Origin of the sequence: Buchnera aphidicola (Mindarus japonicus), assembly GCF_039393905.1 — a bacterium.
Classification (GTDB): Bacteria; Pseudomonadota; Gammaproteobacteria; order Enterobacterales; family Enterobacteriaceae; genus Buchnera_A; species Buchnera_A aphidicola_B.
Map to the genome: position 1 here is coordinate 288358 of NZ_CP135030.1, position 115343 is coordinate 403700.

Annotated in this window: 95 protein-coding genes, 10 tRNA genes and 2 pseudogenes (2 of these 107 only partly in view); 56 read left to right on the forward strand and 51 right to left on the reverse strand. The window is 22.6% G+C overall.

Annotated features, from left to right (window positions below; all coding sequences use genetic code 11):
* From rpsA to serS, 5 genes are all read right to left on the reverse strand, one after another.
* Positions 1-868: the 5' portion of a 30S ribosomal protein S1 gene (gene rpsA / locus RJT65_RS01315; RefSeq protein WP_343152403.1), read on the reverse strand. It extends 812 nt beyond the left edge of the window; the window shows 868 of its 1680 coding nt (coding positions 1-868); its start codon is at positions 866-868; the stop codon falls past the left edge of the window.
* 103 nt (positions 869-971) lie between these two features.
* A complete protein-coding gene (cmk, locus tag RJT65_RS01320; RefSeq protein WP_343152405.1) occupies positions 972-1667 on the reverse strand; it encodes a (d)CMP kinase in 696 nt (231 codons plus the stop codon).
* Positions 1668-1838: 171 nt separating this feature from the next.
* Positions 1839-3125 carry a 3-phosphoshikimate 1-carboxyvinyltransferase gene (gene aroA / locus RJT65_RS01325; RefSeq protein WP_343152406.1) on the reverse strand — a complete coding sequence of 429 codons (1287 nt, stop codon included), beginning with the start codon at positions 3123-3125 and terminating at the stop codon, positions 1839-1841.
* A gap of 70 nt (positions 3126-3195) precedes the next feature.
* Complete coding sequence (gene serC, locus RJT65_RS01330) at positions 3196-4281, reverse strand: 3-phosphoserine/phosphohydroxythreonine transaminase (RefSeq protein WP_343153177.1); 1086 nt, start codon at positions 4279-4281, stop codon at positions 3196-3198.
* Between the two features lie 44 nt (positions 4282-4325).
* Entirely contained in the window at positions 4326-5624 is a 1299-nt protein-coding gene (gene serS, locus RJT65_RS01335; RefSeq protein WP_343152407.1) for a serine--tRNA ligase, read from the reverse strand.
* A gap of 434 nt (positions 5625-6058) precedes the next feature.
* On the opposite strand from serS, the gene trxB reads away from it, so the two are divergent.
* The 3 genes from trxB (at position 6059) to aspS (ending at position 9542) form a co-directional block, all read left to right on the forward strand.
* Entirely contained in the window at positions 6059-7018 is a 960-nt protein-coding gene (trxB, locus tag RJT65_RS01340) for a thioredoxin-disulfide reductase (protein WP_343152408.1), read from the forward strand.
* Positions 7019-7094: 76 nt separating this feature from the next.
* On the forward strand, positions 7095-7313 hold the full coding sequence (gene infA / locus RJT65_RS01345; protein WP_343152409.1) for a translation initiation factor IF-1: 219 nt from the start codon (positions 7095-7097) through the stop codon (positions 7311-7313).
* 474 nt (positions 7314-7787) lie between these two features.
* Complete coding sequence (gene aspS, locus RJT65_RS01350) at positions 7788-9542, forward strand: aspartate--tRNA ligase (RefSeq protein ID WP_343152410.1); 1755 nt, start codon at positions 7788-7790, stop codon at positions 9540-9542.
* 437 nt (positions 9543-9979) lie between these two features.
* Here the strand turns inward: aspS and pyk are convergent, their stop codons facing one another.
* On the reverse strand, positions 9980-11422 hold the full coding sequence (gene pyk, locus RJT65_RS01355) for a pyruvate kinase (RefSeq protein ID WP_343152411.1): 1443 nt from the start codon (positions 11420-11422) through the stop codon (positions 9980-9982).
* Positions 11423-11771: 349 nt separating this feature from the next.
* Here pyk and zwf point away from each other — a divergent pair, with 349 nt between their 5' ends.
* From zwf to tsaB, 4 genes are all read left to right on the forward strand, one after another.
* The gene (zwf, locus tag RJT65_RS01360) at positions 11772-13247 is read left to right on the forward strand and encodes a glucose-6-phosphate dehydrogenase (protein ID WP_343152412.1); all 1476 of its coding nucleotides are present in this window, start codon (positions 11772-11774) and stop codon (positions 13245-13247) included.
* A 192-nt stretch (positions 13248-13439) separates the two neighbouring features.
* Positions 13440-14315, forward strand: coding sequence for a protease HtpX (gene htpX / locus RJT65_RS01365; protein ID WP_343152413.1), 876 nt, complete (start codon positions 13440-13442; stop codon positions 14313-14315).
* A 249-nt stretch (positions 14316-14564) separates the two neighbouring features.
* Positions 14565-16145, forward strand: coding sequence for a TerC family protein (locus RJT65_RS01370; RefSeq protein WP_343152414.1), 1581 nt, complete (start codon positions 14565-14567; stop codon positions 16143-16145).
* A 107-nt stretch (positions 16146-16252) separates the two neighbouring features.
* Complete coding sequence (gene tsaB / locus RJT65_RS01375; RefSeq protein WP_343152415.1) at positions 16253-16921, forward strand: tRNA (adenosine(37)-N6)-threonylcarbamoyltransferase complex dimerization subunit type 1 TsaB; 669 nt, start codon at positions 16253-16255, stop codon at positions 16919-16921.
* Positions 16922-16934: 13 nt separating this feature from the next.
* Here tsaB and minE read toward each other — a convergent pair whose 3' ends face one another.
* Genes minE through RJT65_RS01395 form a run of 4 tightly spaced genes read right to left on the reverse strand, consistent with a single transcriptional unit; the run spans position 16935 to position 18727 of the window.
* Positions 16935-17186, reverse strand: a complete 252-nt coding sequence (minE, locus tag RJT65_RS01380) for a cell division topological specificity factor MinE (RefSeq protein WP_343152416.1) — start codon at positions 17184-17186, stop codon at positions 16935-16937.
* Positions 17187-17189: 3 nt separating this feature from the next.
* The gene (gene minD / locus RJT65_RS01385; RefSeq protein ID WP_343152417.1) at positions 17190-18002 is read right to left on the reverse strand and encodes a septum site-determining protein MinD; all 813 of its coding nucleotides are present in this window, start codon (positions 18000-18002) and stop codon (positions 17190-17192) included.
* Between the two features lie 27 nt (positions 18003-18029).
* The gene (gene minC / locus RJT65_RS01390) at positions 18030-18371 is read right to left on the reverse strand and encodes a septum site-determining protein MinC (RefSeq protein WP_343152418.1); all 342 of its coding nucleotides are present in this window, start codon (positions 18369-18371) and stop codon (positions 18030-18032) included.
* On the reverse strand, positions 18368-18727 hold the full coding sequence (locus tag RJT65_RS01395) for a hypothetical protein (RefSeq protein ID WP_343152419.1): 360 nt from the start codon (positions 18725-18727) through the stop codon (positions 18368-18370). Before RJT65_RS01395 ends, minC begins: the two co-directional genes overlap by 4 nt.
* Before the next feature lie 190 nt (positions 18728-18917).
* Between RJT65_RS01395 and rsmC the strand changes: the two genes are divergently transcribed.
* Positions 18918-19967, forward strand: a complete 1050-nt coding sequence (rsmC, locus tag RJT65_RS01400; RefSeq protein WP_343152420.1) for a 16S rRNA (guanine(1207)-N(2))-methyltransferase RsmC — start codon at positions 18918-18920, stop codon at positions 19965-19967.
* On the opposite strand, the gene RJT65_RS01405 is transcribed toward rsmC, so the two are convergent.
* Positions 19949-20033, reverse strand: a tRNA-Leu gene (locus tag RJT65_RS01405). The two genes, rsmC and RJT65_RS01405, sit on opposite strands and share 19 nt — an antisense overlap.
* Before the next feature lie 17 nt (positions 20034-20050).
* Positions 20051-20121 (reverse strand) — tRNA-Cys (locus tag RJT65_RS01410).
* Between the two features lie 224 nt (positions 20122-20345).
* On the opposite strand from RJT65_RS01410, the gene RJT65_RS01415 reads away from it, so the two are divergent.
* The 3 genes from RJT65_RS01415 (at position 20346) to RJT65_RS01425 (ending at position 23292) form a co-directional block, all read left to right on the forward strand.
* Positions 20346-20430, forward strand: a tRNA-Ser gene (locus RJT65_RS01415).
* Positions 20431-21522: 1092 nt separating this feature from the next.
* A complete protein-coding gene (locus RJT65_RS01420) occupies positions 21523-22197 on the forward strand; it encodes a flagellar basal body L-ring protein FlgH (RefSeq protein ID WP_343152421.1) in 675 nt (224 codons plus the stop codon).
* Between the two features lie 48 nt (positions 22198-22245).
* Positions 22246-23292: a flagellar basal body P-ring protein FlgI gene (locus RJT65_RS01425; RefSeq protein WP_343152422.1), complete on the forward strand. Its 1047-nt coding sequence runs from the start codon at positions 22246-22248 to the stop codon at positions 23290-23292.
* A 97-nt stretch (positions 23293-23389) separates the two neighbouring features.
* Here RJT65_RS01425 and rne read toward each other — a convergent pair whose 3' ends face one another.
* Positions 23390-26275 carry a ribonuclease E gene (gene rne / locus RJT65_RS01430; protein WP_343152423.1) on the reverse strand — a complete coding sequence of 962 codons (2886 nt, stop codon included), beginning with the start codon at positions 26273-26275 and terminating at the stop codon, positions 23390-23392.
* A gap of 529 nt (positions 26276-26804) precedes the next feature.
* Here rne and RJT65_RS01435 point away from each other — a divergent pair.
* The 11 genes and pseudogenes from RJT65_RS01435 (at position 26805) to RJT65_RS01485 (ending at position 34729) form a co-directional block, all read left to right on the forward strand.
* Positions 26805-27755 (forward strand): RluA family pseudouridine synthase, encoded by a 951-nt coding sequence (locus RJT65_RS01435; protein ID WP_343152424.1) that lies wholly within the window; start codon positions 26805-26807, stop codon positions 27753-27755.
* 198 nt (positions 27756-27953) lie between these two features.
* A complete protein-coding gene (gene rpmF / locus RJT65_RS01440) occupies positions 27954-28130 on the forward strand; it encodes a 50S ribosomal protein L32 (protein WP_343152426.1) in 177 nt (58 codons plus the stop codon).
* A 158-nt stretch (positions 28131-28288) separates the two neighbouring features.
* Positions 28289-28558: a hypothetical protein gene (locus RJT65_RS01445; protein ID WP_343152427.1), complete on the forward strand. Its 270-nt coding sequence runs from the start codon at positions 28289-28291 to the stop codon at positions 28556-28558.
* 37 nt (positions 28559-28595) lie between these two features.
* Positions 28596-29219, forward strand: a complete 624-nt coding sequence (locus RJT65_RS01450; RefSeq protein WP_343153179.1) for an ACP S-malonyltransferase — start codon at positions 28596-28598, stop codon at positions 29217-29219.
* A pseudogene (fabG, locus tag RJT65_RS01455) lies at positions 29212-29937 on the forward strand (3-oxoacyl-ACP reductase FabG). Before RJT65_RS01450 ends, fabG begins: the two are co-directional and overlap by 8 nt.
* 34 nt (positions 29938-29971) lie before the next feature.
* On the forward strand, positions 29972-30223 hold the full coding sequence (acpP, locus tag RJT65_RS01460; protein WP_343152428.1) for an acyl carrier protein: 252 nt from the start codon (positions 29972-29974) through the stop codon (positions 30221-30223).
* A 73-nt stretch (positions 30224-30296) separates the two neighbouring features.
* Positions 30297-30929, forward strand: a complete 633-nt coding sequence (gene tmk, locus RJT65_RS01465; protein ID WP_343152429.1) for a dTMP kinase — start codon at positions 30297-30299, stop codon at positions 30927-30929.
* 1 nt (position 30930) lies between these two features.
* Positions 30931-31926 (forward strand): DNA polymerase III subunit delta' C-terminal domain-containing protein, encoded by a 996-nt coding sequence (locus tag RJT65_RS01470; protein WP_343152430.1) that lies wholly within the window; start codon positions 30931-30933, stop codon positions 31924-31926.
* An 11-nt stretch (positions 31927-31937) separates the two neighbouring features.
* Positions 31938-32723, forward strand: coding sequence for a TatD family hydrolase (locus tag RJT65_RS01475; RefSeq protein ID WP_343152432.1), 786 nt, complete (start codon positions 31938-31940; stop codon positions 32721-32723).
* A gap of 151 nt (positions 32724-32874) precedes the next feature.
* Positions 32875-34308 carry a PTS glucose transporter subunit IIBC gene (ptsG, locus tag RJT65_RS01480; RefSeq protein ID WP_343152433.1) on the forward strand — a complete coding sequence of 478 codons (1434 nt, stop codon included), beginning with the start codon at positions 32875-32877 and terminating at the stop codon, positions 34306-34308.
* 79 nt (positions 34309-34387) lie between these two features.
* Entirely contained in the window at positions 34388-34729 is a 342-nt protein-coding gene (locus tag RJT65_RS01485; protein ID WP_343152435.1) for an HIT domain-containing protein, read from the forward strand.
* Between the two features lie 194 nt (positions 34730-34923).
* On the opposite strand, the gene asnS is transcribed toward RJT65_RS01485, so the two are convergent.
* The 4 genes from asnS to RJT65_RS01505 all read right to left on the reverse strand — a co-directional run bounded on the left by asnS (position 34924) and on the right by RJT65_RS01505 (position 42003).
* Positions 34924-36321, reverse strand: a complete 1398-nt coding sequence (gene asnS, locus RJT65_RS01490) for an asparagine--tRNA ligase (protein ID WP_343152437.1) — start codon at positions 36319-36321, stop codon at positions 34924-34926.
* 130 nt (positions 36322-36451) lie between these two features.
* The gene (locus tag RJT65_RS01495) at positions 36452-37393 is read right to left on the reverse strand and encodes a rhodanese-related sulfurtransferase (RefSeq protein ID WP_343152440.1); all 942 of its coding nucleotides are present in this window, start codon (positions 37391-37393) and stop codon (positions 36452-36454) included.
* Between the two features lie 144 nt (positions 37394-37537).
* A complete protein-coding gene (locus RJT65_RS01500) occupies positions 37538-40393 on the reverse strand; it encodes a valine--tRNA ligase (RefSeq protein ID WP_343152442.1) in 2856 nt (951 codons plus the stop codon).
* Positions 40394-40500: 107 nt separating this feature from the next.
* Positions 40501-42003: a leucyl aminopeptidase gene (locus RJT65_RS01505; RefSeq protein WP_343152443.1), complete on the reverse strand. Its 1503-nt coding sequence runs from the start codon at positions 42001-42003 to the stop codon at positions 40501-40503.
* Positions 42004-42257: 254 nt separating this feature from the next.
* On the opposite strand from RJT65_RS01505, the gene argF reads away from it, so the two are divergent.
* Both argF and RJT65_RS01515 read left to right on the forward strand, forming a co-directional pair.
* Positions 42258-43280 (forward strand): ornithine carbamoyltransferase, encoded by a 1023-nt coding sequence (argF, locus tag RJT65_RS01510; RefSeq protein WP_343152445.1) that lies wholly within the window; start codon positions 42258-42260, stop codon positions 43278-43280.
* A gap of 62 nt (positions 43281-43342) precedes the next feature.
* Positions 43343-43741, forward strand: a complete 399-nt coding sequence (locus RJT65_RS01515; RefSeq protein WP_343152447.1) for a Rid family detoxifying hydrolase — start codon at positions 43343-43345, stop codon at positions 43739-43741.
* 125 nt (positions 43742-43866) lie between these two features.
* On the opposite strand, the gene RJT65_RS01520 is transcribed toward RJT65_RS01515, so the two are convergent.
* The 12 genes and pseudogenes from RJT65_RS01520 to greA all read right to left on the reverse strand — a co-directional run bounded on the left by RJT65_RS01520 (position 43867) and on the right by greA (position 58254).
* Positions 43867-45669: a DEAD/DEAH box helicase gene (locus tag RJT65_RS01520; RefSeq protein ID WP_343152450.1), complete on the reverse strand. Its 1803-nt coding sequence runs from the start codon at positions 45667-45669 to the stop codon at positions 43867-43869.
* A gap of 428 nt (positions 45670-46097) precedes the next feature.
* On the reverse strand, positions 46098-48218 hold the full coding sequence (gene pnp / locus RJT65_RS01525; RefSeq protein WP_343152452.1) for a polyribonucleotide nucleotidyltransferase: 2121 nt from the start codon (positions 48216-48218) through the stop codon (positions 46098-46100).
* A 249-nt stretch (positions 48219-48467) separates the two neighbouring features.
* The gene (gene rpsO, locus RJT65_RS01530; RefSeq protein ID WP_343152455.1) at positions 48468-48737 is read right to left on the reverse strand and encodes a 30S ribosomal protein S15; all 270 of its coding nucleotides are present in this window, start codon (positions 48735-48737) and stop codon (positions 48468-48470) included.
* Positions 48738-48829: 92 nt separating this feature from the next.
* Positions 48830-49756, reverse strand: a complete 927-nt coding sequence (gene truB / locus RJT65_RS01535) for a tRNA pseudouridine(55) synthase TruB (protein ID WP_343152456.1) — start codon at positions 49754-49756, stop codon at positions 48830-48832.
* A 20-nt stretch (positions 49757-49776) separates the two neighbouring features.
* Positions 49777-50148 (reverse strand): 30S ribosome-binding factor RbfA, encoded by a 372-nt coding sequence (gene rbfA, locus RJT65_RS01540; RefSeq protein ID WP_343152457.1) that lies wholly within the window; start codon positions 50146-50148, stop codon positions 49777-49779.
* Between the two features lie 47 nt (positions 50149-50195).
* On the reverse strand, positions 50196-52769 hold the full coding sequence (gene infB / locus RJT65_RS01545; RefSeq protein ID WP_343152458.1) for a translation initiation factor IF-2: 2574 nt from the start codon (positions 52767-52769) through the stop codon (positions 50196-50198).
* A gap of 12 nt (positions 52770-52781) precedes the next feature.
* Positions 52782-54269, reverse strand: a complete 1488-nt coding sequence (gene nusA / locus RJT65_RS01550; RefSeq protein ID WP_343152461.1) for a transcription termination factor NusA — start codon at positions 54267-54269, stop codon at positions 52782-52784.
* A gap of 242 nt (positions 54270-54511) precedes the next feature.
* A tRNA-Leu gene (locus RJT65_RS01555) sits at positions 54512-54597 on the reverse strand.
* Positions 54598-54666: 69 nt separating this feature from the next.
* The gene (secG, locus tag RJT65_RS01560; RefSeq protein WP_343152462.1) at positions 54667-54897 is read right to left on the reverse strand and encodes a preprotein translocase subunit SecG; all 231 of its coding nucleotides are present in this window, start codon (positions 54895-54897) and stop codon (positions 54667-54669) included.
* A gap of 275 nt (positions 54898-55172) precedes the next feature.
* Complete coding sequence (ftsH, locus tag RJT65_RS01565) at positions 55173-56984, reverse strand: ATP-dependent zinc metalloprotease FtsH (RefSeq protein WP_343152463.1); 1812 nt, start codon at positions 56982-56984, stop codon at positions 55173-55175.
* Between the two features lie 54 nt (positions 56985-57038).
* Positions 57039-57560, reverse strand: a pseudogene (locus RJT65_RS01570) (RlmE family RNA methyltransferase); the annotation flags it as partial.
* Between the two features lie 214 nt (positions 57561-57774).
* A complete protein-coding gene (gene greA, locus RJT65_RS01575) occupies positions 57775-58254 on the reverse strand; it encodes a transcription elongation factor GreA (RefSeq protein WP_343152465.1) in 480 nt (159 codons plus the stop codon).
* Positions 58255-58608: 354 nt separating this feature from the next.
* Between greA and RJT65_RS01580 the strand changes: the two genes are divergently transcribed.
* From RJT65_RS01580 to cgtA, 4 genes are all read left to right on the forward strand, one after another.
* Entirely contained in the window at positions 58609-58860 is a 252-nt protein-coding gene (locus RJT65_RS01580) for a BolA/IbaG family iron-sulfur metabolism protein (protein WP_343152468.1), read from the forward strand.
* 1077 nt (positions 58861-59937) lie between these two features.
* On the forward strand, positions 59938-60276 hold the full coding sequence (gene rplU / locus RJT65_RS01585; protein WP_343152471.1) for a 50S ribosomal protein L21: 339 nt from the start codon (positions 59938-59940) through the stop codon (positions 60274-60276).
* The gene (rpmA, locus tag RJT65_RS01590; protein ID WP_343152474.1) at positions 60266-60520 is read left to right on the forward strand and encodes a 50S ribosomal protein L27; all 255 of its coding nucleotides are present in this window, start codon (positions 60266-60268) and stop codon (positions 60518-60520) included. The genes rplU and rpmA overlap by 11 nt, the downstream gene beginning before the upstream one ends.
* Positions 60521-60690: 170 nt before the next feature.
* On the forward strand, positions 60691-61698 hold the full coding sequence (gene cgtA, locus RJT65_RS01595; RefSeq protein ID WP_343152476.1) for an Obg family GTPase CgtA: 1008 nt from the start codon (positions 60691-60693) through the stop codon (positions 61696-61698).
* A 100-nt stretch (positions 61699-61798) separates the two neighbouring features.
* Here cgtA and rpsI read toward each other — a convergent pair whose 3' ends face one another.
* Positions 61799-62191, reverse strand: coding sequence for a 30S ribosomal protein S9 (gene rpsI / locus RJT65_RS01600; RefSeq protein WP_343152478.1), 393 nt, complete (start codon positions 62189-62191; stop codon positions 61799-61801).
* 13 nt (positions 62192-62204) lie between these two features.
* Positions 62205-62633: a 50S ribosomal protein L13 gene (gene rplM, locus RJT65_RS01605; RefSeq protein ID WP_343152480.1), complete on the reverse strand. Its 429-nt coding sequence runs from the start codon at positions 62631-62633 to the stop codon at positions 62205-62207.
* A 329-nt stretch (positions 62634-62962) separates the two neighbouring features.
* Between rplM and RJT65_RS01610 the strand changes: the two genes are divergently transcribed.
* The 6 genes from RJT65_RS01610 (at position 62963) to rplS (ending at position 67614) form a co-directional block, all read left to right on the forward strand.
* Positions 62963-64096, forward strand: coding sequence for a chorismate mutase (locus RJT65_RS01610; RefSeq protein WP_343152481.1), 1134 nt, complete (start codon positions 62963-62965; stop codon positions 64094-64096).
* Positions 64097-64209: 113 nt separating this feature from the next.
* Positions 64210-65559, forward strand: coding sequence for a signal recognition particle protein (gene ffh, locus RJT65_RS01615; RefSeq protein ID WP_343152483.1), 1350 nt, complete (start codon positions 64210-64212; stop codon positions 65557-65559).
* 101 nt (positions 65560-65660) lie between these two features.
* The gene (rpsP, locus tag RJT65_RS01620) at positions 65661-65906 is read left to right on the forward strand and encodes a 30S ribosomal protein S16 (protein ID WP_343152485.1); all 246 of its coding nucleotides are present in this window, start codon (positions 65661-65663) and stop codon (positions 65904-65906) included.
* 12 nt (positions 65907-65918) lie between these two features.
* A complete protein-coding gene (gene rimM / locus RJT65_RS01625) occupies positions 65919-66446 on the forward strand; it encodes a ribosome maturation factor RimM (protein ID WP_343152487.1) in 528 nt (175 codons plus the stop codon).
* A gap of 21 nt (positions 66447-66467) precedes the next feature.
* Entirely contained in the window at positions 66468-67220 is a 753-nt protein-coding gene (gene trmD / locus RJT65_RS01630) for a tRNA (guanosine(37)-N1)-methyltransferase TrmD (protein WP_343153180.1), read from the forward strand.
* Positions 67221-67266: 46 nt separating this feature from the next.
* Complete coding sequence (gene rplS / locus RJT65_RS01635) at positions 67267-67614, forward strand: 50S ribosomal protein L19 (protein ID WP_343152488.1); 348 nt, start codon at positions 67267-67269, stop codon at positions 67612-67614.
* 108 nt (positions 67615-67722) lie between these two features.
* Here the strand turns inward: rplS and tldD are convergent, their stop codons facing one another.
* Positions 67723-69168, reverse strand: a complete 1446-nt coding sequence (gene tldD / locus RJT65_RS01640; protein WP_343153182.1) for a metalloprotease TldD — start codon at positions 69166-69168, stop codon at positions 67723-67725.
* Between the two features lie 245 nt (positions 69169-69413).
* On the opposite strand from tldD, the gene aroQ reads away from it, so the two are divergent.
* The gene (gene aroQ, locus RJT65_RS01645) at positions 69414-69875 is read left to right on the forward strand and encodes a type II 3-dehydroquinate dehydratase (protein ID WP_343152490.1); all 462 of its coding nucleotides are present in this window, start codon (positions 69414-69416) and stop codon (positions 69873-69875) included.
* 59 nt (positions 69876-69934) lie between these two features.
* Here the strand turns inward: aroQ and rluD are convergent, their stop codons facing one another.
* On the reverse strand, positions 69935-70900 hold the full coding sequence (gene rluD, locus RJT65_RS01650; RefSeq protein ID WP_343152493.1) for a 23S rRNA pseudouridine(1911/1915/1917) synthase RluD: 966 nt from the start codon (positions 70898-70900) through the stop codon (positions 69935-69937).
* A gap of 223 nt (positions 70901-71123) precedes the next feature.
* Between rluD and alaS the strand changes: the two genes are divergently transcribed.
* The 6 genes from alaS (at position 71124) to RJT65_RS01680 (ending at position 77043) form a co-directional block, all read left to right on the forward strand.
* On the forward strand, positions 71124-73772 hold the full coding sequence (alaS, locus tag RJT65_RS01655) for an alanine--tRNA ligase (RefSeq protein ID WP_343152495.1): 2649 nt from the start codon (positions 71124-71126) through the stop codon (positions 73770-73772).
* A 193-nt stretch (positions 73773-73965) separates the two neighbouring features.
* Complete coding sequence (gene csrA / locus RJT65_RS01660; RefSeq protein WP_343152497.1) at positions 73966-74151, forward strand: carbon storage regulator CsrA; 186 nt, start codon at positions 73966-73968, stop codon at positions 74149-74151.
* A 182-nt stretch (positions 74152-74333) separates the two neighbouring features.
* Positions 74334-74423, forward strand: a tRNA-Ser gene (locus RJT65_RS01665).
* Positions 74424-74445: 22 nt separating this feature from the next.
* Positions 74446-74519: transfer RNA gene (locus RJT65_RS01670), tRNA-Arg, on the forward strand.
* Positions 74520-74601: 82 nt separating this feature from the next.
* The gene (gene gshA, locus RJT65_RS01675) at positions 74602-76179 is read left to right on the forward strand and encodes a glutamate--cysteine ligase (protein ID WP_343152499.1); all 1578 of its coding nucleotides are present in this window, start codon (positions 74602-74604) and stop codon (positions 76177-76179) included.
* A gap of 129 nt (positions 76180-76308) precedes the next feature.
* Positions 76309-77043, forward strand: a complete 735-nt coding sequence (locus tag RJT65_RS01680; protein ID WP_343153184.1) for a 16S rRNA (uracil(1498)-N(3))-methyltransferase — start codon at positions 76309-76311, stop codon at positions 77041-77043.
* On the opposite strand, the gene RJT65_RS01685 is transcribed toward RJT65_RS01680, so the two are convergent.
* From RJT65_RS01685 to RJT65_RS01710, 6 genes are all read right to left on the reverse strand, one after another.
* On the reverse strand, positions 77040-77627 hold the full coding sequence (locus RJT65_RS01685) for a 5-formyltetrahydrofolate cyclo-ligase (RefSeq protein ID WP_343152501.1): 588 nt from the start codon (positions 77625-77627) through the stop codon (positions 77040-77042). The genes RJT65_RS01680 and RJT65_RS01685 overlap by 4 nt on opposite strands.
* A 126-nt stretch (positions 77628-77753) precedes the next feature.
* Positions 77754-78443, reverse strand: a complete 690-nt coding sequence (gene rpiA, locus RJT65_RS01690; protein ID WP_343153186.1) for a ribose-5-phosphate isomerase RpiA — start codon at positions 78441-78443, stop codon at positions 77754-77756.
* 57 nt (positions 78444-78500) lie between these two features.
* Positions 78501-78572 (reverse strand) — tRNA-Gln (locus RJT65_RS01695).
* A 43-nt stretch (positions 78573-78615) separates the two neighbouring features.
* A tRNA-Gln gene (locus tag RJT65_RS01700) sits at positions 78616-78687 on the reverse strand.
* 35 nt (positions 78688-78722) lie between these two features.
* Positions 78723-78804, reverse strand: a tRNA-Leu gene (locus RJT65_RS01705).
* A gap of 24 nt (positions 78805-78828) precedes the next feature.
* A tRNA-Met gene (locus RJT65_RS01710) sits at positions 78829-78906 on the reverse strand.
* Positions 78907-79130: 224 nt separating this feature from the next.
* Here RJT65_RS01710 and RJT65_RS01715 point away from each other — a divergent pair.
* The 4 genes from RJT65_RS01715 to queE all read left to right on the forward strand — a co-directional run bounded on the left by RJT65_RS01715 (position 79131) and on the right by queE (position 84659).
* A complete protein-coding gene (locus RJT65_RS01715) occupies positions 79131-80786 on the forward strand; it encodes a glutamine--tRNA ligase/YqeY domain fusion protein (protein WP_343152503.1) in 1656 nt (551 codons plus the stop codon).
* Positions 80787-80914: 128 nt separating this feature from the next.
* Complete coding sequence (locus RJT65_RS01720; protein WP_343152506.1) at positions 80915-82543, forward strand: CTP synthase; 1629 nt, start codon at positions 80915-80917, stop codon at positions 82541-82543.
* 42 nt (positions 82544-82585) lie between these two features.
* Positions 82586-83854, forward strand: a complete 1269-nt coding sequence (gene eno, locus RJT65_RS01725; protein ID WP_343152507.1) for a phosphopyruvate hydratase — start codon at positions 82586-82588, stop codon at positions 83852-83854.
* A 136-nt stretch (positions 83855-83990) separates the two neighbouring features.
* Positions 83991-84659, forward strand: coding sequence for a 7-carboxy-7-deazaguanine synthase QueE (gene queE / locus RJT65_RS01730; protein WP_343152508.1), 669 nt, complete (start codon positions 83991-83993; stop codon positions 84657-84659).
* 6 nt (positions 84660-84665) lie between these two features.
* Here queE and queD read toward each other — a convergent pair whose 3' ends face one another.
* The 9 genes from queD to mutS form a co-directional block, all read right to left on the reverse strand.
* Positions 84666-85025: a 6-carboxytetrahydropterin synthase QueD gene (queD, locus tag RJT65_RS01735; protein ID WP_343152509.1), complete on the reverse strand. Its 360-nt coding sequence runs from the start codon at positions 85023-85025 to the stop codon at positions 84666-84668.
* A gap of 341 nt (positions 85026-85366) precedes the next feature.
* Positions 85367-85957 (reverse strand): adenylyl-sulfate kinase, encoded by a 591-nt coding sequence (cysC, locus tag RJT65_RS01740; protein WP_343152511.1) that lies wholly within the window; start codon positions 85955-85957, stop codon positions 85367-85369.
* A 26-nt stretch (positions 85958-85983) separates the two neighbouring features.
* Entirely contained in the window at positions 85984-87399 is a 1416-nt protein-coding gene (gene cysN, locus RJT65_RS01745) for a sulfate adenylyltransferase subunit CysN (RefSeq protein WP_343153188.1), read from the reverse strand.
* 24 nt (positions 87400-87423) lie between these two features.
* Positions 87424-88332 (reverse strand): sulfate adenylyltransferase subunit CysD, encoded by a 909-nt coding sequence (gene cysD, locus RJT65_RS01750; RefSeq protein ID WP_343152512.1) that lies wholly within the window; start codon positions 88330-88332, stop codon positions 87424-87426.
* Between the two features lie 38 nt (positions 88333-88370).
* Positions 88371-89750 carry a siroheme synthase CysG gene (gene cysG / locus RJT65_RS01755; RefSeq protein WP_343152513.1) on the reverse strand — a complete coding sequence of 460 codons (1380 nt, stop codon included), beginning with the start codon at positions 89748-89750 and terminating at the stop codon, positions 88371-88373.
* Between the two features lie 69 nt (positions 89751-89819).
* The gene (locus tag RJT65_RS01760) at positions 89820-90557 is read right to left on the reverse strand and encodes a phosphoadenylyl-sulfate reductase (RefSeq protein WP_343152514.1); all 738 of its coding nucleotides are present in this window, start codon (positions 90555-90557) and stop codon (positions 89820-89822) included.
* A gap of 17 nt (positions 90558-90574) precedes the next feature.
* Complete coding sequence (gene cysI, locus RJT65_RS01765) at positions 90575-92287, reverse strand: assimilatory sulfite reductase (NADPH) hemoprotein subunit (RefSeq protein WP_343152515.1); 1713 nt, start codon at positions 92285-92287, stop codon at positions 90575-90577.
* The gene (locus RJT65_RS01770) at positions 92287-94098 is read right to left on the reverse strand and encodes an assimilatory sulfite reductase (NADPH) flavoprotein subunit (RefSeq protein WP_343152516.1); all 1812 of its coding nucleotides are present in this window, start codon (positions 94096-94098) and stop codon (positions 92287-92289) included. The genes cysI and RJT65_RS01770 overlap by 1 nt, the downstream gene beginning before the upstream one ends.
* A 45-nt stretch (positions 94099-94143) precedes the next feature.
* A complete protein-coding gene (mutS, locus tag RJT65_RS01775; protein ID WP_428994322.1) occupies positions 94144-96699 on the reverse strand; it encodes a DNA mismatch repair protein MutS in 2556 nt (851 codons plus the stop codon).
* 387 nt (positions 96700-97086) lie between these two features.
* Between mutS and polA the strand changes: the two genes are divergently transcribed.
* The gene (gene polA, locus RJT65_RS01780) at positions 97087-99792 is read left to right on the forward strand and encodes a DNA polymerase I (protein WP_343152517.1); all 2706 of its coding nucleotides are present in this window, start codon (positions 97087-97089) and stop codon (positions 99790-99792) included.
* A 36-nt stretch (positions 99793-99828) separates the two neighbouring features.
* Here the strand turns inward: polA and yihA are convergent, their stop codons facing one another.
* Complete coding sequence (gene yihA / locus RJT65_RS01785) at positions 99829-100428, reverse strand: ribosome biogenesis GTP-binding protein YihA/YsxC (RefSeq protein ID WP_343152518.1); 600 nt, start codon at positions 100426-100428, stop codon at positions 99829-99831.
* Between the two features lie 406 nt (positions 100429-100834).
* On the opposite strand from yihA, the gene typA reads away from it, so the two are divergent.
* Positions 100835-102652 (forward strand): translational GTPase TypA, encoded by a 1818-nt coding sequence (gene typA, locus RJT65_RS01790; protein WP_343152519.1) that lies wholly within the window; start codon positions 100835-100837, stop codon positions 102650-102652.
* A 5-nt stretch (positions 102653-102657) separates the two neighbouring features.
* On the opposite strand, the gene gmk is transcribed toward typA, so the two are convergent.
* Together gmk and ygfZ are read right to left on the reverse strand one after the other, a co-directional pair.
* Positions 102658-103281, reverse strand: coding sequence for a guanylate kinase (gmk, locus tag RJT65_RS01795; protein ID WP_343152520.1), 624 nt, complete (start codon positions 103279-103281; stop codon positions 102658-102660).
* Between the two features lie 93 nt (positions 103282-103374).
* Positions 103375-104298, reverse strand: a complete 924-nt coding sequence (gene ygfZ, locus RJT65_RS01800) for a tRNA-modifying protein YgfZ (RefSeq protein WP_343152521.1) — start codon at positions 104296-104298, stop codon at positions 103375-103377.
* 214 nt (positions 104299-104512) lie between these two features.
* On the opposite strand from ygfZ, the gene prfB reads away from it, so the two are divergent.
* The 9 genes from prfB to RJT65_RS01845 all read left to right on the forward strand — a co-directional run.
* Positions 104513-105608, forward strand: a protein-coding gene (gene prfB / locus RJT65_RS01805) for a peptide chain release factor 2 (protein ID WP_343152522.1) whose coding sequence is annotated in 2 segments (ribosomal slippage) — positions 104513-104578 and positions 104580-105608 — 1095 coding nt in all. Because the reading frame shifts where the segments join, the coding sequence is not laid out codon by codon here.
* 12 nt (positions 105609-105620) lie between these two features.
* Positions 105621-107141: a lysine--tRNA ligase gene (gene lysS / locus RJT65_RS01810; protein ID WP_343152523.1), complete on the forward strand. Its 1521-nt coding sequence runs from the start codon at positions 105621-105623 to the stop codon at positions 107139-107141.
* Positions 107142-107176: 35 nt separating this feature from the next.
* A complete protein-coding gene (gene lysA, locus RJT65_RS01815) occupies positions 107177-108424 on the forward strand; it encodes a diaminopimelate decarboxylase (protein WP_343152525.1) in 1248 nt (415 codons plus the stop codon).
* A gap of 201 nt (positions 108425-108625) precedes the next feature.
* Positions 108626-109420: a thymidylate synthase gene (gene thyA / locus RJT65_RS01820; RefSeq protein ID WP_343152528.1), complete on the forward strand. Its 795-nt coding sequence runs from the start codon at positions 108626-108628 to the stop codon at positions 109418-109420.
* Positions 109421-109560: 140 nt separating this feature from the next.
* Positions 109561-110895: a tRNA (N6-isopentenyl adenosine(37)-C2)-methylthiotransferase MiaB gene (miaB, locus tag RJT65_RS01825; protein ID WP_343152529.1), complete on the forward strand. Its 1335-nt coding sequence runs from the start codon at positions 109561-109563 to the stop codon at positions 110893-110895.
* 150 nt (positions 110896-111045) lie between these two features.
* Positions 111046-111426, forward strand: a complete 381-nt coding sequence (ybeY, locus tag RJT65_RS01830) for an rRNA maturation RNase YbeY (protein WP_343152530.1) — start codon at positions 111046-111048, stop codon at positions 111424-111426.
* A 46-nt stretch (positions 111427-111472) separates the two neighbouring features.
* Positions 111473-112348 (forward strand): CNNM family magnesium/cobalt transport protein CorC, encoded by an 876-nt coding sequence (gene corC / locus RJT65_RS01835; protein ID WP_343152531.1) that lies wholly within the window; start codon positions 111473-111475, stop codon positions 112346-112348.
* 130 nt (positions 112349-112478) lie between these two features.
* Positions 112479-115022 carry a leucine--tRNA ligase gene (gene leuS, locus RJT65_RS01840; protein ID WP_343152532.1) on the forward strand — a complete coding sequence of 848 codons (2544 nt, stop codon included), beginning with the start codon at positions 112479-112481 and terminating at the stop codon, positions 115020-115022.
* A 143-nt stretch (positions 115023-115165) separates the two neighbouring features.
* Positions 115166-115343, forward strand: the 5' portion of a protein-coding gene (locus RJT65_RS01845) for a hypothetical protein (RefSeq protein WP_343152533.1). It continues 818 nt past the right edge of the window; 178 of the gene's 996 nt are visible here — the first part of the coding sequence; its start codon is at positions 115166-115168; its stop codon lies beyond the right edge, outside the window.

Below are 115343 nucleotides of genomic sequence, written 5' to 3' on the forward strand. Positions count from 1 at the left end.
AATCAGTTAAGTTTGTTACCCTTCCTTTTAATTTAGTTCCTTCGGGATATTTTTTAGCAATCTCAACCCAAGGATCTTCACCTAACTGTTTTAATCCTAAAGAAACTCTAATTTTTTCTCGATCAAATTTTAAAATAGTTACTAAAATATCATCCCCTACACTAACAATTTCACTAGGATGTTTTACTCTTTTCCATGCCATATCAGTAATATGCAATAAACCATCTACCCCACCTAAATCTACAAAAGCTCCATAATCAGTTAAATTTTTAACTATTCCTTTGACTGTAGCTCCTTCCTTAAGACTTTCTAATAATTGATTTCTTTCAGCACTATTTTCTGATTCAATAACAGCTCTACGAGAGACTACTACATTGTTTCTTTTTTGGTCTAATTTAATTACTTTAAACTCTAGTTCTTTACCTTCAAAATGAATAGTATCTCTAATTGGGCGAATATCTACTAATGAACCAGGTAAAAATGCTCGAATATCATTTAATTCAACTGTAAAACCACCTTTTACTTTTCCATTGATGATTCCAACTATAGTTTCTGAATTTTCGTAAGCTTTTTCTAATAAAATCCATGCTTCATGTCGTTTTGCTTTTTCTCTAGAAAGTATTGTTTCTCCAAATCCATCTTCTATAGCATCTAAAGCTACGTCAATTACTTCACCAACAGAAATTTCTATTTTTCCTTTAGAATTTTTAAATTGTTCGATTGGAATAATAGACTCAGATTTTAGTCCTGCATCTACTAGTACTACATCTTTATTAATTGAAATAATAGTACCTTGAATAATTGATCCGGGTCGGGTTTTAATCTCTTTAAGAGACTCTTCAAATAATTCTGAAAAAGATTCTGTCATATTAATAGTTCTTTAGAAAATTCATCTTAAATTTCTAATTAGAATCCTTCTAATTAAATATTGTTTATATTTATTTATAATATCCATTTTATAAAACCGTAAATTAAATACTTTTTTTTATTTCTTTTTTATATTTTTCATTTATATAATGCATGCATAATGTAAATACTTCTTTAACATTCATATTTGTTGAATCAATGATTATAGCATTTTTTGCTGGCATTAAAGGAGAAATAGTTCGAGTATAATCTCGGTTATCTCTTTTTTTCATTTCAAAAAATAATCGATTCGCATTAATAAATAAACCTTTTTTCTTTAATTCCAGCATTCTTCTATTAACACGACTAATTAAATCAGCTTTTAAAAAAAATTTTATTTCAGCTTCTGGAAATACTACTGTACCCATATCTCTACCATTAGCTACTAATCCTGGGAATTTTTGAAACATTCGTTGTTTTTTTAATAAAGCATTTCGAACATGAGGAAGCATAGCTAATTGTGAAGCTATATCACTAACTTTTTGAAAAATAATTTTTTTAGATATATTTTTTCCATTAGAAAAAAATAAAAAATTATTTTCTTTTTTTAAAATCTCAAATTTTAAATTTTTTGAAATTGAGATTAAATCTAAATCTAAAATAGAAATATTATTTTCTATAACTATTAATGCTAAAGCTCTATAAATAATTCCTGATTCAAGAAAAAACCAATTTAATTTATTTGCTATAGCTTTACATATAACACTTTTTCCGGCCCCGCTGGGTCCATCTATAGTAATTACAGGAGCAAGTATATTCATTTTTTTCTCCTGTTAAAACCAAATTAGTGTACTTTAATTATAAATATATTAAATTTCTATAATTTTTAATTTATTAACTAATTTAGTTGTTCAAAAATTATTGATTTTTTTAACATCTTAAATTTAAGATATAAAAGAATTTTATAAATAAATCAATTCTATTTTAAAAAACTAATTATAAGTACTAATTTTTTGAAGTTCATTAAAATATGTTGGAAATGTTTTATTTACACATTGGGGATTTAAAATAGTTACTGAAATATTAGATAATGCTATTAAAGAAAAACACATTGCTATACGATGATCATTATAAGTGCTAATTTCTGCATGTAAAAATTTTTCAGGAGGTTTAATTAAAATGTAATCTTTTCCTTCTTTAACAAAAGCTCCTATTTTTTTTAACTCTGTAGCCATAGCTAATAAACGATCACTTTCTTTTAATCTCCAATTATATACATTTTTAATTTTAGTTATTCCTTTAGAAAATAATGCAACTATTGCTATAGTCATAGCTGCATCTGGAATATGATTCATATCTAATTGAACTGCATTTAGTTGATTTTTAGTACAAGAAATAAAATTAGAGCCCCAAGTAATTTTAGCACCCATTTTTTCTAAAACATCGGCAAATCGCACATCTCCTTGTAAACTTTTTTTTCCAATTCCATGCACTTTAACCGTTCCTCCTTTAATAGCAGCTGCGGCTAAAAAATAAGAAGCTGATGAAGCATCTCCTTCTATATTAAATTCTCCAGGAGTCTTATAGTTTTGATTTCCTTGAATAAAAAAAGAACGATATCTATTATTTTTAACTAAAACTCCAAATTTCTTCATTAATTCAATTGTTAATTTTATATATGGTTTAGATACCAATTCACCTAATATAAAAATGTTTGTGTTATTTTTTGATAAAGGAGAAACTATTAATAAAGCTGTTAAAAATTGACTGGAAATGTTTCCTTTAAGATAAATATCTCCTCCAACATATCCTCCTTTAATAAAAATAGGAAGAAATCCTTTTTCTTTAAGATATACAATATCAGCACCACCTTGTTTAAGAGCATCAACTAAATGTTTAATTGGTCTTTCAAGCATTCTGGGATCGCCTGTTAATTCTACATTATTTTTTTTAAGAGAAAAAAGAGCCGTTAGAGGTCTAACTACTGTTCCTGCATTTCCTAAAAAAAAAGTTGTTTTTTTAAGAACTTTAAAAGCTTTAATGTTCCCATAAATTATACAAGATTTTTTTTTATTAAATAATTTATATTGAATTCCTAAAGTTTGTAATGCTTCTAACATATATCTAGTATCATCGCTATCTAACAAATTTTTTATTTCAGTTTTTCCATTTGATATAGCAGATAAAAGTAATACTCTATTAGAAATACTTTTTGAACCTGGTAAATAAATATTTCCATTTATTTTTTTTATAGCTTCTAATTTTATTTTTTTATTCATAATATAAAAACTCAAGTATTTATTTTAAATAAATTTTAAAAAATCCGAAAAATGTTATGCAAAAAAAGATTTATTTATATTTTTTTTCAAAATAATTCATAAAATTTATCAATTTTTTTACTCCCTCTATAGGCATTGCATTATAAATTGAAGCTCTTATTCCACCTACTATTTTATGTCCTTTTAAAGCATACAAACCAAAAGATAGTGCTTCTTTTATAAAAGCTTTATTTAATTTTTCATTTTTCAGATAAAATGGAACATTCATATACGATCTATACTTTTTACTGATATTATTAATATAAAAATCTGTAGTATCTATTTTTTCATAAAGTAAATTGGCTTTTATTTCATTTTTCTTTTCTATTTCTTCTAAACCACCTTGCTTTATTAACCATTTCACAACTAAACCTGCTAAATACCAAGAAAATGTAACCGGTGTATTAAACATAGATTGATGTTTTATTGCTATATTATAATCTAGAATAGAAGGAACTAACTTTTTTTTACTTGTAATTAAGTCTTTTCTGATAATAACTAGTGTTACTCCAGAAGAAGATATATTTTTTTGAGCGCTAGCATAAATTAACCCATATTTACTAACATCAATACGTCTAGATAAAATAGTTGAAGAAAAATCTCCTATTATTATTTTGTTTAAAAAATTAGGTTCTTCTTTTATTTCTATTCCTTCTAGAGTTTCATTAGGACAATAATGAACATAAGAAGATTGTTTATTAAGCTTCCATTCTGAAAATGGAAGAATGTTTATTCGATTATTGTTATGTTTAATAACATTAATTCTTTGAGGTAAACAATATTTTTTAGCTTCTTCAAAAGCGGCATTAGACCAATAACCACTACAAACATAATCAGTAAGTTGATTTTTTTTTGTTAAATTCATCGGAATAGCTGAAAATTGCCCCCTTGCCCCACCTGAAAAAAATAAAACGTGATAATCACTTGGAATGTTCATTAAAAATCGTAAATTTTTTTCACATTCTTCTACTACTTTCATAAATTCAACACTTCTGTGACTAATCTCTATAACTGAAGCTCCTAAATTTCTCCAATTATAAAATTCTTTTTTATACTGAGTTAAAATATCTTTAGGTATCATAGAAGGACCAGCACTAAAATTATAAGTCGTATTCATATTATTCACCAACATTTTTTACGAAAACTACAAAAAGATATTTTTTAAGAAATTATTTTCAGTCCATTCATATATTTGTTTTGTAGTACCAATGGTACTTCAATAGCACCATTTTCTAATTGATAATTTTCTATTATTGCTCCTAGTGTTCTACTTAGAGCTAAGGCAGAACCGTTTATAGTATGAAGAAACTTTTTTTTTGTTTTTTTAGAACTACTTTTATATTTAGATTTCATTCTTCTTGCTTGAAAATCAATCATATTTGAACAAGAAGATATTTCTCTATATTTTTTTTGAAATGGAAACCAAACTTCCAAATCATAAGTTTTTGAAGAAGAAAATCCTAATTCCTTTGGACATAACTGTACTTTTCTATAAGGTAAATTCAATAATTGTAATATTTTTTCGGCATGTAAGGTTAATTCTTCTAATGCTTCCATAGAATATTTAGGATTTACAATTTGTACTATTTCTACTTTCTCAAATTGATGCATTCTAATTAAACCTTTAGATTCTTTTCCATAAGAAGAAGGTTCTAATCTAAAACAAGGTGTGAGAGCAGTTAGTTTAATTGGTAGATCTTCTTTGTTAAAAATTTTATCCCGAATTAAATTAGTTAAAGGAACTTCTGCTGTTGGAATTAATGTATATTGAATTTTTTCATTTATTTTTTCAGAAGATTGAATATGAAACAAATCCGAACTAAATTTAGGTAGTTGTCCTGTTCCATACAAACTTTCTGAATTAACTAAATAAGGCACATAAGTTTCTAGATATCCATGTTCAATAGTATGAGTATCTATCATAAATTGGCTTAAAGCACGATGTAATAAGGCTATTTTCCCTTTCATAACAACAAATTTTGATCCAGATATCTTTGCTGAAGATTTCCAATCTAATCCTTTTAAATTTTTTCCTAATTCAATATGATCTTTAATTTTAAAATTAAATTTTTTAATATTTCCCCACTTCATTATTTCTTGATTTTTATTTTCTATACAAGTAAAAATTGTATCTTCTGATGGTATATTGGGGATTTCACTATAAATTTTAAATAAATCTAATTCAAAAATTTTTAATTTATTTCGATATTTATATATTTTTTTATTGATAATTGAAACTTCGTTCTCAATTTCTAAAGTATTTTTTTTGATTCTTTTTAAAATTCCTATTTTTTTAGATAAATTATTTCGAATAGCTTGTAAATTTTCCGTTTTTACTTGGAAAATTTTTCGACTTCTCTCCATTTCTTGAATTTTTTCAATATTTAAGGTAAATCCTCGCATTAATAATTTTTTATTAACAATATCTAATTGATTTCGTAATAAATTCTTGTCTATCATAATTAATTTATTTTCTTAGTTAACTAAAGCTATAATTATAATATATTACTTTTAAATACAAAAAAATATTTTTATTAATAAAGAATTAAAAATAAAAAATTCAATTTTTTTATGTAATAGAAACATTACATAAATATACTTTCATAAAATATATAAATATTTATGAATTAATGATTTAAGCAATACTTTTAATTAAAAAAATGTTTAAAAAATATTTTTTTAGTTTAATAAGTTAAAAACCGTTTAACATTTTTTTAAAGAAATTGTTTTTTATACTAAAAAAACATCTTTAAATTATCTATTAAAAAAAAAAAAATCATGATATAATTTTTCTGAATAGAAAAAATAAATTTCTTATTAATAATTCAAAATTATTAATTTCCTAATACTGATAAAAAATTAAAAAAATGTTTTTTTTTAAGGAAACATATAATATGAAATCATTAAAAAGTAGGAAACTTATTATTATAGGAACTGGACCAGCTGGGTATACAGCTGCGATATATGCAGCTAGAGCGAACCTTAAACCTACTTTAATTACCGGTATAATTCCGGGAGGACAATTAACAAAAACTGAAAATATTGAAAATTGGCCTGGTGATATTAGCTCTTTAACTGGATCAGAATTGATGGATCGAATGAAAAAACATGCTATAAAGTTTAACTCTGAAATTATATCTGATGAAATATTGAGTGTAAATTTCAAAATTTTTCCATTTAAATTAACTGGAGAAGAATACGAGTATGTTGCTAAATCAGTAATTATTGCAACTGGGGCATCTCCAAAATATCTAGGTATAAATTCTGAAAAAAAATTTCTCGGAAAAGGGATTTCAACATGTGCTATATGCGACGGTTTTTTTTATAAAGAAAAAAATATTGCAATTATAGGTGGAGGAAATACAGCAATAGAAGAAGCTTTATATTTATCAAATATAGTTTCTAAAATTTATTTAATCCATAGAAAACCATTTTTTACAGCAGAAAAAATTTTAATTGCCCGTTTAAATAAAAAAATTCAAGAAAAAAAAATTGTTCCTTATATGAATTATTCAGTTAAAAAATTCATAGGAAATAATAAAGAGTTAACAGGTATAAAAATAATTTCTGAAAAAAATAATGATATTTCTAAATCAATAAATCTTTCAGGAGTTTTTATTTGTATAGGAAATACTCCAAATACAAATATTTTTAGAAAACAACTAAAAATGAAAAATGGTTATATAAAAACTAATCTTTCGAATTTTCATGGATATAAAACTCAAACTAGCATAGAAGGAATTTTTGCTGCTGGAGATGTTACTGATCATATTTACAGACAAGCTATTACTTCATCGGCTAGCGGCTGTATGGCAGCTATCGATGCCGAAAAATATCTTCAAATATCCTCCTGATTTTATTAAAAAAAATATAAATATTATTATTAATGATAAATTATATAAAACAAATGTTTTTTAAACCGAGAAAATCATGCCTAAAGAAGAAAATATAGAAATGCAGGGAACCGTTATAGACACACTTCCAAATACAATGTTTCGTGTAAAATTAGAAAACGATCATTTAATTACCGCACATATATCAGGAAAAATGAGAAAAAATTATATTCGCATCCTTACAGGAGATAAAGTAACAGTAGAGTTAACACCTTACGATCTTACTAAAGGAAGAATAATTTTTAGAAGCAGATAAAAAAAATAAATATTTTTTCCTATTTCTGTTTTAATTAAATTATTTTTTTAAAAAAAATTTTGTTAATACATTAACATATTTATTTTATAAAAATAAAACTTGTTTATGTTTAAACAAAATATTTATAAATTTTTACTTTTTTATAAAAATTATTAATTTAATAACATTTAAATAATTTTTGATTTAAAAAAAATAATATTTTTTGGTAATGGTTAACTTTTAATATTTGATATTTTCTATCAATAAAATAATTTTTTTTATATATATTTTTCTTAATTTTATTTTTTCTAACAAAAAAATATTCTTTATACAAAAATTTAATAATAGAATTAATATTCAAGTTTTTTAGAAAAAAATAAAATAATATTTTCTACTCAATAAATATATATATACTTTTTTAAAAAATATTTTTTTAAACTATAAAAATAAAAAATAAATATTTATCTATCTAATAAAAAAATAATTAGGAATTTTATGAGAACAAAATATTGTGGGCAGATCAAATTATCTGATGTTAATAAATATGTACGATTATGCGGTTGGATAAATAAAATAAGAAATTTAGGAAATATTATCTTTATAGATATGAGAGATAAAGAAGGAATTATACAAATAGTTTTTAATTCAGAAGATAAAAAAACATTTCAAAAATCAATTTTATTAAAACAAGAATCTTGTATTCAAATTTTTGGAGTTGTTAAAGAAAGAGAAAAAAAAAATAAAAATTTAACTTTACCTACTGGGGAAATAGAAATATTAGTTAAAAAATTAAAAATTTTTAATCATTCTAAACCATTACCTCTAGATTCTAATTATGAAAACAACGAAGAGATAAGATTTAAATATCGTTATTTAGATTTAAGAAACCCAAAATTATTCAATAATCTAAAAATTAGAAATAATATTTCAATGTTAATTAGAAACTTTATGAAGAAAAACAATTTTTTAGATATTGAAACACCAATATTAAGCAAATCAACGCCAGAAGGGGCTAAAGATTATTTAATACCCAGTAGAATTCATAAAGGAAAGTTTTATGCTTTACCTCAATCTCCTCAACTATTTAAACAGTTATTAATGATATCTGGTTTTGATAAATATTATCAAATTGTTAAATGTTTTAGAGACGAAGATTTAAGGTCTGATAGACAACCTGAATTTACTCAAATTGATATTGAAATGTCATTTATTAAAGAAAAAAAAATTCGTAAATTTATAGAGAAAATGATTTGTTACTTATGGAAAAATATTATTAATGTAAATATAAAAAAGTTTCCTGTTCTTACTTATTTTCAAGCTGTTAATGAATACGGATCAGACAAACCTGACTTAAGAAATCCTCTTAAAATAATTGATTTTTCTTATATTTTTAAAAAAAATTTTTCTTTTTTTAATTTAACAAAAAATAATAACAAAGATTATCGTATAGCTGGTTTACATATTTCCAATAGTTTTAAAATAAGCAGAAAAAAAATAGAAGACTATGAAAGATATCTTAGAAAATATAATGTTAAAAAATTACATTTAATCAAAGTAAAAAATATACTTGATAAAAAAAATGGATTTAAAGGTTCAATAAATCCTATTTTTTCAACTAATATAATTAATAAATTATTAAATTTAATAGATATTAAAAATAATGATTTACTATTAATTGTCGCCGACAATAGGAGCATTGTTAATTTTTCATTAGGAAAACTGAGAACAAAAATAGCAGAAAATTTTGATATGATTAATAAGAATGAATGGAAACCTGTATGGATTATAGATTTTCCAATGTTTAAAAAAGATGATTTAGGAAATTATCATTCCGTTCATCATCCTTTTACTGCACCTAAGAAATATAAAATAAAAGATTTAAAAAAAGATCCAGAAAACGCTTTATCTAACTCCTATGATCTTGTTATTAATGGATGTGAAATTGGAGGAGGCTCTATTAGGATCAATACAAAAGAAATGCAAAAAACTATATTTAATATATTAAAAATTCCTAAAAAATTACAAAAAAAAAGTTTTAGTTTTTTTCTAAAAGCATTAACTTATGGAACCCCACCACATGGAGGAATAGCAATAGGACTAGATCGGATAACAATGCTTCTTACAAAAAGCAAGAGCATTAAAGATGTTATAGCATTTCCAAAAAGCACAAGTGCTTCCTGTTTAATGACAAATTCTCCTAATACCATTAAAAATATGGAATTAAAAGAACTAGGAATAAAAAAAATATAAAATAAAAATAATCATTTTTTATTATTTATCTTTAAAAATAAAGAAACAAATTAATAAATTTTAATTTATTACAACTTGTTTAGTTATAAAATTAATAATTATATTGTTTATATAAAAATCATTAATTTTATTAATTATTTTTATTTTTTTAAATTTTCTATATAAATTAAAAAATTTAAGTCTTTTTTTATTTATTTTAGCAAATTTATCTTTATTTTTTTTAAAAAAATTTTATTTATATAATCTGATATTATTTAATAAAATTATTATTAATTTAATATTAAAAAAAATTACATTCTTAATTAATTTGTTAAAAATAACTATGATTAATATTATTATTAGATTAATAAATTAAAGAATAAAAATTTACATATACATTAAAAAAATTTTTATTAAAAATTAAATTATATTTAATAAAATATTATTAATTGAAAAAACTATTTTACTTTAAGAATCCTACTCATATTTGTTTTTCCTGATTTATTAAGTACATCTCCTTGTGTTATAATCACAAGATTATTTTTTTCTAAAAAACCTTTTTTGCATAATAAGGAAATAGCTTCATTGGATACATCTAAACCTGTTTTCTCAGTATTAAAGTATATAGGAATTACCCCTCTATACAAAGAAACTATTTTTAATGTTTTTATATTTCTAGAAAGAGCAAATATAGGTAATCCCGAGGTAATTCTAGATGTCATTAAAGCTGTTTTTCCAGATTCTGTTATTGTAACTATAGCAGAGACTCCTATTAAATGATTCGCAGTATACATAGCTGACATAGCTACAGCTTCTTCTATATTATCAAATAATACATTAAGACGATGTCTTGAAACATTAATACTGGGTATCTTTTCCGCTCCCTGACAAACTTTTGACATTTTAATAACAGTTTCTACAGGATATTTTCCTGCTGCTGTTTCTGCCGATAACATTACTGCATCACTTCCATCTAATACTGCATTAGCAACATCCATAACTTCTGCACGGGTAGGAGTGGGATTATAAACCATTGATTCCATCATTTGAGTCGCGGTAATAACAATTTTATTTAATTGCCGAGCACGCCTAATTAATGTTTTTTGAACGCCAACTAATTCTGGATCTCCTATTTCTACACCTAAATCTCCTCTTGCAACCATAATAACATCTGAAAACGTTATGATATCTTCCATAATTTTTACATCAGAAACTACTTCTGCTCTTTCAATTTTTGCTATTATTTTTGCATTACTTCCTGCATCAAACGCTAATTTCTTAGCTAAGATTAAATCTTTTGCTGATCTTGGAAAAGAAATCGCTAAATAATCTACTCCTATTTTTGAAGCTATTTTTATATCATATTTATCTTTTTCAGTTAATGCTTTTGCTGACAGTCCCCCTCCTAACTTATTAATTCCTTTATTATTAGAAAGATATCCTCCTATTTTTACTTTAGTAAAAATTTTTCTTTGAACTATTTTTAAAACTTTTAGTTGAATTTTTCCATCATCTAATAATAAAATATCTCCTGGAGATAAATCTAAAGGTAAATCATAATAATCTATTCCTACTTTTTCAGAATCTCCTTGATTTTTTTCTAAATTAGCATCTAAAATAAAAGAATCATCAAAAGATAAAAATATCTTATCTTTTTTAAACTTTGAAATTCTAATTTTAGGACCTTGTAAATCTCCTAATAATGGAATATATAAGCCAAGTTTTTTAATTATAAAATTTGCTTTTTCAGCTCTTAATATATGATCTTTAGTGCTTCCATGAGAAAAGTTTAACCTTAACATGTTAGCTCCAGCTAATATAACTTTTTCTAATACTTGGTTATTATCTGTGGAAGGTCCTAAAGTAATCACTATTTTTGTTCTTCTCGTTCTTTTTAACATTGTTTTCTCAATTCTGTTTTTTAATTTAAAATTAATAAAAAATAATTTATAGTAAAAAATAAAAAATTATAAAAATAGATATATTTTTAAAAAATAAATTACAGTGTATAGTATACATTAAACAATTCAATATCTATATATTTTATACTTGTACATATATTTCACAAATAAATTTTTAACATATATTTTTTATATATAACTGTATAAAATACGATTTTTTAAAATAAAAAATATCATAAAAAATTTATTATTAGATATTTTTTTAAAATAATTTTTTTTAAATATTAAAAATATTATCTAAATATTTTTTTGATAAAAAAATATTTTTTTCTAAACATAAGGTTTAAATATGTATACAAACAAAACAACTCAATTTTATGATTTAGTAATTTTTGGAGCAAAAGGAGATCTTACTAAAAGAAAATTATTACCTGCTTTATATAAATTAGAAAAAAAGAAAAAAATTTTTAAAAATACTAGAATTATTGGAATAGGAAGAGCTAATTGGAATAATTCAGAATATTCGAAAATTGTTAAAGAAAATTTATTAAATTTTTTAGATTGTTCTTTAGATGAAAATATTTGGAAATTATTTAAATCTAAGTTATTTTTTTATAATTTAGATATAAATAATACTTCTTGTTTTAAACAACTAAAAAAAATTTTAGATACTGATTCTAATATCACTATTTACTATTTTGCAATGCCACCTAATACATTTGAAATAATTTGCAAAGGATTAGGAGATTCCCATTTAAATAATAAAAATACTAGAATAGTTATAGAAAAACCTATAGGAGACTCTTTAAAAAGTGCAAAAATTATTAATAAAAAAATTAGTAAATATTTTAAAGAATCACAAATATTTAGAATAGATCATTATTTAGGTAAAGAAACAACATTAAATTTATTATCTTTAAGATTTGCTAATAGTATATTTTTTAATAATTGGGATAATAAAGTAATTGATCATGTTCAAATTACTGTTTCAGAAAAAGTGGGAATCGAAGGAAGATGGAAATATTTTGAAAAAACTGGACAAATGAAAGATATGGTTCAAAATCATTTATTACAGTTATTAACAATAATTACTATGTCTCCACCAAATAATTTAGAAGCAAATAGTATAAGAGATGAAAAAGTAAAAGTTTTAAATTCTTTACGTTTAATAAATAATAATAATGTAAATATCAATACAGTACGCGGTCAATATTCTTCTGGAATTGTTCAGGGAGTAAAAGTTAATTCTTATTTAAATGAAGATGGGGTTAAAAAAAATAGTAGAACAGAAACTTTTGTCTCTATTCGAACACATATTGATAATAGTAGATGGGAAGGGGTTCCTTTTTATTTAAGAACTGGAAAAAGATTACCAATAAAATGCTCTAAAATAGTAATTTTTTTTAAAAAAACTCCAATAAACCTCTTTAATAATTCTTTTATAAATATTCCAGAAAATAAATTAACAATTCGTTTAGAACCTAATGAAGGTATAGACTTGCAAATAATAAATAAAATTCCAGATTTACAATCTGAATATTTATTAGATAAAGTTAAACTAAATTTTGATTATATTCATACTTTTCCAAAAAATTCTTTATCAGATGCTTACGAAAGATTATTATTAGAAAGCATGATAGGAAATCAGTCATTATTTGTTCGTCATGATGAAGTTGAAGCATCTTGGAAATGGATTGATTCAATAACAAATTCATGGAGTTCTACTAACCAAACCCCTATTTTATATAAAGCTGGTACATGGGGACCTGGGGAAATTTCAGACATGATAATTAATCAAGACAAAAGATATTGGGATAACTTTTAAATAAAAAATTAAATCAATTTATTTAAAAAAAATAAATATTTATGTAGTTAAATAATTTTTATTTTTTTAAAAACTCGTTTTTTTTAAATTAAAAATAATTAATTAATAAAAATTGAAAGAATTTTAATTCTATGTAAGTATAAAAAAAATAATGTAATTATCTTTAAAAAAAGGAGAAATATATAAAAAATTATGATGCGAGTTATTCTTTTTTTATTTACTAATTTAGCTGTTATAATAGTATTTGGAATTATTTTAATATTAACTGGAATTAAACCTAATAGTTTGTACTCTTTAATGATTATATCAACTTTATTTGGTTTTAGTGGATCTATATTATCATTATTAATGTCAAAATGGATTGCTATAAAAGCTGTTAATGGAAAGTTAGTAACCGTTCCCTTAAATAATCGAGAAAAATGGTTAGTTACAACTATTAAACATCAATCTTCTTTATTACAGTTAAAAACACCAAAAATAGTAATATATCCTTCTTTAGATATAAATGCATTTGCTACTGGACCACATAAAAATGCATCACTAATTGCTCTTTCTTCTGGTTTATTAAAAAATATGAATAAAGAAGAAGTAGAAGCTGTTATAGCACATGAAATGACTCATATCAAAAATGGAGATATGGTAACTATGACATTAATACAGGGAGTAATTAATACTTTTGTAATTTTTGTTTCCCGAATAATTGCAAGTATTATTACTAATATTTTTAATAACAAAGAAGAAAATAATAAATATTATAACAATTCCATAATTTACATATTAATTACTGGAATATTAGAATTAATATTTGGTGTCATAGCTTCCTTAATCACTATGTGGTTTTCAAGATATAGAGAATTTTATGCTGATGCAGGATCTGCTAAATTAGTAGGTCGAAAGAAAATGATTGCTGCCTTAAAAAAAATAAAAACAAGTTACGAACCTACAGAAGATAATAGTATTATTGCTTTTTGTATTAACGGAAAATCCAAGTCTATTTTTAATTTATTTATGTCTCACCCCCCCATAGATCAACGTATTATTGCATTATATAATAAAAAATATATGTAACTTTAAAAATAAAAGAGAATAAAAAGAATGGATGAAAATAATTCTCTTTTATTTTAAAAAAAATTATTAATTTATAATTAAAATAATAGTTTCTATTAAAAATATAAAAATTTTCTTTAAGAACATTTAAATAGATAATATCATCTATATATAAAAAATATATATTTATATAAAACTTAATAATTAAGTTTTATATAAAAAATAATATAAATATATTTTTTAACATTTTACTTTTTTATGGAGTTTATAATGGAGTTTTTTTTAGACCCATCTACATGGATTGGTCTACTTACTTTAATTACATTAGAAGTAGTGCTTGGAATTGATAACTTAATTTTTATTGCTATTTTAACTAAAAAATTACCTCCATCAAGTCGTGATAAAGCAAGAGTAATAGGATTAAGTTTAGCTTTATTAATGCGATTAAATTTATTATTACTAATATCTTGGATAGTCACTTTAACTGCTCCTATTATCCAAAATAAATATTTTATCTTATCAGGTAGAGATCTAATTTTACTTTCTGGAGGATTATTTTTAATTTTTAAAGCTACGATTGAATTACATGAAAGATTGGAAAATTATCCAGAAAATAATACTCATAGTAAAAATTATGCCAGCCTATGGGCTGTTGTTATACAAATTATAGTGTTAGATGCTGTTTTTTCATTAGATGCTATTATTACTGCCGTTGGCATAGTAAATAATCTACCTATTATGATGACAGCAGTAATTATTTCAATGGCTATTATGTCTTTTGCATCTAAGTTTTTAACTAATTATATTAATAATCATCAAACAGTAATAGTTCTTTGTCTTAGTTTTTTGTTAATGATAGGATTTAATTTAGTAGCTGGAGCTTTCCAAGTACATATTCCAAAAGGGTATTTATACACTACAATAGGATTTTCTATAATGATCGAATTATTCAATCAAATTTCTTATAATAATTTTATTAAAAATCAATCTAGAAGATCTATGCGTCAAAGAACAGCAGAAGCTATTCTTCGATTAATGGTTAAAAAAAATCCAGAAAAAAAAGATATAAAACAAAAAAAAATAGATAAAAATAGTTCAAAACCAAATTTTTTACACACTGGTATATCTGAGACATTTAAAGAAGAAGAAAGATATATGATGAACGGAGTATTAACATTAGCTATGAGATCTATTAAAAGTATGATGACTCCTAGAGGGGAAATTTCATGGGTAAATATAGAAAATAATATAGATGAAATTAGATCTCAATTATTAGCTACGCCGCATAGTTTATTTCCTATATGTAAAGGGGAATTAGATGAAATAATAGGTGTGGTTCGAGCAAAAGAGCTATTATTTGAAATAGAAACAAACACAAACTTAACTGAGTTTTCTTCTAAAAATCCTCCTATTATTATACCTGACACTCTTGATCCAATTAATTTATTAAAAATATTAAGAAAATCTAAGGGAAAATTAGCAATTATTACAAATGAATTTGGAGTTGTACAAGGATTAATTACTCCTTTAGATATTTTAGAAGCTATTGCCGGAGAATTTCCCGATGAAGATGAAACACCCGATATAATTTCTGAAAATGATAGCTGGCTTGTTAAAGGGGGAACTGATCTTCATTCTTTGCAACAATTACTAAATACTAAAAAATTAATAAAAAAAGAAGAAAATCATGCTTCATTAGCAGGATTATTAATATCTCAAAAAGGACAACTACCTCTTCCAGGAGAAATTATTTATATACCCCCATTTTATTTTCATATTATTGAAGCAACAGAATATAGAATTAATTTAGTTCGAATTAAAAAAAATATAACTTTTAAAAAAATTAACTAAATAAAAAAATTAAGTTAAATCATTTTTAATTAATTTTTTATCTTGTTTGAAAAACATATGTTTAGTATATTTTATATACATAAAATAAAAAATATTTTTAAATAAAAATGAATACATCTATATTATCTATTGATGCTTCTTGTGATAATTGTTCAATAGCATTATTTTATAATAAAAAAATTGATTACATTACTGAAATATCTAAGATAAATCAAACAAAAAAAATTTTATTTATGATCAATAAAATTTTAAAAAATAAAAAAATATCTTTAAAGTCATTAGATGTAATTTCATTTACAATAGGTCCAGGAAAATTTACAGGTATTCGTACTGTAATAAATATAGCACAAAGTCTTTCGTTTGGAACAAACATTAAGCTATTTCCAATTTCAACATTGCTAATTATAGCAGAACAAGCTTGGAGAAAAGAAAATATAAAAAAAGTAATAGTTACACTTGATGCTAATAATAATCAAGCATATTGGGCGAAATATATTCGAAATAATAAAGGAATCTGGAAAACAGTAAAAAAAGACTGTTTAAATACAATTTTAGAATTAAATAAAAAAATTAATTTACCGACTAACAATTGGACAGTTGTTGGAAATTCTTGTAAGAAACTAAAACTTAATTCTAAAATTTTAATAAATAAAAAAATTTTTTCTTCTCATGCTAAGGATATAATCCCTTTTGCTTTATCACACTTAAATAAAAATAAAACAAATAAAATTAAAAAGATTTTACCTAATTATTTAAATTCATTAGGATTTAATTAAATGAAAACATTTCTTATTTAAAAAAAAATATACTTAATTTTAATACTGAAGTGTTTCTATCTTTAGAATTTATTTTTATTTGCAACATTTTTGGTTTTATTTTTATATATTTACACATAACTTTCAGTATTTCTTTTTTTATCTCGGGTAGACAATCAGAAAAATAAGCATTACTTTTCTGTTCAGCTATCATGATTTTTAATCTTTCTTTAGCAATATGGGCAGTATTATTTTTTCTAGGTATAAAAAAATCTAATATTGTCATATTTTACCTCCTAAATAGACGTCTAAAAAAACTTTTTTTTTCTTCTTTAACAAATCGAAATAATACTTTTTCTCCTAATAACCTATTAACAGTATCAGAATAAGCATTTCCTGCTATTGAACTTGAATCAAGAATTACAGGTTTTCCTTGATTAGATGCTTTTAATACAGATAAATCTTCTGGGATAACACCTATTAATTTTATTTTAAGAATATCTAAAACATCATCCTTACTTAACATTTCCCCTTTATTTACTCTAAAAAGATTATATCTATTTAATAATAAATATTCTTTTATTGGTTTCTGATTCATTTTAGCTCTATATGATTTAGATGAAATTATTCCTAATATTCTATCCGCATCCCGTACAGAAGAAACTTCTGGATTTGTTACAACTATTGCTTCATCAGCAAAATAAATAGCTAACAAAGCTCCTGTTTCTATTCCTGCTGGAGAATCACATATTATAAATTCAAAATTCATTTTAATTAAATTTTTTAAAACTTTAAAAACTCCATCATACGTAAGAGAATCTTTATCTCTTGTTTGGGAAGCTGGAAGAATATATAAATTTTTTGTATTTTTGTCTCTTATTAAAGCTTGATTTAATATTACTTTATCATTTATTACATTGATAAAATCATACACTACTCTCCTTTCACATCCCATAACTAAATCAAGATTTCTTAAACCAATATCAAAATCAATAACGACAGTTTTTTTTCCTCTTTTTGCTAATCCTGTAGCTATTGCGGCACTTGAAGTAGTTTTTCCTACACCTCCTTTCCCTGATGTAATTACAATAATACGAGACATATACAGTACCTTTAAAAAATAAGTTTATTAAATTTTATTCATTGTTAAAATTCCGTCTTTTAAAAAAATATTCATAGTTTTTCCCATAAATTCTTTTGGTATTTTTTCTTTCACTAAATATATTCCGGAAATAGAAATTAATTCAGAACATAAATTTAAACAAAAAATGTGGCTGGAAACATCTCCTTTAGCACCCGCTAAAGCTCTTCCACTCATTCTTCCATATATATGAATATTCCCGCTTGCTATAATTTCCGCTCCTGCATTAACATTATTAATAATAATTAAATCTCCATTAGGAACATATATTTTTTGACCTGATCTAACTGGAATTTTAATAATTGTAGAATTTCTAATATTTTTTGTCAAAAAAACATTTTTTTTTTAGTCTTACTTTTTAAAAATGAATCAAATATTTTTTTTTCTTCTAAAAAAATAGGAATTTTTGTTTTTTTTGTTTCTAATTTAATCCATTCACTAGTACAATCAATTACTCCAATTATTAATAATCCTATTATAGACAACTTTCTTTTCAATTTTTCTAAATTAATTTTTTTTTTTAAAAATGATAAATTTAGCATTAAAGGAGTTTTATAAAAAGAAATTGAATATTTTTTTATTTTTTTTTCCAATGCTTCTTGAATATTCTTTATATTATTACTGAATAAAAAAAGAACTAATATAGTAAAAGAATTTCCTGTTAATTTAATAAAATCTTTTTTCATATCTTAGAATTTTTATATAATATAAAATTAAAATAAGATGATATCTGTTATACATAAATTTACATAGAAAATACAGATTTTTTTTTACTTAGTTAATCAAATATTTTTTTAAATTTAGTAAATATTAAAAAAATAAAATTTCTTATTCTATAAAAAATAATAAAAAATATGTTCATGGAATTCTTCAAATATGAATAAAATAAAACAACATAATAGCAACGATTTGTTGATTAAGAATAAAGATATCTTTTTAAATAAAAAAGTGTTTTTTTCAGGTTTAAGCGATAGTAGGATTATTAAAAAATTAAATTTAAAGTCAGTTAAAATTCATACTTATAGATATGATGTGTGGAAAAAATTAAAAAAAAAATTTCACGTTTCATATAGTTTAATAACTAATAAAAATTTCGTAAAAAATAGTGAAATATTAATTTTTTACTGGAAAAAAAATGTGTTAGAAAACATTTTTCAACTAATTAGTTTAGTTTCTGTATTCACTATAAAATCTGATGTATATATAATAGGAAAAAATAAAAGTGGTATTAAAAGTAGTATTTCTAAGTTAAAAAAATGGATCATTTTCAAAAAAATAGATTTTTTAAGAAAATGTTCACTTGTTCATGGGAAAATTTTAAAAAAAATAATATTTCTAAAAGAACAATTCATTAAAGTTTTTTTTTGGAAAAACTTATATATATATTTTTTTCCTGGAATTTTTAGTTATAATAAAGTTGATGAAGGAAGTAAATTACTATTATCTACTTTTACAAAAAAAATTAAAGGAGATATCTTGGATGTTGGCTGTGGAAATGGAATCTTATCTGCTTTTTTATTGCAAAACAAAGAAAACAAGATTAAGGTAACTCTTACCGACATTCATTTATCCGCAATTGAATCGAGTAAATTAACTTTTAAAAAAAATGGATTACAAGGAAAGATATTATCTAGTGACATATATTCAAACATTAAAAAAAAATTTGATTTAATTATCTCTAATATTCCTATACATGAAGATCTAAATATTGAGTTAAAAACTGGAATTTCTATTATTAAAGAATCAATTAATTATTTAAAAAGTACAGGAGAATTAAGAATTGTTATTAATTCTTTTATAAATATTTCAGAAACTTTTAAAAAAAATTTTAAAAATTATAAAATATTAAAAAAAACAAAAAGATTTATTGTTTTTCAAGGTTTCAGAAAGGATATGTATGAAATACATACCCGGAGCGGGATTTGAACCCGCAAAGCCATTAAGGCCGAGGGATTTTAAGTCCCTTGTGTCTACCAATTTCACCATCCGGGCTAAAATAAAATTTCTTTAGGCGCATCCCGGAATTGAACCGAGTTCTACGGATTTGCAATCCGCTGCATGACCAATCTGCCAATGCGCCAAATAATATTATTTTTCAGTCTTTAATTATATCAATAATTTTAAAATGAAACAACTAAATTTTTTTAAAAAAATTATTAAAATAATAAAACTTTTCTAAATAAATTTAGAAACATAAATTTTATTTCAATTAATTAATTATTTATAAATTATTAATGGAGATACTTTACAGAACGATTAATTCAGTTTATTATTTAAATGAAGCAATAATATTTTTATTAATTAGGAGGGGTGGCCGAGTGGCTGAAGGCAGCGGTCTTGAAAACCGCCGATGAGAAATTATCCGAGAGTTCGAATCTCTCCTCCTCCGAAAAAATATATATCTAAAATATATTTTTATATTTTCTTTTATAAAAGAATTATAACTACAACTTTTTAATAAAAAAAATAATCTTTACTTTTAAATTTTAATTTATTAAATAATCAAAAATTATTAAACAAATTAAAATTTATTTTTACAATAAAAAATTAATTTATATAAATTAAAAATTATAAAATTTTTCATAAAAACTTGATTAATACTTTAATTTTATGAAAAAATAAAATATTAAAAAAAACTAATAAATAAATTACTTTTTACTAAAAAAATAATTTATTAACATTAAAATAATAGAATACATGTTCTACTAAAAACAGAAATAATTCTTGAATTAAGTATATTAAAATTTAATTTTAGTAAATTTATTTTCTTAAAAAATTTTTTTAATTAAAAATTGAATTGTTTAAAACATATTATTTTTTAAGATCAAAAAAAATTAATAAATTTAACATAAAAAAAATATATAAGACATAGTCATCAGATCTAGCATAAGTATATTGGAATATACAAAAAAAATAATTCTAAGCATTTTAAATATATATAAATATATTATATATTTATAACTATAAAAAATATCTACTAAAATATCTTATTTAATAAATTTATTATAAATTTAATTTCTTTATGACTATAAAAAGATTTTATTAGAAGAAAAAATTCTAACTTTCTTAAAAAAAAATGTTAATACTAAAATTTTATAAATAACTTTTTTATTTTTATTTTAAAAAAATAGGGAATATACAATATAAAATACACACATTTTTTAAATGCTTTAAATAAAAAATACTAGATATAAATCTGTAGAAATTAAATTTTTAAGTGAAAACTTTTTACATAATTTTTAAATAATCTTTATATTTTTATTAAAACACTATAATTATAGTATCATTAATTTTGTAAAAAAAATTAATAATTTCATTAAAAAAATAAAAGTAATTTTTTTTATTACAAATTATATATATAAATATTATTAATTTTTAAATTTTAATTATAAAAAAAATATTCATAAAATATTACATATAAATTTTCTTATATTTTTTTAAAAAAATGAACAAAAAAATAATATTCAGAATTATTTTCATAATGTTTTTTTTATTTTTTATAGATAATTATTTTTCATTAAAAAAAATTGATAAAAAAACAAAATATATTCCTAATACTAATTTATTCTATATCATTCACTTCAATAAAAAAAAGTGTTTTTATTTTAAAAAAGATATTTATTTAACTAATAATAATCATTATTCAATTTTTGAAAAAAATCAACCCAATTACTCTATTGGAGATACATTAATTATGATTATGGAAGAAAATATTATAGTTGGAAAAAACTCAATTTTAAATGTTGTAGAAAATAACAATTATAATACTGAATTAAAAGCTACAGGTTTAAGCTATTTTTTTGAAAAATTATTTAAAAAAAATAAAATTAATTTTAATCAATTTAAAAAAAATGAATTATTAACAAAAAAAAAATTTTTAAAAAATAATTCTTTTACGAGTGCAATAACTGTTACGATAAAAAAAATTGAACCTAATGGAAATTTAAATTTTATAGGTAAAAAAGAAATTGTTATCAATAAACATAAAGAAATTTTATATGTTTCAGGAACTATAGATCCTAAGAATATAAGCTCAAAAAAAAAAATTAATTCAGTTCATGTAGCTAATTTACATATTAAATATTTTGAACATAAAGAAAATAATCAAAAAAAATATAATTGGTTTAAAAAAATTTTTTTCTTTTTAAAAAAATGAAAATATATTTTAAACTTAATAAAAGTTTAAAACTTTAAAGGAATATTTATGAATATAATTAAGTTAATTTATATTTGTATTATTATTACTCTAAGTAAAATATCTATTTGTCAAGCAGAAAAAATTCAGAACTTAGTAAATATCAAGGGAATTCAAAATAATCAGCTTATAGGATATGGATTAGTAGCTGGACTAAAAGGAACTGGGGATTCCAATTCTCCTATAGCTTTTAGTAACCATGTTATTCATAACATGTTATCTCAATTAGGAATTAAAATTCCCGTCAATAATAAAACTCCTTTAAATAATGTAGCTTCTGTTATTATTACAGCTAATTTACCATATTTTAGTTCTTTGGGGGAAACTATTAATATTAATGTAGCTTCAATAGGAAATGCAAAAAATCTTGAAGGAGGAACTCTTCTGCTAACACCATTAAAAAATATAGATAATAAAATCTGTGCTTTTGCTCAAGGTTTAATATCAAAAAAAAAAACAAATTTCCAAAATATTTCAAAAAAATCTAATTTTTATACTATTAAAAATGGAGCAATAATAAAAAAAGAAATAAAACATAATTTACTTAATAAAAAAAATTTTAAATTACAATTAAAAAAAGAAAGTTTTACTTTATCAAAAAAGATTAGTGATTGTATTAATATACATTATCCTAATATAGCTACACCAATAGATTCAAAAACTATAAAAATAAAAAATTTTTTTAAAAAAAAAAAAATAGTGGAAATGGTTTCTAATATTCAAAATATAAATATAAATATTCCTAAAAAATATTCAAATATAATTTTTAATTTTCATACTAACTCTGTTATTTTCAACTCAAAAATTAAATTACATGCATGTACTTTAATAAACAAAAAATTTCTATTAATTATTAAACATAAGAAAAAATATCCTATCAATTTTACCTTATTAAAAGGTATTAAAAAAAATAAAAAAATAAAAAAAAGAAAATTAAATTTATATAATATAATTCAAATTTTAAATTATTTAAAAATAAAATATTCTGATATATTTTTAATACTAAAAAATATGCACGATGCAGGTTGTTTTCCAAATAAAGTTAAAGGTAAATAAAGAATTTAAAATTAATATTTTTCGTAAAAAATATTTATTATTTTTTATGAGAAAATTAATATAAAACTTATTAAATAGTTTTATATTAATTTTTTTTTTATTTTATAATAATTTTATTAGGTTTATACACAGGAAAACTAGACTTATTTATCGCTATATGTACTCCTGCTGCCTTCTTTTTTTTATGTACTTTACGCATATTTTTATTTTTGTTATTCAATAAAAACTTAGTATCTATAGATAATAGTGATGCTTTTGTAACTGGAGAATTTGCATAATTTTTTCGAAATAAATTACCATTATTTTTCTTAGCAAAATTTAAACCATTTTTTAAAAAACAAATTTTTTCTTTTTTTTCAGTTGGTTTAAAATTAAAAGTTATATTTTTTTTATAAAAAATATTTTTCTTATATAAATGTTTAATTATTTTTTTGAAATATTGAATATTTTTGTTTATAACTAGTTTTGAAAAATAAAAACTCGTAATATTTAAAAAATTTAAATTTATTTTTATTTTTTTTTCATATTTCAATTGATTAGAAATATTATATAATTTAAGGTACACATTATTTTTTGAAAAAAAAGAAATAAACGATTTTCGTTTTATTAATTCAAAAAAACTATTTTCTTTAAAAAATATTTTTTTTATATAAATATATTGAGTTGAAGAATTTATAAAACTTTTATTTTTATCTAAAAAATTAAAGTATTTATAAAAAAAATAAATAGGAATTTTATAATAAAAAAAATATGAATCATAAAAAATATTATATAATCGTAAATAAAAAAATATTTTCGTCATTTTATTATATTCTTGAATATTATTAAATCTATTTTTTTTAAATGTATACATATTTTCTTCTTGAAAGAAAAAAAACTCAAAATATTTTCGTAAAAAAAATGAGCTTTTACAAAATAAGTTTTTTTTATTTATATTTTTTTTAAATAAAAAATTTTTTTCTTCCTTTTTTAATATTTTTACAGTATTTTTTTTAGAAAAAAAATCTTTTTCATATTTTTTATAAATTTTATTTCTTAAATTAATTAATTCTTTTATTATAAAAAGAAAAGAATTATTTTTTTTAAAATCCTTATTAACCCTAATTAATTTCTCTGTATTGAAAAAAATATTTTTCTTTAAATTGAACTTATTATTTTTATTTTCATTATTAAATCTTGGAGTTACTTCTTTTATCATTTCTTTTTTAATATTTTTTTTTGTTAAGATAGAATTAGATGTTTCATTTAAAATGTTATTAGAACTAATAATAGAAAAACTAATATAAGAAACTAAATCTTTTTCTATTTTATTTTTTAAATCCATGTTTTTTTGATCTTTCTTAAAAAAATTAAAACAATTATTTTCTAATTTATTTTTTAATAGTAAAGATTTTTTAAAATTTAAATATTCATTTTGTTTTTTTTCAATACCTCCTACTCTGAAAGTATTTAAAAAATTACTACGATAAAATTTTGGTAAATGATAACTTATAGATTGTATTTTTTCTCCCTTCCTTATTCTTAAAACTGAATAATTAGGAGTTTTCATTTGATTATTTGGAATAATAATTATTTTTCCTGAAAATTGACGTTTTTCTATAGAATTAACAGCTTCTCTTTTTTCGTTTAGCAAATAACAAGCTATTTCTATTGGAACAATAGCATGAATTTCACATGTATTTTCCTTTAAAGATTCTTCTTCAATAATTCTTAAAATAGACAACGATAAAGATTCATTATCTCTAATAATACCTGTACCCGTACATCTTGGACAAATATGATAACTAGATTCACGAAGTGAAGAACTAATTCGTTGACGAGACATTTCTAAAAGTCCAAATTTTGAAATAGACCCTATTTGCACACGAGCTTTATCATGATAAACTGCTTCTTTCAATTTATTTTCAATTTTTTTTTGGTTTTCTAAAATTAACATATCGATAAAATCAATAACTATTAATCCACCTAAATCTCGTAATTTTAATTGTCTAGCTATTTCTTCTACTGCTTCAATATTAGTATTAAATGCGGTTTCCTCGATATCTATACCTTTTGTTGAGCGAGAAGAATTAATATCAATTGCTGTTAATGCTTCAGTAGTATCTATCACTATTGATCCTCCTGAAGGCAAGCGAACCTCTCTTTGAAAAGCAGAACTAATCTGTGACTCTATTTGATAATAACTAAATAAAGGAACATCTCCTGTATATAATTTAATTTTATTTCTAAAATCGGGTCTTCCTAAAAAACTAATATGCTGTTTAGCTGTTTTAACTATATCAGGATTATCAATAAGAATTTCTCCGATATCTTGGCATAAATAATCTCTAAATGCTCTTACAATTATATTACTTTCTTGATGAATTAAAAAAGGAGCAGATTTATTTTTTGAAGATTTAATAATAGCATCCCAATGTTTCATCCTAATATCAAGATCCCATTGTAATAATTTTAAAGATTTTCCAAGTCCAGCAGTTCTAATTATCAATCCCATATTTTTAGGTAAATTCAATAAAGGTATTAATTCTTTTATCTCAGCTCTATTTGAACCTTCTATTCTTCTAGAAATTCCAGTAATTTTTGGATTATTTGGCATTAATACTAAATAACTACCCGCTAAGCTAACAAAGGTAGTTAAAGCAGCTCCTTTGTTACCTCTTTCTTCTTTAGAAACTTGAACAATTATTTCCTGTCCTTCTCTTAATACATTTTTAATATGTGAATTAGAAGAAAAAGAAGTATTAGAAAGAAAATAATCTTTAGAAACTTCTTTAAAAGGCAAAAATCCATGTTTTTCTGAACCGTAATCTATAAAAATAGCCTCTAAACTAGGTTCTATTCTAGTAATTTTACCTTTATAAATACTAGATTTTTTCTGTTCATATCCAAAATGTTCTATATCCAAATCATATAATCGTTGTCCGTCAACCAGAGCAACTCTTAGTTCTTCTCGTTGAGTAGCATTAATTAACATTCTTTTCATTAAAAAATCTCTTATTTTTATATGCAATTAAAATTTATTTAAATTATATTAAAATCAAATAAAAAATGTAAAAAAATATTTATAAAAAATATTTTTATATTTTGACAAAAAATTAAAAAATAAAATTTCAAAACTTTAAATTTTACTATTTTTTTAGAAAATAGATAAATAAAAAATTTTTTTATTAATATCAAATGTTACAAAATTAGTTTTATGTTATATATACATGAACAATAAATACATAAACAGAAAGTTAAACATATTAGTAAGAATTTTTAGCAATCAAATAAAAAATTTTATAATATTTATTTATAAAATATAAATAATTTATAATTTGAAACAAAAAAATTTAAAGATCATTTTTTTATGAAAATGTTAAAAATATTTTTTAAATTTATTTTTTTATAAAAATAAAAAAATCTTACTAAAAAATACACTTATATTCTGTTAGATACATAAATCATACTAAAAATCTTATAAAAAATTTTAATTTTTTATTATATATAAAAATATTTTGAGAAAATAATAAATGAAAACAAACATTCTACCTTTACAAATGATATATGTTTCAAAAGAAATGAATAATCAAAGAATTGATAATTTTTTAATTAAAAAAATTAAAAAATTTCCTAAAAGTATAATTTATAAAATGATACGAAAAGGAAAAATAAAAATTAATAAAAAAAAAATTCTTCCTAAATATAAATTACAAATTGGAGATACAATAAAAATTCCTCCAATTAAAATAGAAAAAAGAAATAATAATTTATTATCATATTCTGATGCAAAAAAAAATTTTACTTTAGATGGAAAAATTTTATATGAAGACAAATTTTTATTAATTATTAATAAACCATCAGGAATAGCTGTTCATGGTGGAACTGGATTACGTTTTGGTATTATAGAAAATCTTCGTATTTTATATCCTATATATTCTTACCTAGAACTTGTTCATCGAATTGATAGAAATACTTCTGGGGTTTTAATGATAGCTAAAAGAAGATCAACTCTTCGTGATTTGCATAAACAAATAAGAGAAAAAAAAATAAAAAAACAATACATAGCATTAGTTCATGGATATTGGCCAAAATCTAAATTGATTATATCTGCTTCTTTAAAGAAGAAAAAAAATAAAAATGTAAAAAATCCAGTTTTTGTAAATGAAAAAGGAAAGTTTTCAGAAACAAAATTTCAGGTAAAAAAATATTATCAAGATTGTTCATTAATGTTAATAACACCTAATACAGGAAGAACTCACCAAATTAGAGTACATTCTGCACATGCTGGTCATCCTATTATTTTTGATAAATATTATGGAAATTCTGAATTAGACAAAAATTTTACATTTTTAAATACAAAAAAAAACTTGTTTCTTCATGCTAAAAAAATTGGTTTTTTTCATCCTAATATAAATAAAAATATATATATTACAGCTCCTATTGAAAAAAATTTTCAATTAAGTTTATCTAAACTTAATTAAGTATTTTATTTTCTAAAATGTTTTAATTAAAATATAAAAATCTTAATTAAATATACTTTATTTCACTAAAAAAAAATATATGAAAAATGTTCATATAAAGATAAAAATGTATCTTATCATATAAGCATAAAAAAATAGCTATTTAGAAAAAAATATTTTATTATAAATAATAATTTTTTTTAAAAAAAAGGAATAAAAATGGCAGTTCAAAAAAATAAACCTTCTCGATCAAAAAGAGGAATGAGAAGGTCTCATGATTCATTAAAAGAAAACACTGTTTCTATAGATAAGATATCCGGAGAACATCATTTAAGACATAACATAACTAAAAAAGGTTTTTATAAAGGTAAAAAAGTAATATTTCAAAAAAAATAAATGATTTGTATAAAAAAATTTTGTTAAAGTTATATAAAACGAAATTACATCATTTTTTAATGTATACATATCTAAAAATAATCTAATATATATAATTTTTTATTAATTATTTTCCTTAATAAATGTATTAAAAAATTAATGAATTTAAGGAACTTATAATGAAAAAATATGCAATGATTTTTTCCGGACAAGGTTTATATTCCTCTTATATACCAGAAATTTTTAAAAAAAATATAGGAGTAATTAAGAATACATTTGATTTAGCTTCTTCCTGTATTAAATATAATTTATGGAATGCTTTGAACAATAATGAAATTTCGAATAAAAAAAACAAAGAATATCTACAACCTTTATTACTAACTATTTCAGTTGCCTTGTTTAAACTATGGATAAAAAAAAAATTTTCCTATTATTGCTGCTGGGCATAGTTTAGGGGAATATTCTGCTTTAGTTTGTTCTAAAGTAATAAAATTTACCCACGCGATTAAATTAATTAAATTTAGATCTATTCTAATGCATACTATAAGCAAAAAATATCCAGGATCAACACAAGTAATAATAGGGTTAGATCAGAAAATCATAAGAAACCTTTGTTCTAAACTTTCTAAAACAGGAATAGTGTCTCCAGCAGCTTTTAATTCGAAAAACCAAACTCTCATTTCTGGAGATGTAAAAACAGTAGAAAAAATGATTTTTTTATCTAAAAAATTAGGTGCTAAAAAAATAGTTAATTTAAATATTGATACCCCTTTACATTGTAAATATATGAAAGAAATTTCTAAAAAAATGTTTTTAGCTCTAAACAAAATAACTTTTTATTCTCCTATTTTTCCAATTATTAATAATGTAGATGTAAAATGTGAATTTTATTCGGAAAAAATTAAAAAAGCTTTAGTTCGTCAACTATATAATCCTGTGAGATGGGAAGAAACTATTAATTTAATTATTTCTTATAAAATACATTCAATAGTAGAAGTTGGACCTGGTAAAATACTAAGTAATTTAAATAAAAAAATAAAAAATATTACGTCAATTTCTTTATATAAAAATAAAAATTTTTTATTAAATATAGGAACGAAAAATGAATAAAAAAATTGCTTTAATTACTGGAGCAACTCGAGGAATAGGAAGATCAATTGCTGAAAACTTTATAAAAAAAAAATTTTAGTAATAGGATTATGTTCTTCAAAAAAAAATAAAAAAATTATAGATAATTACTTAAAAAATAATGGAATAGGAATGATATGTGATATTAAAGATTCATTTTCAATAAAAAAATGTGTAGATTATATCAATAAAAATTTTGGTTCTATTGATATATTAATCAATAATGCAGGGATAACTAAAAATAAACTATTATTTAATACAAGCTTAACAGACTGGAATGAGACCCTGCTTACTAATTTAACGTCTGTATTTCTTTTATCTAAATTAGTATTACGAAATATGATAAAAAAAAAATGGTAGAATTATCACTATTGGCTCTATAATTGGAAAAATAGGTAATATAGGCCAAACTAGTTATGCTGCTTCTAAATCAGCATTAATTGGATTTAACAAATCTCTAGCATTAGAAGTTGCTAGATTTGGAATTACTGTAAATCTGGTATTTCCTGGATTCATAAAAACAAAAATGACTAAAAATTTAGAAAAGTCTTTGTTAAAAAAATATCTATCTAAAATACCTATTAAAAAATTTGGAACTCCTTCAGATGTTTCTAATGCTGTTTTATTTTTAGCTTCTGAAAAAACGTCGTACATAACTGGACAAACACTACATGTAAATGGAGGAATGTATATGATATAATCAATTATAATTTATTTAAAATAAAAACAATCTTATGATTAATATTGAAGAAAAAATTAAAAAAATTATATCTTTGCAGCTAGATAAAAAAATAGAAACACTAAATAAGTCAACTAAATTTGTAGATGATCTTAAAGCTGATTCTCTAGATATAATTGAACTGTTCATGTCTTTAGAAGAAGAATTTAATATTAGTATTCCTGATGAAGAAATGGAAAAAATTATTGATATTCAATCAGCTACGTTATATATATATGAAAAAAATAAAAAAAAATTTAATCTATAAAAATTTTATAAAAAATATTATCTAATTCTATAATTTTTTTTAAGTAAATATATTTTAAATTATTAGGAAAATTATGATAAAAGGAAAATTTATTGTTTTAGAGGGAATAGAAGGATCTGGAAAAACTTTAGCATGTAAAATAATATTAAAAACGTTACATCAACATAACATTAAAAATGTTAAATTAGTTAAAGAACCAGGAAGCACTTATTTAGGAGAAAAAATTAGAAAAATAATTAAAAATTATAATAATGATCAAGATTTACATCATAATGCTGAACTTTTACTATTTCATGCTGCAAGAATACAACTTGTAGAAAGTATTATAAAACCTTGTTTAAATAAAGGAATTTGGATAATAAGCGACAGATATCAATTATCTTCTTTTGCTTATCAAGGAGGTGGGGATAATATCCCATCGAAGAAAATAAAAAACTTAAAAAATATGTTTTTAAAAAAAATTAATCCAGATATTACTTTTTATCTTGATGTTCTTCCTGAAACTGGATTAAAAAGAGCATTTCAAAGAAAAAAACTAGATAGAATTGAAAAAAAATCAATGAAATTTTTTGAAAAAGTTCGCAATACTTACCTAAGTATAATTTCTAAAGAAAAAAATATAATAAAAATTGATGCTAATCAAAAAAAAATCTTGGTTCGAAACTCTATAAAAAATGAACTTTTTACTTGGTTAAAAAATAATTAATATGATCCTGTATCCTTGGTTAATTTCTGCTTATAAAAAACTTATTTTTCAACATAATAATAATAAACTACACCATACTATTTTAATAAATACCATTAAAGGAATAGGAATATTTAATTTAGTATGGAAATTTAGTACATGGTTATTATGTCTAAACAAAAAAAAAGATGAAAATTGTAAATTATGTCGTGCATGTAATTTAACAAAATCTTTAAATCACCCTGACTGGTATTTTTTAAAACCAGAAAAAGAAAAAAAAATTATAGATGTTGAAACGTTAAGAACATTAAATGAAAAAATTTTTACATCCGCACAACAAGGTAAAATTAAAATTATTTGTTTTTCAAATACAGATTTCTTAAATGAATACGGAATTAATATTCTATTAAAAATGTTAGAAGAACCTCCTAAAAACACTTTTTTTTTGCTAATTAATTTTAATTCTTTCAAAATTCCACTTACTTTAAAAAGTAGATGCTTTTTATTAAATATTTATGCTCCTTCAAAAAAAAATTGTTTAATCTGGTTTAAAGAAAATAACTTTATAATTAAAGAAAAATATTTTTTAACTTCTCTAAAAATATCAGAAAATGCTCCTTTAATGGCTATAAAATTAATTAAAAGTAAATTATGGATAGAAAGAAAAAATTTTTATGAAAAATTAATTGATTTTATTCAAAAAAAAAGTTTAATTTTACTACTTCCTTATTTCATTGGAAAAAATATTTTATTTAAAATAAATTGGATTTGTTTAATTTTATTAGATGCTATTAAATGGAAATATAATATAACAGAAAGTTTATCAAATTTAGATAATATTAGTACTATAAAAACAATATCTTCAAAATATTCCTACTATACTTTAGATATTAGTCTTCGTTTATGGTTAAAATGTAGATATTATCTACTTAATGTTTCAAACATTAATCAAGAATTATTGATTTCTAAAAAATTATTAAATTGGGAATATTTTTTAAATACTAATAAATTTAAATAAGAGAGAAACATATGTTTTTAATAGATTCTCATTGTCATCTTCATAATCTAAAATGTAGAGACAAAAAAAATGGAATAAATAATACTATTAAAAAAGCAGAAAAAAAAAATGTTAAAATGATTTTAGTAGTTTCAACTTCTATTAAAGATTATTATCTTTCTAAAAAATATATAGGGGAAAAACCAAATATTTTATATTCATGTGGAATTCATCCAAATAATATAAAAAATGAAAAAAATGATATTAAAAAATTAAAAAACATTGCTATTAATGAAAATATAATTGCTATAGGAGAAACAGGATTAGATTATTTTTATTCTAAAAACGGACATTCTGAACAAAAATTATTATTTCGTGAACATATCAAAATAGCAAAAAAATTTAAAAAACCGCTTATAATTCATTGTAGAAAAGCAATACATGATATATTCCAAATATTGGAAGAAGAAAATAATAAACCATATAGAGGAATACTACACTCTTTTACAGAAAATTATATTTCAGCTAAAAAATTAATAAATTTAGGTTTCTATATATCATTTTCCGGAATTATTACATTTAAAAATTCTTTTTTATTAAGAGAAACCGCTAAAGTTATTCCGATAGAAAAAATATTAATTGAAACTGATTCTCCTTATTTATCTCCTGAACCCTATCGAGGAAAAGAAAACCAACCTGCTTATTTGTATGAAATAGCAAAATTATTAGCTAAATTAAAAAATATTAATATAGAAACATTTACTAAACAAATAAAAAAAAATTTTTTTACTTTATTTAATTTATCAGATAAAAAATAAAAAAATATAAAGATTTTTTTAATTAACCTTGAGTTATTTCATATTTAAATAAATAATTTTATTTATTAATTATAAAAATATTTTTTATTAAAAATATTATTAATAATAACTTATCTTAAAAAATCCTGATAATATTTAGGAGTTTTAGAATATGTTAAAAAATGTATTTGCAAACATGCAAAAAATAGGAAAATCATTAATGTTACCTGTTTCTGTACTTCCGATTGCGGGTATATTATTAGGAATAGGATCAGCTCACTTTAGCATGATTCCTAAAGCAATATCTAATGTTATGGCGGAAGCAGGAGGGTCTGTTTTTTCCAATATGCCTTTAATTTTTGCAATTGGAGTTGCACTAGGATTTACAAAAAATGATGGAGTATCTGCTTTAGCTGCTGTAATAGCTTATGGGATAATGATAAAAACATTATCTGTAGCAGTACCTATTTTTTCAGTTATGAAAATAATAAATATCTCCCAAGAACATCTTATAGATACAGGAATTTTAGGAGGTATTATTGCTGGTTCTATTGCCGCTTCTATGTTTAATTTGTTTTATCAAATTCAGCTCCCAGAATATTTAGGGTTCTTTGCAGGTAAAAGATTTGTTCCTATTATTTCTGGACTAATATCGATTTTTATTGGATTATTGTTAGCTTTAATCTGGCCACCTATTGGAAATGCGATACAGAAATTTTCTGAATGGGCAGCTTATCAAAATCCTATATTTGCATTTGGAATGTATGGATTTGTAGAAAGAATCCTAGTACCAATTGGATTACACCATATTTGGAATGTACCATTCCAAATGCAAATAGGAGAATATACGAATTCAATAGGACAAACTTTTCATGGAGACGTTGCAAGATATATGGCAGGAGATGATTCTGCTGGAAAACTTTCTGGTGGATTTTTATTTAAAATGTATGGTTTACCTGGAGCTGCTTTAGCTATTTGGAATACTGCCAAACCAGAAAATAAAGTTAAAATAGGAAGTATAATGTTGTCTGGTATGCTAACAGCATTTTTAACTGGCATTACTGAACCTATAGAATTTTCATTTTTATTAACTGCTCCTATATTGTATATTATACACTCTATTTTAGCAGGACTATCATTCCCAATATGTATTTTACTTGATATGAGAGCAGGAAATAGTTTTTCTCATGGACTAATAGATTTTATTATCTTAAGTGGACACGGAAATAATATTTGGATGTTTCCATTAATTGGTATACTATACGGCCTAGTATATTATTTTATTTTCTATGTTTTAATTAAACAGTTAAATTTAAATACACCCGGAAGAGAAAAGTCTCAAAATGTATTAAACAATCTTAGTAATTCTGAACTCGCACCTTATTTAGTAAATGCATTAGGCGGGAAAAATAACATAACTAACTTAGATGCTTGTATTACTCGTCTTCGTATTTCTGTTTTAGATACATCAAATGTAAACGTTTCTAAATTAAAAAATTTAGGTGCTGTTGGAGTTTTTATCTCAGGATTAGGTGTACAAGCAGTTTTTGGAACAAAATCAGATAATTTAAAGACTGAAATAGAAAATTATATTAAAAAAAACTAATTTTTTACTAAATTAAGGAGAGTAAAATTTAACTCTTCTTAATTTAACATTAAAAAATAAATATTTAGAGAAAAAATATATGAAAAAAAACAATATTTTTAAAAAAATTATTAAAAAAGAAATACCAGCTGATATTTTATATCAAGATAGTAAAGTTACTGTCTTTTCAGACATTAAACCAAAAGCACCTATACACTTCCTTGTAGTTCCAAATAAAGTTATTTCCTCTTTAAACGAAATACAAAAAAAAGATAAAAATTTAATTTTTCATATGTTGAATATAGCAATTACTCTTGCAAAAAAAAAAAATATTAGTAGTACGGGTTATAGATTACTAATCAACTGTAATCAACATGCAGGTCAAGAAATCAATCATTTACATATTCATGTATTAGGTGGAAAAAAATTAAAATCAATATAAAAAATTATTAGTTTAATAAATTTATTATATTTTTATTTTTAATAAAATATTAGAAATGTTTATGTAAAAATATAACATATTTTTTATTTACAAAAAATATTAAAAATTAATACTTTTATTAAATATGTATATTTATATTCTATATATATTTTTTTCTTTAAAAAAAATTTATTTAACTTAATCTTTGTTTTAAGTTAAAAATCGCTATTTCGAACAGTTCTAGGAAAGGGTATAACATCTCTAATATTATTTATTCCTGTAATATATTGTAATAAACGTTCAAATCCTAATCCAAAACCAGAATGTGGAACTGTTCCATATTTTCTTAAATCTCTATACCAATAATAATTTTCTTTTTTTAAGTTTAATTCTAACATACGATTTTCTAATATAGATAATCTTTCTTCTCTTTGAGATCCTCCAATAATTTCTCCAATTCCAGGAACTAACATATCCATACTTGAAACGGTTTTATTATCATTGTTTAATCGCATATAAAAAGCTTTTATTTCTTTAGGAAAATTTTTAATTATTACAGGAGAATTAAAATAACTATCAACTATATATTTTTCATGTTCTATATTTAAATCCAATCCAAAGAAAACAGGTTGAGAAAAATTATTTTTACTTTTTTTAAGTATATCAATAATTTCTGAATATTCTACTTGAATTATTTTTTCATTTAAATTTCTTTCAAGTTTTTTAACTATTTTTAACTTATATTTTTTTTCAAAAAAAAGAATTTCTGGCAAGCAATATTTTAAAACTTCATTTATAGAATATTTAAAAATTTCTTCCACTAATTTTGTTAAATCAAAAAGATTTGAAAAAGCTGTTTCAACTTCTAACATCCAAAATTCTGATAAATGACGTTTAGTATTAGAATTTTCAGCTCGAAAAGTAGGTCCGAATGTATATACTTTTGACATAGCACAAGCATAAGCTTCTGCTGTTAACTGTCCTGAAACAGTTAAAAATGTTTTTTTTCCAAAAAAATCTTTAGAAAAATCAACTTTTCCTGAAATTTGTTTAGGAATTTTTTGAAAATCAAAGGAAGATACTTTAAACATAGAACCTGCTCCTTCTGCATTTATAGCAGTAATGATCGGAGTAGGTACCCAATAATATTTTTTGTTATTTAAAAAGGTATGTAAAGAATGAAATAAAAAACTCCTAATTCTATTAATAGCTCCAAAAGAATTACTTCTTGTTCTTAAATGAGGTATAGATCTAAGAAATTCATTAGTATGTTTTTTTAAAGATAAAGGATAAGTATCAGGATTTTCAACCCAACCTATAACTTTAATATTAGAAGCATATATTTCACTTTCTTGTTGCTTACCATAAGACTTTACTAATTTTCCATTTACAATTATAGAACATCCAGTTGTTAACTTTAATATTTCATCTTGATAGTTGGATAATTTTTTTTCTGCAATTATCTGAATAGGAGATAAATGAGAACCATCATATAAATGAATAAAAGAAATACCTATTTTTGAACTCCGTTTACTTCGAACCCAACCTTTAATAACAATGCTACTATTAATTTTAACTTTCTTTTTATAAATATCTAATACAGAAACTAACATTTTTAACTTTTTCCTGTTAAAGTAAATCAGATTTATTAATTGAATTAATGTCTTAAAAAAAATATATTTTAAAAAAATAATCTACATATTTAATAATATAATTTTAAAAACCAAAAATTAAATAACAGAATTAACTTTTTATTTTCTTTTTACATATTAAAGAACAACAATTATTTAATTTTTTTGAACAATCTGAACATTGAATCATTAAAACATGACAGCGATCATTTCGACAATTTGTATAAGAATCACATGAAATTTTACAGTTTTTGCAAGTTGATAAAATATCTTTAGTAATTCTTTCTCCCATTCTTGAATCAAAAACAAAATTTTTTCCTTTAAAATATATGGGTAAATTATTTAATTTAGCATCTTTAATATATCCAATAATTCCATTTTTTATTTGATATACATTATTAAAACCGTTAAAGGTTAACCAAGAAGCAGCTTTTTCACAACGAATTCCTCCTGTACAATATAAAATTATATTTTTTTCTTTTAAATGATGTAAATAATTTACTATTAATTTTATTTGTTCTCTAAAAGTTTTTCCAGGTAATTTAATTGAATTTTCAAAATAACCAATTTTATACTCATAATTATTTCTAACATCAACTAATAAAGTAGTTTTTTCTTTAAACATTTTATTTACTTCTATAGCATTTAAATATTTTCCAAAAGGATTCATAGAAAATTTTTTATTTAGAATTCCATCTGATACGATTCTTTTTCTTACTTTAACTATTAAAATCCAAAAAGATTTTTTTTTGTTATTAATACTTTTATTAATAAATATATTTTTAAAATTTTTATTTATTTTTTTTAAAAATCTTTTTACTGAGTGAAAAAAAAAACTAGGAACACTAATTTGTGCATTAATCCCTTCGTGAGCAATATAAACTCTTCCAAAAATTTTTAATTTATTAAAATTAACATAAATTAAATTTCTGAAATTAATAGGATTTTTAATAAAAAAATATTTATAAAAAGAAAGAGTAACTCGTTCAACATTATCTAGTTCCATTCTTTTTTTTAATTTTTTTCTAGAAATAATATTATGTAATTCGAGCATAATAAAAATTATCCTTATAATTAATCATATTAATAAAAATAACTTTTTATAAAAAACTATTTTATAAAGTTTTCTTATCAAAAATAAAAAAATAATATTTTTTAAATAGACAGTAATTAATAAATTTTTTAAAAAATTTATTTTTTAAATTTTTACAATCAATTTTTTATAATTTAATAAATCATTTTTTTCTATTTTCAATAAAGAAAGTACTTTTTTATTTTTTTCTATCACCATTGTAGGAGCATATAAAAGAAAATTTTTATTTTTTAACTGGAATTTTATTTTTTTAATTTTTGATTCTATTTTTTTTAATTTCAATTCAGTTTCCAATAATTCTTTTTTTTTATTGATTAATCCTGTAATTGGAACTATAACTTCTGTTTCATCAATATTTTTTTTAATAGAAATTGGAATATTTTTATTTGAAAGTATAATTTTTATACTTTTTATTCCTAACATATTCAATATATAATTTTTATATTTTTTAATAATTAATTCAATATAATTATTAGGATTATAAAACATTACGGAAATTAAAATATTTTTAGATAATTTCATAGAAAAACGAATTTTTCTAATTATAGAAACAATTTTTTTTATATACGAAACATATAACGTTGATTTTTTATCTATTAATTGAAAATTAAATTTGGGAAAATTAGATAACATAATCGAATCAGAGTTCAAGTTAAGTATATGTTTTACTTTCATCCAAATACTTTCAGTAATAAAAGGAATAATAGGATGAGCAAGCCTTAATACAGCTTCTAAAACTTTAACTAAAGTACATAAGTTACTAATTTTTTCTTCTTTAGACCCATATTTTATAGTTATCTTAGAAAATTCTAAATACCAATCACAAAATTTATTCCAAATAAAATCATATATTATATGAGCAGCTATATCAAAGCGATATGTTTTTAATGCTTGAACAAATGATTTAACAGCTATATGAAAATCTGAAATTATCCATTTATCCATTACAGATAAAAAATTTTTTTTACTATAATTAATTTTTGAATTTTCAACATGAAAAAAAATAAATCTACTTGCATTCCATAATTTATTGCAAAAACTTTTATAACCATAAAGCCGATTCATATCCCAGTTAATTTCTCGATTCATTGATGCTAACGCTGCACAAGTAAATCGTAATGCGTCAGTTCCTGCTCCTTTTATACCTAAAGGAAATTCTTTTTTAGTAAGTTGAATTATTTTTTCTGAAAAATCGGATTTAAGTAAATTTTTTGTTCTTTTAATAACTAAATTATTTAATGAGATTCCATCAATCATATCTATTGGATCAATAACATTTCCTTTAGATTTTGACATTTTTTTTCCTGATTCATCTCTTATTAATCCTGTTATATATACTTTTTTAAAAGGAATTTGAGAAATATTATCTTTATCTTTTATAAAATACATTGTTAACATTATCATCCTAGCAATCCAAAAAAAAATAATATCAAAACCACTGACTAAAATATTGGTTGGATGAAAGTCATTTAATTCTCTAGTTGATTTAGGCCATCCTAACGAAGCAAAACTCCATAAAGCTGAAGAAAACCAAGTATCTAATACATCTTTTTCCTGAAACAGATATAATTTTTCTGAAAGATTATATTTTTTTCTTACATCTTTTTCATTATATCCTGTATAAATATTGTTTTTCTTATCATACCAAATAGGTATTCTATGACCCCACCATAACTGACGAGAAATACACCAATCCTTAATATTTTTCATCCAAGAAAAATATAATTTTTTATATTGAGAAGGTATAAATTTAATTTTTTCTTTTTTAACAATATCTATTGCTATTTTCGATAACTCTTTTGTTTTTAAATACCATTGATTAGTTAAAATAGGTTCTATTACAATATTACTTCTATCTCCTGTTGGAAGATTATATTCATAATCTTTTATGTCTTTTAAAAAATCATTTTTTTTTATTTCTTTTATTACTTTTTCTCTAGCTATATATTTATCTAAATTTCTAAATTTTTCAGGAATATAAGAGTCATATATTTTTAATTTATTTCCCTTTACATCATATATATCTACAACTTTACAAATTTTTCCTTCAAGTGTAAAAATATTAATTAAAGGTAAATTATGAGAAACTGCTATATCGTAATCTAAAAAGTCATGAGCTGGAGTAATTTTTACACATCCTGTTCCTTTTTTAATATCAATTCTTTTATCTAAAATTATAGGTATTACTCTTTTAATTAATGGAATAAAAACTTTTTTTCCTATATATTTTTCATACCGTTTATCATCTGGATTAATAGCTATCGCTACATCTCCAAACAATGTTTCGGGTCTTGTAGTCGCTACAACCAAATATTTTTTTTTTAATATTTCATTTTTTTTCGGAACAAAAAAATACTTTAAATACCACATTTTTCCTTTAATCAATTGATTATTAATTTCTAAATCAGAAATAACAGTTCTTAGTTTTGAATCCCAATTAGATAAACATTTTTTTTTATAAATTAATTTTTTTTCATAAAGGGAAATAAATGCTTTTTTTACAGCAATTTTCATTTCTTTATCTAAACTAAATCTTTCCGTTGACCAATCTACAGAACTTCCTAAACGGCGTATTTGATAAGAAATTTGATTATGTGATTTTTTTTTCCATTTCCAAACTTCATTAATAAAATTTTTTCTTCCTAAATGTTGACGTGTTATTTTTGAATCTTTTGAAGATATTTTTCGTTCTACTAATGTTTGAGTAGCAATCCCAGCGTGATCAGTCCCTACTTTCCATAAAGTATTTTTTCCTTTCATTCGATTATATCGAACTAAAATATCCATGATTGTTTGTTGAAAAGCATGTCCTAAATGTAAACTTCCTGTTATGTTAGGAGGAGGCATAATTACACTAAAATTTTTTTTATTTTTATTATTAGTTGGTTTAAAAAAATTATTTTTTTCCCAAAAAAGATATATTTTTTTTTCAATATCTTTAGGATTATATTGTTTACTCATGTTAATAAACCTTAACTTTTATTATTAAAATTTTTTTTATATAAATTAAAAAAATTTTATGAAAAAAGTAATTATATTAAATGTAAATAATTAATTAAGTTTAAAATTTAGTAAGAATAACCAGATTTGTTTAATAAAAACTGACATAATAAAGGAACAGGTCGACCGGTTGATTCTTTTTTTTTCTTAGTGTTCCAAGCAGTTCCTGCTACATCCAAATGAGCCCATTTATATTTTTTAGTAAAAAAAGATAAAAACATAGCTGCACTTATAGCTCCAGCTTTTGGTCCACCTATATTAGAAAAATCGGCTATATCAGAGGATAATAATTTTTTGTATTCTGAATGTAATGGTAATTCCCAGATTTTATCTTCAGTTAATTTTCCAGCTTTAATTAAATCATTGACTAAATTCTTGTCATTAGACATTACTCCACTTACTATATTTCCTAATGCTATAACACAAGCTCCTGTTAAAGTTGCGATGTCAATAACAATATCAGGGTCAAACTGTTCTACATAAGTTAATACATCACATAAAATCAACCTTCCCTCTGCATCCGTATCTAATATTTCCACTGTTTTTCCAGATAATGTTTTTAAAACGTCTCCTGGTCGAAAAGAATTGCCATCTGGCATATTTTCAGATCCTGCTATGATACCCATAATATTTAAAGGTAAATTTAATTCAGCAGCAAACAACATTACACCGTATACTGCTGCTGCTCCTGACATATCATATTTCATTTCGTCCATGTTTTTCGAAGGTTTAATAGAAATTCCTCCTGAATCAAAAGTTACCCCTTTTCCTATTAAAACTATTAATTTTTTATTTAATTTAAAATTTTTTTTGTAATTTATAATTGACATGTAAGATGAATTGTTAGAACCCTTTCCTACTGAAAAATAAGCGTTCATTCCAAATTCTTTAATTTTATTAGCATCAAATATCTCTGTAGTAACTGTTTCTTTATATTTCTCAGATAATAATTTAGATTTTTCCGATAAATAAAAAGGAGTACAAATATTAGGTGGAGTATTTGATAAATCTCTAGAAATATTTTTTCCCTTTAAAATTGATAAAGAATGTTTTAAAGCAATTTCCGATTCTTTTAAATTACATTCGTTAACTATGCAGAAATTAATTTTTTTAATTTTAAAAATATTGCTTTTTTTAGTCTTAAAAATATCAAAAGAATATAATTTATCTCCTATAATTTCTGTTATAATTCTAATTTTCCAATATATATTTAATTTTTTTACTGGTAGTTCTATTAAAAACCAACAAGAACTCTGCAATTGATTTTCATATAGAAAATTTATAACCTTAGAGGTTATTTTAATAAATTCTTTTTTACTTAATTCTTGATTTTTTCCGCATCCAACTAACAAAATTAAATTTGGAGTAATATTTAAAGTATTATATAATAAAGTTAGTTTCCCAAAACTTATTATTGTATCTTTTTTTAAAATAAAATCACTAATATATTTTTTTGTACTTTTATTAAAAATATTTAATAATTTAGAAAACTTATTTATTTCTGAAATTCCTAAAACAACGCATGGTGAAGAAAATTTTTTTAAATTTATATTTTTTATTTTAAATTTCATAAAAATCTTAATTTTTAAATAGAAATATTATTATTAAATTATTTTTTTATATATTTTTTTAAAAAAATACTTATTAAAATTATAAATATAAAAAAATAATAGTGGACGTAAATAAAATAAACCAATAACATTATAGTACCAATTTAATTATTTTTAAATTAAATTTGTTTACAAAAATATTTTTTTATAAAAATATATTTTTTCATTAATAAAATCAAAAAAATTTTAATTAAAATAATTATAGGGATGAAAAAATGTCTGATTTGTACCAACGTCATTGTACTAGATTATTTGATTTTTCAGATATTGAAATAAAAAAAATAATTAATTTATCAGCTGATTTAAAGAAATTAAAATCAGAAAAAAAAGAAATTCCATATTTAAAAAATAAGAAAATTGTTTTAATTTTTGAAAAAGAATCAACTAGAACAAGATGTGCTTTTGAAGTTGCAGCTTTTGATCAATTCGCAAATGTTACTTATTTAGGACCTGGATCTACACATTTAGGTTATAAAGAATCATTACGAGATACTGTAGAAATTTTGTCTTCTTTATACGATGGTATTCAATACCGTGGTGGAAAACATGAAAACATTATGATATTATCAAAGTATTCAAAAGTTCCAATATGGAATGGTTTAACTGATCAATTTCATCCTACTCAATTGTTATCTGATATACTAACAATGCAAGAACTTTTGAAAAAAAAATGTTTGAGTAGAAGAAAAATTGTTTATATTGGAGATGCTACAAATAATATTGCAAATACATTATTAGAAGCATCTGTACTGACTAATTTAAATATGACTGTTATTGCTCCAAAAAAATATTGGCCTGAAAAAAAACTCTTACGCTCTTGTCAATTAAAAGGAAAAGAAAAAAATATTAAAATAGAATGTACTGATTCAATTTCCGAAGGTATTAAAAATGCAGATTTTATCTATACAGATGTCTGGATTTCTATGGGGGAACCTAAAGAAACATGGGAAGATAAAATAAAAAGTTTACTACCTTATCAAGTTAACAAAAAACTCCTAGAATTAAGCAATAACAAAAATGTAGAAATTTTACATTGTTTACCTGCTATGCACGATAAAAATACAACCATGGGAAAAATATTACTAAAAAAATTAGGGTTACAAAATGGTTTAGAAATTACTAAAGAAGTCTTTCACCACTATAGGAAAACTATTTTTAAACAAGCAGAGAATAGAATTCATGCTATTAAAGCATTAATGATTTCTACGCTTTTAAAAGAAAATGCATATAAAAATTAAATTTTTATAAATTTTTATATGATAAATATTATTTAACTTTTTTAAATTAAGAAAAAATATATATGAAATTTAAAAAAATTGTTACAGATAAAGCTCCTGAAGCAATTGGACCTTATTCTCAAGGCATAGCATTTAAAAATATTTTATTTACTTCTGGACAAATTCCAATTAACAAAGAACTACAAATAATACCTGATGGTATTTTTGAACAAACAAGAGTTTGTTTGCAAAACATTAAATTTATTGTAGAAGCATCTAATTTCAAAATAAATGAAATTATTAAAATAATTATTTATACAACTCAATTAGAAAAATTAGAAAAAATTAATGATTCTTATAGAAAATTTTTTGATTCTTACAAAATGATATTACCTGCAAGAACATGTATTGGTGTTTCTAAATTACCTAAGAACGTAAGCATTGAAATTGAAGCTATTGCTTTAAAATCAAAACAAAAATAGAAAGAGGAAAGAATAATCCTCTTTCTATTTTTTAAAATATTTTATAAAAAAAACATGTTTTAAACGTTTACGTCTAAAATTTTTTATATATAAATTAATTTATATATAAAATTATTTTTTTTGAATTATATATTTTTTTCACGAGAAAAAAGAGATGAAGAAATAAATTTTTTATTACTTTTAAATTTATTTTTACGTTCTTGTAAGAAATTTAATTTTCTATTTTTTTCATAAATAGAAGCTGGTTTAATCATTTTTTTCTTTGTATAGAAATTATTTTTTTTAAATAATCTAATATTTATTAATTTATTTAATATTCTAGTACGAGAAAATCTATGTAATATTTCTTTAGATAATTCTTTAGGTAGTTCAATTACTGAATATTTTGCATATAATTTGATGTTTCCAATTTTTTTACTACTAATATCTCCTTCATTTGCAATAGCGCCTACTATATGCCGAGCTTCGACTCCGTCATCTTTACCAACTTCAATTCGATATAAATCTATATTTTTTATTTCTTTATTATCTCGAATAAATCTTTTATTTTTAAAGCTTTCATATTTATTACTTTTTCTAAATGTAGAACTCTTAAAATTTTTTTTATAAATATCCGGTTTGATAATTAAAGGACGCTCCCCTTGTGCCATTTTTAATAATGCAGCCGATAATGTTTCAAGATCAAAATTTTCTTCAGAAAATAATTTTGGCAATAACAAACGATATTCATTTAAATCTTTACTTTTTATTTGTTTTTTAATTTTTTCAGAGAACTTTTCAAGACGACGTTTACTTAATAAATCTCGATTTGGTAAATTAACTTCTGGAATATTTAATTTTACTATTCTTTCTATATTTCGTAGTAATCTTCGCTCTCTATTTTCTACAAATAATAGCGCTCTTCCAGCTCTTCCGGCCCTTCCAGTACGACCTATTCTATGGACATAAGATTCAGCATCCATTGGAATATCATAATTTATTACTAAACTAATACGATCTACATCTAATCCTCTAGCTGCAACATCAGTGGCAATTAAAATATCTAAACGACCATTTTTTAATCTTTCTAAAGTTTGTTCTCTAACTGATTGATTCATATCTCCATTTAATGCTGCACTATTATATCCGTTTCTTTCCAAAGCTTCTGAAACTTCTAAAGTTGCATTTTTTGTACGTACAAAAATAATAGTTGCTGAAAAATCTTCCACTTCTAAAAATCGAATTAATGCATCTGTTTTTTTTCCATACACTATCCAATGACTTTGAGAAATATCTGGACGTGTTGTTATATTAGATTTTATCCTAATTTCCTTTGGATTATTCATAAATCTTTTAGAAATTCTTCTAATAATTTCTGGCATAGTTGCGGAAAATAAAGCTGTTTGATGGTTTTTAGGAATTTCCGCCATAATATTTTCTACATCTTCTATAAAACCCATTCTTAACATTTCATCAGCTTCATCTAACACTAGTCCTTGTAAATGAGATAAATTCAAAGTTCCTCTTTTTAAATGATCTAAAAGTCTTCCAGGAGTTCCTACTACTATTTGAGGTCCTTGTCTCAAAGCTCTTAACTGTAATTCATATCTTTGTCCTCCGTATAGAGGTAGAACTTGAATTTCCTTCAAATATTTCGAAAAATTAGAAAACGCTTCTGCTACTTGAACTGCTAGTTCTCTGGTAGGAGCTAAAACTAGGATTTGAGGAGCTTTTAAACTTTTATTTATATTATGTAATAATGGTAATGCAAAAGCTGCTGTTTTACCACTTCCTGTTTGTGCCATACCTAAAACGTCTCGACCTGATAATAAGAGAGGTATGCAGGTCAATTGAATAGGTGAAGGTTTTATATACCCCATCTTATCTAGTGCTTGAATTATAAAAGGGTTTAAACCAAAAGTAGAAAAATTTATTTCTTTATGAGTCATGCAGTGGATGTGCCTCTTAAGTTACAGGAGCCAGTCTAGATAACTCATCGTAAAAAATAGTTAATTTTATTCTCATTGAAAAGTATGAACTGGCTTAAATTATATGATTGATTAAAAAAATAACTAATATGAAATTTATTATTTTTTTATAAAAAATTAAAAAATTAATTTTTTTTAAATTTTTTCACTTATATATCTTAATAAATTAAAAAATTCTTACTAAATTTTCTTTAAAAAAATATTTTCTTTAAAACAATTTTTTCTTTTAAGATTTATGTTATAAATCAAAGTTTATTTTTTCCTTTTAAAAAAATAAAATAATTAATAGTGTACCTTAATATAAAGAAAACAACAAAAATATAAATTAAATTTATAAACATTTATTATATAATAAATGTTTATTAAAAAAAATAAATTTAATTTTCTAATTAAATATTTAAATTAAATAACTCTTTTTTTGGTAAAATTTTTTTTACTTCTTTAATACTTAATCGAATTCGACCTTGTCGATCTACTTCTAATACTTTTACTGGCATAGTTTGATCAATTCTAAGATGATCAGTAACTTTTTCAACACGTTTTTCTGAAATTTGAGAAATATGAACCAATCCTTCTTTTCCAATTCCAATTGAAACAAATGCTCCAAAATCAACTATTCTTGTTACTTTTCCAACATAAACTCTTCCTACTTTAATTTCAGCTGTTATTGCTTCTATTCTTCGAATTGCATTTTTAGCTTTTTCTTGAAGATTAGCTGAGATCTTAATTATTCCATTATCTTCAATTTCAATTGTAGTTCCTGTTTCTTCAGTAAGCATTCTAATTACTGAACCTCCTTTACCTATTACGTCTTTAATTTTTTCAGGGTTAATTTTAATAGTATGAATTCTTGGAGCGAGTTCAGATATTTCATTTCTTGCAGAAGCTAATGCTTGATTCATAATTTTAAGTATATGCAATCTAGCGCTTTTTGCTTGATAAAGAGAAAGCTTTATGATTTCATTGGTAATTCCTTCTATTTTCATATCCATTTGTAAAGCTGTTATTCCCTCTGACGTTCCAGCCACTTTGAAATCCATATCTCCAAGATGATCTTCATCACCTAGTATATCTGATAATATTACATATTTTTTTACATCTTTAATTAAACCCATTGATATTCCAGCAACAGCAGATTTTATTGGTACTCCTGCATCCATTAAAGCTAAGGAAGCAGCACATACTGAGGCCATTGAAGAGGATCCATTTGATTCCGTAATTTCAGAAACAACCCTTATAGTATAAGGAAAATTTTCTATTTTAGGCATAACTGCTAACAAGCTTCGTTTTGCTAATCTTCCATGCCCAATTTCTCTTCTTTTAGGAGAACCAACCATGCCTATTTCACCTACTGAATAAGGAGGAAAATTATAATGAAATAAAAAATTCTCTGTCCTATCCCCTAGAAGTTCATCTAAGTTTTGAGCATCTCTAGCAGTACCTAAAGTTGTTGCAACTAATGATTGTGTCTCGCCTCGAGTAAATAATGCTGACCCATGAGTCCTAGGCAATATTCCTGTACGTATATCCAAAGCTCGAATCATATCTTTTTCTCTTCCATCAATTCGTAATTTTCCATTTAAAACTCTATTTCTAACTATTTTTCTCTCAATAGATTGAAAAATGTTTTCAACTTCATAATCATCTAAATTTGAATATTCATTCGATAACTCTTCAATGATCTCAATTTTAATAGAATTTAGTTCTTCATGTCTTTTTTGTTTATCTTTAATACAATAAGCGTCAAAAATTTTAGATTCGGATAAAATAGAAATTTTAGAAGATAAAATTCTGTTAACAGGAGGAATATAGAATTCAAAAGGCAATTTATTTACATCATTTTGTAGTTTAGATATATTTTCAATAACAATTTGCTGTTCTTGATGCCCAAAAGATATAGCATTCAAAACCTTTTCTTCATTTAATATTTTTGCTTCTGCTTCTACCATAAGAACAGCATTTTTAGTTCCCGAAACAATTAAATCTAATTTGCTAAATTTCATCTCTTCCATATTTGGATTTAAAACATATTTTCCATTGATATACCCAATCCTAGCAGCACCTAATGGGCCTTGAAATGGAATTCCCGATAAACTTAAAGCCGCTGATGTTCCTATAATTGAAATAATGTCTGGATTGATTTTTGGGTTTACTGAAACAACTGTAGCTATTACTTGTACTTCATGTAAAAATCCTGTCACAAAAAGCGGTCTTATAGGTCTATCTATTAATCTAGCTATTAATATTTCATTTTCAGTTGGTCTACCTTCTCGACGAAAAAACCCTCCCGGGATTTTTCCTGCTGCATATGTTCGTTCTTGATAGTTAACAGTTAATGGAAAAAATTTTTGTCCAGGTTGAACTTTTTTTTGAACAACTACAGTTATGAAAACAGCTGTGTCATCCATGCTTGCCATAACAGCTGCTGTAGCTTGACGCGCCATTACTCCCGTTTCTAGAGTTACAGTATGTTGTCCATATTGAAATTTTCGTACAATAGGGTTTAACAAAATAATATCCTTAAAAAAAATAATTGAATTAATATATATATATTTTGATTAGTTCTAAAAATTTAAAAAAATAAGTGTATTACTTAATACTATTGTTATAAAACAATCATATTTTTAAATATAAACTATTTTAAATACATATATAACTTATTTATTTAAATAAAAATTTATTTAAATGTATTTTTAAAGGGCTTTATAAAGCCCTCTTATACATTTTTTTATAAAAATTTTTTATGTAAATAAAATGTACTATCTACGTAAACTTAACTTTTCAATTAAATTAGAATATTTTAAAAAACTTTTAAGTTTCAAATAATCTAATAATTTTCTACGTTTAGAAACCATTTTTAGAAGACCTCTACGACTGCTATGATCTTTAGTATGTAAAGAAAAATGATCTTGTAAATGATTAATTGTATGAGTTAATAATGCTATTTGAACTTCCGTATTTCCAGAGTTTTTACTATTAAATCCGTATTTTAAAATTATTTTTTCTTTACTAACTTTATCCAATGACATATTAAGAATCCTTTTTTTAATTTAATTAATTTAATTAATACTATTTAGATAACTTAAATAAAATAATTATTTATTTTATTGATTATAATTTTTTAAGAGTTATGTGTTGAAATTAAACGAATGGGAAATAGATTACCTAAATCATCATTTTTTCCAATTCCTATAAAAATTTTATTTTTTCCTTCTGTAATTCTAACCGTTCCAGAATAATAAATAGAAGAAAAAACTTTTTGTCCTAATTTTAATAAATATGCTTTTTTTATAGAAAGATTGATAACTGGAAAAATAGAAAGAGCACTATCTATCGGAATTAATAGTTTATTTAATTGATAATTTGAAATAAATTTATTTTTATTTTTCTTATAAAGACACAAAGTATTAAAATTAACTAATTGTGATGTAAAAAAAGAACCTACTTTTAATCTTCTCAAGTATGTTATATGAGCCCCACAACCTAAATATTCTCCTACATCATCAATTAATGTTCTAATATATGTTCCTTTAGAACATATCACTTCTAATTGCAATATTTTTTTATCATGAAATATATATTTCAATTCATATATAAAAACTTTTCTCTTTTTTCTATCTATTTTAATTCCTTTTCGAGCGTATTTATATAATTCTAATCCTTTATGTTTTATAGCAGAATACATTGGGGGAATTTGAAAAATTTTCCCAACAAATTTTTTTAATGCTTTTTTTAAAGTATTAAAAGAAAAATTAACTGGACGAATTGAAATAATTTCTCCCATAGAATCTAAAGTAGAAGTTTTTTCTCCAAATTTTGCAATAACTCGATAATGTTTATTAGAATTTAATAAATGCATTGAAAATTTAGTTGCTTCTCCAAAACAAATTGGCAACATCCCGGTTGCCAATGGATCTAAAGATCCTATATGTCCTGCTTTTTTAGATTTAAAAATTTTTTTTACTCTCTGTAATATATAGTTTGAAGAAAATCCTTTTGGTTTGTCTAATAATAAAATACCATTTTTTTTTAATTTTAAAAAAGACATTTTCTACCTTTTTTATATTTTTATTTTTTATTTTTTTTGTAAATAAGTTTGCTGATAATTTTATTCATTTTTATTCCTTCTTGCAAAGAATTATCATAAACAAAAAAAATTAATGGTATTCTTCTTAAGTACATATTTTTAGATAGCAATTTTCTAATATATTTAGAACTAAATTGTAATATTTTAATATTTTCTTCAATTTTTTTAGAAGAATATTCTCCTAAAAAACTTATAAATACTTTTGCTGAATTTAGATCTTTAGAAACTTGCACTTCAGATATAGTAAAAATTTTATTAATCCTAATATCGTTTACATGAAATTGTAAAATAGATGTTATCTTTTTCATTAATTCTTTTTCTATTCGATTTATTCGATTAAACTGATAAAGCATAATTAATTTTCTCTTAACTATTTTTTTTTGAATACTAAATTAATATTTTAGTTGTTTTCAATTTCAACTTTTTTAAATATTTCTATCTTATCTCCTATGCAAATATCATTATAATTTTTAATTCCAATTCCACATTCCATTCCGCTTCTAACTTCATTTACATCATTTTTAAATCTTTTTAAAGAATCCAATTCTCCATTATGTATAACTTTTTCATTTCTAAAAATTCGAACAAAATTATTTTTTTTAATGATTCCATCTATAACCATACATCCAGCAATTGTTCCAAATTTAGGAGAAGTAAAAATATTTCTAACTTCAGCTAAACCAATAATTTCATTTTTATATTCAGGAGAAGATTTTCCCTTTATCATATCTTTTATATCATTAATTAACTTATAAATAACGGAATAATGTCTAAAAGAAACGTTTTCTAGTTCAATAATTTTTTTTGCTGAAATATCTGGTTTAACATTAAATCCTAATACTACTGAATTAGATGCAATAGCTAAAGAAATATCAGTTTCTGTAATTCCACCAACTCCCGAACTAACAAGTTTTAATTTTATTTCACTATTTTGACTTAATTCAATTAATACACTTTTGATTGCTTCTAATGAACCTTGTACGTCTGATTTTAAAATAATATTTAATTCTAAATTTGAATTTTTTTCAATAGATTTAAACATTGTTTCAATTTTAAATTTATTTTTTTTGGTTAATTGTAATTTCCTATCTTTTAATTTTCTATATAAAGCAAGTTCTTTTGCTTTTTTTTCTTCTAAAACGACTATTATTTTTTCTCCTACTACTGGCATTCCTGATAATCCTAAAACTTCAACGGGTAAAGAAGGCTCGGCAAATAAAATATTCTTACCTTTTTCATTTTTTATTGCACGAACTTTTCCATATTCAGATCCACAGATAATGATATCTCCTTTATTTAACGTTCCTTCTTTTACTAAAATGCTAGCTACTGGTCCAGTTCCTTTATCTAATCTTGATTCAATCACTATTCCACTAGCTAAACCATCAACGGCAGCTTTTAACTCTAAAATTTCTGCCTGTAATAAAATTGCGTCCAATAAATTTGAAATACCTTTCCCTGATTTAGAAGAAAACTTTATAAATATATTCTCTCCTCCCCATTTTTCAGGCACTATATTATACTTGTTTAATTCATCAGTAATTTTTTCGATATTTTCAGTTGTTTTATCAATTTTACTAATAGCTACAATAATAGGAACATTAGCAGATTTTGCATGATGAATTGCCTCTACAGTTTGTGGTTTAACTCCGTCATCTGCAGCAACAACTAAAATTACTATATCGGTTATCTGTGCTCCTCGAATTCTCATAGAAGTAAATGCAGCATGTCCAGGAGTGTCTAGAAAAGTAATAATTCCTTTTGGAGTATGTACCTGATAAGCCCCAATATGTTGTGTAATTCCTCCCGCTTCCTTTGATGCAATTTGACTAGATTTAATATAATCTAATAAAGAAGTTTTTCCGTGATCGACATGTCCCATCACTGTTACTATTGGAGGTCTAAATTTTAAATTTTTTTGACTATCATAACAATTTTGAAGAATTAATTTTTCTAATGCATTCTCTTGACGTACATAAACCTTATGCCCCATTTCTTCTGCTATTAATTGACTCGTTTCTACATCTAGAATATTGTTATTAGCAACTAATATTTCCATTTTTTTTAATTTTTTTATTACTAATTCACTTTTTACTGCCATTTTGTTAGCTAAATCTGAAACGGTAATACTTTCGTTAATAAAAACATCTTTATTAATTATTCTTGTGGGTTTTGTAAATGATTGTTGCAATGAACTTTTTTTCTTGTTATTTTTTTTATAATTAATATTATTTTTTTTAATTAACTGAATGTTTTCTTTATTTAATTTAGATGAATAAACTTTTCTTTTTTTATTGTTTTTAACAAACTTATTTTTCTTTTCGTTTATTTTAATGTTTTCTTTTCTTTTATTATCATATATTGTAAATTTTTTTAGAATAGTCTCTTTATTTCCTTTTTTATTAATGCTTTGTTCAGAAGAACTACTATTCTTTTTTATTGTTTTTAATGAAGTTTTTAACTTTGATCCATTTAAAATATTTTTTTTATCTAAATGCTGTATATTTTTTTTTTGAATAGGTTGTTTGGAATTTTTTTTAAATTTATTTGGAATATCATTAAAAGTATTCTCATTTATTTTTTTTTTATTCTGTATTTTTTTTTTATCAAAAATTTCTTTTTCTTTTATCACAGCACTTTTATTTAAAAGAGTTTCTTTTTTATCATTAAACTGATCATTTTTATTTAAATGTTTAAAATAAGTTTTAATTTCTCTTACTTCAACTGGAATAGATTTTTTTTTTCCATAAATATTAGAAATATTAATTGTACTTCTTTTTTTTCTTCTTAAAACCATTTTTTCTAATTTAAAATTTTTTTTTTGATCTAAATAATCTAATAAATTTTTTTTTTCTTTTTTAGTAATCAACATTTCTTCTGTTTTTTTTATCCCTAAATCAGAAAAATATTCTAATATTTTTATTACAGATATTTTTAATTCGTTCGCCAACATTTTTAATGTTATATTATTCATCTTTATTCCTTACTATTTAACTTTAGTATTAAACCAGCAAATGTTTCTAGCAGCCATAATTAATTTACCAGCTGTATTATTATCTAGTTCTGAAATATCAATTAAATCATCAATGCTTTGATCTGCTAAATTTTCTAAAGTATATATTTTTTTTTCAGCTAATTTTTGAGCTAAATTAAAACTCATTCCTTTTAAATTTAAAAGATCTTTTGTAATGCGTGAAGATAATTTTTTTTTCTTATTTAATGCTTTCCTTTCTAAAACTTTCTTTGCTTGTTCTCGAATAGAACTAGCTGTTAAATTATCTAAACTCTTAACTTTTAATAATTCATTAAAGGGTATATATGCTAATTCTTCTATTGAAGAAAATCCTTCTTGTATTAATAGTTCAGCTAACTTATCACTAATTAATAATTTTTCTTTAAATAAAGAAAAAATATTTTTTTCTTCTTTTTCATATTTTTTATTTAAATCGTCTATAGTCATCACATTTAACTCCCAAGTGGTCAATTGCGACGCTAATCGAATATTTTGTCCGTTTCGACCAATTGCTTTAGCTAAATTTTCAGATTTAACAGCAATATCCATAGTATGATTTTCTTTATTTACTATTATTGATGAAACTTCTGATGGAGCCATGGCATTAATTACAAATTGAGCAGGATTCTCGTGCCATAAAATAATATCTATTTTTTCACCACATAATTCATTAGAGATAGCTTGTACTCTAGCGCCCCTCATACCTACACAAGCTCCAATAGGATCTATTCTTTTATCATTTGTTTTAACTGCTATTTTTGAACGTAATCCTGGATCTCTAGCTGCAGCTTTTATTTCTATAATTTCTTCCCCAATTTCTGGTACTTCAATTTTAAATAATTCAACTAACATTTCAGGCTTTGATCTAGTAATAAATAATTGAATTCCTTTTTGCTCAGGATTTACTGAATATAATACCCCTCTAACACGATCTCCAGATCTAAAATTTTCTCTTGGTAACATATGTTCTTTTGTAATAATACCTTCAGCATTATTTCCTAAATCTAATACAACATTATCTCTATTATTTTTTTTAACTATTCCTATAACAATTTCCCCTATATATTGAGAAAACTGATCTAAAATCATAAATCGTTCAGCTTCTCTTACTTTTTGTACTATTACTTGTTTCGCTGTTTGTGTGGTAATTCTATCAAAAGTTACAGAATTAATTTGATCTTCCACATATTCATTAACATTAATATTAATGTTTTCAAGTTTGGCAGCTTCTAATGTTATTTCTTTTGTTGGATATATTACTTTATGCACTACCAGCCATCTTCTAAATGTATGAAAATCTCCATTTTTTCTGTTAATTTGCACTCGAACATCAATATCTCGTTCATATTTTTTTTTAGTCGCTGTAGCTAATGCAGTTTCTAACGCTTCAAAAATTTTTTCTCTTGGTAAAGCTTTTTCATTAGAAACAGCTTCCACAACAGCCAAAATTTCTTTATTCATTTTATTTAGCCTCAATTTATACATTTAGAAATGTACAATTAGATTTAATTTTTAAATCTTTTTAAAAATAAAAGCTTTATTAATATCGTGCGATATATTATTATATTTAACCAAGATATTGATCTTAAATTTATTTAAAATTTAAAAGTTTTTTTAAAAAAATAAACTTCTTACATAATTTAATTAATTAAATTATCTAAGATATTACTTTAATATTTTAAAAAAAATAATCTATCTTTTCATACCGAGAACGGGATTTGAACCCGTAAACCCAATAATGGGAACTATCTCCTCAAGATAGCGTGTTTACCAATTTCACCACCTCGGCTCAAATATATTAATTTTATTTTTTATTTCTTATATTTTTCTAAAATTATTTAAAACTTTCTTGTTAAGATTAAATGCTACTAATATTAGATAATATTAAACTAACTACAAAAAATAATACTGCTATGAAACTTGTTATAAAAAAAAGGAAATTATTTTCAAAATTTACAGATAAATATTTTTTTTCATAATTATTGTTTATTGAACTAATTATTTCAGAATTATTTTCTGATTGAATTAAAATTAAAAAAATTAAAAAAAAAGATAAAAGAATAAAAGAAATTAAACAAACTGTATGCATAATACTGTTCCTTTTTTCAAAGAAAACCTAATTTTTTTATGAAATAAAATACATTTATTTTTATAAAAAATTTTGAAAAAACTAAAAATTTATATAAAAAAATTTAATTTTTTTAAAAAATATTTAATTTTAGTCATAACTATCATTACCAGGAATTATTCTAATAAATCCTGGTAACAAGAATATACTTTAATATAGTACAGTAATCGTTAAAATTATAAACAAATAAAACTTTTTATTTTTAATTCAAAAACATATTTATCATTAACTTTTTTTTATTTTTCAGTATTTTTTAATTTTTTTCTATCCATTAAATCGCTTATTTGTATTGAATCTAATGTTTCATATTCAATTAAAGCATTTTTCATGGCATATAAAATATCTAAATTGTCATGAAGTATTTTTTTTGCTCGATTATAATTTTTTTCAATTAAAGATTTTATTTCTTGATCAACAATTCTAGCTGTTTCATCTGAAATATGTTTGGATTTAGAAACGGTACGCCCTAAAAATACTTCTTCCTCTTCTTCTGCATATAACAACGGACCTAGTTTTTTTGAAAAACCCCATTGGGTTACCATATTTCTTGCTAAATTTGTAGCAACTTTAATATCATTTTGTGCTCCAGTTGATACTGAATTTTCTCCGTAAATAATTTCTTCTGCTAATCTTCCTCCATACAACGTAGAAATCTGACTTTCTAACTTTTGCCTACTAATACTTAAACAATCTTCTTCCGGTAAAAAAAAAGTTACTCCTAATGCTCTTCCTCTAGGAATAATAGTTACCTTATGAGCTGGATCATGTTCTGGAACTAACCTACCTACGATTACATGTCCTGCTTCATGAAAAGCTGTGCACTCTTTTTGTAGATTACTCATAACCATAGACTTTCTTTCTGATCCTAAAATCATTTTATCTTTTGCTAATTCAAATTGTTTCATAGAAACTGTTGTGAAATTTAATCGAGCAGCAAACAATGCTGCTTCATTTACTAAATTAGCTAAATCAGCTCCAGAAAATCCTGGAGTACCTCTAGCGATAATTTTAGAATTAACATCTCTACCAATTGCTACTTTTTTAATATGAACATTTAAAATTGCCTCTCTTCCCTTTATATCGGGTAGAGCTACTGTTACTTGGCGATCAAATCGACCAGGTCGTAATAATGCAGGATCTAGTACATCTGGACGATTAGTAGCTGCTATCAGTATAATTCCTTCATTTCCATCAAATCCATCCATTTCTACTAACATTTGATTTAAAGTTTGTTCCCTCTCATCATGTCCGCCTCCTAGCCCTGCTCCTCTTTGACGACCAACCGCATCTATTTCATCTATAAAAATAATACACGGTGCTACTTTTCTAGCATGTTCAAACATATCTCTTACCCGAGAAGCACCTACTCCTACAAACATCTCTACAAAATCAGAACCTGAAATTGTAAAAAATGGAACTTTAGCCTCTCCGGCTATAGCTTTAGCTAATAATGTTTTTCCAGTTCCAGGTGGTCCTACCATTAAAATACCCTTTGGTATTTTTCCTCCTAATTTCTGAAATCGAATAGGTTCTTTAAGATATTCAACTAACTCACTCACTTCTTCTTTTGCTTCATCACAACCAGCTACATCCGAAAAAGTTGTTTTTATTTGATCTTCTCTTAACATTTTAGCTTTACTTTTTCCAAAAGACATTGCACCCTTTCCTCCTCCAAGTTGCATTTGCCTCATGAAAAAAATCCAAATTCCAATTAATAAAAAAGTAGGAAACCAAGAAATTAATACTGACATAATTATTCCAGGTTCATTAGAATTATTCCCTACTACTCTAACGTTTTTTACTAAAAGTACATCCAATAATCTTGGATCATTTATTGGAATATATGTCGTATAGCGATCATTATCTTTTTTAATAACGTTTATTTCTCTACCATTAATACGTGCCTCTCTAACTTGATCTCGATTAACTTCAGATAAAAATGTCGAATATTCAATTTTTCTATTACTTAAATTGCTTGTAGTAAAATTTTGAAAAATAAACATTAGTATAATTGCAACTACTAACCAAAGAATCAAGTTTTTAGTCATATCACTCAAGATACTACCTCACATTACAACTAAGTTAACAAAAGGCATAGACTACTATATTTTTCGTCCGACTGCTACAATGTAAACTTCTCTAGAAGAAGCTTGAGAAGAATTTGGTTTATAAATATTTACTTTTAAAAAAAGTAAACGTAATTTTTGAATGTATTCAGAAAAACCAGTTCCTTGAAATAATTTAATTAAAAAAGTTCCATTTTTTAACAAAATTTCTTTGGTTAAATTTAAAGCCAATTCAGATAGTTGAAACATTTTAATAATATCAATATTAGAATGACCAGACATGTTTGGAGCCATATCTGACATTATTAAATTAACCTTTTTATTATTTTTCAAAAAAAAATTTAATATTTTTTTTTCATTAATATTTTTTTGAAAAAATAGAACATCTGAAATCGGTTTCATAGGTAAAATATCATATGCAACGATCCAACCTTCCTTACCTATTATTTTAACTGCATATTCAGACCAACTTCCAGGAGAAGATCCTAAATCAACTACTGACATTCCTTTTTTTAAAATTTGAAATTTTTCTTGAATTTCTTTTAGTTTAAACCATGCCTTGGAACGATAATTTAGTCTATGTCGTTCTTTAACAAAAAAATTCTGAAAATGATTTCTTAGCCATTTCCTTTTTTTTGTATTTTTTTTTTAACATAATTAATACCATATTTTTAAAAAAAATAAAAAAATTAAAAGGGAATAAAATTATTTTTTTTATCCCCTTTTTTATCTTTTTAGTAAACATATTAAATATTTTTTTTAAAAAAAATATTTAAATATATTCTACTTTTAATATTTTATAGCTTACTATTCCCAATGGCGTTGTAACCTCAACAATATTATTATTGTATTTTCCTATTAGACTTCTTGCAACCGGAGAATTAATTGAAATTAAATTTTTTTTAAAATCTGCTTCGTCGTCCCCGACAATTCTATATGTAAATGTTTCGGATTTTTTAATATTTCTAATAGTAACAGTTGAACCAAAAATCACTCTTCCTGTATTTTTTATTTTTGTTACATCTATAATTTGAGCAATAGATAATTTATTTTCAATATCTTGAATTCTTCCTTCGCAAAATCCTTGTTCTTCTCTAGCTGCATGATATTCAGCATTTTCTTTTAAATCACCATGTTCTCTGGCGTTAGCAATAGAAGCAATAATTTGGGGCCGTTTTATTTTTTTTAATTTTTCAAGCTCTTTTTTAAGTTTTTTAACGCCTTTTACAGTCATTGGAACGTGCGTTATCATATAAATACCTCACAGTAATTTATGATAGGACTATATATCTTATGTAACTTTTAGTACATATATAATTATTTTTTTTTAAATTAAAAAATTATTTTTTTAAAAAATATATATATTAAGAAAAATTCAATATTTTTCTAAAAAACTATTTTTTAATGAAAAATAATTCAATTAAAAAATTATTTTTCTTAGTATAACAAACATTTTATTTATATAGATTTATTTATCTAAATTTAATTAAATATCTCAAATAAATTAAAATTTTTCTAATAATTCTTCATAAAAAACATTTTTTTTCGAAAAAAAAAATATTTGTTGTATAATAAGATAATTAATTAAAAAATTTTAACTTTTAACATGAAAAATATAATAAAATCTTTATTACTTAAAAAAATTTCATTAGAAAAAATTTACATTAAAGGTGATGATTATCATTTAATAATAGTTGCAATTGGAAAAATATTTTTTAATATGAACGAAAAAGAAAGACAACAAGTAATCTACTCTCCTTTAAAAAAATTAATTACAAATAATAAAATACATGCTCTTACAATTGAAACTTACACTCTTAAAGAATGGAAAAAATATAAAGAAAATAATAAATTTTAGTTTTAATAAAAAAGTTTTCTTTAAAACAAAAAATTTATATATATGAATTAAAAAAATAAATCAAAAAATCAATTTTATCAAAGAATACAACTTTACTATATTTATTTTTTTATTAATTAATTAACATATAAGAATTACAAATACATTTAAAATTGATAATAAAAAAAGTTGAATTACTAATTCAGTCTAATAATTTATTCACATTAAAAAATAACTTATATTTAATACTGAAGCTATTATCATATAAAAATATGATTTATCGTTTTTTAATTTCATTAATGAATAAAACGATATATTAAGTAAATTATCACTTTTTTTAAAAAAATATACTTCTCTCTTTAAATAAATGTTCAATAAAAAAATTATATTTAATTAAATTTAACAAAATTAAAAAATAAAGTTTTTAATATTAACTAATAAAAAAAAATAGATTTCAGAAAATATAAAAAATAATATCTCAATAAAAAATAAATACTTTATTTATTATAAATTTTGTTAATACAAAAATATTAAAAAATATTGTCTACAATTACTAATTGTAAATAAAAAAATAAAAAATTTTAAACACTTCTATTATTTGAATTATTTAGATTTATAAAATATAAGATTTAAAATTAAACAATATATTTTAAAAAAATAAAAAATTTAATAAAAAGAAATACTTTTAAATTTTATTAAAAAGTAAAATTTTTAAATATTTTCAATAAAAAAAATTTTTTAAAAAATAAATTGGTAGTAAACTGCTTAATGTTATTTAATTAAAAAAATGTCAATCGTATCTACTTTCATATTAGATATACTGAATAAAAAATTATATTTATTTAATAAAAATTTAAAAATACTTAAACCAATGTATATTGAATTAATTCTTTAATATTTTTAGTAAAAATAAATATTATTTATTTAAATTTAAATAAAAAATCAAACAATTAAATTTATTAAGTTAAAAATAAAATTTTAATATTTTAATTATTTTAATTATTATATAATTAATTATTAAATTTTTTTTTAAATTTTTTTATACATAAAATTAAAAATGTATTTTAAAAAAATTTTTTAATAAAAATGGAGTGTTATATGCTTGCAGTTTTTCAAAGTGGTGGAAAACAATATAAAGTAAATATAGGACAAATAGTTCGTTTAGAAAAATTAAATTTTTCTGTTGGAGAAAATATTATATTTGAGAATATTTTACTAATTTCCGATGCATCTTCTGTAAAAATAGGATTTCCTAACATTTCAGGAAGTAAAATTAAAGCTAATATATTACGTCATGGAAAATCTAAAAAAATTAATATTATTAAATTTAACCGTAGAAAACATTACAAAAAAAAACAAGGACACAGACAATTTTTTACTGACGTAAAAATTTTAGATATCAATTATTTAAATAGAGATATAAAAAATGGCACATAAAAAAGCAGGTGGTTCTACTAGAAATGGTCGAGATTCCCATTCCCAGAGATTAGGTATAAAATGTTTTGGAGGACAATTTATACCTTCAGGTAGCATTATAGTTCGTCAAAGAGGAACTAAATTTCACCCTGGAAAAAATGTTTCTTGTGGAAAAGATCATACTATTTTTGCTACCAAAAGTGGAATTGTTAAATTTGAAGTTAAAGGTTTAAAAAAAAGAAAATATATAAGTATTTCTACTTAATAAATATAAAATATTTATCATAAAAAATGTTTCTTTGTTCAACTTAATAAAAAAATAATTTTAAAATTAATTTTTTTTAAGTTGAATTTTAAATTAAAATAACTAGTATTTTTAAAATTAACAAATTTTTAAAATACTATTAATGTTTTTATTATAATATAATTAAAAAAATGAAATTTATTGACGAAGCTATTATTCATGTTATTGCAGGAGATGGGGGAAATGGATGTATTAGTTTTAGAAGAGAAAAATATATTCCTAAAGGAGGTCCAAACGGAGGTGATGGGGGAAACGGAGGAAGTATTTGGATTATTTCTGATAAAAATTTAAATACTCTTGTTGAATTTAGATTTAAAAAAAATTTTATAGCAAAAAATGGGGAACATGGAAAAGGAAAAAATTGTTCTGGAAAAAGTGCTTCTGACATATATGTAAAAGTTCCTCTGGGAACCAGAGTTATCAACTACGAAACTAATGAAATTATTATTGATTTAACTATTAATCAACAAAAAATATTAATTGCTAAAGGGGGATGGCATGGAATCGGAAATTCTAGATTTAAATCTTCTACAAATAGAACGCCTCTTAAAAGAACAATGGGAACTAAAGGAGAAAGTAGAATATTAATTCTAGAATTAAGATTATTAGCCGATGTAGGAACATTAGGTTTACCTAATGCAGGAAAATCAACATTTGTTAGCAAAGTATCTAATGCTCACACAAAAATAGCTGAGTATCCTTTTACAACAATCAAACCAATTTTAGGTAGAGTAAAAGTAGAAAATAAAAATAGATTTACTATTGCAGATATTCCTGGTTTAATAAAAAACGCTTCTGATGGAATCGGGCTAGGAATTAAATTTTTAAAGCATTTAGAACGGTGTAAAATATTACTACATATTGTCGATCTTTCACCTATAGATAATTCTAATCCTGTAGAAAATATTAAAATTATTTTAAATGAATTAAAAAAATACAGTTTAAAACTATATAATAAACCAAGATGGTTAGTTTTAAATAAAACAGATTTATTAAACAAAAAAAATCTAAAAATTATAGAAAAAAAAATTAATAAATATTTTATAAAAGAGGAAAAAATTTTTTATATTTCTTGCTTTAATAAAAAAAATATTGATTTTCTTTGCGTAGAGATTTTTAATTTTTTAAAAAAAATATAAATTTATGTATATTAATCTTTATGATAATTTTTAATGTTTTATTTTATAAATATATTTTAATAATCTAATCTATTGTGATTAGATTATTAAATACTTGTACTTATCGTTTAGAAAATTGAGGACGTCTTCTTGACTTACGAAATCCTACTTTTTTTCGTTCCACTTTTCTAGAATCTCTAGTTACGAAACCAGCTTTTCTTAATTCTTTCCTAAACGAATTATCATAAGAAATTAAAGCTTTAGTAATACCCTGTCGAATAGCCCCTGCTTGTCCTGAAATACCTCCACCTTTAACTGTTATATAAAAATCAAATTTATTTAACATATTAATTAATTCTAACGGCTGCAATACCACCATGCAAGATGTTTTTCTACCAAAATATTTTTCTAAAGAAAAGTTATTAACTGTTATATTTCCATCACCTTTTTTTAAAAAAACTCTAGCCGAAGAACTTTTTCTTCGACCTGTTCCATAATTTTTTTCTTCATTCATTTTTTTACCTTAATTAAATGATTAATTTTTTTGGATTTTGAGCAATATGATTATGTTTATTTTCATCATAAATTTTTAGTTTTTTTAATATTTTTTGTCCTAATATTCCTTTGGGTAACATTCCTTTAATTGCATTTTTTAATATTTTAGAAGGATTTGTTAAGATTAAATCTTTAAAGCTTTTTTTCTTTATTCCTCCAACATAACCTGTATGATGATAATAAATTTTATTTTTATACTTATTTCCTGTAACCATAATTTTTTTTGCATTTAATATAATTACATAATCACCCGTATCTACATGAGGCGTATATATTTCTTTATGTTTTCCTCGAAGCAGTTTAGAAATTTGACTAGCAAAACGTCCTAAAATTTTTCCTGAAGCATCAACAACATACCAATTAGGTAAAAAATTTTGTTTTTTAACTAAATAAGTTTTCATAGAATACCTAAATATTAATAAAATTAATAAAAATCTAAATAATAATTTTTTTCATTATATAATAACTAATGTTTATAAACAAAATAACATAATCTATTTTTATAGATACGTATTTTTTTAAAAAAATGATAAATAAAAAATAAATTATCTATTTTGAAAAATTTTTAATAGTTAGAAACTAGATAAATATAAAAAAAATTTTTTAAAATAATTTAAATATAATTATATAATTAAAAAGTTTTTTTAAAAAAATAAAATATATAAGGATAGATCTTTTATCTAAAAAATAAATTTTATATTTTAAACTATTATTATAAGAGTAATTACACATGAATTTAAACGATCCTTTATTAAAGTTAAGAGAAAAAATTAATCTAATAAACAAAGAAATAATATTTCTTTTATCTAAACGAAAAACATTAACTATAGAAATAGCAAAAATAAAATTAATGATTAATCATTCAATAAGAGATGAAAATAGAGAAAAAAAAATGTTTGAATCACTAGTTGATATAGGAGAAAAGCATGGAATTAAAAAAAAATATATTTTAGATATATTTAATATTATAATTAATCAATCTATATCAACACAAAAAAGGTTTATACAAAAGAAACTTACTATTCCTAAAAAAAATATTTCAATATCTTTTTTAGGACCAAAAGGATCATACTCTTATTATGCTTCTCATGAATATGGATTAAAGAAAAATAAAAAAATATTAAAAAAAAATTGTTTTTCTTTTAAAGAAATTTTTAAAAATGTAAAAAATAATTTATCAGATATTGGCATTTTGCCTATAGAAAACAGTTGTACTGGTTCGATTTTGGAAGTTTATGATTTATTAGGGAAATATGATTTATATATCATTGAAGAATTAAAAATTCCTATTCAACATTGTTTATTAGGTATATCCGAGGCTAATTTTAATACGATTAAAATGATCTATAGTCATACTCAACCATTTCAGCAATGTGAAAAATTTATCAAATTGTTTTCTAATTGGAAAATAAATTATACTGAAAGTACAGCAGCAGCTATGGAAAAAGTTTCTTCTTTACAATCTAAAAGTATTGCAGCAATAGGTAGTCCAATAGGTTCTAGTCTCTATAATTTAAAAATTATAAAAGAAAATATTTCTAATAGAACTGATAATTCTACTAAATTTATTGTTATTTCTAAAAAAAAATTTTTAGAGTTAAATAACAGTTCTAAAAAAATAATGATAATGTTTACTATTAAAAAAAAATCAAAAAATTTTATATCCTTATTCTCATTATTTAATAAATTAAATATTTCTATTAATAAATTTGAATTATTTAATATACTCAATTCAACAAATGAAAAAAAAATGTTTTTAGAAATAAAAGTTTATTCAAACTCTTTTAAAATGGAAAAATTTTTAGAAGAAATTAAAAAATTTACTAATAATTTTAAAATTATTGGTTACTATAAATCATTATAAAAATTTTTATATAAAACATGTTTTCATATAAATATTTTTAATTAATTATTATTAATAATAAAATCTAATAAATTATATTGATTATTAAAAAAAATTTTAAGGAAAAATTAAGAATGTTTGAAAATTTAAGTAAAAAATTATCTTTTATTTTAAATAAAATCAAAAACCAAGGAAGACTAACAGAAAAAAATATTTCGGATTCTTTAAGGGAAATTAGAAGGACTTTATTAGAAGCAGATGTTTCTTTACCAATTATTAAAATTTTTATTGATAAAGTTTCAAAAAAATCCATAGGAAAAGAAATTAATAATAATCTAACACCTGGACAAGAATTTATTAAAATTATTAAAAATGAATTGATTAAAATTATGGGAGAAGAAAATAATAAATTAAATTTTTCAGTTCAACCTCCAGCAATAATTTTATTAGTTGGTTTGCAAGGGGCAGGTAAAACCACCACTGTTGGAAAATTAGCTAAATTTATTAAGGAAAAATACAAAAAAAAAATACTTATAACTTCTTTAGATGTATATCGACCTGCAGCTATCGAACAATTAAATATTTTATCAAAAAAAATAAATATTGATTTTTTTTTCACTTCTTTAATAGAAAAACCTATAAAAATAGCTAACTCTGCAATAGAATATGCAAGAAAAAATTTTTATGAAATACTTTTAATTGATACTGCTGGAAGATCTCATACAAATAAAAAAATGATGAATGAAATCATTGATATTAAAAAATATATTTCTCCTATTGAAACATTGCTAGTAATAGATGCTATGACAGGGCAGGATGGAATGAATATATCTAAAACATTTAATGAATTATTATCTATATCAGGAATTATTATAACTAAAATTGATGGAGATTCCCGGGGAGGTATAGCTTTATCAGCTCGATATACTACCAAAAAACCTATTAAATTTATCGGAACCGGGGAAAAGTTAAGCGATTTAAAACCTTTTTCTCCTAAAAAAATAGCTGAAAGAATTTTAGGTATGAAAAATATTTTTTCATTTATAAAAAATATTGAAAGGAAAATTTCTTCTTCTAAAACAACCTTATTTAATAAAGATTTAACTAAAAGAAATAAATTTAATTTAAATGATTTTTATAATCAAATTAATAAAATTCAAAAAATAAAAGGCGTAACATCATTCATTAAAAATTTTCCAAATAAAACAAATATACCTAATGTTGGAAATATTCAGGAAGTAAATAAAAAAACACTATTTAAAATGAAAAATATTATTAATTCTATGACAAAAAAAGAAAAAATAGAACCTAACATCATTAAAGGATCTAGAAAAAAAAGAATTTCTATTGGATCCGGAACAAAAGTACAAGATGTTAACAAATTACTTAAACAATTTGAAATGATGAAAAGAATGATAAAGAAAATTAAAAAAAATGGAATTCGTAACATTTGGAAAAATATAAAAAGTTATTTAAATCATTAAAGATTTTTCTAAATTAATAATTTTTATCTAAAAAAATGATTAATTTATTCTATTCAAAAGGTATGATATAATTATTTTTTTATAAGAAAATAGGAAAAATTATGGTTAAAATTAGATTAACTAGAAATGGATTTAAAAAGAAACCATTTTATCAAATTATAGTTACAGATAGTAGAAAATCAAGAGATGGAAAATTTATTGAAAAAATTGGTTTTTTTACCCCAATTCAAAATAAAAAAGAAAACCTTACTCGTATTAATTTAGAAAGAATAACTTATTGGAAAAAAAAGGGAGCGCAATTATCAGAAAAAGTAAAACAAATACTTAAAAAAAATAAAGTTTTATAAAAATAAAATTTTATGAAAAAAAAAAATATTGAATCTTTTATAGTCATAGGAAAAATTGGAGCACCTTATGGAATAAAAGGATTAATTAAAATTTTTTCTTATACTCAAAAAAAAGAAGATATTTTTAATTATCTTCCATGGTTTATTAAAAATAAAATTTTTGAAAAAATATTAATTACCTATCAAAGAAAAATAAAAGAAAAGTTTTTAGTAAAATTTAAAAATTTTTTTTACCGAGAACAGCTGAAACCATTAACTAATAAAAAAATTTGGATTAACAAAAATCAATTACCAATTTTAAAAAAAAATGAATACTATTGGAACCAAATAGTTGGTTTATCTGTTTTAAACATTAAAAAAAAGAAAATAGGAACTATAATTGATCTAATAGACAATAAATTTTATGATATTTTAATTATTAAAAACATCTTAACTATGCCTAATAATATTTTATATGTACCTTTTATTGAGAAAAAAATAGTTAAGGAAGTTAATATTAAAAAAAATTATATTTTGATAGATTGGAATGATTATGTCTAGAAATAACATTTTAAAAAAAAAATTTGGTTTGGAATAATAAGTATTTTCCCTGAAATGTTTTCATCTATTATTAAATTTGGAATTACTAATCAAGCAATTAAAAAAAAGATACTAAAAATAGATTTTTGGAATCCAAGAGATTACAGTAAAAAAAATAATCGTTCTATAGATGACTATCCTTATGGTGGAGGAGTTGGAATGATTATGAAAATAGAACCTCTATATCTTGCGATTCAAGCTGCAAAATTTTTTATAAAAAAAAAAACTAAAGTAATTTATTTATCTCCTCAAGGAAAAAAAATTGATCAAAAAAATATTTTAAATTTATCTTTAAACAAAAATATAATTTTAATATGCGGTAGATATAAAGGTGTTGACGAAAGATTAATAAAGAATTATGTAGATGAAGAGTGGTCTATCGGAGATTATATTCTTAGTGGTGGAGAATTACCTGCTATGGTTCTAATAGATTGTTTAGTTAGACTAATTCCAGGTGTATTAGGTAAAATTCAATCAGCTAATGAAGATTCATTTTTTAATGGCTTGTTAGAGCATTCTCAATTTACTAGACCTAAAAAATTTTTAAATCACAATGTTCCAAAAATTTTATTATCCGGAAATCATTTAAAAATAAAACAATGGAAACTAAAACATTCACTTGGAAAAACATGGAAAAAAAGACCTGATTTATTAAAAAAATTAAAACTAAATAAAGAAGAAAAAAAACTTCTTATTGATTATCAAAATAAATACAAAAAAAATAATTTAAAATAATAAAATTGTTGTAATATACAATTACAAAATTAACGATAAAAAAAAAATGCATAAAATTATTGAGAAAATAGAAAAATTACAACTTAAAAAAAATATACCTAACTTTAGAACTGGAGATACATTAAAAATAAATGTATGGGTAGTAGAAGGATCTAAAAAAAGAATACAAATTTTTGAAGGAATAGTTATCGCTATTCGAAATAGAGGATTAAATTCTAGTTTTACGGTTCGTAAAATATCTAATAATGAAGGTATTGAAAGAGTTTTTCAAACTCATTCCCCTATTATCGAAAAAATTAGTATTCAAAGAAATGGGTTTGTTAAAAAATCTAAATTATATTTTTTACGAAATAGAGTAGGAAAATCAGCTCGTATAAAAGAAAGAATAAATTAATTTTATTTACTTGAAAAAATTAAAATAGAACAATATTGAAAGCATGTTTTTTTATTCAAAAATAAACATGCTTTCAAAATTAAAAACATTTATTTTTTCACTAAGAAATTAATTTACACCACCAACAGTTAATTTATCTATTTTAATTGTAGGTAATCCTACACCTACTGGAATATTTTGCCCGTCTTTGGAACAAGTTCCAGTTCCTGAATCCATATGTAGGTCGTTTCCTACCATTGAAATGGTATTCATTACCTCTATTCCAGAACCAATGATCATAGCTCCTTTTATTGCTTCCCGTAATTTTCCTTTTTTAATCAAGTACGCTTCCGAAATGGAAAAAACAAATTTACCTGAAGTAATATCTACTTGTCCACCTGAAAAATTTTTTGCATAGATTCCATAATTAACAGTATCAAGAATATCTTGAAGAGTAGAATTTCCTGGAAGCATATAAGTATTTGTCATTCTTGGCATTGGTAAATGAGCATAAGATTCTCTTCTTCCGTTTCCTGTACTTTTAGTTCCCATTAAGTGAGCGTTGAATTTATCTTGCATGTATTTTTTTAATATTCCATTTTTAATTAAAACATTACGTTTCCCAGAAACTCCTTCATCATCAACTGATAATGAACCTCTTAAATTAGGTAAAGTAGCATCATCTACAACTGTACATAATTCTGAAGCTACTTTTAAACCTATTTTTTTAGAAAAAACAGAAGTTTCTTTTCTATTAAAATCTCCTTCTAATCCATGTCCAACAGCTTCATGTAGCATAACTCCTGGCCAACCTGATCCTAAAACTACCGTTAATAATCCTGCAGGAGCAGATTGAGCTGAAAGATTAATTAAAGCTGATTGAACAGCTTCATTTGTCCAATTAAATATTCTACTATTTCCTAAACAATCTTTTTCTAAAAAAAAGTCATAGTTTCCTCGACATCCCCCACCGCTGTATCCTTTTTCTCTTTTCCCTTTGCTTTCAACTAATATACTAATAGAAAGATGAACTAAAGGTCGTATATCAGCAACTAGCTTTCCTGAAGAAGAATTAATTAAAACTTCTTCATATGTTCCAGTTAACATAGCATTGACTTTAATTACTCTAGAATCAATTTTTCTAGCTGCATTATCAATAAAATTTAATATTTCAATTTTCTGATGAATATCCATTTTATCAATAGGATTTTGACTTGAATACCTTTGTAATGGATTTTTTAAAGAAAAATTATTTATTTTTTTATCTTTTGAATTGTTTAGAATGCTGCTTACTGCATCTGCACTTTTCTTTAATCCTTCTAAAGTAATTGTATCAATATAAGAAAGGGAAACACTATTTTCTTTAATAGTTCGTATTCCAATACCCTGATCATGCAAATATATTCCATTTTTTATAATTCCTTCCTCTAATATCCAAACTTCTTTTGATTTAGATTGAAAATATAAATCAACATAATCAATTTTTTTTGTATAAATGTCACTTAAAACATTAAACAAATCTTCATGATTAATGTCATTATTAATTAATAAATTTTCTGAAACAATATTTAACATTTTTTGCTCACTTGTCATATTTTTTTTAAATTATAAAGTCATTCTAAATGTATATAAAATACTTATAGAAAACGCTTTTTTATATTTACATATATTTAAAAAAAAAAAGAAATAAAATATATTTTTTTTAATAAAAATTTTATACAATAGGTTTAATTAAACAATAATAATTTATTAATTAAAATTAATAAATTAATTATATAAATTAAATTTAATTTTTTAAACTTTAAAAATTTTGGAAAAATATGAATAAAAAATTTAATATTTTAATACTAAATGGACCTAATTTAAATTTATTAGGAACGAGAGAGAAAAATACTTATGGAATAAAAACATTAAAAGAGTTGACAAATCAATTAAATGAAAAAGCATTATCATTGAACATAAATATTCATCATTATCAATCTAATGCCGAACATGCTATTATTGATAAAATACACGAATCAAAAGAAAAAATTAATTATATCATCATTAATCCAGCAGCGTTTACTCATACAAGTATCGCTATTAGAGATGCTTTTTTAGCAGTAAATATTCCATTTATTGAAGTACATATTTCAAATATCTATGCTAGAGAAAATTTTAGATCCAACTCATGGTTATCGGATATATCTAACGGTGTTATTACTGGATTTGAATTAGATGGTTACTTTTGGGCATTAGAAACAGCAGTAAAAAGATTATCTAACTCTTTTAATAAAACTTAAGTTTTTTAGATAAATATAAAAAATTTAATAAAAATAAAATTATTAATGTTTTAAATTTTTTACACTTTCTCTTTATTTAACATTTTTAAATTTTTAATTAAATTATTCATATCTTTAGGAGGGTTAACACTCCAGCTCATAAATAATTTTTTAATTGGGTGTACAAAAGATAACTTTCTTGCGTGTAATGCTTGTCTTGAAAATTGTCTTATTATTTTAAGTAGAATAGGATTCAATCCTTTTGTAGAAAAATTTTTTTTTCCATAAATTTTATCTCCTATTAAAGGATATTTAATATGAGACATATGAACTCTAATTTGATGAGTTCTTCCTGAATTTAAAATAACTTTAATATGAGTAAAATTACAGAATCGTTCGATGATTTTGTAATAAGTTATAGCTGGTTTTCCATTTTTATTTACACTCATTTTTGTTTTTTTGTATAAATTTCTTGAAATTGAAGCATTTATAGTACCTCCTGAAATCATATTCCCTTGTACAATTGCTTCATATTCACGATAAATATTTCTTGATTTAATTAATTTTTTTAATTTATTAAAAACTAATATAGTTTTAGCTATTACCATTAAACCAGTTGTATCTTTGTCTAATCGATGAACTATTCCAGCACGAGGTATATTTTTAAAAATTTCGTGTTTATGTAATAAAGCATTAAATATGGTTCCATTTTCATTTCCTGCTCCAGGATGTACTACCATATTTGATTGTTTATTTAAAATAAGTAAATATTCATCTTCATATATAATATCTAAAAAAATATTTTTATCTTTAAAATTATTTTTTTTTAATTCTAAAAAATTTATAGTAATCAAATCTCCAAAGTATAATTTTTTATCTGGAGAATTAATTATTGTGTTATTAACTAAAACGCAATTAGACAAAATACATTTTTTCAAATAAGTTCTAGTATATAGTTTACAGAAACTTTTTATAGACTTATCTAATCTAAGATTTAGAAAACACATATAAGAAATTTTTTTTTCAAATTTCAAAAATTTATTCATAATTTTATTTATAAGGATTTAACTGCTATAAATAATAGTATATAACATATTTATAATTTTTTTTTTAAATGAATAATAATTAATATTATCTAATACGATTATTTTGAAATTATTTTTTAAATCTATAAAAAAAATAAAAAAAAATTAAAAAATTGATTAATTTTTAATAAAAAATATTTTTTATTAAAAATTAAATCTATTTTACAAAAAAAGCAGGAAAAATATGAAAAAAAGTATTAACGAAATAAGAAAAACATTTTTAGAATTTTTTGAAAAAAAAAATCACAAAATTATTCCTGGGAGTTCAATTATTCCAAAAAATGATTCTTCTCTATTATTTACTAACGCTGGAATGAATCAATTTAAAGATGTTTTTTTGGGAAAAAAAGAACCTATCTTTCCAAGGGTAGCAACTGTACAAAATTGTTTAAGAACAGGAGGTAAACATAACGATCTTAATAATGTCGGATACACTTCTTATCATAATACTTTTTTTGAAATGCTTGGAAATTTTAGTTTTAGAGATTATTTTAAAGAAGATGCTATTATATATGCATGGGAACTGTTAACTTCTTCAAAATGGTTTAATTTACCAGAAGAAAAGTTATTAGTTACTATACATAGTTCTGATAAAGAAACCTATAATATTTGGAAAAATATTATAGGTTTATCTGAGAATCAAATTATTCCTCTAAAAAAAGAAAAAGAAATATTTTTATCAGAAAATTTCTGGAAAATGGGAAACTCAGGACCTTGTGGGCCTTGCACTGAAATTTTTTTTAATAATACTCAAAATAAAGAACATCAAAATAAAGATATTCTTGTAGAGAATAATAATTATTTGGAAATATGGAATATTGTATTTATTCAATATAATCTTCAGTCAGATGGTTCTTTAATCGATTTACCTTATAAATCTGTTGATACTGGAATGGGTTTAGAAAGAATTACATCTATTTTACAAAGAAAAAAATCAAATTATAAAATCGATTTATTCCAAAAATTAATTTTTTATATTGCTAACCAAAATAATATTAAAGATTTAGAAAATAAATCTTTACATATAATAGCTGACCATATAAGAACCTGTATATACATTATTTCTAGTGGAGTTATACCTAGTAATGAAGGAAAAGGATATATCCTTAGAAGATTAATTAGACGTGCCTTAAGACATGGTTTAAAACTTGGAATAAAAGAAAAATTTCTTTATAAAATAGTACCATATACAATTAAATTAATAAAAAAGTTTTCTAATGGAAATATGAAAAAAAAAGAAGAAATAGGAAAAATATTAAAATTAGAAGAAGATCAATTTCTAAAAATACTAAAAAAAGGAATAATTTTATTACATGAAAATATAAAAAAAATAAAAAAAAATATTCTTCCTGGAAAAATAATTTTTAGTTTACATGATACTTTTGGTTTTCCAATTGATTTAATTGAAGAAATTTGTAAAGAAAAAAAAATAATACTTGATTATCAAAAGTTTAATCAATTAATGGAAGCTCAAAAAATACAATCAAAAAAATCTAAAAAGTTTTTTTTTGAAAAAAATTATCAAACTTTTAAAATAAAACCAACTATATTTTTAGGATATCAAGAAAAAAAAATCAAAACAACTATTACTAATATATTTCTAAAAGAAAACTCTATTAAAAAAATTCAAACTTTGAATAAAAAAATTATTTTAATTTTAAAAGAAACTCCATTTTATTCCGAATCCGGAGGACAAATTGGAGATACTGGAAAAATATATAATAAAAATTTTTCTTTTTTAGTTGAAGATACTAAAAAAAACGGATTAGTAACTATGCACTTTGGAAGATTAATTTCAGGAGAAATAAAAATTAATGCTAATGTTACTGCTGAAATTGATTTTAAAAAAAGAAAATTAATAGCTATAAATCATTCTGCAACTCACTTATTACACTCTTCTTTAAATATTGTTTTAAATCAAAAAATTTTACAAAAAGGATCATTAGTAAACGAAAAATATTTACGTTTTGATTTTTTATATCCTAACTCTATTTCTCAGGAAGAGATTAAAAAAATCGAAAAAATAGTAAATTATAAAATTTGGGAAAATTTAAATATTAACTGTGAAATTATCTCTTTCAAAGAAGCAAAAGAAAAAAATGCTATTTTTTTAAAAAACAAACAGTATACTGAAAAGGTACGATTGTTATCTATTGATAACTTTTCACATGAATTATGTGGTGGAACACATGCAAGAAGAACAGGAGAAATAGGAATATTTAAAATTATTTCTAATAATAGTATATCAGCTAATGTATGTCGAATAGAGGCGTTAACGAGAAAAGAAGCTTTACTATCTATTCAAAAAAAAGAGTCTATTTTTAATAAAATTAAAAAAAATTTAAAAGAAGAAGAAACAAAAATCGTAAAAAAAATCAATTTTTTATTAGAAAAAAACTCATATTTAAAACTAATTTATAAAAAATATGAAAAATATAAAATAAAAGAAACAACTAAAAAAATACTTAAAGAAAGTTTTTTAATAAAAAAAACTAACCTAGTTATTTATCATTTAAACGAAAAAAAATCTAATTTTTTAAATTGTTTAATTAATAATTTAAAAAATAATTTAAATTCATTTATAATTATTTTAACCAATGAAACAAATAAAAAAATTTCTGTTTTAGTAAGTGTTTCTAAAGAATTAATTACAAAAATTACTGCTGTAGAAATAATAAATTTTATAACTAAAGAAATTAATGGAAAGGGAGGAGGGAATAAGGAAAATGCACAAGGTGGAGGAATAAAACCAAAAAATAACAATTTCTTTATAAAAAAAAGTAAAAAATGGATTTTGTCTATTTTAGAAAGTAAAATTAAAAAGCATAAATAAACATAATAAATTGTTATATCACAATATATTAATATATAATTAAGTATTACTTTCACTAAAAAGTCTTCTCTTATTTAAAAAGTAACTTAAATAAGATATATATATATCATTTTATAGTTTTAATTTGAATTAAATTTCAACTAAATAAATAAGATTAGATGGATATATTATTTTAATTTTTTAGGAGCATAGAATGTTAATTCTAACTCGTAGAGTTGGGGAATCGTTAATTATTGGAGATGAAGTCACTGTTACTGTATTGGGAGTTAAAGGAAATCAAGTTAGAATTGGTGTCAATGCTCCGAAAAAAGTTTCTGTTCATAGAGAAGAAATTTATCAAAGAATTCAATCAGAAAAAACTCAATCATCTTCTTATTAAGAAAAATTGCGCCTTGTTAATAATTAATTATACTAGGCGCAATTTAACTGAATTTTTAAAAAAGGAAAAACAATCTACTTTACATTAAAAAATGTTTGACTTATAAGATAAAAAAAGTAAGATAAAGCTTATTAATGAAAACCTTTAATGTTAGTTTTTAAATTAAATTTTTAATATTATTTGGAGAGATGGCCGAGAGGCTTAAGGCGCTCCCCTGCTAAGGGAGTATGTAAAAAAAAATTACATCGAGGGTTCGAATCCCTCTCTCTCCGTATCTTATTTCATCATATATATGCATCCGTAGCTCAGTTGGATAGAGCACTCGGCTACGAACCGAGCGGTCGGAGGTTCGAATCCTTTCGGATGCAAAAGATTTAAATTTTTTTAAAAAAATATTTTTTGTGAAAAAAATATTTCTTCTCATTTAAAAAAACTTTATACAAGGAATAAATGTTCATTTCAAATATTTCTGATAAATTAGATTGGTTAAATAAAAATGCAGAACTGCTAAAAAAAATTTGCAGGGGAATTGAAAGAGAAACTATTAGAATAAAAAAAAATGGAAATCTTTCTAACTGTAAACATCCAAAGAAAATAGGAAGCTCTTTAACACATCCTATAATTACTACTGATTTTTCTGAAAATTTATTAGAATTAATTACACCTAAATACTCTGATGTAAATGAATTATTTTCTGTGTTAAAGGATATACATTGTTATGTTTCTAATAACATTACTAATGAATACATGTGGCCATTAAGTATGCCTTGCTTTAGAGAAAAAAAAGATTACGTTCAATTGGCTCAATATGGAGCTTCTAATTCTGGAAGAATAAAAACTTTATATAGAAAAGGTTTACAAACTAGATATGGAATTGGAATGAACTTAGTTTCAGGAGTGCATTATAACTTTTCTATTCCTAAAGAATTTTGGAGAAAATGGGTAAGAACTAAAAATAAAGAAGAAGAAAAAAAAATAATTTCTAATGAATATTTACATATTATTAGAAACTTTTATCAATTTGGATGGATAATTCCTTATTTTTTTGGTGCTTCTCCAGCTATGTATAAAAATTTTTTACCTAATAAAAAAAAAGATCTTTTATTAAATATTAAAAATAATAAAGATATAGAGTATTTACCTTGGGCTACTTCATTAAGATTAAGTAAATTAGGACATTCTAACGATTCAATTAAAAAGCTTCATTTAACATTTAACAACCTGGATGAATATTTAAATAGTATAAAATATGGAATTAAAACTTCATCTGAAAAATTTGAAAAAATGGGTTTATTTGATAAAAAAGGAAAATTACAACAAGTAAATACAAATATTTTACAAATGGAAAATGAATTGTATACTTATATACGACCAAAATGCACTATTAAAAAAAATAAACGTTTTATAGATTCTTTAAAAAAAAATGGAATTGAATATATCGAAATACGTGCTCTTGATATTAATCCATTCTCTTCTATTGGAATCAATAGAACTCAAGTATTTTTTTTAGATATATTTTTATATTGGTGCTTATTAAATAAATCTCCTAATTTAACTAATTCTGAATTAATAAAATTAAATGAAAATTGGGAAAATATTACTCTAGAAGGAAGAAAACCAAACCAAAAAATAAAGTTACTAAATTCAGAAAAAAAAATTTGTTTTAAAAAAATTGTTTCTATTTTATTTAAAGATTTTGAAAAAATAGCAAAAATTTTTGATTCTAATTTTTTAAATAATCCATATCAAAAAAGTTGTAACATTTTATTACAATATTTAAAAAATCCAAATTTAACTTACTCTTCTAAAATTTTAGATTTTTTTCTTCAAAAAGGATTAAAAAAAACTGGAGTTTTTTTAGCTGAAAAATATAATCAAGAATTAAAAAAAGAAAAATTAAAAATTTTTAATAAAGATTTTTTTTTAAAAGAAAAAATAAAATCGAAAAAAAAACAAAAAAAAATTGAAAATAATGATACTATAAGTTTTAATGAATATTTAAAAAAACAATCGAATATAAAATATTAATTGACTATAAAATAAAAAGAAAAAGAAGAAATTGTTAAATATTGTTTATCTATATTTTATATAAAAGATAAATATAAAAAAAATTTTATTATAAATAGGTATAGAAAAAAATGAAAAAAAAAATATAGAATTTTCTATGAAAACGAAATAAAAAAAAAACAAAACATATATTTAACTAACAAAAATTTTCATTATTTTAAAAATGTATTAAGATTAAAAATAAATGAAAAAATTGAATTATTCAATAATACAAATTATATTTTTACAGGAACAATTACTAGTATTAAAAAAAAAATAATTCGAGTACTTATAGAAAATAAACAAAAAAAGAATCAAGAATCTATTGTAAAAATACATTTTGCTCCAATTATGCTAAATCAAAAAAAAATGAATTTTATTATTCAAAAATCTACTGAATTAGGAGTTCATTCAATTACACCTTTATTGCAAAAAGAAAATTTTTCCAAAAAAGTTAATGATTCTTCTTTACTAGCACAGTATAACCGATGGAAAAATATAGCAATATCTTCCTGCCAACAATGTAAAAGAAATAAAATTCCTATTATTAACTATCCTGAACATATGTATACATGGTGTAATAAATTACCTAGTAATGAATTAAAATTAATTTTTGATCCTTACTCAAAAAATACAATAAATTCTTTAATTTCTGTAACAAAAAAAATAAATGTAATAATTGGAGGAGAATCCGGTTTTTCTATTGCAGAAATTGATAATTTTAAGAAAAAATATGGATTTCAAAACATTTCATTAGGAAAAAGGATATTACGTTCAGAAACTAGCTCTATAGCCGCATTATCTATTTTATTATATAAATACGAAGAGTTAAATGTTACTATCTAAAAAAAATTTTTTTTCCAGAACCAAATTTTTTTTGGTGTTATAATATAAGGTAAAGGAATATCCCAACTATTAATTTTTATTTTTTTTACCAATTGAAAATTGTAAGCTATGCCTACAGGTATAAATTTTTTTTTTTTCCAATCTTTTAATAAAAAGTCATAAAATCCACATCCCATTCCTAATCGATATCCTTTTGAATTAAAGGCTACTAATGGAACTAAAATAATTTCTATTTCATCGATAAAATTTTTTGTTTCATTTTTTGCTATAGGTTCGGAAATATTAAATCTATTTACTTTCAAAACAGTATTTTTTTTATATTTTAAAAAAAATACTGTTTTTTTAGAAAAAGACTGTATTTTAGGTAAGAAAACTTGAGTATTTTTTTTCCACAAAATATTAATTAAAGGTAAAGTACTAATTTCTCCATCAAATGAAGAGAATAAAGCTATATTCTTAGCACTTTTTATTTTTTTAAAATTACATGCTAAGTTAGCAACTTTTATAGCGGCATTATTTCTATCCACTTCAGATAGTTTTTTTCTTTTAATTCTAATATTTTCTCGAATTATTTGATTATTCATAATAATACTCTGTTTTTTTTAATTATTAAATTTCTTAATATTAAAGATATTAGTTTAATTTAATTAAAAAAAATTTTTTTAAAATTATATATATTATTAATTATTAATATTTTAAAAAAAAAATTACTACGTCATCAATTTTAAATTTTTATTTTTTTTATTAAATAAAACTTCCACTCCTGATTGAGTTCCAATAATTACAATATCTGCTTTTATTTTTGAAAATAATCCTACTGTTACCACACCAGGAAAAGAATTAATTTTTTCTTCTAAAATAGAAGGATTTAATATTTTTAATCCATAAACATCTATAATAATATTTCCATTATCTGTAATCAAATTTTTCCTTAATTTTGGAATTCCGCCTAACTTAATTATTTTATTTTTAATAAAAGAGTAAGACATTGGAATAATTTCAATTGGAAGCGGGAAATTTCCTAATGTTTTTACTTGCTTAGTCTCATCTATTATACAAATAAATTGACTTGCTGAAGCTGCAATTATTTTTTCTTTTGTTAATGCTGCCCCTCCTCCTTTAATCATTTCCATTTTTTCATTTATTTCATCAGCTCCATCTACATATATAATAGGAGAAAAAACTTTATTTAAATCTAAGATTTTTAATCCATATTTTTTAATTTTTTCTGATGAAGAAATAGAACTTGAAATTACCCCAAGTATTTTTTTTTTAATAGTGCTTAAAGCTTTTATAAAATAAGAAACAGTAGAACCTGTTCCAATTCCAACGATTGAGTTTTCTTTAATATATTTTATTGCCGTTAAAGCAGCTTTTTTTTTTAATTCATCTATTTTCATCATTTTAAAACCTTATTTAAAAATAAAAAGTTAAAAATTTATCTTTGATTATTTTTTCTGGGGTACCTGGATTCGAACCAGGGAATGCCGGTATCAAAAACCGGTGCCTTTCCACTTGGCTATACCCCATTTGATTTTAAAGAAATGAAAAAAATAACTCATATTATTTTTTCTGGGGTACCTGGATTCGAACCAGGGAATGCCGGTATCAAAAACCGGTGCCTTTCCACTTGGCTATACCCCATATTTTAAAACACCTAAATATGCTTATTATTTTTATACGGAAGGCGAGACTTGAACTCGCAAACTTTTCAGTGCCAGATCCTAAATCTGGTGCGTCTACCTATTTCGCCACTTCCGCAAAAAAAATATATTTTACTTAAACTGGTGGCTATGATGGGACTTGAACCCATGACCCCAGCGTTATGAGTGCTGTGCTCTAACCAATCTGAGCTACATAGCCTATTCTAAATAATTAAAAAATTTATATTTTTAAATAAAAATAAAATATTTATAATCTATTTTCTTTAAAAAAGAATACAAATTATTATTAATTAATAATTTGTATTCTTTTTTAATAAAACATATATATATATGATATAATATATCACGAAATTTTATTAAAATAAACCTATAAAAAATTACAAATTTCAGATAGTATTAAATTTTATTGAAAAAAAAATTAAAATGAAAAATAATCTTCTTAAAAAAAAATCTCGTTTAAACTTTATTCAAAAAATTATTTCGAAAGATTTAAAAAATAAAAAATGTGACTATATCCAAACTAGATTTCCTCCTGAACCTAATGGGTTTTTACATATAGGTCATGCTAAATCTATACACTTAAATTTTAGTGTTGCCAAAAAGTATGATGGTATATGTAACTTAAGATTTGATGATACCAATCCTAAAAAAGAAAACGCTGAGTATATTGATATTATCAAATCTAATATTAAATGGCTAGGATTTAAATGGAAAAAAATATATTTTACTTCCCAAAACTTTGAAAAAATTTATCAATATGCTATTAAACTAATTCAAAAAAATTTAGCTTATGTAGATCAATTAAGTAAAGAGGAAATAAAACAATATAGAGGCACATTAAGTACACCCGGAAGAAACAGTCCCTTTAGAAATCAAACGATTCAAGAAAATTTAATTCTTTTTGAAAAAATGAAATCAGGATATTTTTCAGAAGGATCAGCTTGTTTAAGAGCAAAAATTGATATGAGCTCTCCATTTATCATAATGAGAGATCCTGTTCTGTATCGAATAATGTTTATTGAACATCATCAAACAAAAAAAAAGTGGTGTATTTATCCTTTATATGATTTTTCACATTGTATTTCCGACGCATTAGAGGGAGTTACTCATTCTTTATGTACTCTTGAATTTCAGGAAAATAGAGAATTATATAACTGGATTTTAAAAAATATAGACTCTATAAATAAACCTATGCAATATGAATATTCAAGATTAAATTTAGAATATTCTATTCTTTCTAAAAGAAAATTATCAATATTAGTTGAAAAAAAAATTGTTTCTGGATGGGATGATCCTAGAATGCCTACTATTTCTGGATTAAAAAAAAGAGGTTACACTCCGAATTCTATCCAAGATTTTTGTAACAGAATAGGATTTACTAAAAAAGAACATTATATAGAATTAGACTTATTAGAAAACTGTATTAGAAATGATTTAAATAAATCCACACCTAGAAGCATGGCAGTTATTAACCCTATAAAATTAATTATATCTAATATACCTGAAAATTATAAAGAAAATATTTTTATACCATATCATCCCAAAAATCATTCCATGGGAACAAATAAAATTACTTTAAGCAAAGAAATATACATAGATAAATCAGATTTTTCTGAATATTATATCCCTGGATATAAAAGATTAATTCTTGGAAAAAAAGTAAAATTAAGATATAGTTTAGTTATAAAAGCCGTAGAAATCAAAAAAGATAAAAATGAAAAAATTAATAGTATAATTTGTATATGTACAAATTTAAAAAACAAAACAGGAATAGAAGAATTTAATGGAATCATTCATTGGATTTCTAACAAAGATGCTCTTCCAGCAAAATTTTTTTTATATGATCGTATATTTAATGTTAAATTTCCCGAATTAAAAAATAATTTTTTAAATTACATTAACAATAAATCATTAATTATTAAAAATGGGTTTGTTAATAAAAATGTTTTAAAAAACAAAAATTTTAGTACATATCAATTTGAAAGAGAAGGATATTTTCTCTTAAATAAAAGTAAAACAGATAATAAAAAATTGAAATTTAATAGAATTGTCTCATTAAAACAAAAATGGAAAAAATAATTAGACTTTAGTATTAATTTCTACATTCGGAAAATAGTTAAAAATTGCTATTATTTATTTTATAAGATATTATATCATTCCTATCTAAATTATTCCATTCATACTTTATTTTATACTCCTGGTAAAAAATGAATAAGTATTATATATTTATAACAGGTGGAGTTGTTTCCTCTTTAGGAAAAGGAATTACAGCAGGTTCACTTGGATCAATTCTAGAAGAAAGAAAACTTAAAACAACTATTATTAAATTAGATCCTTATATTAATGTTGATCCAGGAACTATTAGTCCTATTCAACACGGAGAAGTTTTTGTTACAAAAGATGGAGCCGAAACAGATTTAGATCTAGGTCATTACGAGCGTTTTATAAAAAACAAAATGACTAGTTTAAACAATTTCACAACAGGTAGTATATATGCGGAAGTTTTAAAAAAAGAAAGAAGAGGAGATTATCTTGGAGCAACTATTCAAGTTATTCCTCATATAACAGATCTTATAAAAAATAGAATTATTAAATTATCAAAAAAAAACGATATTACTATTGTAGAAATAGGTGGTACCGTAGGAGATATAGAATCTCTTCCATTTTTAGAAGCAATTAGACAAATATCAATAGATATTAATAAAAAAAATGTTTTGTATATACATCTAACACTACTTCCTTATATTTCTACAACTAAGGAAATAAAAACAAAACCTACTCAACATTCTGTTAAAGAATTATTATCTATTGGTATTCAACCAGATATACTAATCTGTCGTTCGGAAAAAAAAATATCAGAAACCGAAAGAAAAAAAATAGCTTTATTTTGTAATGTTTCTAAAAAAGCTGTTATTTCTTTAATAGATTTAGATTCTATCTATAAAATACCAAAACTATTACAACTTCAAGGTTTAGATGATTATATCTGCAAATATTTTAATCTTAATGTTCCAATAGCAGATTTATCTTCTTGGGATAAAGTTATTTCTGAAGAAAAACAATCTACCGAAATTATTACCATAGGAATTATTGGAAAATATACTGAATTACCAGATGCTTACAAATCTGTAATAGAAGCAATTAAACATGGAGGATTAAAAAATAAAGCTAAAATTATTATTAAACTAATTAATTCTGAAAAAATTATTGAAAACAAATACAATCAAATTTTAGAAAAGTTGGACGGAATTTTAATTCCAGGTGGATTTGGAAAAAGAGGAATAGAAGGAATGATTTTTTCTATTCGTTATGCTAGAGAAAAAAAAATTCCTTATTTAGGTATCTGTTTAGGCATGCAACTAGCTATTATAGAATATACAAGAAATGTAATCGGCATTACTTCTGCAAACTCAACAGAATTTCAACCTAATTGTAAATATCCAATTATAGCTTTAATTAAAGAATGGGATAAAAAGCAAAAAAAATATTATAAGAAAAACAATTTAGGTGGAACTATGAGATTAGGTGAACATATATGCATTATAAAAAAAAATAGTTTAACCTATAAAATATACAAAAATAAAAAAATATCAGAAAGACATAGACATAGATATGAAGTTAATAATTTACTTTTAAAAAAAATAGAAAAATTAGGATTAATTATATCTGGAAGATCTAAAGAAAAAAATTTAGTCGAAATAATTGAGTTATTCAATCATCCTTGGTTCATAGCTTGTCAATTTCATCCAGAGTTTAATTCAAATCCAAGAAAAGGACATCCTCTATTTAAAAGTTTTATAAAAGCCGCTAAAATATATAAAAAAAAATTATTATAGAAAATTCTTAAACTTTAATTTTTCTTTTATAAAAGGATTAAAATGTACAAAATAAAAAAAACTATTTGCCGAGAAATAATAGATTCTAGAGGATATCCTACTATTGAATCAGAAATACATTTACAAGGAGGAGCAATTGGAATTGCTTCAGTCCCTTCTGGTGCATCAACAGGTTCTAAAGAAGCAGTAGAATTAAGAGATGAAGAAAAAAAATATTTTTTAGGAAAAGGAGTAAAAAAAGCAGTTTTGATCGGAAATACTATTCTATCTAAAAAAATATACAAAAAAGATGCTAGAAATCAAGAAGAAATCGATAATTTTATGATTGAATTAGATGGAACTGAAAACAAATCCAATCTTGGTGCTAATACAATTTTAGCTATTTCTTTAGCGATAGCAAAAGCTACAGCTATACAAAAAAAAATTCCTTTATATCAATACATTTCTGAATTAAATAATACACCTAATCAATTTTCCATGCCTATTCCTATGATAAATATTATTAATGGAGGAAAACACGCTAATAATAATATTGATATACAAGAATTTATGATACAACCAATAAAAGCTAAAACTATTAAACATGCTATTCAAATAGGTGCTGAGATATTTCATTATTTAGGAAAAATATTAAAAGAGAAATCACTTAATACTTCTGTAGGAGACGAAGGTGGATACGCTCCGAATTTAAATTCTAATGAAGATGCCTTAAATATTATTCAAAATGCAATAAATAAAGCAGGATATGAAATTGGAAAAGATGTAACTATAGCTATTGATTGTGCAGCTTCTGAATTATATAATGCTTCTACTAAAAAATATTGTTTTAAAAAAGAAAAAAAAGAATTTAATTCTCATGAATTTACAAACTATTTAGAAAAATTAACTAAAATTTATCCTATTTGTTCTATTGAAGATGGGCAAGATGAAAACGATTGGGAAGGATTTAAACATCAAACGAAAAAACTAGGGAAAAAGATACAATTAGTAGGAGATGACCTATTTGTAACTAATGAAAAAATTCTAAAAAAAGGAATTCAAAATAAAGTTGCAAATGCTATTTTAATTAAATTAAATCAAATCGGAACATTATCTGAAACATTAAAAACCATACAATTAGCCAAAAAGTCAAACTATAAGGTTATTATTTCCCATCGTTCTGGAGAAACAGAAGATACTACAATTGCTGATTTATCTGTAGGTACATCATCAGGACAAATTAAAACAGGTTCAATATGTCGCTCTGAAAGAACTTGTAAATATAATCGTCTTATTAGAATTGAAGAGGAAATAGAAAATAACATTTTCTAAAAAATATTTTTAATAAATAAAAAGATCTGCTATTTATTTATACAATATAAATAAATAGCAGTATTTTAAAAAAATTCCATCAATTAACTTATAAAAAAATAATATTTTTATAAATTTAAAATAAAAGAATTAAAAAATGAAATATCCAATTAATGAAATGTACGAAACAATACAAGGAGAAGGGTTTTATGCTGGACAACCTTCTATTTTTATTCGAATACAAGGTTGTCCAATTCGTTGTAGTTGGTGTGATACTAAACATACATGGAAATTATTAAATGAAAATCAAGTCGAACCTAAAAATATAATTAATAAAAAAAAATCTACAAAAAATTGGGCTTTTCTTAACACTTTCGAAATAATTTACTTTATTAAAAAATATAACTGGAAAGCAAAACATATAGTTATAACCGGAGGAGAACCGTGCGTTTTCAATCTTAAAATTCTAACAAAAGAACTAGAAAAAAAAGGTTATTCCTGTCAAATAGAAACTAGTGGAACACATACTATATATTGCTCTAAAAAAACCTGGGTAACTGTATCCCCTAAAATAACTATAGGTAAAAAAATAGTTAATAGTGCTATTTTTCGTGCTAATGAAATCAAATATGCAATCTTGAATAACAGTGATGTAATTAAATTAAAAATATTTTTAAAAAGTATGAAAAAAAATATAAGATCTAAATTAATTTTTTTACAACCAATTAACCAAGATAAAAAAGCCACTGATTTATGTATTAAATTATGTTTAATAAATAATTGGAGACTATCCATACAAATACAAAAATATTTAGTGATTCCTTAATATTCTTTATTCTTTATAAATACATCCTGATGAAATTGTTTCATTAATTTTAATTGAATATAAATTATTTAATTTAGGTTTTAATTTTTTCCAGATCCATTTCGATAAAATTTCTATTGTCGGATTTTCTAAACCCTTAATTGAATTAAGATAAGCATGATTTAATTGAAATTTAATAGGTTGAAAAGCATTATCTACTTCTTTGAAATCTATTATAAAACCAGTATCATCATCAATTTCACCTTTTATATTTACACGAACTAAAAAAGAATGTCCGTGTAACTTATAACATTTGTGTTCTTTTGTAACATAAGGTAATTTATGAGCTGCTTCAAACCTAAAATCTTTAAATAAAATAAGACTCATTTTATTTTTTTCCTTAAAAATTAATATTTTAAATAAGTATAGTTTTATATATTTAAATTAATTTAAATTATTTTTTTTTAAATAACTACTTAACTTGTTAATATTTTTATATTTTCAACTTTACTTAAAATTATTTTTTACTCTTAATTTTATTATTTTCAATTTCAAAATAATTAGTTAATTCTCTATTTTCTTTAACTAAAAAAAATTTTTAAAAAAATTAAAAAATTAACTTCTCTTATATTTACTTTTTTGCTTTACATATATTAATATAATTTATATATTTTTTTAAAATGAAATATTTTTTTTATATATTAAAAAAATTATTTTTTTTTATTTTTCTAAAAAATTTTACTTTCAATGATTCTAAATATTTTTTTTAATATAAATTTCAAAGAATTTTCTCCATTAATGTGAATATCTGGACACGTTGGGATCTCATAAACTGAATCAAATCCTGTAAAATTATCAATCTTTTTTAAAATATTTTGCTTATATAACCCTTTAGGATCTCTAGACCTACAAATTTCTAAAGAAGTATCTATAAAGATTTCTACATAATTTTTTTCTCCAATAATATTTCGAATTAAGAACCTATCTTTTTTATAAGGAGTAATAAGAGCACAAAGCACCACTATTCCTGCGTCAATCATTAATTTAGCCACTTCTGCAACTCTACGAACATTTTCCTTTCTATCTATTGAAGTAAAAGAAAGGTCTTTGCATAATCCTAATCGAACATTATCTCCATCTAATAAATAAGTCCTAATTCCTTTTTTATATAAAATATTTTCTAAATTTCCAGCAATTGTAGATTTTCCTGATCCTGATAATCCTGTAAACCATAAAACTATTGATTTATGTTTATTAAAAAATTCTCTTTTTTCTCTATTAATAATATGTTTATGCCAAATAATGTTTTTTTGATTCATATGTTTTTATAATTCTTATAAAATAACTAGGAAATATTTTTTATTCCCCAATGTGGAAAATATTTGGATATTAATGAACGAAATTCACACTCAAAATTATTACTTAAAACATTTTCTTTTAAAGATTTTTTTTCTTTTTGAAATTCTTTAAACATTCCGCCTGCAATAGTATTGTTATTAAACAAATCTATAAAGATCATACTACCCATAACTTTATTCTTTTTAAAATTGTCAAAGAAAATAGGCTCATCTAACATAACTTCTATTAATCCTATTTCATTTAACATCAATTTATCCGATTTATTTTTCTTTAATGATTTTATATCTATTTTATAAATAATTTTTTTTATAAATGCTCTTGTTTTTTTTGTTGCAGTTTTTATATTATATATGTTTCCAGAAATTATTGGATTTTTAGACATAGATATAATCTTAACAAAAATACTTTGCTTAGGTTCTATCATTGAAGATGAATCAACAAACAAATCTCCTCTACTAACATCAATCTTTTCTTTTAGTAAAATAGTTACACATTGACCAGTATTCGCTTTAATCAAATTTTTTTCATATGTTACTATTTTTTCAACTGTAACAAAAGCAGCAGATGGTAAAACTTTTATTCTTTGTCCCACGGATATACAACCTGATACTATTGTACCAGAATAACCTCTAAAATTTGCGTTAGCACGATTAACGTATTGAATAGGAAATCTTAAATTTTCTTCTTTATATTCTTTTTTGATTATTTTAATTGTTTCTAATAAATTTAACAATGAAGGTCCTTCATACCATTTAATTAACAATTTATTATTAACTATATTTACCCCTAATAATGCTGATATTGGAACAAAAAATACATTTAACTTTATTGAAAATCTTTCTAGAAAAAATAAAAAATCTTTTTTAATTTTTTCAAAAACATCTTTTTTATAATGCACTAAATCCATTTTATTAACTGTAATAATTAAGTATTTTATTCCAAAAATAAAACTAATAAAAACATGTCTATAAGTTTGTTCTGAAAGACCTATTTGAGCATCTATAAGAATAATTGATAAGTCACATTTAGACGCTCCAGTTGCCATATTACATGTGTACTCTTCATGACCAGGCGTATCTGCCATAATAAACTTTCTTTTCTTAGTAGAAAAATATCTATAAGCTACATCAATCGTAATTCCTTGTTCTCTTTCAGATTGCAGTCCATCAACCAATAATGCAAAATCTAAATTATTACCTTGAGTTCCATGTTTTTTACTATCTTTTAATAAAAGCTCTAATTGATCATCATAAATCTGATTAGTATCATATAATAATCGACCTATTAAAGTGCTTTTTCCATCATCTACACTACCACATGTTAGAAATCGAAAAATATCTTTATTTTTATTACAAGAAAACCACTTTTTTTCTGTAAACAAACCTTTATTATTAATATTTATTTCTTTTTTCATTTTATTACCCAACTAAAAATAACCTTGTCGTTTTTTTAATTCCATAGAACTTGATCGATCATGGTCTATTAATCTTCCAGTTCTTTCGCTAGTTTTAACTACTATCATTTCGTTAATAATATCAAATACATTTTTTGCGTTAGATTTTATAGCAGACGTAAAAGGCCAACATCCTAAAGTTCTAAACCTAACATTTTCAAATGTTATTTTTTCAGTAGATTGAATTTTTAATCTATCATCTTCAACCATAAGTAGTTTTCCATTTCTATTTAAAATAGGTCTTTTTTTAGAAAAATATAATGGAACAACTTTTATTTCTTCTAAAAAAATATATTCCCAAACATCTAATTCAGTCCAATTAGATAAAGGAAATATCCTCATGCTTTCTAACACATTGATTTGTCCATTATAGATATTCCATAACTCAGGTCTCTGTTTTTTAGGATCCCATTGATGTAATTGATCTCTAAAAGAATAAACTCTTTCCTTAGATCTCGACCTTTCCTCATCTCTTCTCGCTCCTCCAAAAGCAGCATCTACATTATACTTTTTCATAGCTTTTTTTAATGCTTCAGTTTTCATAATATTAGTAAACTTATCACTACCATGAACAAAAGGATCAATTTTTAATTTTTCTCCTTCTGAATTAGTATAAACAATTAATTCTGCATTTGTTTCTTTAACAATCTGATCTCTAAATTCATACATTTCTTTAAACTTCCATCCAGTATCTACATGTAATAATGGAAAAGGAATTTTACCTGGATAAAAAGCTTTTTTTGCTAAGTGTAGCATAACAGAGGAATCTTTTCCTATCGAGTATAACATTACTGGATTTTCAAATTCTGAAAATGCTTCTCGAATAATAAAAATACTTTCAGCTTCTAATTGAGATAAATAAGAAAATAGATTTTTTTTCATTTTCTCCCCAAATTTAATTAAGTTTAAGATCTATTAATCTAATTGATATCTTTTTTAAACCAAGATAATTTTTTTGACAATGAAACCACTTTTCCAAGAATTAATAATGTAGGCCGTTTCATTAAACATGATAATTTTTTAAGATTTATAAAAGTATCTATAATAGTTTTTTGCTTTAATGTAGTTCCTTTTTCAATTAAAGCCATAGGCATATCCAAAGGATATTTATTAACTCTTAATTTATCAAATATATACGAAGATTGTAATTTAGCCATATAAATAACTAAAGTGTAATTTTTACATTTTGATATAAAAGACCAATCTTGACTTTCTTTTTCTTGGTTACATCCAGTAATAAATATTATTCCACTTGAATAATTTCGATGTGTTAATGGAATTCCTGAATAAGCAGCAACTCCAATTGCTGAAGTAATACCAGGAACAACTTGAAAATTAATTTTAAATTTTTTAGCTTCTTCTAATTCTTCCCCACCTCTTCCAAAAATAAAAGGATCGCCACCTTTTAAACGAACAACTTTGTTTCCATTTTTAGCCATAGTAATTAACATTGAATTAACATTTTTTTGACTAATACATGGTTTATTGGCTATCTTTCCTACATAAATTTTTTTAGCATCTTTTCGAATTAGCGATAAAATATCAGAACTTACTAAGTTATCATATAAAACAACATCAGCTTGTTGTATAACTTGTAAACCTCTCAAAGTTAACAAACCACTGTCGCCTGGTCCCGCTCCTACTAAAAAAATTTCTCCTTTAAATGAAGTTTTTTGTTTTATTTCATTATTTAATATTTTAATAGCTTGTTTTAAATTTCCATTTAAAACATGACTAATAAATATTCCATTAAAAATTTTTTCCCAAAAATAACGTCGATGCGTATTTTTTTTAAATTTTAATTTAACATGACTTCTCCATTTTTCAGCTAGTAAAGCTGATTTCCCTAAATTTATTGGAAGAATTGATTCTATTCGTTCTTTAATAATTCTAGTTAATACTGGTGCAGTTCCACCAGAAGAAACTGCTATTGTTATTGGAAATCGATCTACTATAGAAGGAAAAATAAAAGAACATTTTGAACGATCATCGATAACATTGATTAATATCCTTTTCTGTTTTGATTTTTTATAAATATAAGTATTTAATATATTATCGTTTGTCGCGACAATAACTAAAAATACTTCGTTTAACTGATTTTCAAAAAATTCAGTATCCACCCAATTAATTTTTCTTTTTTTATATATTTCAATTAATTCCGAAGAAATATTTCTAGAAACAACCATTATAATTGAATTCATATTAAGTAGAAAAAAAATTTTTCTAACAGCAATTTTTCCAGCACCTACAAATAATACTTTTTTGTTTTTTAAATTAATAAAACAAGGGAAATAATTCACATGCTCCTCAAATAAATACAAATAAACGTTTTTTATGCTCTTTTAAATTGAATTAAAAAAATAATCAAATTACTTTATATGATGTAAACCGCATTCTCTTTTTAAACCAAAAAACCTTGTTTTTTCTTTTACCATTCCTTTTACATATTTACTTGTCGTATGTACATCTCCAATAGAAACATATCCTTTTTTAAATAAAGGATGATACGGCAAATTATGATCTTTAATATAGTCAAAAACCTTTTTATCAGACCAGTCTAAAATTGGAAAAAATTTAAAAAAATTTTTCTTTATTTCTAAATAATTTAAATTTACTCTACTATTTGCTTGAACTCTTCTTAAACCAGCTATCCAAGTTTGGACCGATAGATCTTTTAAAGCATGTTTCATAGGTTTTACTTTATTAATAAAATTATATTTATCAATTCCTTTAATTCCTTTTTCCCATAACTTTCCATAACGAACCTCCTGCCAAGCAGAAGATATTTCTGCAGAGTATACTTTTATATTTAAATTAAATTTTTCTGTTAAAAAATCAATGAATTTATAAGTCTCGACAAAAAAATATCCTGTATCTATTACAACAATAGGAATATCTGATTTTTGTTTAGTAATAAGATGCAGCAAAACTACTGAATGTAAACCAAAACTTGATGACAACACTATTTCATGAGGTAAGTTATTTAGCGCCCATACAATTCTTTTTTTTGTAGATAGCTTATTTATAAAAAAATTATTCTTTTTCAAAAAATCAGCTTTTTGATCTGATGTCCAATGTTGAATTTCTGAAAAATCTATAATTGACATAATTAATAAGTTTCCTTTTATTTTTTCCAAAAATTATTTGGTAAATTTGAAACAGACTCAATTATTTTAACACGAACCAAGAAATCTCCAAAACATTCTTTAAAAAATCTTTCTATAGACCATCTATGAATCATAGGTTTAATGATTTCTATTATTTTAGATAAGCTATAATTTTCTCCATATAACCTAGGAATTCTAGTTCCTATTTTATTACCTCCAAGATATAAATTATATTTATTCATTGATTTTCCTATTAAACCTATTTCCGCTAATAAGGACCTGGCACAACCGTTTGGACATCCTGTAATTCGTAAAATAATACTTTCGTTTGTTAAATGATACTCTTCCATTATTTTATCTATTTCTTTAACAAACATAGTTAAAATTCTTTCAGCTTCAGCCATAGCTAGGGGACATGTGGGAAAAGAAACACATGCCATAGAATTTTTTTGTAATTCTGTAATATTGCTTATAACCATATATTTAAAAAGAATTTCTTCTATACTTTCTTTTTTATCACTTGAAATATTATAAATTATTATATTTTGATTTGCTGTAATTCGAAAATCTCCGTCGTGTATAAGTGCTATCTTATACAAACCAGATTTAATTTTTTTATAATCTTCAATTAAACGACCATTTTCAATATATAAAGTAAAACTCCATTTTCCGTTAATTCCTTTACTCCATCCAAATTTATCCCCTCTATTAATAAAAGTATAAGGATAAATAGTTTTAAATTTAGTTTTGGATCTAAATTCCACTTCATTTATAAATTTTTCTTTTCCAAATTTTTTTAATGTATAACGAGTTTTAGCATTTTTTCGATCATACCTATTACCCCAATCTCGTTGAACAGTAACTATAGCTTCAAGAACTTTTAATACATTTAATAAATTAACAAAACCAAATTCTACAGCTAAAGATGGCCAGGTATTACTATTATTATGCTCAATAGATAATCCACCTCCTACAAATACATTAAAACCAATTAACTTTTCTTCTTTTGAAATTGCTACAAGTGCTATATCATTAGCATGTAAATCAACATCATTGTTTGGTGGAATAGCAATAGCTATTTTAAATTTTCTAGGAAGATAGGTTTTTCCTAAAATAGGTTCTTTTTCATTTAATACTATCTTTTTTTTATCTAACCAAATTTCAGCATAAGCATTTGTTTTTGGTAAAAAATATTCAGAAATTTTTTTTGCCCATTCATAAGTAGATTTATGTAAATTAGAAGCCATTAAATCAGAAGAACATAAAACGTTTCTATTAACATCATTAGCGGTTGCAAATGAATCTAATCCTATTAAAGCTAACATTTTATGAACTTTCTTTAAATTTTTTTTTAAAATTCCATGAAATTGAAATGTTTGACGATTTGTTAATCTTATAGTTTTATATAAAGTATTTTCATTTGAAAATCGATCAATTTCTAGCCATTGATAAGGTTTAATTATACCACCAGGTATTCTACAACGTAACATCATAGCATGACGAGGTTCTAGTTTTTGTTCCATTCTTTCTTTTCGTAAATCTCTATCATCTTGCTGATACATTCCATGAAATCGAATTAATGAATAATTATCTCCAGTAAAACCATTTGTTAAGGTATTTTTCAGATCTTTTTTAATAGTCCCTCGTAAATAATTGCTGTTAGCTTTTATTTTTTCCGCTTCACTAAATAAACTTATAATTGAATTAATTTTATTTTTTTTCTGATTCATTAGTATACATCTCGCTGATATCGTTTTTTATTTCTTAAAGTAAATAAAAATTCCTCTGCTGATTTTTTATTCATATTTCCATATTGTTCAAAAATTGATAATAATGTTTGTTCAACTTCTTTAGCCATATTAAAAGCATCTCCACAAACATATATATACGCTCCTGACTTAATCCACTCCCAAACTGATAAACCATGTTCGCGTATTTTATGTTGTACATATATTTTTTCTTTTTGATCTCTAGACCAGGCCAAACTAACTTTAGTTAATAATTTATTTTTAAAATATCGTTGCCATTCTATTTGATACAAAAAATCTTCTGTAAAATATTGATTTCCAAAAAATAACCAATTTTTCCCTTTAGATTTAGTATTTTCTCTCTCTTGCATAAATGATCTATATGGAGCAATTCCTGTTCCAGCTGATATCATAATAATAGAGGTATCTGTATTGCTAGGTAATCGAAAGTTTTTATTTTCTTGAACAAAAATTGAAACTTTCTGTTCTTCTTTAAGTTCATTAATTAAATAATTTGATGCTCCTCCTTTATATATTCGATTATTAATCTGATATTTTAATAATCCAACTGTAATGTGAATTTCATCATTTATTTCTTTTTGAGAAGAAGATATAGAATATAATCTAGGTGTTAATGGTCTTAAAAACGAAATTAATTCATTTGCTGTCATTCTAGTAGGATTTTGATAAACCATTTCTAAAAAAGAAATATTTTGAGTATACTTTTTTATTTCAATTACATTTGAAAGAACGCTTTGTAATGCATTTGATTTTGCAAAATAATTATATGATTCTATAATTTTTTTCGTATTGATAGTAATTTCAAATTTTTCCCGAAGTAAATCAAAAATACTTTCTTTTTTATTTTTAAAAAAAACTTTTGTAGTTGATTCAATTTTTAATATTTTCAATAAATTTTTAATTGATATGCAATCATTCTTATACCAAACCCCCAAAACATCTCCGGGAGTATAAGTTATTTTTGAATCTTGCAAATCTATTTCAATATGATTAATAATCTTATTAGAATTTCTTCCTGTAATTCTTTTATTAGATAATATAACACCTGAGAATGGATTTTCTCTATCAAATATTTTTTCTATTTTTTTATTATCAATTTTTTCAAAATTTTGTTTTTCTTCATTATTTTTAATCGAGATAAAAAATTTATCTTTAATAATTTTAGATAATTTTACACTCCATTCTTTTATTAGTTCCATATATTCAACATCTGCATCAATTCGATTTAATAATTTTTTTCCTCCTAATTGTGAAATTCGATTATCAAAATCTTTTCCAGCTTTACAAAAAAAATCGTAGGAACTATCTCCTAACCCAAAAACTGAATAATTAACTAAATTCATATCAATATGTCTTTTTGAAAATAAAAATTTATATAACAATAAAGCTTCTTCTGGAGGTTCTCCTTCTCCATGAGTAGATATGATTAATATCAATAATTTTTCTTTATTTATATTTTTTATTTTGTAATCACAAACATTAATTAGTACTGAAGGCAATTCATATGAATCAAAGACTTCTTTAACGACTTTGGAAGCAATTTTAGCATTTCCTGTTTGAGAAGCACATAAAATAGTAATTGGATTATTATCTTTTTTTACAGGATTATTTAAATCTAAATTTTTATTTTTAGAAAGTTTTGACATTCCCCAAAAATAGCCCGAAAGCCATATTTTTTTTTCTTCCGACAAATTTTTACTTAAAGTATCTAAAGTTTTTTTTTCTGATTCATTTAATGGATGAAAAAAATTTAAATTATTTTGAGTTTCCATATATTAAAATATCCAAATATTATTTTTTATTTATTAACAGAAAAATTATTTTCTTAAAAACTTTCTCTTTATTTTATTTACTTTACTAAGTATAAAAGATAATAAATTATTATTTAAGTATTTTTTTAAAAACAATCTTAGTGTTATTTTTTTATTAAATTTAATTTCTTTTAATTTGATATTAGCTAAATCAATTACTTTCATTGGGAATCCAGAAAGAGCCGCTACTAGTATTCCATAGCTTTTATTTACAAATCCTTTTTCCAACTTATATAAAAAGGAAATTTTTCCATTATGTTCAATTGTTGATAAATAAACGTTTTTTACATTTTTATTCTTTTTTTCTAACTTTGTTAACTCAAAATAATGTGTAGAAAACAAAGTTATAGACTGTATATATTTAACTAAATACAGAGACACTGACCAAGCTAAAGCCAATCCATCATCAATAGATGTTCCTCTTCCTATTTCATCTATTAAAACCAAACTATTGGAACTAGCATTATTTAATATATTAGCAGTTTCAATCATTTCCACCATAAATGATGATTTTCCTCCTGACAAATCATCAGAAGAACCAATCCTAGTAAAAATTTGATCTATATTTCCAATGATAGCACTTTTTGCAGGAACGAAACTACCTATCCATGCCATAATTACAATTAATCCTATTTGTCTCATATATGTACTTTTTCCGCCCATATTTGGACCAGTAATGATTAACATCCTATTCTTTGATGACAAATCAACAGAATTAGAAACAAAAGAATGAGTTAATATTGATTCTATAACTGGATGACGACTATCATTTAAACGAATTTCTGTTTTATTTGTCAAATGTGGGCATATATATTTTAATTTTACAGCTCTTTCTGCTAAATTTGCTAAAACATCTAATTCAGCTATCGCTTTAGCACTAATTTTCAAAGAAGGTATATAAAATTCTAGTTTTTCTAATAACCTGTTATATAAATAATTTTCTAATTCTAAAACTTGAAACTTTGATGATATAACTTCTTTTTCAAAACTCTTTAATTCTAATGTTGTATATCGGTTATAAACCTTTAATGTTTGTATTTTTATATATTTTTTAGGTATTAATTTTTCATGCTTTTTATTTATTTGAATATAATACCCAATAATTCTATTAAAACCTATTTTTAAAGAATTTATTTTTAACGTTTTTTTTTCAAAAATTTCAAATTTTTGAATAACTGATAATGAATTACTTGAAATATTTCTTAAATAATCTAATTTTTTATTAACACCTTTTAAAATTACATTTCCATTTTTTATGGAAGTAGAAGAATTAGAATCAATGTAAGAATGTAATAAAAAAATAATTTCCTTATTATCACCTAATCGCTTAACAATACTTTTTATATTGTTTTCTTTAATTTCTAGTAATAATGTTTTAATTTTAACAAATTCTAGTAAAGTTAATTTTATTTTAATTAAATCTATCGGATTTGCTTTTAATGTAACTACTCGAGAACAAATTCTTTCTAAATCACTAACTTTTCTAAATATAGATTTTAACTCTACATATTTTTTTCGTAATTCTTTTATACTATTTTGTCTATTTTTAACAATTTTAATATCTCTAATAGGCGCGTGTATCCAACGTTTTAACATTCTTAAACCCATAGAAGTTACGCATTTATTCAAAACGAAAGACAAAGTATTTTTATAACCTCCTAATACATTTTTTGTTAATTCTAAATGAATTCTAGAAACTTTATCTAATAAAATGTACTTTTTTGGAAAATTTACTTTAATTGCCGAAATATTTTTTAATAAGATTTTTTGTACAGATTTAATATATTGTAATAAACAACCAGCAGCACCTAATCCTAAATGTTTTTTTTGTATTCCGAATCCTTCTAAATTTTGAGTATTAAAATGCAAAATAAGTTGTCGATAAGCACTTTCTATATCAAACTCAATGATGGATCGATATTCAATTAAACTATTACTAATTTTAATTTCGATAATATCTTTAAAATTATCGCTACATAATAATTCTATTGGATTAGTTCTATACAATTCAGACAAAAAAGATTCTAAATTTTCATGTTCTGAAACATAAAAATCTCCAGAGGAAACATTTATATACGAATATCCGAATTTATTTTCATTTTTAAAAACTGCAGCTAAAATATTATCCGTATCATTATTCAAAAAAAAATCTTCAATAACTGTTCCAGGAGTAATTACTTGAACTACCTCTCGATCAATTAATTTATTTTTCCCTATTAACGTATTTTTTTTTTGTTCACATACAGCAATAGATTTTCCTAAATTTAATAATTTTTTCCAATATCTTTGTGAAGTATGAACAGGTATACCAGCCATAGGAACCTTTTTTCCGGCCGAATACCCTCTATTTGTTAAAACTATTTTTAGTAAATCAGAAACTAATATGGCATCTTCATAAAATAATTCATAAAAATCTCCCATTCTAAAAAAAAGAATAATATTAGGAAATTTTCTTTTTATCAATAAATATTGTTTAATTATCGGAGTATGTAACCTACGAGTATCATCTTTCTTATTAAAAATATCTTTTGGAAAAATTTTTTTTTTAATCTGATTATTCACGTTTTTTCTCTATATAAAAAGAAATTTTTCAAATTTTATCGAAATAAAATTAATTATATATATAGTATAAAACTAAGTTATTAATCAATAAAAATAAGTTTTTTATGCTTTAAAATCATTAATTTTCAATTCAATGAAATATTGAAATTATATATGTATATTACATACACATTTCATTAAAAAAATATTTTTTTAAATAAAATTCAAAAATAGAATTTTTTAATAAAAATAAAAGATTTATATTTATATAAATTATTAATTTTTTAAAAATATTAAATCTATTAAAATATAAATTTATCAATTATAACAAATAAAAAATCTATAATTATTATAGAAATTAATATGTTAAACTTAGTTAATTTTAATAATTTTAAAATTTTAATTTTTATGAATATAAAAAACAAAGACTTAAATAAACTAAACCCTGTTATATTAATTGACGGAAATTTATACCTTTATCGATTTTATTATGCTCTTCCTGAATTAAAAAACACTTTTAATGAACCATCTAATGTCATATATGGAATGGTTAATATGTTGCTAAATCTATTAAAAAAATATACGCCTAAAAAAATAATAGTTATATTTGACTCTTCTCAAAAAAATTTTAGACATTCTATTTTTAAAACATATAAATGTAAAAGAAAAGCAATGCCAGAAAATTTAAAAATTCAAATTTTTCCATTAAAATCAGTTATAAATATGCTAGGTATACCTACATTAAGCATACCTACAATAGAAGCAGATGATATTATAGGAACCATTGCCAAAAAAGAATTCAAAAAAGGAAACATAGTTCTAATTAAAAGTTATGACAAAGATATGGTTCAACTAGTTAGAGATAATATTAACATCATTCATACTGTTAATGGAAAAGTTATTGGACCAAATGAAATAAAAAAAAAATATAATTTTCATCCTAAACAAATTATTGATTTTTTAAGCTTAGTTGGAGATAAATCTGATTCTATTCCAGGGGTTCCAGGAATAGGAAATAAAACTGCTTTAGTTTTAATAAAAAATTTTGGATCAATTGAATCTATCTATAAAAATTTAAATAATATAACATCTTCTATTATAAAAAACTCAAAGAAAATTATTTCTCTTTTAAACGAGTATAAAACATCAATACTTTTGTTTAAAAAACTAATTACTATCAATTCAAATGTTGATATAAATATGAATAAAAAAAAATTAGAATTTTCTAATCCTAAAATTTTAAATCTATCTATATTTTTTGAATATTATAACATTAATTCATGGAGTAAAAAAATTAAAGATTTCGATTTTTTTTATAAAAAAAATACATTAATTCAAAAAAAATTAAATAATTTTACTATTTTTTCACATAATTCTAAGAAAAACATAGATTATTTTCTTAATAAAATAAACCAATCTTCTGCTTTTTCTTTTTCTTTACACTTAGATAACTCTTTAAAAAAAATAAAAAAATTAATAGGGGTAGCTTTTTCAATATCTGAAAAAGATATTATTTATTTTCCCTTTGATAAAAATATTTCTATTAAAAATTTTAAAGAAATTTTTGAAAACAAAAAGAATGTAAAAATTAGCGAAAATTTAAAAAAAGATAGGAAAGTTCTTAAAAAGAATAAAATTATTTTAGATGGTATTCAACATGATATATTCCTTGAATCATATTTGTTAAATAGCCAGTATGGAGAAAAATATAATTTATGCGAACTAAAAGAGAAATGGATAAAAAACAAAGAAAACAATACTAGAAAAAATTCTACTGATATTAAAAAAAATAATTTTTCTATCTTAAATAAAAACGATGTACTAATAAAAACAAAAACTATATTTTTATTACATAAAAATATATGGAATCGTTTAAAAAAAAATAAAGAAAATCTTTTTCTTTTAAATAATATTGATTTGCCTTTAATTAAAGTAATAGAAAAAATAGAAAATAACGGCGTTTTAATTGATAGATCAGTGTTAAAAAAACAGTCTAAAAAAAATGTTTTAAGATTAAATTATCTTAAAAAAAAAGCTCATCAATTAGCTAATTTATCTTTTAATTTACTATCAAATAAGCAGTTACAACCAATTTTATTTAAAAATGTTGATTTAAAAAAAATTAAAAAAAATAAAAACGGGAATTTTTCTACTGCTAAAAATGTATTAAAAGAACTATCCTTTAATAATCCTTTAGCAAAAATTATTTTAGATTATCGAAAATTTAAAAAGTTACAATCTAATTACTTAGAAACATTACCAACTATGATTAACCCAGTTGATGATAGAATTCATACTTCTTACCATCAAACTTTGACTATAACAGGAAGATTATCTTCTTCAAATCCAAATTTGCAAAATATTCCAATCCGAAAAAAAGATGGCGAAAAAATTAGAAAATCTTTTATAGCACCTAAAAATACATTAATTGTTTCAATAGATTACTCGCAGATAGAATTAAGAATTCTAGCTCATTTATCAAATGATCCTTATTTAATTAATGCTTTTAGAAAAGATGAAGATATTCATCTTTTAACAGCATCAGAAATTTTTAATACTTCTATTTTACAAGTTACAAATGAACAACGACAAAAAGCAAAAGTTGTTAACTTTAGTTTAATCTATGGCATGACTGCTTTTGGTTTATCAAAAAAAATTAATGTTAATGTAGACGATGCACAAAAATATATTAATATTTTTTTTAAAAAATACAATGAAGTTTATAAATATACAAAAAGAATTCAAAAATTTGCTTATAAAAAAGGTTTTGTTTATACTATTTTAGGAAGAAAATTATATTTATCAGATATTAAATCAAATAATATATATCTTAGAAAATCTGCAGAACGTTCTTGCATCAATGCTCCTATGCAAGGCACTGCTGCTGATATCATTAAAAAATCAATGATCGAAGTAGATGATTTTTTAACTAAAGAAAAATTTTCTAGTAAAATAATTATGCAAATACACGATGAATTAATATTTGAAATTAAAGAAAAAGAACATCAAGAAATATTACCTCAATTAATATATATTATGGAAAATATTATCTCTTTAAAAATCCCACTAAAAGTATCTACTAAATTAGGAAAAAATTGGGGAGAAATATACTAATTATAATAATCTACTATTTTGATGTTCTATTAAAAATTATTTAATAATATTCCAAGTATTTAACTCATTTTTCAGATTAATAACTCCTATTTTTTTTAAAGAAGAAAAAATATATACTTTTATAAATTTCGAAATGTTATAAATATAATTTTTTATAGTTAGTAACTGTTTTTTTTGAAAATTTTTTGATACTTTATCCGATTTATTTAATAAAATAATAACTTTTATTTTTCTTTTTATTGAAAAAAAAATAATTTTTTGATCAAGAGTTTCTAAAGGATTTCTAATATCCATTAAAACTACTAAACCTATTAAACATTTTCTATTATCTAAATAATTATAGATTAATAATTCTAATTTTTTTTTAATTAATTTTGATAATTTAGAAAAACCATATCCTGGAAGATCTACTAAACGAAAATTTTTAGATACTTCAAAAAAGTTTATTAATTTCGTTCTACCTGGAAATTTACTCGTTCTAGATAATTTTTTATTATTTGCTAAGCAATTAATAGCACTAGATTTTCCAGAATTAGACCTTCCACAAAAAGCAATTTCTATTCCATTAAAATCGTCTAGACCTGAAACACTTGATATACTCTTTAAAAAAAACGTAGAATCGTACTTTATTTTCAAAAATTATCTCCTTTTAAAATAATTTATCATCAATTAAATTTCAAAAAAACATTTTATATTTATAAAAAAATAGATTACTAATTGAATTAGTATTTCAAAAAATATATAATTAATATAGTATAAAAATGTATTTTTAAAAGAATTTTAAATTTAAATAGAAAAATATATTATGATTCATTTTATTAATAAATAGCATTTATAATTAATTTATTGCTGTATAAAAGCACATAGCTTAATTAAAATTTTATATTTTAATAAAAAAATTTAAAAAATAAATTTTTTACAACTATTAACTTACTTAAGCTATACTTTTTATAACTTACAAAAGGAATTAAAAAAAAATTAAAATATTTTTATAAAAATAAAACTTTAATAGTTATACTTTTAATGTCCTAAAGGAAAAACAATGCAAAAAAAAATAAGAAATATAGCTATTATTGCTCATGTTGATCACGGAAAAACTACTTTAATAGATAAATTGTTACAACAATCTGGAACTTTTCAAAATCATGAAGAAACTAAAGAAAGAATTTTAGATTCAAATGATTTAGAAAAAGAAAGAGGGATTACTATCCTAGCAAAAAATATATCTATTAACTGGAAAGGATATAAAATAAATATTATTGATACTCCAGGACATGCTGATTTTGGAGGAGAAGTAGAAAGAGTCATATCAATGGTAGATTCTGTATTGTTAATAGTTGATGCTTTAGATGGACCTATGCCACAAACTAGATTTGTAACTCAAAAAGCATTTGAACATGGAATAAAACCGATAGTAGTTATTAATAAAATTGATAGAAAAAATGTCCGTCCAGACTGGGTTGTTGATCAAATTTTCGATTTGTTTGTAGAACTTAATGCTACGGATGAACAACTAGATTTTCCAATTATTTATACTTCTGCTCTATTTGGTACATCTGGATTTAATTATGAAAAAATGAAAAAAGACATGACCCCTCTTTATGAAGCTATCATTAAATATGCACCAGCTCCTAAGTATTTTTCAGATGATTTTTTACAGATGCAAATTTCACAATTAGAATATAATAATTATTTAGGAATTATTGGAATAGGAAGAATTATTAAAGGAACAATAAAACCAAATCAAATTATTTCAATTGTAAAAGAAAACAAAATAAAAACTGGAAAAATTAACAAGATACTTAGTTATGTTGGTTTAAAGAAAAAAGAAATAGATTTAGCTTATTCTGGAGATATTGTAGCATTAACTGGATTAAACAACATCAGTATTTCAGATACTATTTGTGATCCTAGTCATATAAAACCATTGCCTCGAATAAAAATAGAAGATCCTACAGTAAAAATGATGTTTTGTGTTAATACCTCCCCTTTTTCTGGAATAGAAGGAAAATATGTTACTGCTCCTAAAATATTTACAAGACTAAAAAAAGAAGCTATTAATAACGTTGCTTTACGCATAGAAGAAACTGAAGATGCTAATATATTTTGTGTTTCTGGAAGAGGAGAGTTGCACTTATCTATATTGATAGAAAATATGAGAAGAGAAGGATTCGAACTAGAAGTATCAAGGCCTAAAGTTATTTTAAAAAAAATTAAAGAAAAATTATGTGAACCTTTAGAAAAAACAATTATAGAAATTAATAAAAAATATCAAGGAGCTATAATGTCTATAATTGGAGAACGAAAAGGAGATCTTAAAAATATGATTTCTGAAAATAATGAAAAAGTTCAGTTAGAATATATTATTCCAAGCAGAGCCTTAATTGGATTCCGTTCTTATTTTATGAATATCACTTCTGGAACAGGATTATTTTATTCCTCTTTTAGCCATTATGACGAAATTGTTCCTAATAATATTGGGCAAAGAAGAAATGGCGTCATGATTGCCAATAAAACTGGAACTGCAGTTGGATTTTCTCTTTTTAATCTACAAGATAGAGGAAGTTTATTTATTTCCCATGGAGAAAAAATTTATGAAGGACAAATTGTTGGAATTCATAATAGAAACAATGACCTAACAGTAAATTGTTTAACTGGGAAAAAGTTAACTAATATGCGAGCATCTGGAACTGATGAAGCTATTTCCTTGATCCCGCCTTTAAATATAACTTTAGAATATGCTTTAGGATTTATAAATGATGATGAATTAGTAGAAATAACACCAAAATCTATTAGAATTAGAAAAAAATATTTAACTGAAAGTGCTAGAAAAAGTGCTTCTAGAAATCATAAAAAATAAGTATTTTAATATTTTAATAACTTTTTAATTAAATCAAAATTTTTTCTTTTTTGATAAGATAAACGCAGTCTATTTGCAAAAATAATATTTGTTAAATCAAATAAAGCTGTTTTTAACTTATTGTTTACAATTACATAATCATATTCATGATAATGACTAATTTCAGAAACTGCTGTTTTCATTCTTTTTTGAATAATAAAATCGCTATCTTGACCTCTATTTTGTAGTCTCCTATATAATTCCTGTTTTGAAGGAGGAAGCAAAAAAATACTTTTCGAATTTGTAATTTTACTTCGAATATTTTGCGCTCCTTCCCAATTAATAATTAAAAAAATATCAACTCCTAATAATAAAAATTTTTCTATCATTAATTTTGACGTACCATAATAATTATTAAATATTTTAGCATGTTCTAAAAAAAATCCTTTTTTTATCATATTTTTAAATTTATTTTTTGAAATAAAATAATAATCTTTTCCATTTCTCTCTCCTTTACGTCTTAATCGAGTAGTATAGGAAATAGAAATAGTTATGTTATCTAGAATATTTTTTTTTAACATTTGTTGTATCAAAGTAGATTTCCCAGTTCCACTTGCTGCTGAAATAATAAACAAAGTACCTTTATGCATTATATTTAATCATACTTTTATAAATTATATATAATAAATTAAATTTATTATGCCAGAAAACCCATTAATTATACATATTTTTTTGCTTTAAAACTAAATATAAAAAATTTTTTTTAAAATAAGTTTTTCATTATTTTTTGAAAAAACTCTAAATTTATAATTTTTATTTATTTTTTTACTTAAAATAGCTTGAATCCAAAGAAAATTATTATTACTTGCAACAACATAGATAATTTTTCCAATAATTACCCATTTTTCTTTAATTTTTGCTTCTATTTTAAAATTAATTTTTAAAATATTTTTCTTATATGAAATCATCCAACATAAAAAATTATTCTTTATTTTTTTAAAATAAGCACGAGAAATCACTTCTTGTCCTTGGTAACAACCTTTATGAAAATCAATTCCTTGTATATTTTGTAATCCTAATTCTTGTGGAAGAAACTTCTCTTGAATATTTTTTTCTACTATTGGAAATCCTGATTCTATATCTAAGAAATTCCAATATTTAAAATTTTTAATAATTACCTCTGTAAGCAACATCTTATATAAAAGATGTTTTTTTTCTTTAGGAAAAATTAATAAATATCTTTTTTTTAAATTATCCAATAAAAATAAAATAATATTATCTTCAATAACCATTTTTTTTTCTTCATTAGGAATATTAAAAAAAAATTTTTTTAAAAAAAAATTTGAAGTTACACCAACTAATCCTATTATTTCAAAATCTTTTTCTATGTTGATTGATACTTTTGAAAATATAGAATATTTTTTTAATTCTTTTATTTGAAAATCAACTGTATTTTTCTTAATTATATAAGCATACCCTTCATTATATCGAAATAGCATTAATAATCCTATCACTTTACCTTGAACAGAACAATGAGCAGCTATATTATATTTATAATTTTTAAATTTTTTCATATCTATAGTTAATTTACTTTGTAAATATCTTTTACTATCTTTTCCTGTAACGATGACAACTTTATAATTTTTTAAAATCATTAAAATTGGCATTAATTTCTCATAATAAAAAAAATTTATTTTCTTCTTAATTGAAACATCAAATTTCATTTGAAATACAACCTATTTTTTTATTAAAAAGTATTTTTAAATGTCTATTAATAATTATATAATATTATTATATAAATAGATAAAAAATTATGAAATATATAAATTTATATAAAAATTAAAAATTTGAACATTGTATATTAACAAAAAGAGAACATTTATGTTTGAAATAAATATTATTAAAAATAAAATTAAAAGTTATGAAGAAAAAATAAATGATATACGGAGGTTTCTTTAATTACGAAGAAAAAAAAAATACGATAAGAAAAATAAATTTAAAATTAAATAATCCTGAAATATGGAATAATCCAAAAATAATTAATAAAATTAATAAAGAAAAAATTAATTTAAAAAAAACTTTATTCAAAATAGAAAAAATTATTTTTAAGTTAAAAATTATTAAAGAAGAATTTGAATTGAATTTAAAGGAAAAGAAAAAAAACTTTAATAATTTGCTTATTTCGTTAGGTGAATTAAAAAACATGATTAAAAAAATGGAATTTTATTTTTGCTTTTCTAACATAGAAGATAGTTTTAACTGTTATCTTGATATACAAGCCGGATCTGGAGGAATAGATGCTCAAGATTGGGCTAAAATAATGCTTAGAATGTATTTAAAATGGTTAGATCAAAAAAGATTCAAGGTAAAAATTATTCATGAATCTAATAATGAAGCGTCGGGTATAAAATCAGTTACTGCTCATATCATAGGACCTTATGCCTTCGGTTGGTTAAGAACAGAAACAGGTATTCATCGATTAGTCAGAAAAAGTCCTTTTAATGCTGGAAGCAAAAGACATACTTCTTTTGCATCAGTATTTGTCTATCCTGAAATAGATGATTCAATAAATATTGAAATAAAAAATTCCGATTTAAGAATAGATGTGTATAGAGCTTCAGGTGCAGGAGGGCAACATGTTAATAGAACCGAATCCGCCGTTCGAATTACCCACTTACCTACTGGTATTGTAACACAATGTCAAAATAACAGATCACAACATAAAAATAAAGAAAACGCTATCAAACAAATTAAATGTAAACTTTATCAATTAGAATTAAGAAAAAAAAATAAAAATAAAAAAAATATTGAAAAAAACAAGTCGGATATTGCATGGGGCAATCAAATACGTTCCTATATATTAGATAATTCTAGGATTAAAGATTTAAGAACAAAAATAGAAACAAGAAATGTACAAAATGTGTTAAATGGAGAACTAGATCAATTTATAGAAAGTAGTTTAAAACTCGGTGTATAAGGGATGAAAAAAATGAATTATCAAAAAGATAAAAACATATTTTTAACCAAAGAAGAACCTGATCAAAAAAAAATTAGAAGAAAAAAATTAAATTTTTTTCGTTCTAAAGGCTTTAATTTTCCTAATAAATTTAAACCTACCATTTCAATTAAAAAAATTATTTTAAATTACAAAAATTTAGAAAATTTAAAGCTAAAAGAGCAAAACATAATTGTTCAAGTTGCCGGAAGAATTATTAAACAAAGATTTATGGGTAAATCAACATTTATAATCTTACAGGAAGGAAACAAAGAAATACAAGTATACTTAACTCAAGAAAAAATTTTATCAAACAAATACATTAAGAAATTTAAAGATTTAGACTTAGGAGATATAATAGGAATTAAAGGTAAATTATTTAAAACAAAAACAAAAGAATTATCTATTTACTGTGATAATCTTAAACTACTAAATAAATCTTTACATCCTCTTCCAAATAAATATCACGGATTAATAGATCAAGAATTACGATATAGAAAAAGATATTTAGATTTAATTAGTAATAAAAAAATTTTTACTATCTTTAAAAATCGATCAAAAATTATGATTAATATTCGTCGTTTTATGGAGAAAAATAATTTTTTAGAAGTCGAAACTCCTATGATGCAAAACCTCCCCGGGGGAGCAGATGCTCGTCCATTTATAACACATCATAATACTTTAAATATGAATATGTATCTTAGAATTTCCCCTGAATTATATTTAAAAAAATTAATTATAGGAGGATTTAATCGAATTTTTGAAATAAATAAAAATTTTAGAAATGAAGGAATCTCTACTCGACATAATCCTGAATTTACTATGATGGAATTATATTCTACTTATGATACCTACAAGGATATGATGAAAATCCTTGAAAAATTAATAAAAAAAATAGTTTATAAAACTTTTAAAGAAGAAATAATTAATTATGGAAAAAATAAAATAAATTTTAATGTACCTTTTAAAAAAATTAGCATTAAAAATGCAATTTTAGAACATAATCCTAAAATTAAGTACTCTGACTTAGAATCTTTATCTAAAATAAAAAAAATTTCAAAAAAACTAAATATAGAAATAAAAGAAAATTGGAAAATTGGAAAATTTATTCTTGAAATTTTTGAAAAAACCGTAGAAAAAAAAATTATTCAACCTACATTTATCACTGAATATCCGACTGAAGTTTCATTATTAGCTCGAAAAACAAATTTTGATGAAAACATTGCTGAAAGATTTGAATTTTTCATTGCAGGTTACGAAATAGCAAATGGATTTTCTGAATTAAATGATGCAGAAGATCAAAAAAAAAGATTTAAAAATCAAATAGAAGAAAAAAATATAGATGAATCTAATATGTTTTTTTACGACAAAGATTATATTAACGCATTAGAATATGGCCTACCTCCAACAGCAGGATTGGGAATTGGAATAGATCGTTTAATAATGATTTTAACTAATCAGAATAATATTCGAGATGTAATCCTTTTCCCTATATTAAAAAAAATAAAAAAATAAATTTTATTTCATATACAAATTAATCAAGGAAAAACATGATTTCATCAAATAACATTTTTTTTATTAATATTAATAAAGAAAAAATATTAAAAATCACAAAGTTATATGGAACACCTTTATGGATTTATAATTCTCATATTATTGAATCTAAAATTAAAAAGTTAAAAAATTTTGATACTATCCGTTACGCTCAAAAAGCTTGTTCTAACATTCATATTCTTCGTTTAATGAGAGAAAAAAAAGTAAAAATTGATGCTGTTTCAGAGGGAGAAATTAAAAGAGCATTATTCTCCGGTTTTGATCCCAAAAATAATGAAATCATATATACAGCTGATATCTTTAATGAAGCTACTTTATCTATTGTTACTAAATTTAATATTCCTGTAAACATAGGTTCAATTGACATGTTAGCTCAACTTGGTAAAATTTCTCCCAAACATCCAGTTTGGTTAAGAATAAACCCTAAATTTGGACATGGTCATAATAAAAAGACAAATACTGGTGGAGAAAATAGTAAACATGGAATTTGGAATCCAAATTTAGCAATTGAAATAATAAAAAAATATAATTTAAAATTAGTTGGGTTACACATGCATATTGGATCTGGAGTAGATTATCAACATTTAAAAAAAGTATGTAACTCTATGGTTGAATATGCTATTAACTTAAATAAAAAAATAAATAGTATTTCAGCAGGAGGTGGATTGTCTATCCCTTATCAAATTAGTGAAAAACCAATAGATGTTGAACATTACTTTTCTTTATGGAATGAAGCAAGAAATAAAATATCCAACTATTTAAAAAGAGATATTCATCTAGAAATTGAACCAGGTCGATTTTTAGTAGGAGAATCAGGTATTCTTATTACTCAAGTTAGATCAGTTAAAAAAATGGGAAATAATAATTTTGTATTAGTAGATGCAGGATTTAATGATCTAATGCGTCCTGTTTTATATGGTAGTTATCATGAAATATCAGTAATTAGTGGAAATAAACATACTATTAATTACCAAGAAAAAATTGAAACAATAGTTGCTGGTCCTTTATGTGAATCAGGGGATGTATTTACGCAGTACGAAAATGGAAATATTGAAAAAAGACTATTACCTATTGTTACACCAGGAGATTATTTAATCTTTCATAATACAGGAGCGTATGGTGCTTCTATGTCTTCTAATTATAATAGTCGTCCTTTAATTCCTGAAATTTTATTTAAAAATGATACATTTCATTTAATTAGAAGAAGACAAACAATAGAGGATTTAATTAAACTAGAAATTTAAAAAAAAAATAATAAAAATTATTCAATAAAACTCAAAGATTTAAAAAAATTAATATTACGAAAGATAATATTTTTAATTATGTTATTTATTAATATTTCTAAGTTTTAAAAACATTTAATTTAGTTTAATTAAAAAATGTTTATTAAAAATAGGAACCTTATAAAAATATTCAAAAAATAAAAAATTAATTACAAATAAAAAATGAAAATTTACTTAAAACTAATAAAAAATGTTTTAAACTTTGGAAAAGATAAAAAAGATCGTACAGGAATAGGTACTCTTTCTATATTTGGTTATAATATGCGAATTAACTTAAAAAATGGATTTCCTTTAATAACTACAAAATGTTGTCATATAAGATCAATAATTTATGAATTATTATGGTTTCTTAAAGGAGAAACAAATATTGATTATTTGAATAAACATAAAGTTTCAATTTGGGATGAATGGGCTGATGAAAAAGGTGATCTAGGTCCTATTTATGGAAAACAGTGGAGATCTTGGAAAACTAATAATGAAAAGAAAATAGATCAAATAAAAAACGTAATAAATGAAATCAAAAATAATCCGAACTCTAGAAGAATTATTGTTTCAGCATGGAATGTAAGCGAAATAAACAAAATGGCATTACCACCTTGCCATGTACTATTTCAATTTTACGTATTAAATGATACTTTAAGTTGTCAAATTTACCAACGTTCTTGTGACGTTTTTATAGGATTACCTTTCAATATAGCTAGTTATGCAATATTATTACATATGATATCTCAACAATGTAGTTTATTTCCAGGAGAATTACTTTGGACTGGAGGAGATGTTCATTTATATAAAAATCATATCTCATTAGCTAAAAAACAAATTCTTAGGAAACCAAGACAGTTACCTCAACTAACTATACTAAATAAACCGAAATCTATTTTCGATTATAATTTTAAAGACTTTAAAATCATTAACTATCAACCTTACCCTTCAATTAAAGCAAAAGTGGCAATTTGATAAAATTATCAAAGTTTATTAGCTTTACTTTCTTTTAAAACATAAAAAATATCTAATTAAAATTAAATAATTAATATATAATAAGATATTTTCTTTATAATTAATTTTATAAAAATTTTTACTCGAAATGTATAATATAAATGAAAAAAATATATATTAAAACTTGGGGTTGTCAGATGAATGATTACGATTCATCTATCATCTCTAATCTTTTATTAAATCAAAAGAATTTTTCTATAACAAAAAAACCAGAAAACGCTGATGTATTAATTCTTAATACATGTTCTATTAGAGAAAAAGCAAAGGAAAAATTGTTTCATCAACTTGGTAGATGGAAAAAAATAAAAGAAAAAAATTTAAAAATAATTATTGCTGTAGGAGGTTGTGTAGCAACACAAGAAGGAGAAGAAATTTATAAGAGAGCTAATTATATTAATATTATTTTTGGAACACAAACTATACATAGATTACCTGCTATGATAAAGGAAGTAAATAAAGGGAAGAAATTTCTTATTGATATCTCTTTTCCTACACAAGAAAAATTTGACGCTTTATTAGAACCTAGAAATTCAATAATATCTTCATATGTTTCAATCATAGAAGGGTGTAACAAATATTGTTCTTTTTGTATTGTTCCTTATACTAGAGGCATGGAAGTCAGTAGAAAATGTGATGATATCTTATTTGAAATTATTTCTTTAGCAAAAAAAGGAATTAAAGAAATTCACTTATTAGGACAAAATGTGAATGCTTATAAAGGAGAAACAGCTCATGGAGGAATTTGTTCTTTTTCTGAACTAATTGAACTCATATCTGAAATTGATGAAATTAAAAGAATTAGGTTTACAACTAGTCATCCTATAGAATTTACAGATGAAATTATTAATGTATACAAAACAGTTCCTAAGCTAGCTAATTTTCTTCATTTACCTGTTCAAAGTGGTTCAGATAGAATTTTAAATTTAATGAAAAGAGGACATTCGGTCTTAGATTATAAAAAAATAATTAAAAAGTTGCTTTTAATTAGACCTAATATTCAAATTAGTTCTGATTTTATAGTTGGATTTCCAGGAGAAACTAAATCAGATTTTAATAAAACAATGGAATTAATCGAAGAAATTAATTTTGATATGAGTTTTAGTTTTATTTATTCTCCTAGACCTGGAACTCCAGCTGCTATTATGCCAGATAATGAAATTAGTCTAAACGAAAAAAAAATTAGATTATACTTATTACAAAAAAAAATAAGAAAGCAAGCAGCTAATTGGACAAAAAAAATGATGAACAGCATTCAATGTATTTTAGTTGAAGGAATTTCTAAAAAAAACATTACTGAATTATATGGAAAAACAGAAAATAACAGAACCGCTTATTTTCAAGGATTATCTACAATGATTGGAAAATTTGTAAAAATAAAAATTACTAATACATTTATTCATTCAGTTAGAGGTACATTTGTAGATTATGTTGATTAATACATTTATTTTATAAAAAATAAAAAAAAATTTAAAATTCTAAAACAATTTAACTATGGAAAATTATTTACATTAAAATATGATCATTATTAATTTAGAAAATGTCACCAAAAAAAATGAATACAGCCCTAAAAAAACAGAATTTATAAATTGGGTAAAAAAAATACCAAAAAAAAAAATTTTATAACAATAAGAATTGTTGATACTAAAGAAATTAAACAACTAAACTTTATGTATCGAAATAAAAAAAAACCAACAAATATACTTTCATTTCCTTATAATATACATTTAAATTCTAATAACATCCTTTTAGGAGACTTAGTAATCTGTAGTAAAATTATAAAAGAAGAAGCTAAAAAACAAAAAAAAACTATAAAAGAACATTGGGCACACATATTTATACATGGAGTATTACATTTATTAGGATTTGATCATATTAACAAAAAAGAAGCAAAAAAAATGGAATCATTAGAATGCGAAATACTTAATAAATTAGGATTTAAAAATCCATATATAAGTAATATAATTTAAATCAAAAATTTTTTATATATAAAAGTAAGAGATATGATAAAATTTTATGAACGATTTCTTATTAAAAAATGTTAATAACGATAATAAAAAAGGTTTTTTTTCAATTTTATTGCATCAACTATTTAGTGACGAGCCAAAAAATAGAGAAGAATTATTAAGATTAATACAAGAATCAAAAGAAAAAGAATTAATTGATCAAGATACCAAAAATATGTTAGAAGGCGTAATGCTTATAGCAAAAAGAACCGTTAAAGAAATCATGATTCCTAGAACGCAAATGATTACTTTAAATTTAAATTATAAATTAAATAAATGCTTAGATATCGTTGTTAAGTCCGCTCACTCTAGATTTCCTGTTATGAGTAAAGATAAAAATTATGTTGAAGGTTTTTTAATTGCTAAAGATTTATTATCTTTCGTATATAAAGAAAAAAGTTCATTTTTTATAAAAAAGTTTCTTAGACCAGCTATTGTTGTGCCTGAGAGCAAGCATCTTGATAAAATGTTAAAAGAATTTAGATCGAAAAGAAATCATATGGCTATAGTTATAGATGAATTTGGCATTGTTTCTGGTCTAATTACCATTGAGGATATACTAGAAATTATTGTTGGAGAAATTGAAGACGAATTTGATAACATTAAAAATTTTAATATTAGGCAAATAAATCAATATACATTTTCGATTAAAGCATTAACTCAAATTAAAGAATTTAATGAAAAATTTAATACAAACTTTTTTGACAAAGAAGTAGATACTATCGGTGGATTAGTAATGAAAAAAATTGGATATTTACCAAAAATAAATAAAAAAATTTGTATAAATAATTATCAATTTAAAATATCTACAATAGATAATAGAAAAATTTTAACAATGCATGTAAAAATTCCTAAAAATTTACTTTTACCTTCAATAAAAAAATAAAAATTTATGTATTTAAAAACAAAAAATAGAGATAGATATATATCTTTATATTTTTTTTTTAAAAAGAATATTAAAAAAATTTTTAGATAATATACCCATTAAAACTTACAAAAAAAAGACATTAAAATAAATGAAAAAAACATATGAAGCTAAAGAAATAGAGGAATATGTACAAAAATATTGGGAAAAAAATAAAACTTTTAAAGTTTATGAAAATTATAACAAAAAGAAATATTATTGTTTAGTAATGTTACCATATCCATCTGGAAATCTACATATGGGACATATTAGAAATTATACTATTGGAGATGTTATATCAAGATATCAAAGAATGTTAGGGAAAAATGTACTACAACCTATAGGATGGGATGCATTTGGCCTACCAGCTGAAATTGCGGCTATACAAAATAATACTGATCCTATGGATTGGACTTATAGCAATATCAAATTCATGAAAAAACAATTAAAAAAAATGGGGTTTAGCTATGACTGGGATAGAGAATTAACTACTTGCGAGCCTAGTTATTATAAATGGGAACAATGGTTTTTTACGAAATTATATAAAAAAAAAATAGCCTATAAAAAAACTGAATATGTTAATTGGTGTCCGACTGATAAAACAGTTCTTGCAAATGAACAAGTGATAGATGGATTATGTTGGAGATGTCAGACAATAGTAATTCAAAAAAAAATTCCGCAATGGTTTATTAAAATCACTCAATATGCCAATGAATTGATTAAAGGGCTAGAAAATTTAGAATTTTGGCCAGAAAAAGTTAAAAAGATGCAAAAAAATTGGATTGGAAAAGTTTCAAAGATAGAAATTAAATTAAAAGTTAAAAATTTAAATGCTACTTTTACTGCACATATTGAAAAATTAGAATATATTATGGCAGCAACTTTTGTTGTTATGCCTATAACACATGAACTAATTGAATCTTTATCTAAAGAAGATAAATCAGTAAAAATTTTTATTGATACAGCTAAAAAATTTGATGATAAAAAATTTTTTTATTTTATGATAGGAAAAAAAACTAACTTATTTGTTATTCATCCTATAAATAAAAAAAAATTACCAATATGGATAAGTAATTACAAAAAAAAAGAAAATGATAAAAATTTTTTTTCTATTGGAACACCAGCTCATAATGAAAAAGATTGGACATTTTCAAAATTTAATCAAATTAAAATTAAGTTTGTACTATTAAAATCAAATGGAATACAACCGGATATCAATAAAATATCAATACTAAAAAAAGGATATTTATTTAATTCAGAACAATTTACTGGATTAAATATAAAAAAATCGTTTTATTTTATAAAAAAAATATTAAAAAAAGAAAAAATTTATCAGAAAAAAATATCTTATAAATTAAAAGATTGGGGTGTTTCAAGACAACGATATTGGGGAACTCCAATACCCATTGTTACAAAAAAAAATGGAGAAAATATTGGAATACCAAAAAAATTACTTCCCCTTCTACTGCCAAAAAAAAATAAATTATCAAAAAGATGTATAATAATTAATAATCAAAAAAATATCTGTGAAAAAGACACTTTTGATACATTCATCGAATCTTCTTGGTACTATGCAAGATACACTTCACCTAAATTTGAAGAAGGAATGATTGATTTTAATGCTGCAAAATATTGGTTGCCAGTAGATCAATATATTGGTGGAATTGAACATGCTACAATGCATCTATTGTATTTTCGATTTTATCATAAATTGTTAAGAGACTTTGGAATAATTCCTTATGATGAACCAGTTAAACGTTTATTATGTCAAGGAATGGTTCTATCTGATGCTTTTTATTATTTTAATGAAAAAAAAGAAAAAATCTGGGTTTCTCCTGAACAACTTAACATTACAAAAGATAAAAAAGGAAGAATTATTGACGTATATACAAAAAATAATAAAAAAGCATTCCATGCTGGAATGATTAAAATGTCTAAATCTAAAAATAATGGCATAAATCCAGAATTAATAATTAGAAAATATGGAGTTGATACATTAAGACTATTTATTATGTTTTCCGCCCCACCTGAAATTTCAATTGAATGGAATCAATCATCTATAAAAGGAATGAATCGATTTATTCATAAATTATGGAATTTTTGTTTAGAACATATTAAAAATAAAAAGATATTAAAAAAAATAGAAACAAAAAAATTAGATTTAAGTCAAAAATTACTGTATATATCTTTAAATCAGACTATTAAAATAGTTACTGAAAATATAGAAAAAAGACAAACTTTTAACACAGCTATTGCAGAAATTATTAAATTTATAAATAAATTAATTAAATTTCCTATTAATAATTCACAAGATAAAGCATTAGTTAGAATTTTTTTAATTGATAGCATAAAAATGCTATACCCTTTTATTCCTCATGTTAGTTTTGTTATACTTAAAAAAATAGTTTCTAAAAAAAATATAGATTTTATTTGTTGGCCTAAATTTGATAAAAATTTTTTAGACAACCCAACTTGTTCTATTATTATACAAATAAATGGTAAAAAAAGAAAAATTATAGAATGTATAAAAAATGAATCCAAAAAAAATATTATTTCTAAAATTTTAAATGAAAACATTATCAAAAATTTTTTAAAAGAAAAAAAAATAAAAAAAATATTTTTTGTTCCAAATAAAATCATTAATTTAATAATATAAAAATACATTTGTAATTAATAAAATTATAATAAAACATTAACTACTAATTGTTTCATTTTTATTAAAAAAAATTTTTTTGTAAAAAATGAACAATATTTTTTATATTTTTATAAAAAAAATAATTTATTACTATATAAACACTTATGTTTTCTATAAAAAAAGTTTACTTAAACCAAATTAATTCTATTAATAAAGAAAATTTTTTTCATTATTACTTCTTAATAGGAAACGAATTGAGTTTACTACAAGAAGCTAAAGAAAAAATATTTGAAATATCTAAAAAAAGAAATTTTTTTGAAAAAAAAACTTTTTTTGTTTCAT

Coding starts and splice junctions, on each gene's coding strand:
- typA (WP_343152519.1), top strand. CDS start 100,835: ATGCAAAAAAAAATAAGAAATATAGCTATTATTGCTCATGTTGATCAC.
- rpiA (WP_343153186.1), bottom strand. CDS start 78,443: ATGAAAATAGATGAATTAAAAAAAAAAGCTGCTTTAACGGCAATAAAA.
- RJT65_RS01515 (WP_343152447.1), top strand. CDS start 43,343: ATGAAATTTAAAAAAATTGTTACAGATAAAGCTCCTGAAGCAATTGGA.
- trxB (WP_343152408.1), top strand. CDS start 6,059: ATGAAATCATTAAAAAGTAGGAAACTTATTATTATAGGAACTGGACCA.
- tldD (WP_343153182.1), bottom strand. CDS start 69,168: ATGTTAAATATTGTTTCAGAAAATTTATTAATTAATAATGACATTAAT.
- rplU (WP_343152471.1), top strand. CDS start 59,938: ATGCTTGCAGTTTTTCAAAGTGGTGGAAAACAATATAAAGTAAATATA.
- asnS (WP_343152437.1), bottom strand. CDS start 36,321: ATGTTAGTTTCTGTATTAGATATTTATAAAAAGAAAGTTAAAATTAAT.
- aroA (WP_343152406.1), bottom strand. CDS start 3,125: ATGAATAAAAAAATAAAATTAGAAGCTATAAAAAAAATAAATGGAAAT.
- miaB (WP_343152529.1), top strand. CDS start 109,561: ATGAAAAAAATATATATTAAAACTTGGGGTTGTCAGATGAATGATTAC.
- secG (WP_343152462.1), bottom strand. CDS start 54,897: ATGCATACAGTTTGTTTAATTTCTTTTATTCTTTTATCTTTTTTTTTA.
- RJT65_RS01720 (WP_343152506.1), top strand. CDS start 80,915: ATGAATAAGTATTATATATTTATAACAGGTGGAGTTGTTTCCTCTTTA.
- ffh (WP_343152483.1), top strand. CDS start 64,210: ATGTTTGAAAATTTAAGTAAAAAATTATCTTTTATTTTAAATAAAATC.
- ftsH (WP_343152463.1), bottom strand. CDS start 56,984: ATGACTAAAAACTTGATTCTTTGGTTAGTAGTTGCAATTATACTAATG.
- aspS (WP_343152410.1), top strand. CDS start 7,788: ATGAGAACAAAATATTGTGGGCAGATCAAATTATCTGATGTTAATAAA.
- queD (WP_343152509.1), bottom strand. CDS start 85,025: ATGAGTCTTATTTTATTTAAAGATTTTAGGTTTGAAGCAGCTCATAAA.
- minD (WP_343152417.1), bottom strand. CDS start 18,002: ATGTCTCGTATTATTGTAATTACATCAGGGAAAGGAGGTGTAGGAAAA.
- infB (WP_343152458.1), bottom strand. CDS start 52,769: ATGAATAATATAACATTAAAAATGTTGGCGAACGAATTAAAAATATCT.
- serS (WP_343152407.1), bottom strand. CDS start 5,624: ATGATAGACAAGAATTTATTACGAAATCAATTAGATATTGTTAATAAA.
- truB (WP_343152456.1), bottom strand. CDS start 49,756: ATGTCTTTTTTAAAATTAAAAAAAAATGGTATTTTATTATTAGACAAA.
- thyA (WP_343152528.1), top strand. CDS start 108,626: ATGAAAATTTACTTAAAACTAATAAAAAATGTTTTAAACTTTGGAAAA.
- cmk (WP_343152405.1), bottom strand. CDS start 1,667: ATGAATATACTTGCTCCTGTAATTACTATAGATGGACCCAGCGGGGCC.
- RJT65_RS01395 (WP_343152419.1), bottom strand. CDS start 18,727: ATGAAAAAAGATTTTATTAAATTAACAGGAAATTCTTTTACTATATTA.
- rbfA (WP_343152457.1), bottom strand. CDS start 50,148: ATGCTTTATCAGTTTAATCGAATAAATCGAATAGAAAAAGAATTAATG.
- infA (WP_343152409.1), top strand. CDS start 7,095: ATGCCTAAAGAAGAAAATATAGAAATGCAGGGAACCGTTATAGACACA.
- pyk (WP_343152411.1), bottom strand. CDS start 11,422: ATGTTAAAAAGAACGAGAAGAACAAAAATAGTGATTACTTTAGGACCT.
- RJT65_RS01495 (WP_343152440.1), bottom strand. CDS start 37,393: ATGCTCGAATTACATAATATTATTTCTAGAAAAAAATTAAAAAAAAGA.
- acpP (WP_343152428.1), top strand. CDS start 29,972: ATGATTAATATTGAAGAAAAAATTAAAAAAATTATATCTTTGCAGCTA.
- rimM (WP_343152487.1), top strand. CDS start 65,919: ATGAAAAAAAAAAATATTGAATCTTTTATAGTCATAGGAAAAATTGGA.
- RJT65_RS01470 (WP_343152430.1), top strand. CDS start 30,931: ATGATCCTGTATCCTTGGTTAATTTCTGCTTATAAAAAACTTATTTTT.
- RJT65_RS01435 (WP_343152424.1), top strand. CDS start 26,805: ATGAAAACAAACATTCTACCTTTACAAATGATATATGTTTCAAAAGAA.
- RJT65_RS01770 (WP_343152516.1), bottom strand. CDS start 94,098: ATGGAAACTCAAAATAATTTAAATTTTTTTCATCCATTAAATGAATCA.
- RJT65_RS01760 (WP_343152514.1), bottom strand. CDS start 90,557: ATGTCAATTATAGATTTTTCAGAAATTCAACATTGGACATCAGATCAA.
- RJT65_RS01520 (WP_343152450.1), bottom strand. CDS start 45,669: ATGACTCATAAAGAAATAAATTTTTCTACTTTTGGTTTAAACCCTTTT.
- RJT65_RS01500 (WP_343152442.1), bottom strand. CDS start 40,393: ATGAGTAAACAATATAATCCTAAAGATATTGAAAAAAAAATATATCTT.
- cysD (WP_343152512.1), bottom strand. CDS start 88,332: ATGAAAAAAAATCTATTTTCTTATTTATCTCAATTAGAAGCTGAAAGT.
- queE (WP_343152508.1), top strand. CDS start 83,991: ATGAAATATCCAATTAATGAAATGTACGAAACAATACAAGGAGAAGGG.
- alaS (WP_343152495.1), top strand. CDS start 71,124: ATGAAAAAAAGTATTAACGAAATAAGAAAAACATTTTTAGAATTTTTT.
- aroQ (WP_343152490.1), top strand. CDS start 69,414: ATGAATAAAAAATTTAATATTTTAATACTAAATGGACCTAATTTAAAT.
- csrA (WP_343152497.1), top strand. CDS start 73,966: ATGTTAATTCTAACTCGTAGAGTTGGGGAATCGTTAATTATTGGAGAT.
- RJT65_RS01475 (WP_343152432.1), top strand. CDS start 31,938: ATGTTTTTAATAGATTCTCATTGTCATCTTCATAATCTAAAATGTAGA.
- polA (WP_343152517.1), top strand. CDS start 97,087: ATGAATATAAAAAACAAAGACTTAAATAAACTAAACCCTGTTATATTA.
- RJT65_RS01580 (WP_343152468.1), top strand. CDS start 58,609: ATGAAAAATATAATAAAATCTTTATTACTTAAAAAAATTTCATTAGAA.
- rpsP (WP_343152485.1), top strand. CDS start 65,661: ATGGTTAAAATTAGATTAACTAGAAATGGATTTAAAAAGAAACCATTT.
- ygfZ (WP_343152521.1), bottom strand. CDS start 104,298: ATGCCAATTTTAATGATTTTAAAAAATTATAAAGTTGTCATCGTTACA.
- tmk (WP_343152429.1), top strand. CDS start 30,297: ATGATAAAAGGAAAATTTATTGTTTTAGAGGGAATAGAAGGATCTGGA.
- nusA (WP_343152461.1), bottom strand. CDS start 54,269: ATGAATAAAGAAATTTTGGCTGTTGTGGAAGCTGTTTCTAATGAAAAA.
- rluD (WP_343152493.1), bottom strand. CDS start 70,900: ATGAATAAATTTTTGAAATTTGAAAAAAAAATTTCTTATATGTGTTTT.
- rpsI (WP_343152478.1), bottom strand. CDS start 62,191: ATGAATGAAGAAAAAAATTATGGAACAGGTCGAAGAAAAAGTTCTTCG.
- cysC (WP_343152511.1), bottom strand. CDS start 85,957: ATGAATCAAAAAAACATTATTTGGCATAAACATATTATTAATAGAGAA.
- cgtA (WP_343152476.1), top strand. CDS start 60,691: ATGAAATTTATTGACGAAGCTATTATTCATGTTATTGCAGGAGATGGG.
- RJT65_RS01425 (WP_343152422.1), top strand. CDS start 22,246: ATGAATATAATTAAGTTAATTTATATTTGTATTATTATTACTCTAAGT.
- zwf (WP_343152412.1), top strand. CDS start 11,772: ATGTATACAAACAAAACAACTCAATTTTATGATTTAGTAATTTTTGGA.
- lysS (WP_343152523.1), top strand. CDS start 105,621: ATGAATTATCAAAAAGATAAAAACATATTTTTAACCAAAGAAGAACCT.
- rplS (WP_343152488.1), top strand. CDS start 67,267: ATGCATAAAATTATTGAGAAAATAGAAAAATTACAACTTAAAAAAAAT.
- gshA (WP_343152499.1), top strand. CDS start 74,602: ATGTTCATTTCAAATATTTCTGATAAATTAGATTGGTTAAATAAAAAT.
- rsmC (WP_343152420.1), top strand. CDS start 18,918: ATGAATAAAATAAAACAACATAATAGCAACGATTTGTTGATTAAGAAT.
- cysI (WP_343152515.1), bottom strand. CDS start 92,287: ATGAATCAGAAAAAAAATAAAATTAATTCAATTATAAGTTTATTTAGT.
- RJT65_RS01370 (WP_343152414.1), top strand. CDS start 14,565: ATGGAGTTTTTTTTAGACCCATCTACATGGATTGGTCTACTTACTTTA.
- RJT65_RS01445 (WP_343152427.1), top strand. CDS start 28,289: ATGAAAAAATATGCAATGATTTTTTCCGGACAAGGTTTATATTCCTCT.
- rpsO (WP_343152455.1), bottom strand. CDS start 48,737: ATGTCATTGGATAAAGTTAGTAAAGAAAAAATAATTTTAAAATACGGA.
- rplM (WP_343152480.1), bottom strand. CDS start 62,633: ATGAAAACTTATTTAGTTAAAAAACAAAATTTTTTACCTAATTGGTAT.
- rpmF (WP_343152426.1), top strand. CDS start 27,954: ATGGCAGTTCAAAAAAATAAACCTTCTCGATCAAAAAGAGGAATGAGA.
- serC (WP_343153177.1), bottom strand. CDS start 4,281: ATGAATACGACTTATAATTTTAGTGCTGGTCCTTCTATGATACCTAAA.
- RJT65_RS01420 (WP_343152421.1), top strand. CDS start 21,523: ATGTTTTTTTTATTTTTTATAGATAATTATTTTTCATTAAAAAAAATT.
- gmk (WP_343152520.1), bottom strand. CDS start 103,281: ATGCATAAAGGTACTTTGTTTATTATTTCAGCAGCAAGTGGAACTGGG.
- argF (WP_343152445.1), top strand. CDS start 42,258: ATGTCTGATTTGTACCAACGTCATTGTACTAGATTATTTGATTTTTCA.
- htpX (WP_343152413.1), top strand. CDS start 13,440: ATGATGCGAGTTATTCTTTTTTTATTTACTAATTTAGCTGTTATAATA.
- rpmA (WP_343152474.1), top strand. CDS start 60,266: ATGGCACATAAAAAAGCAGGTGGTTCTACTAGAAATGGTCGAGATTCC.
- RJT65_RS01715 (WP_343152503.1), top strand. CDS start 79,131: ATGAAAAATAATCTTCTTAAAAAAAAATCTCGTTTAAACTTTATTCAA.
- rne (WP_343152423.1), bottom strand. CDS start 26,275: ATGAAAAGAATGTTAATTAATGCTACTCAACGAGAAGAACTAAGAGTT.
- greA (WP_343152465.1), bottom strand. CDS start 58,254: ATGATAACGCACGTTCCAATGACTGTAAAAGGCGTTAAAAAACTTAAA.
- RJT65_RS01485 (WP_343152435.1), top strand. CDS start 34,388: ATGAAAAAAAACAATATTTTTAAAAAAATTATTAAAAAAGAAATACCA.
- eno (WP_343152507.1), top strand. CDS start 82,586: ATGTACAAAATAAAAAAAACTATTTGCCGAGAAATAATAGATTCTAGA.
- corC (WP_343152531.1), top strand. CDS start 111,473: ATGAACGATTTCTTATTAAAAAATGTTAATAACGATAATAAAAAAGGT.
- RJT65_RS01610 (WP_343152481.1), top strand. CDS start 62,963: ATGAATTTAAACGATCCTTTATTAAAGTTAAGAGAAAAAATTAATCTA.
- minE (WP_343152416.1), bottom strand. CDS start 17,186: ATGACAATATTAGATTTTTTTATACCTAGAAAAAATAATACTGCCCAT.
- lysA (WP_343152525.1), top strand. CDS start 107,177: ATGATTTCATCAAATAACATTTTTTTTATTAATATTAATAAAGAAAAA.
- leuS (WP_343152532.1), top strand. CDS start 112,479: ATGAAAAAAACATATGAAGCTAAAGAAATAGAGGAATATGTACAAAAA.
- ptsG (WP_343152433.1), top strand. CDS start 32,875: ATGTTAAAAAATGTATTTGCAAACATGCAAAAAATAGGAAAATCATTA.
- RJT65_RS01685 (WP_343152501.1), bottom strand. CDS start 77,627: ATGAATAATCAAATAATTCGAGAAAATATTAGAATTAAAAGAAAAAAA.
- RJT65_RS01505 (WP_343152443.1), bottom strand. CDS start 42,003: ATGAAATTTAAAATAAAAAATATAAATTTAAAAAAATTTTCTTCACCA.
- tsaB (WP_343152415.1), top strand. CDS start 16,253: ATGAATACATCTATATTATCTATTGATGCTTCTTGTGATAATTGTTCA.